Annotated in this window: 127 protein-coding genes, 2 other RNA genes, 5 pseudogenes and 1 other annotated feature (1 of these 135 running past the window's edge); of the genes and pseudogenes, 20 read left to right on the top strand and 114 right to left on the bottom strand. The window is 34.5% G+C overall.

The features are described 5' to 3' along the window. The 3 genes in view from brxC to DW196_RS00650 are tightly spaced (at most 26 nt apart) and all read right to left on the bottom strand, a layout consistent with a single transcriptional unit that may run on beyond the window. Positions 1-758: the start of a BREX system P-loop protein BrxC gene (gene brxC, locus DW196_RS00660; RefSeq protein WP_118249569.1), read on the bottom strand. Its footprint begins 2,872 nt before the window's first position; 758 of the gene's 3,630 nt are visible here — the first part of the coding sequence; it begins with the start codon at positions 756-758; the stop codon falls past the left edge of the window. Between the two features lie 26 nt (positions 759-784). Continuing rightward, positions 785-1,366, bottom strand: a complete 582-nt coding sequence (locus DW196_RS00655) for a DUF1788 domain-containing protein (protein ID WP_118249568.1) — start codon at positions 1,364-1,366, stop codon at positions 785-787. Further along, positions 1,366-1,965, bottom strand: coding sequence for a DUF1819 family protein (locus tag DW196_RS00650; RefSeq protein ID WP_118249567.1), 600 nt, complete (start codon positions 1,963-1,965; stop codon positions 1,366-1,368). Before DW196_RS00650 ends, DW196_RS00655 begins: the two co-directional genes overlap by 1 nt. A gap of 277 nt (positions 1,966-2,242) precedes the next feature. Here DW196_RS00650 and DW196_RS00645 point away from each other — a divergent pair, with 277 nt between their 5' ends. Next, the gene (locus tag DW196_RS00645; protein ID WP_118249566.1) at positions 2,243-3,148 is read left to right on the top strand and encodes an Ltp family lipoprotein; all 906 of its coding nucleotides are present in this window, start codon (positions 2,243-2,245) and stop codon (positions 3,146-3,148) included. A 27-nt stretch (positions 3,149-3,175) separates the two neighbouring features. Next, on the top strand, positions 3,176-3,961 hold the full coding sequence (locus tag DW196_RS00640) for an FxLYD domain-containing protein (protein WP_118249565.1): 786 nt from the start codon (positions 3,176-3,178) through the stop codon (positions 3,959-3,961). A gap of 236 nt (positions 3,962-4,197) precedes the next feature. Here DW196_RS00640 and DW196_RS00635 read toward each other — a convergent pair whose 3' ends face one another. The 3 genes and pseudogenes from DW196_RS00635 to DW196_RS11725 all read right to left on the bottom strand — a co-directional run. Next, on the bottom strand, positions 4,198-4,821 hold the full coding sequence (locus DW196_RS00635) for a GNAT family acetyltransferase (RefSeq protein ID WP_118249564.1): 624 nt from the start codon (positions 4,819-4,821) through the stop codon (positions 4,198-4,200). 10 nt (positions 4,822-4,831) lie between these two features. Then, a complete protein-coding gene (locus DW196_RS11280) occupies positions 4,832-5,005 on the bottom strand; it encodes a hypothetical protein (RefSeq protein WP_158563484.1) in 174 nt (57 codons plus the stop codon). A 257-nt stretch (positions 5,006-5,262) separates the two neighbouring features. Continuing rightward, a pseudogene (locus DW196_RS11725) lies at positions 5,263-5,424 on the bottom strand (phage major capsid protein); the annotation flags it as partial. 133 nt (positions 5,425-5,557) lie between these two features. On the opposite strand from DW196_RS11725, the gene DW196_RS00625 reads away from it, so the two are divergent. Continuing rightward, positions 5,558-6,028, top strand: coding sequence for a hypothetical protein (locus DW196_RS00625; protein ID WP_118249562.1), 471 nt, complete (start codon positions 5,558-5,560; stop codon positions 6,026-6,028). A 208-nt stretch (positions 6,029-6,236) separates the two neighbouring features. Here the strand turns inward: DW196_RS00625 and sufB are convergent, their stop codons facing one another. The 9 genes from sufB to DW196_RS00580 form a co-directional block, all read right to left on the bottom strand. After that, a complete protein-coding gene (gene sufB / locus DW196_RS00620) occupies positions 6,237-7,631 on the bottom strand; it encodes a Fe-S cluster assembly protein SufB (RefSeq protein ID WP_118249561.1) in 1,395 nt (464 codons plus the stop codon). 14 nt (positions 7,632-7,645) lie between these two features. Then, positions 7,646-8,119: a Fe-S cluster assembly sulfur transfer protein SufU gene (sufU, locus tag DW196_RS00615; protein ID WP_071456945.1), complete on the bottom strand. Its 474-nt coding sequence runs from the start codon at positions 8,117-8,119 to the stop codon at positions 7,646-7,648. Beyond that, positions 8,106-9,338 (bottom strand): cysteine desulfurase, encoded by a 1,233-nt coding sequence (locus DW196_RS00610; protein ID WP_118249560.1) that lies wholly within the window; start codon positions 9,336-9,338, stop codon positions 8,106-8,108. Before DW196_RS00610 ends, sufU begins: the two co-directional genes overlap by 14 nt. Beyond that, positions 9,339-10,628 carry a Fe-S cluster assembly protein SufD gene (gene sufD, locus DW196_RS00605; protein ID WP_118249559.1) on the bottom strand — a complete coding sequence of 430 codons (1,290 nt, stop codon included), beginning with the start codon at positions 10,626-10,628 and terminating at the stop codon, positions 9,339-9,341. Positions 10,629-10,645: 17 nt separating this feature from the next. After that, a complete protein-coding gene (gene sufC / locus DW196_RS00600) occupies positions 10,646-11,419 on the bottom strand; it encodes a Fe-S cluster assembly ATPase SufC (protein ID WP_071456948.1) in 774 nt (257 codons plus the stop codon). A 192-nt stretch (positions 11,420-11,611) separates the two neighbouring features. Then, positions 11,612-12,793 (bottom strand): cation:proton antiporter, encoded by a 1,182-nt coding sequence (locus DW196_RS00595; protein WP_118249558.1) that lies wholly within the window; start codon positions 12,791-12,793, stop codon positions 11,612-11,614. Positions 12,794-13,025: 232 nt separating this feature from the next. Further along, on the bottom strand, positions 13,026-13,874 hold the full coding sequence (locus tag DW196_RS00590; RefSeq protein WP_118249557.1) for a MetQ/NlpA family ABC transporter substrate-binding protein: 849 nt from the start codon (positions 13,872-13,874) through the stop codon (positions 13,026-13,028). An 18-nt stretch (positions 13,875-13,892) separates the two neighbouring features. Next, positions 13,893-14,582 (bottom strand): methionine ABC transporter permease, encoded by a 690-nt coding sequence (locus DW196_RS00585; protein WP_071456951.1) that lies wholly within the window; start codon positions 14,580-14,582, stop codon positions 13,893-13,895. A 1-nt stretch (position 14,583) separates the two neighbouring features. Then, positions 14,584-15,612 (bottom strand): methionine ABC transporter ATP-binding protein, encoded by a 1,029-nt coding sequence (locus tag DW196_RS00580; RefSeq protein ID WP_118249556.1) that lies wholly within the window; start codon positions 15,610-15,612, stop codon positions 14,584-14,586. Positions 15,613-15,677: 65 nt separating this feature from the next. Further along, positions 15,678-15,932, bottom strand: a binding site (T-box leader). A 168-nt stretch (positions 15,933-16,100) separates the two neighbouring features. On the opposite strand from DW196_RS00580, the gene deoC reads away from it, so the two are divergent. Further along, positions 16,101-16,748, top strand: coding sequence for a deoxyribose-phosphate aldolase (gene deoC, locus DW196_RS00575; protein ID WP_118249555.1), 648 nt, complete (start codon positions 16,101-16,103; stop codon positions 16,746-16,748). A 56-nt stretch (positions 16,749-16,804) separates the two neighbouring features. Here the strand turns inward: deoC and DW196_RS00570 are convergent, their stop codons facing one another. The 15 genes from DW196_RS00570 to DW196_RS00500 all read right to left on the bottom strand — a co-directional run bounded on the left by DW196_RS00570 (position 16,805) and on the right by DW196_RS00500 (position 31,318). Further along, entirely contained in the window at positions 16,805-17,809 is a 1,005-nt protein-coding gene (locus DW196_RS00570) for an SIS domain-containing protein (RefSeq protein WP_071456954.1), read from the bottom strand. Between the two features lie 39 nt (positions 17,810-17,848). After that, positions 17,849-18,670, bottom strand: coding sequence for a PTS system mannose/fructose/sorbose family transporter subunit IID (locus DW196_RS00565; RefSeq protein ID WP_199566553.1), 822 nt, complete (start codon positions 18,668-18,670; stop codon positions 17,849-17,851). Next, on the bottom strand, positions 18,657-19,445 hold the full coding sequence (locus tag DW196_RS00560) for a PTS sugar transporter subunit IIC (RefSeq protein WP_199566552.1): 789 nt from the start codon (positions 19,443-19,445) through the stop codon (positions 18,657-18,659). Before DW196_RS00560 ends, DW196_RS00565 begins: the two co-directional genes overlap by 14 nt. A gap of 13 nt (positions 19,446-19,458) precedes the next feature. Next, positions 19,459-20,298: a sugar phosphate isomerase/epimerase gene (locus DW196_RS00555; RefSeq protein ID WP_158563483.1), complete on the bottom strand. Its 840-nt coding sequence runs from the start codon at positions 20,296-20,298 to the stop codon at positions 19,459-19,461. A gap of 1 nt (position 20,299) precedes the next feature. Continuing rightward, positions 20,300-20,770, bottom strand: a complete 471-nt coding sequence (locus DW196_RS00550; protein ID WP_071456957.1) for a PTS sugar transporter subunit IIB — start codon at positions 20,768-20,770, stop codon at positions 20,300-20,302. Positions 20,771-20,781: 11 nt separating this feature from the next. After that, on the bottom strand, positions 20,782-21,207 hold the full coding sequence (locus DW196_RS00545) for a PTS sugar transporter subunit IIA (RefSeq protein ID WP_071456958.1): 426 nt from the start codon (positions 21,205-21,207) through the stop codon (positions 20,782-20,784). A 69-nt stretch (positions 21,208-21,276) separates the two neighbouring features. Further along, entirely contained in the window at positions 21,277-24,048 is a 2,772-nt protein-coding gene (locus DW196_RS00540) for a sigma 54-interacting transcriptional regulator (protein ID WP_118249553.1), read from the bottom strand. A gap of 82 nt (positions 24,049-24,130) precedes the next feature. Continuing rightward, a complete protein-coding gene (locus DW196_RS00535) occupies positions 24,131-25,477 on the bottom strand; it encodes a DEAD/DEAH box helicase (RefSeq protein ID WP_118249552.1) in 1,347 nt (448 codons plus the stop codon). A gap of 48 nt (positions 25,478-25,525) precedes the next feature. Continuing rightward, complete coding sequence (locus tag DW196_RS00530) at positions 25,526-26,467, bottom strand: AEC family transporter (protein WP_118249551.1); 942 nt, start codon at positions 26,465-26,467, stop codon at positions 25,526-25,528. Beyond that, the gene (gene alr / locus DW196_RS00525) at positions 26,468-27,607 is read right to left on the bottom strand and encodes an alanine racemase (RefSeq protein WP_118249550.1); all 1,140 of its coding nucleotides are present in this window, start codon (positions 27,605-27,607) and stop codon (positions 26,468-26,470) included. A 70-nt stretch (positions 27,608-27,677) separates the two neighbouring features. Beyond that, positions 27,678-28,532, bottom strand: a complete 855-nt coding sequence (locus DW196_RS00520) for a DegV family protein (protein ID WP_118249549.1) — start codon at positions 28,530-28,532, stop codon at positions 27,678-27,680. An 87-nt stretch (positions 28,533-28,619) separates the two neighbouring features. Further along, on the bottom strand, positions 28,620-29,666 hold the full coding sequence (locus DW196_RS00515; RefSeq protein ID WP_233541896.1) for an LCP family protein: 1,047 nt from the start codon (positions 29,664-29,666) through the stop codon (positions 28,620-28,622). 101 nt (positions 29,667-29,767) lie between these two features. Further along, positions 29,768-30,022, bottom strand: a complete 255-nt coding sequence (locus tag DW196_RS00510; RefSeq protein ID WP_118249548.1) for a hypothetical protein — start codon at positions 30,020-30,022, stop codon at positions 29,768-29,770. An 82-nt stretch (positions 30,023-30,104) separates the two neighbouring features. After that, a complete protein-coding gene (gene efp, locus DW196_RS00505) occupies positions 30,105-30,665 on the bottom strand; it encodes an elongation factor P (protein ID WP_071456965.1) in 561 nt (186 codons plus the stop codon). 140 nt (positions 30,666-30,805) lie between these two features. Further along, a complete protein-coding gene (locus DW196_RS00500) occupies positions 30,806-31,318 on the bottom strand; it encodes a GNAT family N-acetyltransferase (protein WP_118249547.1) in 513 nt (170 codons plus the stop codon). A 166-nt stretch (positions 31,319-31,484) separates the two neighbouring features. On the opposite strand from DW196_RS00500, the gene DW196_RS00495 reads away from it, so the two are divergent. Then, a complete protein-coding gene (locus DW196_RS00495) occupies positions 31,485-31,811 on the top strand; it encodes a heavy metal-binding domain-containing protein (RefSeq protein ID WP_071456967.1) in 327 nt (108 codons plus the stop codon). 48 nt (positions 31,812-31,859) lie between these two features. Here the strand turns inward: DW196_RS00495 and glnA are convergent, their stop codons facing one another. The 6 genes from glnA to DW196_RS00465 all read right to left on the bottom strand — a co-directional run bounded on the left by glnA (position 31,860) and on the right by DW196_RS00465 (position 37,822). Next, a complete protein-coding gene (gene glnA / locus DW196_RS00490; protein ID WP_118249546.1) occupies positions 31,860-33,197 on the bottom strand; it encodes a type I glutamate--ammonia ligase in 1,338 nt (445 codons plus the stop codon). 32 nt (positions 33,198-33,229) lie between these two features. Then, entirely contained in the window at positions 33,230-33,562 is a 333-nt protein-coding gene (locus tag DW196_RS00485) for a MerR family transcriptional regulator (protein ID WP_079344744.1), read from the bottom strand. Between the two features lie 109 nt (positions 33,563-33,671). Then, positions 33,672-34,922, bottom strand: a complete 1,251-nt coding sequence (locus tag DW196_RS00480) for a methionine gamma-lyase family protein (RefSeq protein ID WP_118249545.1) — start codon at positions 34,920-34,922, stop codon at positions 33,672-33,674. Beyond that, positions 34,906-36,150, bottom strand: coding sequence for a GTPase HflX (gene hflX, locus DW196_RS00475; protein WP_118249544.1), 1,245 nt, complete (start codon positions 36,148-36,150; stop codon positions 34,906-34,908). The genes DW196_RS00480 and hflX overlap by 17 nt, the downstream gene beginning before the upstream one ends. A gap of 15 nt (positions 36,151-36,165) precedes the next feature. Then, positions 36,166-37,104, bottom strand: coding sequence for a tRNA (adenosine(37)-N6)-dimethylallyltransferase MiaA (miaA, locus tag DW196_RS00470; RefSeq protein ID WP_118249543.1), 939 nt, complete (start codon positions 37,102-37,104; stop codon positions 36,166-36,168). Then, positions 37,097-37,822, bottom strand: coding sequence for a glycerophosphodiester phosphodiesterase (locus DW196_RS00465; protein ID WP_118249542.1), 726 nt, complete (start codon positions 37,820-37,822; stop codon positions 37,097-37,099). The genes miaA and DW196_RS00465 overlap by 8 nt, the downstream gene beginning before the upstream one ends. Positions 37,823-37,953: 131 nt before the next feature. Between DW196_RS00465 and DW196_RS00460 the strand changes: the two genes are divergently transcribed. From DW196_RS00460 to bsh, 3 genes are all read left to right on the top strand, one after another. After that, a complete protein-coding gene (locus DW196_RS00460) occupies positions 37,954-38,121 on the top strand; it encodes a DUF3042 family protein (protein WP_071456973.1) in 168 nt (55 codons plus the stop codon). Positions 38,122-38,182: 61 nt separating this feature from the next. Next, entirely contained in the window at positions 38,183-38,770 is a 588-nt protein-coding gene (locus DW196_RS00455) for a uracil-DNA glycosylase family protein (RefSeq protein ID WP_071456974.1), read from the top strand. 84 nt (positions 38,771-38,854) lie between these two features. Further along, positions 38,855-39,829: a choloylglycine hydrolase gene (gene bsh / locus DW196_RS00450; protein ID WP_118249541.1), complete on the top strand. Its 975-nt coding sequence runs from the start codon at positions 38,855-38,857 to the stop codon at positions 39,827-39,829. Positions 39,830-39,862: 33 nt separating this feature from the next. On the opposite strand, the gene DW196_RS00445 is transcribed toward bsh, so the two are convergent. The 6 genes from DW196_RS00445 to DW196_RS00420 form a co-directional block, all read right to left on the bottom strand. Next, positions 39,863-40,255: a rhodanese-like domain-containing protein gene (locus DW196_RS00445; protein ID WP_079344758.1), complete on the bottom strand. Its 393-nt coding sequence runs from the start codon at positions 40,253-40,255 to the stop codon at positions 39,863-39,865. A 22-nt stretch (positions 40,256-40,277) separates the two neighbouring features. Further along, entirely contained in the window at positions 40,278-41,249 is a 972-nt protein-coding gene (locus tag DW196_RS00440; RefSeq protein WP_071456977.1) for an ROK family glucokinase, read from the bottom strand. Further along, complete coding sequence (locus tag DW196_RS00435) at positions 41,249-41,458, bottom strand: YqgQ family protein (protein ID WP_071456978.1); 210 nt, start codon at positions 41,456-41,458, stop codon at positions 41,249-41,251. The genes DW196_RS00440 and DW196_RS00435 overlap by 1 nt, the downstream gene beginning before the upstream one ends. Before the next feature lie 70 nt (positions 41,459-41,528). After that, complete coding sequence (locus DW196_RS00430) at positions 41,529-42,257, bottom strand: rhomboid family intramembrane serine protease (protein ID WP_187363563.1); 729 nt, start codon at positions 42,255-42,257, stop codon at positions 41,529-41,531. Then, complete coding sequence (locus DW196_RS00425) at positions 42,244-42,807, bottom strand: 5-formyltetrahydrofolate cyclo-ligase (RefSeq protein ID WP_158563482.1); 564 nt, start codon at positions 42,805-42,807, stop codon at positions 42,244-42,246. Before DW196_RS00425 ends, DW196_RS00430 begins: the two co-directional genes overlap by 14 nt. A gap of 99 nt (positions 42,808-42,906) precedes the next feature. Next, positions 42,907-43,329: a MarR family winged helix-turn-helix transcriptional regulator gene (locus DW196_RS00420; RefSeq protein WP_118249539.1), complete on the bottom strand. Its 423-nt coding sequence runs from the start codon at positions 43,327-43,329 to the stop codon at positions 42,907-42,909. Positions 43,330-43,419: 90 nt separating this feature from the next. Between DW196_RS00420 and DW196_RS00415 the strand changes: the two genes are divergently transcribed. Then, positions 43,420-44,394 carry an FUSC family protein gene (locus tag DW196_RS00415; protein WP_118249538.1) on the top strand — a complete coding sequence of 325 codons (975 nt, stop codon included), beginning with the start codon at positions 43,420-43,422 and terminating at the stop codon, positions 44,392-44,394. Positions 44,395-44,435: 41 nt separating this feature from the next. On the opposite strand, the gene rlmN is transcribed toward DW196_RS00415, so the two are convergent. The 4 genes from rlmN to DW196_RS00395 form a co-directional block, all read right to left on the bottom strand. Further along, a complete protein-coding gene (gene rlmN, locus DW196_RS00410) occupies positions 44,436-45,503 on the bottom strand; it encodes a 23S rRNA (adenine(2503)-C(2))-methyltransferase RlmN (protein WP_118249537.1) in 1,068 nt (355 codons plus the stop codon). 125 nt (positions 45,504-45,628) lie between these two features. Beyond that, positions 45,629-45,949 carry a hypothetical protein gene (locus DW196_RS00405; RefSeq protein ID WP_118249536.1) on the bottom strand — a complete coding sequence of 107 codons (321 nt, stop codon included), beginning with the start codon at positions 45,947-45,949 and terminating at the stop codon, positions 45,629-45,631. Between the two features lie 28 nt (positions 45,950-45,977). Beyond that, entirely contained in the window at positions 45,978-47,168 is a 1,191-nt protein-coding gene (locus DW196_RS00400; RefSeq protein ID WP_118249535.1) for a coenzyme F420-0:L-glutamate ligase, read from the bottom strand. Positions 47,169-47,312: 144 nt separating this feature from the next. After that, entirely contained in the window at positions 47,313-48,635 is a 1,323-nt protein-coding gene (locus DW196_RS00395) for a polysaccharide deacetylase family protein (protein ID WP_118249534.1), read from the bottom strand. A gap of 314 nt (positions 48,636-48,949) precedes the next feature. Between DW196_RS00395 and DW196_RS00390 the strand changes: the two genes are divergently transcribed. Continuing rightward, the gene (locus DW196_RS00390; RefSeq protein ID WP_158563481.1) at positions 48,950-50,344 is read left to right on the top strand and encodes an aminotransferase class V-fold PLP-dependent enzyme; all 1,395 of its coding nucleotides are present in this window, start codon (positions 48,950-48,952) and stop codon (positions 50,342-50,344) included. Positions 50,345-50,391: 47 nt separating this feature from the next. Here DW196_RS00390 and DW196_RS00385 read toward each other — a convergent pair whose 3' ends face one another. Genes DW196_RS00385 through thrC form a run of 3 tightly spaced genes read right to left on the bottom strand, consistent with a single transcriptional unit; the run spans position 50,392 to position 53,185 of the window. After that, complete coding sequence (locus tag DW196_RS00385; RefSeq protein WP_118249532.1) at positions 50,392-50,829, bottom strand: ACT domain-containing protein; 438 nt, start codon at positions 50,827-50,829, stop codon at positions 50,392-50,394. Continuing rightward, positions 50,811-51,695, bottom strand: coding sequence for a homoserine kinase (gene thrB / locus DW196_RS00380; protein ID WP_118249531.1), 885 nt, complete (start codon positions 51,693-51,695; stop codon positions 50,811-50,813). The genes DW196_RS00385 and thrB overlap by 19 nt, the downstream gene beginning before the upstream one ends. After that, entirely contained in the window at positions 51,695-53,185 is a 1,491-nt protein-coding gene (gene thrC / locus DW196_RS00375; protein WP_118249530.1) for a threonine synthase, read from the bottom strand. Before thrC ends, thrB begins: the two co-directional genes overlap by 1 nt. Positions 53,186-53,268: 83 nt before the next feature. On the opposite strand from thrC, the gene DW196_RS00370 reads away from it, so the two are divergent. The 5 genes from DW196_RS00370 (at position 53,269) to DW196_RS11680 (ending at position 57,766) form a co-directional block, all read left to right on the top strand. Further along, positions 53,269-54,408: a homoserine dehydrogenase gene (locus DW196_RS00370; RefSeq protein WP_118249529.1), complete on the top strand. Its 1,140-nt coding sequence runs from the start codon at positions 53,269-53,271 to the stop codon at positions 54,406-54,408. After that, a complete protein-coding gene (locus DW196_RS00365; protein ID WP_118249528.1) occupies positions 54,401-55,723 on the top strand; it encodes an aspartate kinase in 1,323 nt (440 codons plus the stop codon). Before DW196_RS00370 ends, DW196_RS00365 begins: the two co-directional genes overlap by 8 nt. Further along, entirely contained in the window at positions 55,720-56,733 is a 1,014-nt protein-coding gene (locus DW196_RS00360; protein ID WP_118249527.1) for an aspartate-semialdehyde dehydrogenase, read from the top strand. The genes DW196_RS00365 and DW196_RS00360 overlap by 4 nt, the downstream gene beginning before the upstream one ends. A gap of 263 nt (positions 56,734-56,996) precedes the next feature. After that, positions 56,997-57,173, top strand: coding sequence for a hypothetical protein (locus tag DW196_RS11275; protein WP_158563480.1), 177 nt, complete (start codon positions 56,997-56,999; stop codon positions 57,171-57,173). Positions 57,174-57,541: 368 nt separating this feature from the next. Further along, positions 57,542-57,766 (top strand): transposase, encoded by a 225-nt coding sequence (locus DW196_RS11680; RefSeq protein WP_255415093.1) that lies wholly within the window; start codon positions 57,542-57,544, stop codon positions 57,764-57,766. Between the two features lie 138 nt (positions 57,767-57,904). Here the strand turns inward: DW196_RS11680 and DW196_RS00350 are convergent, their stop codons facing one another. The 33 genes and pseudogenes from DW196_RS00350 to DW196_RS00190 all read right to left on the bottom strand — a co-directional run bounded on the left by DW196_RS00350 (position 57,905) and on the right by DW196_RS00190 (position 84,501). Beyond that, positions 57,905-58,264, bottom strand: coding sequence for a DUF1304 domain-containing protein (locus tag DW196_RS00350; protein WP_071456995.1), 360 nt, complete (start codon positions 58,262-58,264; stop codon positions 57,905-57,907). Between the two features lie 2 nt (positions 58,265-58,266). After that, positions 58,267-58,554 carry a putative quinol monooxygenase gene (locus tag DW196_RS00345; protein ID WP_118249525.1) on the bottom strand — a complete coding sequence of 96 codons (288 nt, stop codon included), beginning with the start codon at positions 58,552-58,554 and terminating at the stop codon, positions 58,267-58,269. A 14-nt stretch (positions 58,555-58,568) separates the two neighbouring features. After that, positions 58,569-59,207 (bottom strand): nitroreductase family protein, encoded by a 639-nt coding sequence (locus DW196_RS00340; protein WP_118249524.1) that lies wholly within the window; start codon positions 59,205-59,207, stop codon positions 58,569-58,571. A gap of 79 nt (positions 59,208-59,286) precedes the next feature. Continuing rightward, a complete protein-coding gene (locus DW196_RS00335) occupies positions 59,287-59,769 on the bottom strand; it encodes an alcohol dehydrogenase catalytic domain-containing protein (protein ID WP_118249523.1) in 483 nt (160 codons plus the stop codon). Between the two features lie 22 nt (positions 59,770-59,791). Then, positions 59,792-60,199: a MarR family winged helix-turn-helix transcriptional regulator gene (locus tag DW196_RS00330; RefSeq protein WP_071456999.1), complete on the bottom strand. Its 408-nt coding sequence runs from the start codon at positions 60,197-60,199 to the stop codon at positions 59,792-59,794. 247 nt (positions 60,200-60,446) lie between these two features. Further along, a pseudogene (locus DW196_RS00325) lies at positions 60,447-61,266 on the bottom strand (transposase); the annotation flags it as partial. Positions 61,267-61,469: 203 nt separating this feature from the next. Further along, complete coding sequence (locus DW196_RS11670) at positions 61,470-61,601, bottom strand: hypothetical protein (RefSeq protein ID WP_255415088.1); 132 nt, start codon at positions 61,599-61,601, stop codon at positions 61,470-61,472. A gap of 66 nt (positions 61,602-61,667) precedes the next feature. Beyond that, positions 61,668-61,730: pseudogene (locus DW196_RS11720) on the bottom strand (hypothetical protein); the annotation flags it as partial. 352 nt (positions 61,731-62,082) lie between these two features. Then, on the bottom strand, positions 62,083-62,418 hold the full coding sequence (locus DW196_RS00310) for a metal-sulfur cluster assembly factor (protein ID WP_118250168.1): 336 nt from the start codon (positions 62,416-62,418) through the stop codon (positions 62,083-62,085). A gap of 88 nt (positions 62,419-62,506) precedes the next feature. Beyond that, positions 62,507-63,295, bottom strand: coding sequence for an acetyl-CoA carboxylase carboxyltransferase subunit alpha (locus tag DW196_RS00305; protein WP_118249521.1), 789 nt, complete (start codon positions 63,293-63,295; stop codon positions 62,507-62,509). Beyond that, a complete protein-coding gene (gene accD, locus DW196_RS00300; RefSeq protein WP_118249520.1) occupies positions 63,288-64,154 on the bottom strand; it encodes an acetyl-CoA carboxylase, carboxyltransferase subunit beta in 867 nt (288 codons plus the stop codon). The genes DW196_RS00305 and accD overlap by 8 nt, the downstream gene beginning before the upstream one ends. 21 nt (positions 64,155-64,175) lie before the next feature. Next, positions 64,176-65,537, bottom strand: a complete 1,362-nt coding sequence (locus DW196_RS00295; RefSeq protein WP_118249519.1) for an acetyl-CoA carboxylase biotin carboxylase subunit — start codon at positions 65,535-65,537, stop codon at positions 64,176-64,178. A 4-nt stretch (positions 65,538-65,541) separates the two neighbouring features. Beyond that, on the bottom strand, positions 65,542-65,970 hold the full coding sequence (gene fabZ / locus DW196_RS00290) for a 3-hydroxyacyl-ACP dehydratase FabZ (RefSeq protein WP_071457005.1): 429 nt from the start codon (positions 65,968-65,970) through the stop codon (positions 65,542-65,544). Positions 65,971-65,981: 11 nt separating this feature from the next. Beyond that, positions 65,982-66,434 (bottom strand): acetyl-CoA carboxylase biotin carboxyl carrier protein, encoded by a 453-nt coding sequence (accB, locus tag DW196_RS00285; RefSeq protein ID WP_118249518.1) that lies wholly within the window; start codon positions 66,432-66,434, stop codon positions 65,982-65,984. 1 nt (position 66,435) lies between these two features. Continuing rightward, positions 66,436-67,674 carry a beta-ketoacyl-ACP synthase II gene (gene fabF, locus DW196_RS00280; RefSeq protein WP_118249517.1) on the bottom strand — a complete coding sequence of 413 codons (1,239 nt, stop codon included), beginning with the start codon at positions 67,672-67,674 and terminating at the stop codon, positions 66,436-66,438. Positions 67,675-67,684: 10 nt separating this feature from the next. Further along, positions 67,685-68,419 carry a 3-oxoacyl-[acyl-carrier-protein] reductase gene (gene fabG / locus DW196_RS00275; protein WP_071457008.1) on the bottom strand — a complete coding sequence of 245 codons (735 nt, stop codon included), beginning with the start codon at positions 68,417-68,419 and terminating at the stop codon, positions 67,685-67,687. Next, a complete protein-coding gene (fabD, locus tag DW196_RS00270; protein WP_118249516.1) occupies positions 68,420-69,364 on the bottom strand; it encodes an ACP S-malonyltransferase in 945 nt (314 codons plus the stop codon). Positions 69,365-69,367: 3 nt separating this feature from the next. Next, on the bottom strand, positions 69,368-70,342 hold the full coding sequence (fabK, locus tag DW196_RS00265) for an enoyl-[acyl-carrier-protein] reductase FabK (RefSeq protein WP_071457010.1): 975 nt from the start codon (positions 70,340-70,342) through the stop codon (positions 69,368-69,370). Between the two features lie 65 nt (positions 70,343-70,407). Next, entirely contained in the window at positions 70,408-70,653 is a 246-nt protein-coding gene (locus DW196_RS00260) for an acyl carrier protein (RefSeq protein ID WP_118249515.1), read from the bottom strand. A 20-nt stretch (positions 70,654-70,673) separates the two neighbouring features. Then, complete coding sequence (locus DW196_RS00255) at positions 70,674-71,645, bottom strand: beta-ketoacyl-ACP synthase III (protein ID WP_071457012.1); 972 nt, start codon at positions 71,643-71,645, stop codon at positions 70,674-70,676. 18 nt (positions 71,646-71,663) lie between these two features. After that, a complete protein-coding gene (locus DW196_RS00250; protein WP_071457013.1) occupies positions 71,664-72,104 on the bottom strand; it encodes a MarR family winged helix-turn-helix transcriptional regulator in 441 nt (146 codons plus the stop codon). 218 nt (positions 72,105-72,322) lie between these two features. After that, positions 72,323-73,231 (bottom strand): YitT family protein, encoded by a 909-nt coding sequence (locus tag DW196_RS00245; RefSeq protein ID WP_071457014.1) that lies wholly within the window; start codon positions 73,229-73,231, stop codon positions 72,323-72,325. 30 nt (positions 73,232-73,261) lie between these two features. Further along, positions 73,262-74,008, bottom strand: a complete 747-nt coding sequence (locus DW196_RS00240; RefSeq protein ID WP_118249514.1) for an NADPH-dependent oxidoreductase — start codon at positions 74,006-74,008, stop codon at positions 73,262-73,264. A 285-nt stretch (positions 74,009-74,293) separates the two neighbouring features. Further along, positions 74,294-74,622: a transfer-messenger RNA gene (gene ssrA / locus DW196_RS00235) on the bottom strand. Between the two features lie 231 nt (positions 74,623-74,853). Further along, on the bottom strand, positions 74,854-75,261 hold the full coding sequence (gene arsC / locus DW196_RS00230) for an arsenate reductase (thioredoxin) (protein WP_071457016.1): 408 nt from the start codon (positions 75,259-75,261) through the stop codon (positions 74,854-74,856). 2 nt (positions 75,262-75,263) lie between these two features. Then, positions 75,264-76,319 carry an ACR3 family arsenite efflux transporter gene (arsB, locus tag DW196_RS00225; RefSeq protein WP_118249513.1) on the bottom strand — a complete coding sequence of 352 codons (1,056 nt, stop codon included), beginning with the start codon at positions 76,317-76,319 and terminating at the stop codon, positions 75,264-75,266. 66 nt (positions 76,320-76,385) lie between these two features. Beyond that, positions 76,386-78,107, bottom strand: a complete 1,722-nt coding sequence (gene arsA / locus DW196_RS00220) for an arsenical pump-driving ATPase (protein WP_118249512.1) — start codon at positions 78,105-78,107, stop codon at positions 76,386-76,388. Beyond that, positions 78,101-78,460 carry an arsenite efflux transporter metallochaperone ArsD gene (arsD, locus tag DW196_RS00215; RefSeq protein ID WP_118249511.1) on the bottom strand — a complete coding sequence of 120 codons (360 nt, stop codon included), beginning with the start codon at positions 78,458-78,460 and terminating at the stop codon, positions 78,101-78,103. The genes arsA and arsD overlap by 7 nt, the downstream gene beginning before the upstream one ends. Continuing rightward, entirely contained in the window at positions 78,457-78,792 is a 336-nt protein-coding gene (locus DW196_RS00210) for a metalloregulator ArsR/SmtB family transcription factor (RefSeq protein ID WP_118249510.1), read from the bottom strand. The genes arsD and DW196_RS00210 overlap by 4 nt, the downstream gene beginning before the upstream one ends. 641 nt (positions 78,793-79,433) lie before the next feature. Next, positions 79,434-79,907 carry an IS200/IS605 family transposase gene (gene tnpA / locus DW196_RS00205; RefSeq protein ID WP_118249509.1) on the bottom strand — a complete coding sequence of 158 codons (474 nt, stop codon included), beginning with the start codon at positions 79,905-79,907 and terminating at the stop codon, positions 79,434-79,436. Between the two features lie 274 nt (positions 79,908-80,181). Next, positions 80,182-80,548, bottom strand: a transfer-messenger RNA (tmRNA) gene (gene ssrA / locus DW196_RS00200). A gap of 105 nt (positions 80,549-80,653) precedes the next feature. Continuing rightward, complete coding sequence (gene alaS / locus DW196_RS00195) at positions 80,654-83,299, bottom strand: alanine--tRNA ligase (protein WP_118249508.1); 2,646 nt, start codon at positions 83,297-83,299, stop codon at positions 80,654-80,656. A 281-nt stretch (positions 83,300-83,580) separates the two neighbouring features. Continuing rightward, positions 83,581-84,501, bottom strand: a complete 921-nt coding sequence (locus tag DW196_RS00190; protein WP_118249507.1) for an alpha/beta hydrolase — start codon at positions 84,499-84,501, stop codon at positions 83,581-83,583. Between the two features lie 68 nt (positions 84,502-84,569). Here DW196_RS00190 and DW196_RS00185 point away from each other — a divergent pair, with 68 nt between their 5' ends. Then, positions 84,570-85,004 carry a GNAT family N-acetyltransferase gene (locus tag DW196_RS00185; protein WP_187363562.1) on the top strand — a complete coding sequence of 145 codons (435 nt, stop codon included), beginning with the start codon at positions 84,570-84,572 and terminating at the stop codon, positions 85,002-85,004. A gap of 29 nt (positions 85,005-85,033) precedes the next feature. On the opposite strand, the gene DW196_RS00180 is transcribed toward DW196_RS00185, so the two are convergent. Together DW196_RS00180 and DW196_RS00175 are read right to left on the bottom strand one after the other, a co-directional pair. Next, entirely contained in the window at positions 85,034-85,471 is a 438-nt protein-coding gene (locus DW196_RS00180; RefSeq protein ID WP_118249506.1) for a YtxH domain-containing protein, read from the bottom strand. A gap of 37 nt (positions 85,472-85,508) precedes the next feature. Then, positions 85,509-85,937 carry a DUF948 domain-containing protein gene (locus tag DW196_RS00175; protein WP_071457024.1) on the bottom strand — a complete coding sequence of 143 codons (429 nt, stop codon included), beginning with the start codon at positions 85,935-85,937 and terminating at the stop codon, positions 85,509-85,511. Between the two features lie 119 nt (positions 85,938-86,056). Here DW196_RS00175 and DW196_RS00170 point away from each other — a divergent pair, with 119 nt between their 5' ends. After that, positions 86,057-86,950 (top strand): mechanosensitive ion channel family protein, encoded by an 894-nt coding sequence (locus DW196_RS00170; RefSeq protein ID WP_118249505.1) that lies wholly within the window; start codon positions 86,057-86,059, stop codon positions 86,948-86,950. 46 nt (positions 86,951-86,996) lie between these two features. Here DW196_RS00170 and DW196_RS00165 read toward each other — a convergent pair whose 3' ends face one another. From DW196_RS00165 to DW196_RS00095, 15 genes and pseudogenes are all read right to left on the bottom strand, one after another. After that, a complete protein-coding gene (locus tag DW196_RS00165; RefSeq protein ID WP_118250166.1) occupies positions 86,997-88,124 on the bottom strand; it encodes an N-acetyldiaminopimelate deacetylase in 1,128 nt (375 codons plus the stop codon). Between the two features lie 17 nt (positions 88,125-88,141). Then, complete coding sequence (gene cbpB, locus DW196_RS00160) at positions 88,142-88,615, bottom strand: cyclic-di-AMP-binding protein CbpB (RefSeq protein ID WP_118249504.1); 474 nt, start codon at positions 88,613-88,615, stop codon at positions 88,142-88,144. Positions 88,616-88,646: 31 nt separating this feature from the next. Further along, entirely contained in the window at positions 88,647-89,165 is a 519-nt protein-coding gene (locus DW196_RS00155) for a metallophosphoesterase (protein ID WP_118249503.1), read from the bottom strand. Further along, positions 89,165-90,523, bottom strand: a complete 1,359-nt coding sequence (gene rph, locus DW196_RS00150; RefSeq protein WP_118249502.1) for a ribonuclease PH — start codon at positions 90,521-90,523, stop codon at positions 89,165-89,167. The genes DW196_RS00155 and rph overlap by 1 nt, the downstream gene beginning before the upstream one ends. 3 nt (positions 90,524-90,526) lie before the next feature. After that, positions 90,527-91,372, bottom strand: coding sequence for a glutamate racemase (gene racE / locus DW196_RS00145; RefSeq protein ID WP_233541895.1), 846 nt, complete (start codon positions 91,370-91,372; stop codon positions 90,527-90,529). A 116-nt stretch (positions 91,373-91,488) separates the two neighbouring features. Further along, the gene (tsaD, locus tag DW196_RS00140; RefSeq protein WP_118249500.1) at positions 91,489-92,505 is read right to left on the bottom strand and encodes a tRNA (adenosine(37)-N6)-threonylcarbamoyltransferase complex transferase subunit TsaD; all 1,017 of its coding nucleotides are present in this window, start codon (positions 92,503-92,505) and stop codon (positions 91,489-91,491) included. Positions 92,506-92,516: 11 nt separating this feature from the next. After that, positions 92,517-92,945: a ribosomal protein S18-alanine N-acetyltransferase gene (gene rimI / locus DW196_RS00135; protein ID WP_118249499.1), complete on the bottom strand. Its 429-nt coding sequence runs from the start codon at positions 92,943-92,945 to the stop codon at positions 92,517-92,519. A gap of 13 nt (positions 92,946-92,958) precedes the next feature. Then, positions 92,959-93,417 (bottom strand): ribosomal protein S18-alanine N-acetyltransferase, encoded by a 459-nt coding sequence (gene rimI / locus DW196_RS00130; protein ID WP_118249498.1) that lies wholly within the window; start codon positions 93,415-93,417, stop codon positions 92,959-92,961. A 19-nt stretch (positions 93,418-93,436) separates the two neighbouring features. After that, the gene (tsaB, locus tag DW196_RS00125) at positions 93,437-94,165 is read right to left on the bottom strand and encodes a tRNA (adenosine(37)-N6)-threonylcarbamoyltransferase complex dimerization subunit type 1 TsaB (RefSeq protein ID WP_158563478.1); all 729 of its coding nucleotides are present in this window, start codon (positions 94,163-94,165) and stop codon (positions 93,437-93,439) included. 119 nt (positions 94,166-94,284) lie between these two features. Further along, entirely contained in the window at positions 94,285-95,013 is a 729-nt protein-coding gene (locus DW196_RS00120) for a CPBP family intramembrane glutamic endopeptidase (protein WP_084657194.1), read from the bottom strand. Continuing rightward, positions 95,010-96,062: a hypothetical protein gene (locus tag DW196_RS00115; RefSeq protein WP_118249496.1), complete on the bottom strand. Its 1,053-nt coding sequence runs from the start codon at positions 96,060-96,062 to the stop codon at positions 95,010-95,012. Before DW196_RS00115 ends, DW196_RS00120 begins: the two co-directional genes overlap by 4 nt. Positions 96,063-96,169: 107 nt before the next feature. Further along, positions 96,170-96,871: a glucosamine-6-phosphate deaminase gene (nagB, locus tag DW196_RS00110; RefSeq protein WP_118249495.1), complete on the bottom strand. Its 702-nt coding sequence runs from the start codon at positions 96,869-96,871 to the stop codon at positions 96,170-96,172. Between the two features lie 39 nt (positions 96,872-96,910). Further along, positions 96,911-97,193 (bottom strand): annotated as a pseudogene (locus DW196_RS00105) (type I 3-dehydroquinate dehydratase); the annotation flags it as partial. 256 nt (positions 97,194-97,449) lie between these two features. After that, a complete protein-coding gene (locus DW196_RS00100) occupies positions 97,450-97,743 on the bottom strand; it encodes a helix-turn-helix transcriptional regulator (protein ID WP_071457035.1) in 294 nt (97 codons plus the stop codon). A 16-nt stretch (positions 97,744-97,759) separates the two neighbouring features. Then, positions 97,760-99,478: a phospho-sugar mutase gene (locus tag DW196_RS00095; RefSeq protein WP_118249494.1), complete on the bottom strand. Its 1,719-nt coding sequence runs from the start codon at positions 99,476-99,478 to the stop codon at positions 97,760-97,762. Positions 99,479-99,834: 356 nt separating this feature from the next. Here DW196_RS00095 and DW196_RS00090 point away from each other — a divergent pair. Continuing rightward, positions 99,835-100,023: pseudogene (locus tag DW196_RS00090) on the top strand (transposase); the annotation flags it as partial. 156 nt (positions 100,024-100,179) lie between these two features. Here the strand turns inward: DW196_RS00090 and DW196_RS00085 are convergent. The 4 genes from DW196_RS00085 to DW196_RS00070 all read right to left on the bottom strand — a co-directional run bounded on the left by DW196_RS00085 (position 100,180) and on the right by DW196_RS00070 (position 102,680). Continuing rightward, a complete protein-coding gene (locus tag DW196_RS00085; RefSeq protein WP_071457037.1) occupies positions 100,180-100,638 on the bottom strand; it encodes a hypothetical protein in 459 nt (152 codons plus the stop codon). Between the two features lie 115 nt (positions 100,639-100,753). Next, complete coding sequence (locus tag DW196_RS00080; protein WP_118249493.1) at positions 100,754-101,113, bottom strand: thioesterase family protein; 360 nt, start codon at positions 101,111-101,113, stop codon at positions 100,754-100,756. 3 nt (positions 101,114-101,116) lie between these two features. After that, positions 101,117-102,319, bottom strand: coding sequence for a CCA tRNA nucleotidyltransferase (locus DW196_RS00075; RefSeq protein WP_118249492.1), 1,203 nt, complete (start codon positions 102,317-102,319; stop codon positions 101,117-101,119). A gap of 13 nt (positions 102,320-102,332) precedes the next feature. Next, on the bottom strand, positions 102,333-102,680 hold the full coding sequence (locus DW196_RS00070; RefSeq protein ID WP_071457848.1) for a nucleotide pyrophosphohydrolase: 348 nt from the start codon (positions 102,678-102,680) through the stop codon (positions 102,333-102,335). Between the two features lie 126 nt (positions 102,681-102,806). Here DW196_RS00070 and DW196_RS00065 point away from each other — a divergent pair, with 126 nt between their 5' ends. Further along, positions 102,807-103,700: a YitT family protein gene (locus DW196_RS00065; RefSeq protein WP_118249491.1), complete on the top strand. Its 894-nt coding sequence runs from the start codon at positions 102,807-102,809 to the stop codon at positions 103,698-103,700. Here DW196_RS00065 and DW196_RS00060 read toward each other — a convergent pair. The 10 genes from DW196_RS00060 to DW196_RS00015 all read right to left on the bottom strand — a co-directional run bounded on the left by DW196_RS00060 (position 103,697) and on the right by DW196_RS00015 (position 113,008). After that, a complete protein-coding gene (locus tag DW196_RS00060) occupies positions 103,697-104,242 on the bottom strand; it encodes a YpiB family protein (RefSeq protein WP_118249490.1) in 546 nt (181 codons plus the stop codon). The two genes, DW196_RS00065 and DW196_RS00060, sit on opposite strands and share 4 nt — an antisense overlap. Positions 104,243-104,249: 7 nt before the next feature. Further along, entirely contained in the window at positions 104,250-105,494 is a 1,245-nt protein-coding gene (locus tag DW196_RS00055; RefSeq protein ID WP_118249489.1) for a lipopolysaccharide assembly protein LapB, read from the bottom strand. A 28-nt stretch (positions 105,495-105,522) separates the two neighbouring features. Beyond that, a complete protein-coding gene (locus DW196_RS00050) occupies positions 105,523-105,765 on the bottom strand; it encodes a GlsB/YeaQ/YmgE family stress response membrane protein (RefSeq protein ID WP_071457043.1) in 243 nt (80 codons plus the stop codon). Between the two features lie 124 nt (positions 105,766-105,889). Then, positions 105,890-106,165: an HU family DNA-binding protein gene (locus DW196_RS00045; RefSeq protein WP_071457044.1), complete on the bottom strand. Its 276-nt coding sequence runs from the start codon at positions 106,163-106,165 to the stop codon at positions 105,890-105,892. A 226-nt stretch (positions 106,166-106,391) separates the two neighbouring features. Then, entirely contained in the window at positions 106,392-107,702 is a 1,311-nt protein-coding gene (gene der / locus DW196_RS00040; RefSeq protein WP_118249488.1) for a ribosome biogenesis GTPase Der, read from the bottom strand. 123 nt (positions 107,703-107,825) lie between these two features. Further along, entirely contained in the window at positions 107,826-108,995 is a 1,170-nt protein-coding gene (gene rpsA / locus DW196_RS00035; protein ID WP_118249487.1) for a 30S ribosomal protein S1, read from the bottom strand. Between the two features lie 104 nt (positions 108,996-109,099). After that, positions 109,100-109,771 (bottom strand): (d)CMP kinase, encoded by a 672-nt coding sequence (gene cmk, locus DW196_RS00030; RefSeq protein ID WP_079344921.1) that lies wholly within the window; start codon positions 109,769-109,771, stop codon positions 109,100-109,102. A 63-nt stretch (positions 109,772-109,834) separates the two neighbouring features. After that, a complete protein-coding gene (locus DW196_RS00025; protein ID WP_118249486.1) occupies positions 109,835-110,467 on the bottom strand; it encodes a LysM domain-containing protein in 633 nt (210 codons plus the stop codon). A 48-nt stretch (positions 110,468-110,515) separates the two neighbouring features. Continuing rightward, positions 110,516-111,964 carry an ATP-dependent DNA helicase RecQ gene (locus DW196_RS00020; protein ID WP_118249485.1) on the bottom strand — a complete coding sequence of 483 codons (1,449 nt, stop codon included), beginning with the start codon at positions 111,962-111,964 and terminating at the stop codon, positions 110,516-110,518. 3 nt (positions 111,965-111,967) lie between these two features. After that, positions 111,968-113,008 (bottom strand): helix-turn-helix domain-containing protein, encoded by a 1,041-nt coding sequence (locus tag DW196_RS00015; RefSeq protein ID WP_118249484.1) that lies wholly within the window; start codon positions 113,006-113,008, stop codon positions 111,968-111,970. Positions 113,009-113,035: 27 nt separating this feature from the next. Here DW196_RS00015 and DW196_RS00010 point away from each other — a divergent pair, with 27 nt between their 5' ends. Further along, the gene (locus tag DW196_RS00010) at positions 113,036-113,242 is read left to right on the top strand and encodes a ferredoxin (RefSeq protein ID WP_118249483.1); all 207 of its coding nucleotides are present in this window, start codon (positions 113,036-113,038) and stop codon (positions 113,240-113,242) included. Positions 113,243-113,278: 36 nt separating this feature from the next. Here the strand turns inward: DW196_RS00010 and DW196_RS00005 are convergent, their stop codons facing one another. Next, entirely contained in the window at positions 113,279-115,147 is a 1,869-nt protein-coding gene (locus tag DW196_RS00005) for an acyltransferase family protein (RefSeq protein WP_118249482.1), read from the bottom strand. Between the last annotated feature and the right edge of the window lie 196 nt (positions 115,148-115,343).

The raw sequence follows: 115,343 nt of genomic DNA, 5'->3' as shown, positions 1-115,343 counted from the left end.
TCTTTTGTATCTAGATAGCTTTTTACCATATGAGCAAACTCATCAATACTAATTAAATAATCACCTGATGCTTTTTCTAAAAAGTTATCAATGGCCGCTTCACTCATAAACCCAATTTCTAATGCTGCATCTTTGATATCATCTTGAATCCAATCAAATTCGTGTCTTTCTGCATTCCAGTCAGACCCGTGTAATGCTTCAAATGCTTTTTTAAAATCATCGTATTTTTCTTCTTTTATTAATCGACGTTCAAAATCTGCCAAATAAGGAATAGTACTCAATCCCTGCATTTCATTAAATACTTTTAAAAAAACATTTACAATGCCATTGCGATCTTTTTTTCCTCCAGCATTCGCTTTGGAATCAATGTTAAATAAAATAACATCATTTTTGATTTGAGCACATCGATCCATTGTAGCTAAAGTCAATGGATCTTTTATTTTTTCGTCTTCTTTAAAATAATCTATCGCTTTTTTGCCGTTTATTTCTCGATTAGATAAAATATAAGAAATTATTTTTAAAAAGTGAGATTTACCGGATCCAAAGAAACCTTGAATCCAGACTCCCATTTTATCTGTCGGCTGATTGATGCTTTGCTGATAGGCATCAAATATCGTTTTAAAATGCTTTTGCAATTCTTTTGTTACAACATATTCTTCTAATTCTTGTTGAATATTCTCTTCTTTTGCTTGACCAACTTTTATAACTCCCTGGATATTTCGATCAATCGGTTTTGCAAAAATATCCTTAATTAACATCCTTTTCCCTACCTTCTTATCATACTTTAGATTCTAAATGCTCTGTAATAGTTATCATCTTTATTTGTATTTAAAATGGTCAAACTGAGCTCATCATACTCACCTGGATACATCATCACAACAGGCACGCGATCAAACACTTGATGCATTTTATTTAAAATAGAGTGTGCTCTAATGAGAGGATATAATTCCCCTATTCCTGTTAAGATGACTACAGCTTTTTCTGGTGTATGTGTTTCAACATATTCAAAAAAAATATTTTCTTCCTCAGGTTGATCCATTTTCAATAAGCGTCCAATGCTTTCAACTAATTTCTGAATGCCGCGTTTTTGTTCCATTTTTATAGCTTTTTCTGTAAAACCACGGCTTTCTAAATACTCTAACATAATCGTATACAAATTAAAGACCTTTACTTCATACTCTTTATTCTCGCCAACAAAACTGTTAGATATTTTTTTTATGTGATATCTGACAATCAGTTCATCTTTTGGATGGTAATCAAATATGTAGTAACCTACTTCATTACCTAATCCTCTATTTAATAAAAAATCCTTTTTTTCAATCGTTTCATCTAATACATCCAAGTGTTCCTTGATTGGCAGCAACATTATAACTTTCCTCCTAGTGCTATAACAATATCTTTTCTTTGTTGATCAACTAACCATTGAACCAATCGTCTATCCAAAAGAACTGGCGCTATCTGCGTAACATCATGATCTTTTTTTATTAATCCAGCTTCACTTAAATTAGTTTTATACGCTGCAATCAATCTCTTTATTGTGTATTCTTTCCACTTGATTATATCCTCAGAGCTTCTACTTTTTTCAGTAAAAAAACTCCGATAGTCCATTGTGGTTAATTGTAGATTCCCTCTATTTAAATGGTCCGAATAAACCTCTAACATAAATTCTGTCAATAATTCATCTAAGAAAAGAATCGTAATGAAGTTAACTATTTTTTGATTATCGACATCTAGAGAGGTAAAAAGTTTTAAACCTGCTTCATCCAATTGGTTGACTCTTCTTTTCATGTTTAAATAAATCTCTTTTTGCCTATTAATACTATTAGCTAAGAATATATTTTCTTCATCATTTTTTCGTTTTATATCAATATCATCGTAGCCTTCATTTTTCAATTGAACATAACTTTTAAACTCTGAAAACCAAAATCTCTTTGATACTAATCCTGCGGAATATTTTTTCTTCAATGAACTGCCTCCCTTGCATCGTCTATTATATCAGTTATTTAATAAATAATTAATAGAAAGACGATATAGAATTATATCCTGTAAAGTTTAACTTAAATCTAAAACACAAAATACCATTATATATTTATTATTTTTTTATTAATGCACTATTTTTCTAATATTTTAAATTATCTCGTATTTTTAATAGAAATCATCAAATTTTTATTATACTATATTGTAAGTGCTTTAAAAATTGAATGAATGCATAAATAAATTGTAATTTACAATGGAGGAAAAAATGAAAAAAATCTTATTACTTACTACTTTTTTACTGCTGAGTGGGTGTAGTGTCCATGAGGAGGAAGTATCAAAAGTAAATCAGTCAAATACTACACCAGTTACATTATCAAATAGTACAAAAAACAACTCAGAATCTCAATTTAGTATCTTCGCTGCTAAACCTGAATATAAAAATAACGATACTCAAATTGTTCTTAAAGGTATTGGAAAACCTGACAGTGATGTTACTGTAAGTTTAGAAAAAACAAAAGAAGAAATTGTTAAAACTAAATCTGATTCATCCGGATCCTTTGTCCTAACATTTGCTGCTCCAAAATCAATTGATTTTTACATATTTGAAAACGATACGAAAAAAACTATCTTGAAATTATATTCCAAAGATGAGTTTTTAAATCGAGATAAAAACATAGAAATAGCTAAAGCTAAAGAGCTAGAAGATAAGAAAAAACAGGAAGATGAAAAGAAACAAAAAGAAGAACAACAAAAAATAGAAGATGAGAAAAAAAGACAAGAAGATGAGAAAAAACAAAAAGAAGAACAACAAAAAAAATTGGATGAGGAAAGAGAAAAAAATAGACTTAAAGCTGAGGAAACAAAAAATAAAGAAAAATCAAAAGCCCAATCTCGCGAACAAGAAAATGCTTTATCCTCAGCTAAAGATTATCTAGAATATTCTGGATTTTCAAAATCAAGCCTTTATGATCAATTAATTTATGAGAAATATCCAGACGATGCAGCTCGTTTTGCGGTAGAAAATGTTGATACAGACTGGAAAAAAAATGCGCTTAGAGTAGCTAAATCATATTTAGATTATACTTCTTTTTCAGATGCCGGACTTAGAGATCAATTAAGCTATGAAGGTTTTTCAGATGAAGAAATAAATTATGCATTAAACAATATATAAAATTCACTTTTTTAAGGGGTACTAAAAATGAATAGTAAAAAAATTATTTTGAGTTTTGTTATCTTACTAACGATACTAGCAGGTGGATGTTCAAATTCAAATAAAGATGAATTCGCAGATAAAGATTTTCTAAAAGGATTTAGCAAAGGTCTTGAATCACGATGGAACTTTACTAACAAAGTAGATGATAATGAAAAAACTGAAGAGGAATATGTGGAGAATTTAAAGAAAGCAACTAATTTGGAACTGCAAACACTTAATGATTTCTCCAATAAAAAATTTAACGATTCAAAACTACAAGAAGCAGCAATAGCCTATATCAACGAACTAAAAAATGGGATAACTGTAGTAGATACTTACGGTTCAAAATCATTTGATCAAGATTGGGATAATCATTATGCTTCACGAACAAAAATGATTGTTCACTTCGTTGATAATTACGATATTAACATCTCTGAAAAATATAAAAAAACACTTAACGAATTAAAGGCCCACGGTAATGAAGTGATTAAAAATGAAACGATTGAAAAATCTATTCAAGCATTATTTAATAATGTAACTTTTGAGATTGAACCTCAAGAATATGAATCGGACTATAAAAACTATGCTACAACAATAGAAAATACTACAGAAAATGATATTAATAATCTATCAGCGACTGTTAACTTACTAGATAATAGTGGTACAATTGTAGATTCACAATATTTATATGCAGATAATTGGAAAAAAGGACAAAAGTTTAAATTTAGATTCATGAATGATAAAAAATTTGACAAATCTGACATATCAATAAAATATTATGAGATAAAATAATCTTTTATCATACTTTGTAAGTAAAAAATAAAAGCTCTAGACGTTAACAGTTTTAACGTTTAGAGCTTTTAGTATTCCCCAAAAGACCCTTCCATTTAAGATACGGTTATTTTTTTATTACTAAATGTTGACTTATTAACGTTTATAGATAGTTTTAAACATAAGAATATACTATCTAATAGCAAGTATTTAAACTTATAGATAGTATAAAGATAGTATTTTTTAGTTGGGGGTAATTATACTTGCGATAATTTTTTAACAAATACTAGCATATCTTTTTCAGATTCATAACCTTCTAATAAACTAAATCCATTCCCATTATAAAAATTTCTTAGTTTTACATTATTATCACATTCAAGATATAAAACTTTGCCACCAAACAAAGTATAAATATCTCTTATTTTTTCATAAGAGGCTTTTAAAATATCTTTACCCTCAACTTTCTGTGAATCTTCTATATCTTGAGGATAATTACAATTTTTTCCAAGTTGTCCTAATAGAACAGATGGACAAACATAATTATTTTTATCAGTCTTATGACCACTGCCTAAAAGCATTTTTTTCTTAGATTGAGATAGTTTTCCAAAATTTTTACCTGTCATACTTAGTGGCTTATTCGCTAATGAAAAATAACCAGCTAAATAACTAATTTTTTCATCACTATAAATAACTAAAAACGTTCTCGAAATTGCAGCATTCTCAAAATTTATCGCTTTTTTGTGTAAAAAATCTTGTACATCTTTCCCAAAGTTTGTTTCAGAATCTTTTACACAAAAAAAAGTATGGAGGAGCGTTTCAACATCCTCCATACTCTCTGAATTTTCTAACAGCTCTTTTAAACTAACAGTAATTAATGCCAAAAAATCCCCTCTATTTCCCTAAAGCCTTAGCCAGTAAATTATTAATTTCTTTTTTACCATGAGCATTTTTAATCTCATGTTTACTTGTAATATCAACTCTCTGTGAACGATCCATAGCATCTAGGAATTTCTCAGCTGTTTTTGCACTAAAGCTAATTTCTTTTGTAAACGTTTTAGTTGCCATAGTAATTCCTCCTTTATATGTACTATATACACATAAAGTGTAGTACATGTACTATGAAAAAGCAAGGTTTTTCTTCTATATACTTCTAAATGATTCTAAAAAAAACACCCCGTTGAGAGTACGCTAATCATTATTTCACTAGCAATTAAAATCGTCTATTCCTTATATCTATAATCATAATTTATAGCATGTATGTTAAATAGCGTTCCTCTCCACGTGAGTAAAAGTCAAATTTTCCCCACTGTATTGTGACTTGGTTACTTCTTTGCCACAAATACCACTTGTTTTAAATCACCCATAATCAATGGGAAAGCTTTTCCTGTGTTTGTTAGTAGTTTATCACTAGACACTTGTAAAGGAGCACCAAACAACGCATAACCACTAGGAGCTATTACATCGGGTTGTAAGATATAGCGACATTGACTATCTTTGTATCTAAATGGTTAAAACCTGTTTGATTTGTTACTAATGTTTTAGTTAATCTAACAAAATAAACTAATTGTATGTGACATTCTATTTTGATAATATTATTTTAAAAGGGCTGATTTTATAATGACTTATAATGACCTAAATTTACTGTTTACTGACTTAGATAATACTTTACAAAATTGTTCTAATCAAAGTCCACAACAAAGAGTGGAAACCTTTTATGCAACTTGCTTTACAAAAGATATGCTTACTGATTCTCCTATAAAAAACCTTGCCTCAAACAGTACAATGTTTGCTTTAAACCTTCAAAATTATTTGAAAAATAATAATATGACTTACAAAAACTTTATTGAAAATCTTGATTTATCAAATGAACAAGCTGAGTTATTACTACAATTCGAGTATGACTTTAATACTCTTAAACCTATTGGAGGACCATCTAAATTATCTGATAAACCAGTCAACAAATCGATAATTAATTTATACTCAAAAACCATTTTAACCATATGTACTGCTCTAGGTGCAGTAGGAACCTTTGTACAGCCTTTTGTTGATATACAAACTAGTATTATAAAAATAAACAAAAGGAAATAGAAAATAACATTGAAATTCAAAAATTATATCAGAAGAATAGAGAGTTAGATCAAAAAGATAGAGAACTGGATTTATATGAAAAAAATTTAAAGCTAGAAGAGAAGAAATAAAATTAAAGGTATTTCAATCTACTCATTATAAAAATTTCATAAAATATAAAAAAGCTAGAAACATTATTATATCAACGTTTCTAGCTTAAATATTAAGTTTAACCTACACTGCCTTCCATCTCATATGAAATCAGTCTATTTAATTCAACGGCATATTCCATTGGTAATTCTTTCGTAAATGGTTCCACAAATCCCATAACAATCATCTCTGTCGCTTCTTCTTCTGACAAACCACGGCTCATCAAGTAGTAAAGTTGTTCTTCAGAGATTTTTGATACTTTGGCTTCATGTTCCAACGCCACATGACTATTGTGGATTTCGTTAAATGGAATCGTATCACTTTTTGATAATTCATCCATAATAATCGTATCACACTCAATATGTGAGATTGACCCTTCACTTTGTTTAGAGAAAGTTACTTGACCACGGTAGTTCACTTCTCCACCATCTTTGGCGATTGATTTTGAGACAATCGAGCTTGATGTGTTTGGTGCGTTGTGAATCATTTTTGCCCCAGTATCTTGAATTTGGTTTGCTCCGGCAAACGCAACAGACAACATGGTTCCACGAGCGCCTTCTCCTTCAAGATAAACACTTGGGTATTTCATCGTTGTTTTAGCACCTAAGTTTCCATCAATCCACTCCACTGTTGCCCCTTGTTCTGCACGAGCACGTTTTGTTACTAAGTTATACACGTTGTCAGACCAGTTTTGGATGGTTGTGTAACGGCAATAAGCATCTTTTAAGGTAAAAATCTCAACAATCGCCGCATGCAAACTATTGCTTGAATAAGTTGGTGCAGTACATCCTTCCACATAATGCACGCTTGCGCCTTCATCAACAATAATCAACGTACGCTCAAACTGTCCAGTATTTTCAGCGTTAATACGGAAGTAAGTTTGTAAGGGCACATCTACTCGCACGCCTTTTGGTACATAGATAAATGTTCCACCAGACCATACTGCTGAGTTTAATGCTGCTAATTTATTATCAGTTGGTGGCACTAAAGACGCGAAATATTGTTTAAATAAATCTGGGTACTCTTTTAATGCGGTGTCTGTATCAGTAAAGACGATTCCCAATTTTTGGAATTCTTCTTTCATATTGTGATACACCACTTCTGATTCATACTGCGCACTTGCTCCGGCTAAGTATTTTCGTTCTGCTTCTGGAATTCCGATACGTTCAAAGGTTTCTTTGATTTTATCTGGCACATCATCCCAATCACGGGCTGGTTTATCACTTGGTTTTTGATAATAGTTAATCTTATCAAAGTCCATGTCAGATAAATCTGGTCCCCATGTTTGCATTGGCATTTTGTGGAATGCTTCCAGTGATTTCAAACGAAACTCAAGCATCCATTCTGGTTCTTCTTTTTTAGCCGAAATCGCACGAACAATCTCTTCTGTTAATCCTTCACCTGTTGTATAGATCGGTTGCACATCGTCGTGAAAACCAAATTTATACTCTTCTAATTGTGGTACCTCACTCACTTGGGTCACACTCCTTATTCTTCACTATGTAATTCTTCGGTTACAACCGTTTGATTTTCTTCAATAATCCCACGCTCTAATGCTTTCCACGCTAGTGTTGCACATTTTATCCTCGCAGGAAATTTTGCCACGCCACCTAACATTTGAGCATCTTTCAAGACTTTTTTCTTCTCGCCAATATTTTCACCTTGCACCAACTCTAAAAAGTCAGCAATGATTTCAATGGCTTCTTTTTCGGTTTTTCCTTTTACCGCGTCAGTCATCATACTGGCACTTGCCATACTGATTGAACAGCCATGACCGTCAAAGGCAATCTCATCAATTACCCCATCTTTCATCGCAAGTTGTAATTGAATCACATCCCCACACGTTGGGTTATTCAATTCAATTTGGCTAGTCGCTTCATCCAATACCCCTTTGTTGTGTGGGTGATTGGTATGATCTAAAATAACTTGTCGATAAAGATTGTCTAATCTAGATAAAGCCATCTGAGAAAAACTCCTTTGCAGCGATGATTGATTCAACTAATGAATCAGCATCTTCTTTTGTATTGTAAAAATAAAAACTTGCTCTTGCTGTTGAATGAACAGCCAAATAGCGAAGCAATGGCTGAGCACAATGATGTCCCGCTCGAATCGCCACGCCTTGCATGTCTAGTGCGGTTGCCAAATCATGCGGGTGCACGCCTTTAATGTTAAAGGCAATCACACCAGTATGTTTACTCGCATCTCTTGGCCCATATAACTCAAACCCATCAATCGCTAGTAATTTTGGCAACACATACTCGACTAGTTCCTGTTCATGTTTTGTAATCGTATCTAAACCAATCTCTTCCAAATACTTGATCGCACTTGCTAATGCTATCGCACCAGAAATATTCGGTGTGCCGGCTTCAAACTTATACGGCAACTCTGCCCATGTGCTGTAATCATCATAGACAAAATCAATCATCTCACCACCAAACTCGATGGGTGACATGTTTTCAAGCCAAGTTTGTTTGCCATACAACACGCCAATACCAGTTGGCGCACACATTTTATGACCACTAAAGGCATAAAAATCGCAATCCAACTCTTGCACAGATACTGTCATATGAGGGGTTGATTGCGCACCGTCTACAACCATCACAGCACCGACTTCATGAGCCAATTTTGCTAAGTCTTTGACAGGATTCACCACACCTAAGACATTCGATGCATGGGCAATCGACACAATTTTCACACCGGATACGATTTTTTCTTTCGCATCAGCCATATCCAACTCACCGTCTTCAGTCAAATCAATGTAGATGAGTTCGGCTTGTTTGCGTTTAGCTAGCTCTTGCCACGGCACAATATTTGAGTGATGTTCCATGCGACTAATCACAATTTTGTCACCAGGCTCAACAACTAACTCACCAAGTGAACATGCCACCCAGTTTAATCCAGTTGTCGTCCCTCGTGTAAACAACACTTCTTTCACACTACTCGCATCAATAAATGCTCGCACGGTTTCTCGTGCTGCTTCATATTGACTTGTCGCACGTTCTGCCAATGTATGCACACCACGATGTACATTTGCATGACTGGTTTGCATATATGTCACCAAATCATTGATCACAGGTGTTGGCACATGTGTTGACGCAGCGTTGTCTAAATAGACAAGTGGCTCATCATTTACTTGTTGAAAAAGAATTGGAAAATCTTGTTTGCGTTTAGATACAGTCATTTAATCAGCCAGCTTTCTATCAATTACTTGAACAAACTCCTCTTGAACAGATTTAACAGGGATTGACGTAATCACAGACCCTAAGAATCCACGTGTTACCAATCTTTCTGCTTCTTTTTGAGGAAGTCCTCTACTCATTAAATAATATAATTCTTCTGGGTCAAGACGACCAGCACTTGCTGCGTGTCCTGCCGTTACTTCAAATTCATCAATTAATAAAATCGGGTTCGCGTCACCACGCGCTTTATCAGATAACATTAACACACGACTTTCTTGTTGTGCGTCTGCGCCTTTTGCTCCTTTGATGATGTGGCCAATTCCGTTAAAGGTTAACGTACTTTTCTCACGAATCACACCATGTTGTAAGATGTGACCAATTGAATGTGACGCTCTATTTGTCACACGTGTGTCGATTCCTTGTATTTGGCGACCTGTTGCAATTGCGACCACTTTCACTTCCGCATGAGAGCCTTCGCCCACCAGTTCAGAATCAAAATCAGCGACAACATTTCCGTCACTCATTAACCCTAACGCCCAGTCCACAATAGCATCACGCATAATGTATCCACGACGATTTAAGTATGTGTTAACTTCTTTTCCTAGACGGTCAATAGCGGCAAATTTTACTTTTGCTCCTGGTCTTGCAATCACTTCAACCACGATATTTGCTGCTAATTTTTCAGCTGTTTCGCCAACTGATTGGAATCTTTCCAAGTATGTTAACTCACTGTTATCATCCGCTACGATTAAGACATGTTTTACCATGGCACTGCTGTCGTTTAATTGGTGATAAAATAGTGATTCAAATGCGTCTTTTACAACCACATTTTTTGGCACGTATAAAAATACCCCACCGTTTAAAAAGGCTGTATGGAACGCAGTTAATTTATCTTCGTCACTTGGCACAGCTTTTGTCATGAAATATTTCTCAACTAAGTCGCTGTGCTCTTTCATTGCCGTAAAAATATCAGTAAAAATCACGCCTTGTTCAGCTAATTCGACTGGCATTTGTTCAAAATAAGTCGTTGTGCGACCTTGAATGATTAATGGGTTATCTTCTAGTTCTGTAAAAGAAGGCAAGATTTCCTCATTAATCACTTCATTGTTTAATTCACCGACATTCATTAAAGGCCAACGATGGTATTTTACTCTCTCAATCGCTGGTAATTCTAAGTCATCGATTTTATTTAACGCCTCTTTACGACGTTCTAACATCCATTGTGGTTCTTCCTGACTAGCTGAAAATAATGTCACGTCGTCAAGATAATCAGTTACATTTGTAGATTTCATTTATCTTGCCTCCTTCATTATTCTTCGTTTTCTTCGTAATCAATTCCTAATTCTTCACTGATTCCTTTGTATCCTTCTTCTTCAAGACGTTTCGCTAAATCAGCGCCACCAGTCATAACCACACGGCCATCCATCATAATATGAACCACATCTGGCACGATATAGTTTAATAGACGTTGGTAGTGAGTGATGATAAGTGACCCAAAGTTATCCCCACGCATTTCATTGATTCCTTTTGATACAACTTGTAAGGCATCAATATCAAGACCTGAATCGATTTCATCTAAAATCGCAAAGGTTGGTTCTAACATTAATAATTGAAGAATTTCATTACGTTTTTTCTCTCCACCTGAGAATCCTTCGTTTAAGTAACGTTCAGCCATCTCTTCTGGCATATCTAATAACGCCATTTTGTCATCTAATTTATCTAAAAAGTCCATGACTGAGATTTTGTCATCATCAGCACGTTTTGCGTTCATTGCCGCACGCATAAATTCAGCGTTTGTAATTCCTGGAATTTCACTAGGATATTGAACGGCTAAAAATAGACCAGCACGAGCTCGTTCGTCAACTTCCATTTCTAATACGTCTTCACCATCTAAAAGAATTTCTCCTTTAGTGACAGTATAATTTGGATTTCCCATAATTGCTGCAGATAAAGTTGATTTACCTGTTCCGTTTGGGCCCATGATCGCGTGAATTTCACCCGTTTTCATGGTTAAGTTAACACCTTTTAGTATTTCTTTTTCTTCTATTGATACATGCAAATCCTTTATTTCTAAAACGGACATGTTTTTCCCTCCAAATTATTACTTTATTAAAAATATACTCTTTATTAATTTTAACCTAATTGAGAATGGACTTCAATTTAAAAGTGTTTAAATTACGTCTTATCTTGAAAAAAGGCAGATAATAATTACTCTTATTTAATATTTCTATCAAATAACAAAAAAATGCAGACAATATTGTCTACATTTCTTTTTTTAAGATTCATGCACTGGGTCGTCTAATTCTGCTTTTGATTTATCTCCCAGCGCAATCGCCCATTTCAACAATATTGGGGCAATCACTGTGGTAAAGATAATGACTAAAACTAAAGACGCATACATTCCTTGATCGATAAAGCCTTTTTCAAGTCCTAACGCAATCAAGATTAATGCCATCTCGCCACGTGAAATCAGACTCGCACCAATAATAGCACTACTATTGTTATCAAATTTCTCGATTTTTCCTCCAAGGAACCCACCGATAAATTTAGTAAAGATAGCTAGTACGCTAAAGACAATGATTAATAACATGTTTTCACCTAAACCATCTAAAACAAGTTTTAATCCAATGCTTACAAAGAATACTGGTGCAAATAATGCAGAAGTAATACTGGTTACTTTTCTTTCAACATATTCGGCAAATGGTGTTTGTGAGATTAAAATACCAGCAAAGAAAGCACCGATAATATCTGACATACCAATCCAATCAGCTAAGAAACTGAGTAGGAACACCATGATTAAAGAAAAGGCAACGTCTCGTTCTGGAACGATAAAGTATGACAACCCTTTAAGGATAATTGGTAAAATATATTTTCCGAAGATATAAATAAATAGGAAGAACAACACATTTTTAAAAAGAAATGGTAATACATCTGCAGTAGTTGTATTGGGGTTGACTAGATTTAAGACTAAGTTCAACAAGATAACGACGATAATATCGTCTAAAATAGATGATCCGATAATAATGGATCCTTCCTTAGTTTGTATGAAATTTAACTCTTTGAGTACCTGAATGGCGATACTTAGAGAAGTTGCTCCGAAGATTAGGCCAATAAACAGTGAAGTGTCTTGCGAATAATTAAACGACCTTGAAGCAAAGAAAAATACGGCGAATGGGATTAATACCCCTAGAAGACCTGTGATGAGAGAAGGTTTAAAATACTTTTTTAATATCTTCAAATCACTTTCCACACCAGCAATAAACATTAGAAGAATAACTCCCAAGTGGGATAACAACTCAATTGATGCATTGTTTTGTATGATGTTAAAAACAGATGGTCCTACTAATATCCCAACAATCAAACTCCCGACGACTGATGGAAGCCCAAATTTCATTGCAATGCTATCTGCTATTTTTGTAAATAAAATAATTAACCCTAAAGTTAACAAAATATCCATAATCTACCTCTTTTCATTTTTTATTTCGTTATACGAACGATTCCATAATGTTATCATTGACATGTTTTAGTTACACCTCGCTTTATTTTTCTTAATCAAACACTATATTGTATTTTAATCGTATAATAAAATAGGATGGGTTTCAAGTTTGAACTCTTACTGATTAATAAGACGTGGTTTCACGCATAAAAAATAAGTAGCAATAACCACTTGCTACTTATCCTTATAACTATTATTGAGTTACCACTGTAATAGTGCCTTTCCACTTCTCATTAACAAAATCAACAATTTTTTGATCATGTAATACGTCAACCAATGCTTTTGTTTTTTCTGAATCTTTGTCTTCTGTACGAACCGCAATAATATTGGCATATGGTGAATTGTTATCTTCCACTAAAATACCATCTTTTTCTGGGTTCAACCCAATCCCTTCAGCAAAATTAGCATTAATAGCCACTAAATCGCCCTCTTTGTTTTGGTATGTTGTTGCCATCATCGCTGGATCGATGTCATATTTGAAAACTAATTTTTTCGGATTTTCTGAAATATCATCAAATGTGGCAGTTGTTAAATCAACACCCTCTTTTACTTTCACAAGTCCTGCTTCTTGAAGCATCCCAATCACACGACCCCAGTCAGTTTGAGAGTTGCTAACTAAAATGGTCGCACCATCTTCTAAGTCTTTGATGTCTTTAATTTTTTGTGAGTATAGTGCCATTTTTTCTAAATGGATTGCTCCTGCATTAGTAAAATCATACCCTTTTTCTTTAACTTCTTTTGTGAAGTATGGGATATGTTGGAAATAGTTGGCATCAATTTCTTTTTCAGCCAACGCTTTGTTCGGCAAGATATAATCTTGGAATGTCACAATTTCTAAGTCATACCCTTTTTCTTTTAATAATGGTTTTGCTTCTTCTAAAATTTCCGCGTGTGGTGTTGGAGACGCACCGACTTTAATCACCTTGTCATCTTTACTTCCGCTGCCTGACGCACTATCTTTTGTGTTCCCGCTATTGCCACATCCAACCAACGTTAAAACAGCCAATGCTGCCACGCCTAATTTAATCCATGTTTTTTTCATTTCTTTTCCCCCTAAATGTTAATTTCGTTTATCTGTTAATTTTACTAATAAATCACCTAACCATTGTAAAATAAACACAATGACTAGAATTAATACCGTTGCGACCATGATAATGGTGTGTTTGTTCCCCATGAATCCACCTTGATAAGCAAGAGAACCCAGTCCCCCTGCCCCGATTGCCCCTGCCATAGCCGTAAAGCCAATCATCGTAATGGTGGTCACTGTGATACCAGAGATTAATGCTGGCACACTTTCAGGAATTAAGACTTTAAAAATAATTTGCAATTGTGTGGCACCCATTGCTTCACTAGCTTCAAGTACGCCTGGATCTACTTCACGAAACGCAATATCGACCAACCTTGCATAAAACGGTGCGGCTGAAATGACTAAAGCTGGTAATGCTGCTGTTGGGCCTAACATTGTGCCTATCAATGCTTTTGTGATAGGGAACAATAAGATAATCAAAATAATAAATGGTATCGAACGGAATGTGTTACTGATAATTGAGACAATTCCGTAAAGTGTCTTACCAAGTGGTTTGTTGCTTTTTCCGAAATAGTAAAGCATTAGACCAATGATAAGGCCGATAATTACCACAAAAAATGTTGAGACAAACGTCATATACAATGTTTCTTTTGTGGCTTTGATAAAATCATCGACATTAATTTCACTAAAATTAAAATACGTTTCTATTAATCCTTTTTCCATGTTAAATCACCTCAACTCCTACGCCATGTTGTTCAAAATAAATCAAACTCTCAGACACCGTTGCCTCGTCACCTGTCAATTGCACAAGCATTGTTCCAAAAGATGAATGATTTGCTTGTCTAAGGCTGGCTTGTAAAATATTGACGTTGATGTTGTATTCATGAATGACTTGCGATATAACCGTTTCTTTTGCTTTATCTCCCTCAAAAATCAAGCGAACTAATAGCCCCTCAGGATAATGTTTCACCAAGTATTGAATCGCTTCTTCGTTTTCTTCGCTGTCTTCTTGAATGTCTTGTTTGATAAATCTTGCGGTCACTTCATGCTCTGGGTGTCTAAAGACTGATAAAGTATCTCCTGTTTCAATCACACTGCCTGTTTCCATGACAGCGACTTTGTTACAAATCTTGCGAATCACATTCATCTCATGCGTGATTAACACGATGGTTAAGCCAAGTTGTTTGTTGATGTCTAACAATAAATCGAGTACTTCTTCGGTTGTTTGTGGGTCAAGAGCACTTGTTGCCTCATCACATAATAAAATCTCTGGGTCATTTGTTAGTGCTCTAGCGATGCCGACACGCTGTTTTTGTCCACCTGAAAGTTGACTTGGATAAGCATTTTCACGGCCTTCAAGACCAACTAGTTTAATCAACTCGCGTGCTCTTGCTTCTCTTTCAGCTTTTGGCACATGACTAAATTCTAAAGGTAGTAACACATTGTCTAAAACCGTTCTCGACCATAACAGGTTAAAATGTTGGAAAATCATCCCAACTTTTTTTCGGTAATCTCGTAAACTTTTTCCTTTTAATTTCGTGATATCTTCACCATCCACTTCGATGATGCCACTTGTTGGTTGTTCTAATAAATTCAATAAACGAATTAATGTACTCTTACCTGCTCCTGAAAAACCGATTACCCCAAAAATGTCGCCACTTTTTATGGATAAATCAACATGTTTGACTGCTTCGACCGTTTGTTTTTTGGTCTTATAAGTTTTACATACATCAATTAACTCTATATTACTCATGATGTTGCCTCCTATATCTTGATAACAAAAAAAGCTTCCGTCCTTTATCTACTTTACATAAGTAAACAAAGGACGAAAGCGTTGTTTCGTGTTACCACCTTTTTTCATTATTACCTCACGATAATAATCTTACCCAGTACGCAAGCGAGTCGCTTTAAATACTGTTGTCCGGTAACGGGAACTCCCGAAAAATACTAGCAGTAGACGCTCATACTTTTATGCTCAAAGACCATCTTCTATTTCCTTCTTGTTCCTCTTTCTCACCATCCGAGGTCTCTTTATACAATCCAAAAATATACTCTTCTTTTCAAAGCAATGATTTATAAGGCATATAATAACAAATGAAAAAATGCCTGTCAACAATTTTATTCGTCATTTTTTATAATTATGACTACTTAGTTTACGTTGCTATTCTACCCTAATCATTGTAAAATATAGTAGTAGTAATACAGTAGCGTTTACAAATATTATTTGAAGGAGCTAATTTTATGAATTTAGCAAAATATGTCGATCACACGTTATTAAAACCAGATGCCACAAGAGAGCAAATAAAAACATTGTGCGAGGAAGCCGCAGAATATGATTTCGCCTCAGTTTGTGTCAATCCTTTCTGGGTAAGCTATGCAGCAGAAATTTTAGCTGATGCAAAAGCAAAAGTGTGTACAGTTATTGGGTTCCCTCTAGGAGCAAACACAACAGAAACCAAAGTATTTGAAACAACAAATGCTATTGAAAATGGTGCAGAAGAAATTGATATGGTGATTAATATCGGTGCACTAAAAAATAAAGAATACGATATCGTAGAACAAGATATTGCAGCAGTTGTTAAAGCAAGTCATCCAAAAGCGATTGTAAAAGTAATTATCGAAACATGTCTTTTAACTGACGAAGAAATCGTTAAAGCATGTGAATTATCTGTATCAGCAAATGCTGACTTTGTTAAAACATCAACAGGATTCTCAACTGGTGGTGCAACACCTAAAGATGTGAAACTAATGAAAGACACGGTTAAAGACAATGCATTTGTTAAAGCATCAGGTGGCGTTCGCTCTAAAGAAGATGCCTTCACGATGATTGAAATGGGTGCTGACAGACTTGGAACAAGTTCTGGAATCCTTTTAATAAAAGAAGACTAAAACATAAAAAAGTCGATCAATTCTTGCTAATAACAAGATTTGATCGACTTTTTATTTTAGTAATCAAATTGTCGATAGTAACGGCGGATGTCTAATGGATGACAATTTAGTTTTTCAACATAAGCGTCTATACGTTGTGTCACACAGTGCATTAGTAAATATGATAAGACACGTCCTCTATTTTTCTCACTTATACCATCCACTGGATAATCTTTTGTGTCAATAAAAGTATAATTAGCACAAATTCGAGGTAAAAGATTTTTTACACGTTCTGATAACATACGCTGCTCATCTTCTCCTAAAAATAATGTCACAGGAGTAGTTTCATCAATAACTTCTAAAGTGCCATGTAAAAATTCAGCAGAATGAATTGATTTAGAACGTAACCAACTTTGTTCTTCCCAATAACACATTGCATATGAGTATACTGCCCCCCACTGGTTACCTGCCCCTATAAAATAATGCATTGCATCATGACGATGTTTTTGTGCAAATTCCAAACCAAAACTATCTGCTTTCTTTTCAGCCTCAACTAAACCTTTCGCTAAATAGTTATCTAATTCAGCATAGTACTCTTCATAGTCATCAAAGTCGCCATTTCTATTCATTAAACGATCAGCTACCATGAAATATTTAATTTGTTCTGTTCCTAATGGTTCGTAACAAACAACGTAATCACATAATTCAGCTAAAATACTCCCTGCTTTATCAATAAACCCAAGTAGTGTTGCACCGACTTCTTTCATTTCTTTCACTGCACGAACAACCTCTTGTGTCGTACCAGTAACTGAAGATAGAATGACTAAAGATTTTTCAGTTAATCGTCTATTTCCCGTTGTATAATACTCTGCTGCATGTTGGACATAAACTGGTAAATCACTTCTCCCATTCATATATGTTACTGCTTGCATACCCGAAGCATATGTTCCACCAATTCCTAAGTAAAACACATTATCAAAACCTTCATCCCACACTTTATCGATAATTTCTTCAACAGTAGGTCTTAATTCTAAAGCACCCTGTATTGTATCAATTTGTTGTTGTTCATTAAATTTTAGCATATTTTTATCCTCCTAATAATCTTGTTTTATTAAAATTTATTATCCTAAAATGCCATACCAAGTCAGTAAGACACCGATAATTGCTGCTCCTAAAATTTGCCATAATACATTAACTTTTCGTTTATTGAGTTTATAGAATATATATAAAACTACTAAACTCATTAATCCTGGCATCATGCCATCTAATATGTTTTGTAATGTTTGTGCTTCATCTCCACTACCTAACTTCAAAGTAAAGTTAATCGCAACCATTTCATTTGTCATGGCTCCAATCACCATTACTCCTAAAATAGATGCAGCTTTTTTAAAGGTCTCCATTAACCCAGACTCTTGAATCTTAGTTAGATATCCTACTCCTAATTTATAACCTGACATCACACCATAGTATCTTAGTAAGTAAGCTGGAATATTGTAGAGTAACAGGAACAATATTGGGCCCAGGATATTTCCTTTTTCTGCAAGAGAAACAGCTAGTCCTGTTGCTATTACACGAATGGTTCCCATGAAAATAGAATCACCAATTCCGGAAAGGGGACCCATTAATGCTGTTTTAATCGAACTAATTGAAGAAAGATCAAAGTCATCACTGTTAGCGTTTGTTTCCTCCATTGAAGCAACAACTCCACCTATAAAAGGTACAATTTGTGGTGTACAATTGAAAAATTCCATATGTCGTTCTAAAGAATTAGCATACTGCGCATCATCTTCTCCATACAATTTTTTCATAAGTGGCGACATCATATGAGCAAAAGCTAAATGCATTTGCCTCTCATAATTCCAACCAAATTCCATTGGCAGTGAGCGCCAAAATATACGCATTAAATCTTTCTTCGTTACTTTTTTTTCATTAGAAGTCATCATCATCTTCCACCCCTTGACCTGTTATCGTATTTGTCATTGAATGTGAACCTGTATTATTAAATTTCATTGTTATAAAAATCAGCACCAATCCAAACATAGCAACCCCTAATACTGGAACATGGAGATACGATGACAATAAAAATCCTAAAAAGAAGTATGGAATAATTGATTTATTCAAAATCATTTGTAATAAAATTGCGAATCCGATTGCGGGTAATAAGTTTGCAGAAACTTCTAAACCGGTAATAATTTTATCTGGTATCATGGAAAGGACATGCTCGATTTGTGAGCTACCTAGATAAAACCCAAGGAAGCATAGTACACCGCGTCTAGTACATTCTAATAAACCAATCGTCCACATAGATTTGGTGATACCTCTAGCATTCCCTTCTGAAGCTGCACGATCTCCTGAATGGGCAATCATTGGAAATATAATACTTAATAAGTTCCCAATAGCTAAAGACAACATTGCTATTGGCATGGCTATAGTTATTGCTGCTCCAACTCCTTGCCCTAAACTAATAGCAAAAGCAGTTCCTAATACGCCACCAACAATCACATCAGGTGGTAAATAAGCTCCAACGGATATTGCTCCCATAAAAATTAATTCTAATGAAGCACCAATTATAATCCCTTGTGTCAAATCACCTAAAACTAATCCTACTAATGGCCCCATAATAATTGGACGATTTAATAAATTTGATCCAATAGCAAAATCCATAGGTCCTAAAAATCCAATTAATCCGATTAACAGTGCAGGCACTATATCTCCCATATTTAATTCCTCCTTAGTTTAACGTTTTCTTCAAAAAATCAATTGCTCGTTTATCCACATCAAAAGGATGAGCAAAATATCTACTTTGCGCAAACTCAAATGTTAAATTTCCTGCATAACCGTTATCATGTAATCTTGATATATCCTCTAGAACATCTCTTGTACCTTCTCCCCAAGAAAGATGACCAGTGGGATTACCATCAACAAAATGGCAATGTCTAATACTATCTGGAAATATTCGGTAATAATCGTCAATTGTTTCGTTAGCTCGAGACATCGCTCCAAAATCTATATTAATAAATACATTATCACTACCCATTCCTTGTATGTATCGTTGCAAATCAGACAACGAATTAACTATGTTTGATTCTTCTGGCTGAAGAGCTTCAAAAACAATTGCTACATCAAACTTTTTAGCAAAATGTGCTAGATAACTCATGTTCGACATAGATCTTTTAAAAGCCTCATCTATGTTTTCATTATAAAAATTCCATCCTGAATTCATTGATATGTAAGGACTTTCCAATTCAGAAGCTACCCGAATCGTATTTTCAAAGTAACTAATGGCTTTTTTTTGTAGTAATTCATCTTTCGCTGCAAGATTGTACGGCTTTGGGTTACTCTGTTCTGGCGTCACACATATAGTTTTTAAACCATATTTTTTCTGTTTTTTTAAAAATCGTTTGGTATCTTGGTAAGTAAATTGATTAATATCAAAATGCTGAGTACATGTCCATAATTCTAATTGTGTAATGCCATTTTTATTAAGCGACTCGTAAAAATATTCTATAGGGTAATAACGATAATAATAATTCATCCCTGCTATCCTTGAAAACCAATCAAATTCACTCATTTTAAATAACATCACTTGCCATTATTTTTTTATCAGATGGAACTTGTCTTATTTCTACTTCAACATTGTTAGCTAATAACTCATGTATTAAATCTTTCTCATGCGATGTAACATTTACTGCTTTAGAAATATTTTCCTTATCTGTGCTGGCCTTAGTTCCTCCTAAATTAATTTGCTTAATATCTGGATAAGCTTTAGCTAATTTATAAGCATCTTCTATCGATTCAACAACAATGAACAATTTATACTTATCAGTTACCCCACTTTTCAGTGCTTTAATTGAGTCCTCTATATTTTTTATAACTAACTTAACTCCTTGTGGTTTAGCTAACTTTATTGTCGTTTTTCTTAAATCGTTATTAGGGACATCATCATTAGCTATTAAAATACAATCTGTTCCTAAATCTTGTGTCCACGTAAAAGCAACTTGTCCGTGTAATAAACGGTGATCAACTCTTGTCAGTAATATCATGTAAATCCCTCCTAAAATTCTTCTTCTTTAACTTGTAATTCATTTTTTAAAATGTTATTACAAAATTGAATGGATACTTTACTATTTGATAATGCTTCATTTATGCAGTCTTCTAATGAGTGAACAAATTCAATTTGTGTGACCAATTCAACAAGAAAAGGGAGATTCATCCCTGCCACTAAAAAGAAATTTGAATTACGGATATATTGCAAAAATTCATTATTCACACTACCGCCAAAGATATCTGTAACTACAATAATTTCTTTTTCTTGATTATTATTTATTATCTCACTTACTTCACTAGCTAAATCAAATGACTCTTCTGTATAACAATCTAATGCTTCAATATTTGTTTGTTTACCACAAATCAGTTCTAAAGATGATAAAATACCTGAAGCAAAGGACCCATGAGATGCTAGAATAATTCTTCTTTCCAATGTTCCACCTCCTTACATAAAAATAAAAGCAAATAGCATGCCAAAAATAATCGGCAAACTATTTGCTTTTTAAAAATCAGATTCAATCATTGATATATCAGATTTTTTGAAAATAATATCATAAACGTAGGCTACTTCTGAATTTGGTACATTGACACTATAATCACTTTCTATGACACTAAAGGCTTTTTTAATCAAAGATAACTCTCTTTGATGACACTGAGCTAATTCATCATATTGACTATATGTTTCTATAGGAATATTTCTAATTAACCTTTCAATCAAACAACTAATATGAACATACAATGCTATTTTTACATTATTACCTAATAATAGATTAAAAAGAAACTCTATTTCTCTAAAAAAATCTTCTATTTCATGAATCACTTTATCCGTATCTAAAATTGTTACAGACTGAATCACCTTCTCTAAAGAAAATGAGCGAATAATTCGTTTATTGAACAAGTCTTTTTCTTCTTTCGTCATAACAGAGGATAAACCATCCATCAATCGATTTGTATCTTGACCTGAGATCAATTCCTCAAGTGAGACATACATTAAATTTTCTATGTTTGGATTTTCTGTTCCTACAATACCTAAGACATCGTAGACTGAAAAAATAGTGTCGTCTTTTTTGTTTACATGTAAGGATTCATAGGAATAAGGCATAATCTTCAAGTCGCATGATACTGGTAAGCTCTTTTCTAATAGTTGATTAATTTGTTTAGCTGTACCTATACCCGTTTGACATACAGTTAAAAGTACTTTTTTTCTATTTTCTTGAGGATAGATGATTTCCCAATCTAATTTTGCTGAATCAACAGATTGTTCAATCATTTCCTCAAAAGGTAATTTTTTCTGTATATTTTCTCCTATAGACAACGCTAATGGTGTACTAACATTATTGACCACAATAATAGGTGTCTCAATTTGCTTGGGGAAAAACTGATATAGTTCCCTTAATGATCCCATGTCAACAAGAATAATCAATCCGTTTGATAACTCATTTTGCGTGCAATAGTTTATAATTTCTTCTGAAATTTGTTTCGTAGTAGTTTCAAGAGGCATGTCAAACGCTTCAAAAATTTCTTTCTCCAACAAACGATTCACAACATTTGAAATACTACTTGCTGTTGCATAACCGTGAGCAACTATAATCGCTTTAGGTATTCCTTGTTCTTTTTTCCAATCAATTTTTTTAAAATATAGTGTTAAAATAATATAATCCATTAAAGCAATATCTAAATCGATAAGAGGCTGACAAATATTTAGAATGCGACTAACATAATGATAACTGTCAGGGTATAAAGATTTAATTTCTTGATTAAGATGAGCAATACTTTTCGATAATTCATCATTTTCTGGATACCATTTTGTTGAACCTCGTTGTAATAAATAGTAACTTAAAGCGTATACACTGTTGCCGTTAAATTGGATGCCATAAGCTGTTCTCATTTGACGAAATGTTTCTCTAATATATTGTGTAACATATACTAGTAACTCATACTGTGAATAACGTTGTTTTGAAAAAAACAATTCATCAAACAATTTATTTATATGTTTCTTTATCTCTTCTTCACAAATTGATAAATCTTGATGATTTTCACGATAAATTAAAAGTACTTTTTCAAACGTCTCAATAACACCTTTTTGAGTTAATTGATTTATTTTTATCATTTGTTGCAAAGTAGTATCTGACTTAATTAATATCTTGTTTTCATCAATATTATAAACTAATTGCTCTGTATCCCTTAACAAATAACTTGGTAAGTAATGTATAGAAATATTAACAACTTGCTCTGATTTTTGTTCCATAAATGCTTTTGCAACTGTTACTTTAACGCAATTTTTCAACTCACCTATATTCCCTTTAAAATGATTTCCAGCTAAAAGATTTATTACTTGAGACGAAATACTAATATCTTTTTGAATAATATGTCTTTCTGAGATAAAAAAAGAATAGATTAATTCGATTCGTTCATTTCGGCTTCTTTCTTTAATGGATGGTAAAGTTATTTGAATAGGAATTCGTCGTATAAAGGTTGTTAAAAAATTACTTTCAAGATCTTCTGTAGTAGCAAAAAATAATCGTGTATTTATATGGAGCGGGTGGCTATTATCACCTACTCTATATATAATATGCTGATCTAAATATGTGAATAGTTTTTCTTGCGCTTCAGCATTTAATCGATGAACCTCATCCAAAAATAATATTCCCTCGTTTGCTGATTCAAATATTCCTTGTTGCGTTTCATTAGCTCCTGTAAATGCCCCTTTAACATAGCCAAATAAATTACTTGTTAGAAGTTCTGGATTATTCGCATATTGAGCACAATTCAATGTAATAAACGGTGCATCTTCTTTAAGAATATCATTTTCAATACAATATTCATAAACCAATTTGACCAGATAACTTTTCCCAGTACCACTCTCTCCTGTAATAAGAACAGGTAAGCCATTATTAGGATAAGCTAATGACATTTTTATTTGGTCTATCGCTCTATTTAGGCTTTGATTATATCCAATCATTAATGAAAAGAAATCTCTTTCTTTTTTAAAATAAGGCTTCTCATTTAATATCTCTTGAAAAGAAGAATAAACATTCTTCTTCAGCTTAAAATTTTCTTCTTCAAATGTTTTTTTACTCAAATAAAAAACTGGTCTAGAGTTAACTTTGATAAGTTTTCCCTCTGAAGTTAATTGATTTAGATAGTGACTGATTGTATTTCTTTTCACATTAAATATTTCAGCAATTTTTGATGCAGTGAATACATCACTTACATAATCAAAACTAAAAAATGAGGTTTGATTATCTAAATAAGCTATTATTTTTTTTTTCATCAGCTTACCTCCCAAGAATAATCATACAATAAAAAAGTATAGAAATCAGTTTAAAATAACTAATCTCTATACTAAACCTACATTAAAAATCTTGTTTTCTTGCTTTACGTTTGCTTCTATTTGATTGACGTTGCTCGATTTTACGTTTTTGTTTTTGATCATCGGCAATTGCGTAACGAATTTTTTTCTTGTAACCTGGTTTGACTTTTTTCTTCTGTTTTTTCACCATACCAATCATCGTTGGGTCTAATTGTTTTTGCGTACGTGAACGTTGCTCACGACGATTTCGATCATAATGATCCACAATTTCCCCTTTTTTGATGGTTTTTGGTTCAAATCGAATGCCAAGTTTTTCTAATTCAGCAAGTGCCGCTTCATCTTTTGGCTCATATAACGTGATGGCAATACCTGGAAGTCCATTACGACCAGTACGGCCCACGCGGTGAATAAAGAATTCTAGATCTTTTGGAATTTCCGCATTAATCACATGAGAAACGCCTTCAATATCAATCCCTCTAGCAGCTAAATCTGTCGCCACGACAAATTGATAATCTAAGTTTTGAATGCTTTTCATCACACGTTTACGTTCACGTGGTGGAATATCCCCATGAATCTTCGCTACTTTCAAGCCTTTTTCTTTTAAGAAATCTGTGATTTCATCGACTTTTTGTTTCGTGTTCGCAAACACCATTGCTAAAAACGGGTGGCCAATCGTTAATAAATCATACACGACTTGCTCCACGTCTTTACTTTTTGTCGAGATAACCCAGTTGTCAATCGTATCAGAAATAACAGACGTGGGTTTGATATGTTCAACAACAGGATTGTCCATGTATTTTTTCAAAAATGGTTTTAATTTCACTGGAATTGTCGCTGAGAAGACTAACATTTGTAAATTACCAGGTAATGTTGCGGCAATTTTATCGACATCTTCTAAAAATCCCATGTCAAGTGTCATATCCGCTTCATCCACGACAAAAGCAAATGCTGTATGTGTTTTTAGTGCACCACTTTCGATTAAATCTAAAATACGACCAGGCGTTCCAATCACTAAATGTGGTTGTTGGTTTGCTAACTTGTCCATTTGGCGTTTTTTATCTGTTCCACCAACATAGTTGCTCACACGTAACTCATCATCATAGTGGCCAGCCAATTGACTGGCTGCTTGATAGATTTGTTCTGCTAACTCACGACTTGGTGCTGTGATAATGACTTGAACTTCTTCTTTTTTGGTATCTATTTTATTCATCAGTGGTAATAAAAACGTGTGTGTCTTTCCTGAACCTGTCTGTGATTGTCCAACAACACTTTTTCCTTTATTTATCACTGGAATCAATGTCTCTTGCACTTCTGTTGCTTCTTTAAATCCTATTTCGTCTAATGCTTGGATTAAGTTATCGTTTAATCCGAATTGGTTAAATTTTGTCATTGTATTCACCTTCCTTTACGTTCCTTTGGCATTATAGCACAGTTTCAACTAAAAAAATAATGTTAAAATGACGAATATAAAGGCAGTATATAAAATAATGGAATAAGTTAATGATGTTGTCGCAAATTCTGCATCCGCTCCGTAACCTTTTGCTAAAATGGGCAACGCATTTTGAACTGGCATGGCAGATTGTAAAATAAAGACTTTTAACATCAAACTAGGCACAGGAATAATAAAAGATAATCCATATACCACAAGCGGTGAAATAATATAGCGACCAAGCATCACACCTGCGACATCTTTATCCATTTTTAAATTTTTAAATCCTGTTTGATAAATGATAATGCCAATCACAAAAAGAGACAGAGCGGTTGTCATCCCACCAACATAAGAAGAAAAATCAATCATCGGTTTTGGTACAGCCATATCTGTCAACATCCATAAAATTCCAACAAAAAACCCTAAAATAGCGGGTGACAATAATTGCTTCAATAATTTTTCAAAACTAAAATTGGCTTTTTCTAAACGGTTATCTGGGTTATCTCGACTAATCAACATAATACCAACTGTAAAGAAAAACGTGGTATTACAAATATAGTAAAGCAACGCATAGGGAATCGCTTTTTCACCAAAAATAGCCATATTAACAGGTAATCCCATAAAAATAGTATTAGCCGCCGTAAACATGGTGCGAAACGATCCCTTACGCGTATCTGGTACACGTGTAAAACGAGAATACACCATACTAATCAAAAACGTCACAATAATCGAGACAAATGGTAATGCTAATCCTGTGAATAGCTCTAAAAATTCTGCTCGAGTAAATTTTTGTGTCATATTTAAAAACATACTTAAAGGCAACGTGATATTTAACACTAATTTTGAAAATACATTAGCGATATGATTATCAAACCATTGTTTTTTAGTCAGCATATAGCCTAAAAAGATAATCGCAAATACCACTAAAATATTTAAATACGCCGTAATCATCTAATTGTTTATCCTTTCATTTAGATAATAACGTGGCAATCGATCCGTTAAGCCACACACGATTTCATAATTAATCGTGCCAATAAATTCTGCGGCATCATCTAACGTATTTTCTAGTGTGCCATTTTTGCCAAAAATCGTCACCGGTGTGCCAACATCATAACGTTTAGGCAGACGAATCATGCATTGATCCATACACACTCGTCCCACTATTTCAGCATATTCTCCATCAATAATCACCTTATAACCTTGGAATTGTCGAATCAATCCATCCGCATAACCAATGGGAAGTGTGCCAATCCATTCTTCCTTTTCAGCAGTATAAGTCGCACCATACCCAATTTTTTCTCCGGCAGACACTTGTTTAACATGGATTAGCTCGGTTGTAAGAGACAACGCTGGTTTTAACTCATAAGGCAGATCAAGGGCTTTCCCTGAAGGATTTAAGCCATATAATGCATCACCAAAACGAATCAAATTACTATTCCACGCATCATGCCATAAAGCTGTCGCCGAGTTTGATGTGTGAATGTAGCGAATCTCTAGATCAGAGAAAATATCCATTGCACGAGTAAATCGTTGTTGTTGCAATTCAAAATACGTGGTGTCTTTTGTATCTGCACTAGAAAAATGCGTGAAAATACCATCTAACGTCATGTAATTGGATAAAACAAATAATTCTTTTGATTGAACCATTTCATCTTCATCTCTTAATCCAATGCGTCCCATCCCTGTATCAATTTTTAAATGCACACTTAATGGATTCATCATAGGCTTTTCTGCTAGAGTCTCTTCAACTTGTTTTAGCCATTCAAGTGAAGGTGCAGTTAAAGAAATGCTTTGTGAGATAGCTAAATCGATATAGTTCGGCGACACATAACTCAATACTAAAATTGGTAACGTGATGCCGGCTTCTCTTAATTCCAGTGCTTCATCTAAATTAGACACACAAAAACCTGTTGCACCGGCTTTTTCGGCTGCTTGCGCGACTTTGATTGCACCATGACCGTATGCATTGGCTTTAACGACTGCAAATAAGACTTGTTCATCATTCAATCGAGCTAATTCTTGTTTAATATTGTATTCAATGGCAGATAAATCCACCACAACTTGACTTGGTCTATGTGTACTTTCTATCATGTTACGTCACTCTTTTCTCTGAAATTTATTAAAAAAGAAGGATAATTTAAATTATCCTCCTACCATGTCACTATTTTTTAGGAATAACACCTATCCCGATTGATTTTTCACCAAGATGTGTTCCAATAACTGGACCGAAATCACATAAAATGACTTTTAATTGGCTATCTCTTTTTAGCATGTCTTCTTTTACGTGTTCTGCTACCTCTATGTTATTGCAATGGATCACATAAAACATACTATCATGTGGTTTACTTGGCACTTCCTCAAGCACAATATCAATCACGCGAGACAAGGCTTTTTTCTGAGAACGAATTTTTTCTGATAAAATAATGTCACCGTCTTGGAAACGTAAAATAGGTTTGATTTTTAATAAGGTTCCAATAATTGCTGCCCCATTTTTTAACCGTCCACCACGAACTAAGTGATTTAAATCATCCACGACAATATACCCTTCTGCAAATCGTCTCATTTCTTCTAAATGTTGAATAATCTCTTTAGGGTTTGCTTCCTTATGTTCAGTCATCTCCAAAGCGACTTCAACCATTCGACCCATTGGACCACTTGTGATATAAGAATCAAATGGATAAATATCGATGTCAGAAAAATCTTTTGAAATACCATTTAATGTCGTAATAAATCCAGATATCCCAGTTGATAAATGAATACTAATTACTGCATCATATCCTGACTTAGCTAATGTTTCGTAAAGTTCATAAACTTCACCCAGTGCAGGTTGGCTAGTTTTAGGAAATTCTTTGGCTACTTTTAATTTTTCATAAAATGCTTCGTCTGTAATATCAATTCCTTCTTGATAAACGACATCATCAATAATTAATGGAACAGATAAGACAAATAAATTTTCATGATCTAGGTACTGCTCTTGTATATAAGCGGTGCTATCCGTCACTATTGCAATCTTCATTGTATTTCCTCAATTCTATTTACTACGCTAAGTTCACAACTTACATTATAGGTTTCTTAGAGTTTAAAGTAAAGTCTGAACACTATTTTATTTACTGAAAAATTTCTGTATGGCTTGCTTATTCATTTCTTCATTGATTTCCAAGACACTTCCGGCGTAGTCATAGTAACCATTTTCCCACGAACCTTCGACTGGGACTGTTAGGATTTCGAGAGATTTATGTGAACTGAATAAATAACTACTTCCAACCGACAGATAAGTAGACAATGGAACGTCGGTTTGTGTGTACCCAACAACTGCCCCAAGCATCTCTGGTAACTTCCAAGCATGAAGTGGACTTGTTGCTTGTTTGGTGATAGCACTCATGACTTGTTGCTGACGTCTCACGCGACCAAAGTCTCCTTCAGCATCTTTTCTAAAACGAGCATATTGCAAGGCTTCATGACCACTTAAATTAGTCTGCCCTTTTTTAATCACTGTTCCTTCAACTTCTAAATCTTTTTCAGCTGTAATTGGCAAGCCACGTGGTGCTAACACGTCAATAATTTTAGGAAACGAATCAAAATTAACGACCGCATAATATTGAATCGAAATACCAAAATTATTTTCAATCGTTTGTCTCACCATCTCTGGTCCACCATACGAATACGCTGCATTAATTTTATTGTATTCAAGCCCATCTTGCGTCGGTATCCCAACAAACGTATCGCGCATGATTGACACAATTTGTGGTTGTTTGGTTTTTTTATTGTAATGTGCAATCATAATCGAATCCGAACGTCCTTGATCTTCGCCACGAGAATCACTACCCAATAATAAAATATTGACACTATCATTTTGACTCTTTTGACCCTTAAATGCTGTCATTTCAAATTCTTTGTTGTCTTTATCCATTTTCGCTGTGAAATACCCTTTAGCATACCCAACACCAGATAAACCAATTAACGCAACGAGTACGATTAACACCCAAAAGCCCCAAGATTTTTTCTTCTTTGGTTTCTTTTTCGGTGGAACGCCTTTACTTGTTGGTGGTTGTGCGTCACTAGGTTGTCGTCTGTCACTTTTTTTATCTTTTGTTTCATGTTTTTTTGCTTCTTCTTGTCTTCTTTTATCCATCCGAGACATGCCAGGCATAATATTCTCTCCTTATCATAAAGAAAAGATACCCTCTATCTAGTTGGTAGGATATCTTTCAAGTTTCTTTCTTATACTTCTATTTGATTTTATTCTAAATTTTAAAAACCAAAGAAATCATTAAATTCAATTGTAATCACTTTGTCTAAACTAATCGTGATCGATTCGACAAAATGAGGCTGATTCATTAATTTTGCTATTGTGTCGGTTAACTTAAAAATAATAGGTGAAAAATCACCAAACTGCGTCTTCAAACAAATAATTGAAACATATTCATCATTTGACATTAAGGTAAAATGAGCTGCATACTTATTATCAAATACAATCTTCCAATCATGCATTGTGTGCCATGTCATACTAAATTACCTCCACTTTTTCATCTATTATAGCACAAAAAAAATCAACAGTCTGTTAGATTACAGTCTGCTGATTCATTGATTATTTCGCACGTTTCATGTAGCTTCCTTCAGACGTATTAATTTCTAATTTATCGCCTACTTCGATAAAATCAGGAACGTTGACTACTAAGCCTGTTTCCATTGTCGCTGGTTTACCAGAACCTGAAACAGTTGCCCCTTTAATTGAAGGTTGAGTTTCTGCTACTGTTAACACAACAGATGTTGGTAAAGATACGCCAACTACTTCTGTATCGTAAAATTGGATTGATACTTCCATGTTGTCTAACAAGTAGTTTAATTCATGTTCAATCACTGATACTGGAATTTCATATTGTTCATATGTTTCTAAGTCCATAAATACTGCCATATCATCTTGGATATATAAGTATTGTACAGCTTTTGTATCAATATGTGCTTTTTTTACTTTTTCATCAGGACGCATCGTTGTTTCAACGGTTGAACCTGAACGTAAATCTTTTAGTTTCATACGCATAACCGTATTACCTTTACCAGGTTTATGATGGCTTGCTTCTAAAACTTTGATTAATTTACCATCTTTTTCAAATGTGTTTCCTGCTCTTAAATCAACTGCTGATATCATTTTTCAATCTCCCTTAATAGTTACTAACCGTATCATAGCATAAAATGAACCATAATAAAATATTCTTGTGGTAAAAACGACTAAAAAACACGTCCTAGACACGTTTATATACATAAAATAAACCAATTTTAGATTATTCTTTAACCAAATGCACGATTATAAAACAGGATGCCTTCTATCATCTCTGGCTTTAATTTTTTCATTAGCAAGTACTCACTTGGTACATCAAATGGACAACTCACATGAGCATTCTTCGCCGGCACATAACCAAATCGACTATAAAAGGATAGGTCACCTAAAATCGTAATAAAGGCATGTTTCGTTTCTTTTGCTCGTTTTTCTAACTCTAACATGACGTGGCTACCAATTCCTTGATTTTGATAATCAGGTACTACTGAAAGAGGTGCTAATACCAAACCTTTCAAGTCATTTGTATCATTTTTTACCACTGCCTCACTTAACAAACCATGTCCCACGATATCATTATCTACAAAAGCCACCACTTCCAACTCTTGATTGTAAGTTGGTAGTTCTCTAATTGTTTCAACTAATGTTGCTTCACCATTATAACCACGATTACTTTGCTCAAAAGCCTTAGTAATCACTTCTTTAACGTCCTTATAAACTTCAGTTTGGATTGTTCTTAACTTCATTGGTTTAACTCCTTATTTTAAAATAAATCTTTTTTGAAATGATACCATTCAATTTATTTGCTGACGAATTTAACCTTAAAGATACAACTTTAGTTGGATATCCTCACATAAATTTAGGTATAAAATAGACAATATAAAAACAATATCAACAAAGGAGATTGATCACATGCTTATAACAACAACAGAAAATATCCCTGGAAAAAATTACGAAATTATTGGCGAAGTATTTGGTTTAACAACAAATTCTAAAAACGTGGTCCGTAATATCGGTGCTGGCCTTAAAAATATTGTCGGTGGAGAAATTAAAGCTTATACTGAAATGCAAGAAGAATCTCGTGAATTAGCGATTCAACGATTAAAAGAGAATGCAAAAAATATGGGAGCTGATGCGATTGTGATGATGCGTTTTGATTCAGGCTCTATTGGAACTGACATGCAATCAGTTGCAGCTTATGGTACAGCGGTAAAATTTATAAACAATTCCCCCCTATAAAAATAAACAAAAAAACTTGCAACCTGTTTGGCTGCAAGTTTTCTTTTTTTAATACATTTCTAAATATTGCTCACGTTCCCACTCAGATACTGATTGGCGATACGCATCCCACTCCATACGTTTTGCTTCGATGAAGTTGTTGAAGATATGACTTCCTAATGCTTCTTTGACGATGTCGTCTTCACGCATTGCTTTTACAGCATTGTGTAATGTTGATGGTAAGTCCGTGATATGAGCTGCTTCACGTTCTTCTTCTGTCATCACGTAAATGTTGCGGTCCACTGCTTTTGGTGGTTCAATTTTACGTTTGATGCCATCTAGTCCAGCTTGTAATAACACTGCCATTGCTAAATACGGATTAGCTGTTGGATCAACCGAACGTAATTCTAAACGAGTTGATAAACCACGTGAACTTGGTACACGCACGAGTGGTGAACGGTTTTTACCGCTCCAAGCCACATAAACAGGTGCTTCATAACCAGGTACTAAACGTTTATATGAGTTAACAATTGGGTTACATACTGCCGTATATCCTCTAGCATGTTCTAACAAACCACCTAAGAAATGATACGCTGTTTGACTTAATTGGTCTTCGCCATTTTCGTCAAAGAACGCATTTCCTTTATCGTTAAATAAAGACATGTTGATATGCATACCACTACCAGCAATACCGTGTAATGGTTTTGGCATAAATGTCGCATGTAAACCATGTTTTCTAGCAATCGTACGAACAACTAATTCAAATGTTTGAATATTGTCACACGCTTCAATCGCATCTGCATATTTGAAATCAATCTCATGCTGTCCTGGTGCACACTCATGGTGAGAAGCTTCCACTTCAAATCCAAGACTTTCTAATTCTAATACAATATCGCGACGGCAGTTTTCACCTAAATCAACTGGGGCATAATCAAAATAGCCTCCTTGATCATTCAAGTTTTTCGTCGCATTACCATTTTCATCTAATTTAAATAAGAAAAATTCAGGTTCAGGCCCAATGTTGAACCCTGTAAAACCTAAGTCTTCCATCTCTTTCATGATACGTTTTAAATTACTACGTGGGTCACCTGCAAATGGCTTGCCGTCTGTTCCGTGTACATCACAAATCAAACGTGCCACTTTTCCTTTTTCACTTTCCCATGGGAAAATCATCCATGTTGAAAGGTCAGGATACAAGTACATGTCACTTTCTTCGATACGCACAAATCCTTCGATGGAAGAACCATCAAACATCATTTTGTTGTCTAAAACTTTATCTAATTGGCTAATTGGAACTTCTACGTTTTTAATTCTACCTAAAATATCAGTAAACATTAGTCTTAAGAATCGAACATTTTCTTTTTCTGCAAGTGCTTTGATTTCTTCTCTTGTTGAATAATTTGCCATTGATTTCCACCCTTTTAATTAAAGTTTTATTACTAGTATCTGTTAAAGCGACTTTCATTCATTAAATCATTGTACAAAGCAATGCGAATCTTTTCTTCTGATAATTTTTCCTGTTTTCTTTTTTCCTTATCAAAAGATGCTTTAATGTCTTTAATGGTATACCCATCGTCTAACATATCTTTTATGTCCAGTAGAAGATCAATGTCATTAAGAGAAAATAACCGATTATTTCCTTCATTTCTTTCAGGATGAATTAACTGCTGTTCTTCATAGTAACGAATTTGTCTTGCAGTAAGTTCTGTTAGTAACATCACTGAGCCAATCGGAAACACAGATTTACTACGTTTTAAGTCTCTTTTATTCATTTTTTCTTCTCCTTTCATAAAAGGTTAAAAACAGAATAACAGTAAAAAAAAAGAAAGTCAATTAATCATGTTAGATAATCTAACACGATTAATTGACTTTTTTCACTCATTAAAAATAGATACTATTTACCGATTCACTGACAGCAATTTTGACATGCTCATAGGTTAATCCACCTTGGACATATAATTGGTATGGTTCTCTTATTGGTCCATCTGCCGTTAATTCTAAACTTCCACCTTGAACAAAAGTCCCAGCTGCCATGATTACATCATCCTCGTAACCTGGCATATAAGATGGAATTGGTAAAACATGTGCATCAATTGGCGAGAACTTTTGTACTGACTGACAAAATGCAATCATTTTTTCTTTGTCATTTAATTCAATCATTTGAATTAAATCCGTGCGTTTATCGTTCCATTTCGGTGTTGATGCCACACCAAACTTTTCTAATAAGCGTGCGGTAAATATCGCACCTTGTATGGCTTGACTAACAGCATGAGGTGCTAAGAAAAATCCTTGTAGCATCTCGTGTGTACTATAAATCATCGCGCCACCCTCACCACCAACTCCAGGCGTGGTTAAACGATACGATACTTTTTCAACTAATTCTTCTCTTCCGACAATGTATCCACCCGTTTTAGCAATACCGCCACCAGGATTTTTGATTAAAGAGCCAGCCATAATATCTGCGCCAACATCAGTCGGTTCCATTTCTTCGGCAAATTCACCGTAACAATTATCGACAAACACGACTAGATTGTCATCTATCTCTTTAACAAATCGAATCATCTCACCAATTTGTTCTACTGTAAAAGACGGACGTGAATCATAACCACGTGAACGTTGAATGGCGATGACTTTTGTTTTATCAGTTAGTGCTTTTTTTATGCCATCAAAATCAACTGAGCCATTTTCTTTTAGCGCCACTTCTTTGTACCCTATGTTGTACTCTTTTAATGACCCAATGCCATCACCTGCTACGCCAATGACTTCAAGTAATGTGTCATAAGGTGTGCCAGTAATGTAAATCAATTCATCATCAGGTCGAAGTAACCCAAATAAAGTCGTCGAAATTGCGTGCGTGCCTGAGACGATATGTGGTCTAACTAACGCTTTTTCTGCATGGAAAACAGAGGCATAGACAGACTCTAATGCATCTCTTCCAATATCATCATAGCCATACCCAGTTGATGGGGCAAAATGACTTTCTGATACATGATGTTCTCTAAATGCTTCTAATACTTTTGCTTGATTAGCTAATGCGACATCTTGCATTTTTTGACGTTCTTCTAATATATCTTTATCAACCTCTTTGATGGTTTCTACCAACTCTGGGTGTAATTTACCACTCCAACTCATCTTCACTATCCCCTTTTTTCCAACGTGCCACATTTTTTGCATACCCGATTAATTCATATTCATTCAATGATTCATCATATTCATAACTTTCTAAAAGCGTGGCTTCTTTTAGTTGGTTAAAATCTTTCATTTCAGCTGGTGTATATAACAAATGATATTTGGTTAAATTCTCTTTTAGGAAATCCATAATATCTTGCGTCAATCTCTCTTTATCCTCGATACGTTTTGCTGAAACCAAACAATTTGGAAAGAGTGTTGGCACAAAATCTCCTTCCAACAAATCTGCTTTATTATATACAGTTAACACAGGAATGTGATCCATGTCCAACTCATGCAATAACTCTAGCACCGTTTTTTCTTGTTGGTCTCGATTGGTTGAGGTAACATCCACGACATGAAGTAAAAAGTCCATGGCCTTGCTTTCTTCTAATGTCGATTGAAACGCTTCGATTAATTGGGTTGGCAAATCTTGAATAAACCCAACTGTATCAGTTAATGTCACTTGTGTCCCTGTTGGTAATTCCCACTTTTTGGTTAATGGATCAAGAGTCGCAAATAATTGATCTTCTGAATAGGTATTTGTTTTCGTTAACAAATTCATGATGGTTGATTTTCCAGCATTAGTGTAACCAATCAATCCGACTTGCATCGTGTCAGATTCTTGACGTTTTTTACGACTTCTTTCACGATGTTTTTCGATTTCTTTTAATTCTTGTTTGATCTGCGTCATTTTAAATCGAATGTGACGTCTATCTGTTTCAAGTTTTGTTTCCCCTGGTCCACGTGTTCCAATACCACCACCAAGACGCGACATGCTGGCTCCTTGTCCGCTTAATCTTGGTAACAAGTAAGATAGCTGTGCCAGTTCAACTTGTAATTGCCCTTCTTTAGATTTAGCTCTTAGGGCAAAAATATCTAAAATTAATTGCACACGGTCAATCACTTTTACGTTCACGGCTTCTTCAATCACAGCTGTTTGCCTAGCTGTTAGTTCATGGTTAAATATCACCATGTCCGCATCGTTTGAGGCCACAAGTGCTTCAAGTTCAACTAATTTTCCTTTACCAACAATGGTTCTGCGGTCAATTGTTGGTCTTTTTTGTGTCATTGTCCCAACGACTTCACCTTGAGCCGTTTGTGTTAGATTTTCTAATTCTTTCATTGATTCATCAAAATAATAAAAATTTTCTTGGGTTTCAACCCCCACGGTTACAACGCGTTCTATCATGTCATTCCTTCTTTCTCAACCCAGCCAACCAGCTACCGAACTCTCTAGTAAGCTCACATTGGCCTCATCAGACACAATATCCCACCACTCAACTGGCATTCGATTTCTAAACCACGTTAATTGGCGTTTGGCATATTGTCTTGAATGTTGTTTCACTTCTTCCACTGATTTTTCCAGTGAACACTTCCCCTCAAAATAAGGGAAAAACTCTTTGTAGCCAATACCTTGACTTGCTTGCGGGCAATCTAACTCATAAACCATCTTGGCTTCATCTAACAAACCTTCAGCCATCATGACATCTACTCGTTGATTGATTCTCTTATACAGAACCTCTCTATCCGTGGTTAATCCAATCAGTTTCACATCAAACGAACTTTTTGACAGATCCATTAAATCAATCTGTTGTTGCTCGCTGATACTTTTTCCCGTTAAATCAAACACTTCTAGTGCACGTATCACACGTTTGCGGTTATTCGGATGAATCGTATTGGCCCCTTTTGGATCGATTATTTCTAGTTCGTGCCATAATGCTTCATTGGACAGTTTTTTAGCAAACTCTTCCCACTTTTTACGACTTTTCTTTTCATCATCACTTAACTCTGATGAGCCCAAATGAAAATCATAAAGCAGCGATTGAATGTAAAGTCCTGTACCACCTACGATGATAGGCAACTTATTTTGAGTCGCCAATTCGTTGATACATTCTGTTGCTTGACGTTTAAATTCATGAGCCGAATAAGTATCAGTCGGCTCTTTTATATCAATTAAATGATGTGGTACATTTTGCCTTTCGTTTATTGTTGCTTTTGCTGTTCCAATATCTAATTGTTTGTAAACTTGTAGCGAGTCACCACTGATGACCTCACCGTTAAATCGTTGACTTAGTTTGACCCCTAGAGCCGTTTTTCCAACCGCTGTCGGACCCACAATCACTAAGACTTTTTGCTTATCCATTATCTCTTACCTCAAGTGCTTTTTTAGGGAAATCTGTAAACATCCCTGCTAATTTCTGTTCAATACAAAATACCATATCAGGTTCTTTATTTACGGTCCATGGACGGACGTTTTCAATATGTGTCGTCTGATCGATGTGTCGTTTCAACCATCGAATATCTGGATGAAAACTATTCACATCTCGATGTTTATCTAACCACGCGATATCATACTTATTGCCAAATGCGATAAACGCAATTTCATACGTTTTATCAAGGGCCTTCAATCGTCTGAGCGTATCACGATTAAAACTGGATAAAACGATGGTAAATGACACATCCGCTTCCTCGATGGCTCGTAATACTTTTTGTTCAATACCTAAATACTCTATGCGATCTGTTTTTAATTCAATATTTAATAAACCTCTAAACTGATTAATTTTCAGTAGTGCCAAAACTTCTTCTAATGTCGGAATTTTCGTATCCTTAAATCTTTCATCAAACCAAGAACCAACATCTAGCTGTTTAATTTCTGCTAAGGTTAAATCTTTTACCCACCCTTTTGCATTCGTGGTTCGGTTTAATTTTTCATCATGAATCACAACCAACTTACCATCACATGTTAACTGAACATCTAATTCGATTCCATCTGCCTTTACATCAATGGCTTCTTGAAACGCCGGTAGTGTGTTTTCCGGATGTGTCCCCTTACTTCCTCTATGGGCAATTACTTTTGTCATTTTATCACTTCCATTCTGTTTCATTCTACCATTTTTATGTAAAATTAATAGTCGTTGTATCACTTATCACTAGATTTTTATTCTAAAATGCGTATAATAAAGGTATAAATTCAGATAAGGACGTGAGTGCTATGAAGAAATTTTCAAAAGGATTTTTAGTCGGTACTGCAACAACTTTAGCAGCCTTAACAGGTGTTGCTTTTGGCGTGAAAAAAGTATTAATCGAACCAATCGAAGAAAAAGAAGAAATGATTGACGACAATCGTAAAAAAGCAATGCGTAAAAGTAGAGCGAGATAACATAATGAAACCAAAAGATAACCCGGTGTTATGTTTTGGTTTTTTATTTACCTAAAAAGGAGTGAGCAGATTGACGATAGAAGAAATTAGACAACAAATCATTCATGACCCTGACAATGCCTCTTTCACTGAAAAAGGATGGCAACCTGTTTTTATGGCCTATCCTGAAGCAAAAATACTCATTATCGGACAAGCACCTGGAATTAAAACACAAGAAAAAGAACAAGTATTCCGTGATAAAAGTGGGGAAAAACTACGTGAATGGATGGGTGTAACAGACGACATATTTTATGATTCAAAACAAATTGCCGTGTTGCCACTTGATTTTTATTTTCCAGGAAAAGCAGCTCATGGTGACTTACCACCTAGAAAGAATTTTACTGAAAAATGGCACCCATCTTTGATTGAATGTATGCCAAACATTGAGTTAACTATTCTTATGGGGACATATGCTCAAAAGTATTATTTAAAAGATAAAGCGAAAAAAACACTAACCGAAACAGTTTTTGCTTATGAAGAATACTTACCAACTTATTTTCCGATAGTGCATTCCTCCCCACTAAATTTTCGTTGGTTTGCCAAACATCCAGAATTTGAATCAGCTATTGTTCCCGTTTTTAAAGCACACGTCCAAAAATTAATAAAATAGTTAATTATTCTTCATAAAAAATTCATTGTTATAAATATTTTTTAGCATTATACTCATGGTAGATTTTATTTAGGAGATGACAATATGTGTACATCAGTTAGTTTTAATGGAAACCATCATTATTTTGGACGAAACCTTGATTTAGATTATACATTTAATCAAGAAGTCGTCATTACACCTAGAAATGTCGTGTTTAAATTAAGAAACGGGCAAACTTTATCCTCTCATTTTGCGATGATTGGCATGGCTGTAATTTCAGATAACTACCCACTTTATTTTGATGCAACCAATGAAAAAGGCTTGAGTATCGCTGGATTGAACTATCCTAAAAATGCTTTTTATCAACCAGACGAAAAGACAGAAAAAAGTATCGCGTCTTTTGAGTTGATTCCTTATGTGTTGTCTCAATGTACCACTATCGATGAGGTTAAATCACTTTTAGATGATCTCATTATCACTGATGTGGCTTTCAGTCCTGAATTTCCAAGCTCTCCACTGCATTGGATCATTGCTGATAAACATGCTGCTATCACAGTTGAGTCTGATAGAGATGGTTTACATGTCTATGATAATCCTGTCGGTGTTTTGACAAACAATCCACCATTTCCTACTCAATTATTTAATTTAAACAACTACAGACATTTGTCTGCTAAAACAAGTGCGAACTTCTTTGCACCACAACTAGACTTAGATACCTACAGTAATGGTATGGGAGCAATTGGTTTGCCAGGAGATTTATCCTCTATGTCACGTTTTGTTCGTGCAACCTTCACTAAAGAACACAGTCTAAAGTTTCAAACTGTGGAAGAAGATATCAATCAGTTTTTCCATATTTTATCTTCTGTGTGGCAAACAAAAGGGTTATGTGACGTTGGCGAGGAACACTATGAATACACTATCTATTCTTCTTGTTGTGATACAGATACAGGCATTTATTACTATAAAACCTATAATAATAGCCAAATTAGTGCCGTTTCTCTACATCATGAAGACCTTGACGCCTCAGATTTAATCCATTATCCATTAGCAACCAAAACAAGTATTCATTCAGTCAATTAAAAAAGATGTCGGAAAATATCCGGCATCTCTTTTTTATTTTTGTTTCGTTTTTCCTGTCCAGTTCATATAGCCACCCTTTAAGATGTAGATATCTTTGTATCCTTCTTTTTTAAGCAAACCAGCCATATAAATTGCCATACTTGTACGGTTATCATACAAATAGATTGGTGCATCTTTACGAATAGCAAGTAAATATTCTTTGTGCGCTCTTGAAATAGTATACGGCACACTTCTTGCTCCTAAAATATGACCACGATTGTAGTCCTCTTTTTCTCTCACATCAATAACTTGAGCTGTTCTCATCGTTTCTTGGAATTTATCTTGTTCAATCCACTCAGCTGCACGCTTTCTCTTGATGAAAAAGAATAGTTTATACAATCCATAACTCGCAATAATAATAATTAATATAGTTGTTAATAAATCCATGGGACATTTACCTTTCTATCTATTATTTATCTTTTTTAAACTTTAATGCTAATGATGCTGCACCAATCACACCAGCCGAATTTCCTAATTCTGCTAATTTAATGGTCGTACTATTTTTTACTTGTGGGAAGGTAAATCGGTCAAAGTACACTTGCACTTTTTCCAATAAAAACTCTCCCGCTGCTGACACGCCACCACCGATGACAATGTCATTAGGATTTAACATATTTCCGATATTCCCACATGCTAAACCTAAATAAAAACACACTTTATCGACAACTAATAACGCAAAGTGATCGTTGTCTTTTGCTAAGTCAAAAACATCTTTACTTGACACTTCTTGTCCGTCATCAATCATATCTTTTAATCTTGATGTGCCAGAGAACTCTTCGCTCATCTCTCTAGCCAAACGAACGACACCTGTTGCTGATGCGACTGTTTCAAGACAACCTTTTTTACCACATGTACAATCAAAGCCTTCCGGATCAACGGTAATATGACCAATTTCACCAGCTGCTCCAGCGACTCCATGAAGTAAATGACCTTCAGCGATAATACCTCCGCCAACACCCGTTCCTAGCGTGATAAACGTAACATCAGGGGCATTATTTCCAGCACCTTTCCATCTCTCACCAAGTGCTGCCACGTTGGCATCATTATCTAAATCAAATGGAATACCAAACGTTTCTTCCATTGGTTTTTTTATTTCTTGAAGAGTTGACCAGTTTAAGTTGTAAGCACCAATCACCGTTCCATTTTCTTTATCGACTGTTCCTGGTGTTCCCATACCAATCCCAATAAAATCAGATGGCTTCATGCCATATAAATCTAATCTGTGTTTGATTGATTCAATAATATCTGGGACGATGTGTGAGCCGTTGTCTTCAATATTTGTTTCAACACTCCATCGTTGTTGAATCTCACCATCTTCAGTTAAAATCGCTAATTTTGCTGTTGTACCACCTAAATCAATACCTATTAATTTATTTGTCATTATTGACCCTCCTGATAATCTTCTTCAAGATGATGCTCCCGTTTTAAAACTAGCATGGCTTTTATGTATTCCTGTTTGTCTATCAATCCTGCTTCTTCCAGTTGCTTTAATTCAATCATCATTAATTCAATATCCCATAGCCGATTTCCGACATAAATAAAAATACCAAATCGTTTAAATAACTGTTGCACATCATACATTGTTTTCAATTTTCATTACCGACCTTATTATACAGATATATCCTTGGTATTCCTAGTACCGTCTGCATTTATTTTCATTTTATCCATAAAAACCTTTATATAAACATCCCACTGATAACAGAACAAAGACCACTAAAGATAACAATCGTTTTGTTTTATCAATGTTTTCATTGAAACCAAGTTTATTTGCTGGCACACCTACAATGATCATAATCAGTAACCCACCAAGTGCTCCACCAAAGTGTCCCATAATATCAACACCTGAACCAAATAAATTCATCACTAAATTCATTAAAATAAGTAGTGTCATGTTACGCGACATATATTTGATTGCTGGATGGTATTTGTAAATTTGTCCTAAAATAATAAAGGCCGCAAAAATACCAAACAACGAGGTACTTGCTCCGGCAGAAATCGCATTGTCTGAACCAAATGCAAAACTCCATAAATTACCAAAAATCCCGCTTAACATATAAACAAGGAAAAATCGAGCGTGTCCAATCAACGGCTCTAAAATACGACCGACAAAATACAATCCTAAAGAGTTTAACAATAAATGGAAAAAGCCAATATGAACAAAAATTGGCGTAACCAGTCGCCAAATCTCACCATCAATGTTAATTGCTGCATGAGTCATGGCACCGAATTGATACAAAATCCCAACATTCTCTGAGCCTGAATAAATCCCTTGCGTTAATCCAACTAACTCCATCAAAATAAATACGACGATTTGAATCGCTAAAAATAAATAAGTAAAGTACGGTCCACGTTTGAAACGCATCCAACGTGTCGTATTATATCCTCTCATTCAGTTCTCCCTTACGTGCACAAATCAATGTGTCCACGATTTTATCATGTGGTTCAGTTTCTAGTTCCTCTAATAACTGTTCTTGGAAGACCAAACTTATTGTGTGCCCTTTAAAATCAGTCAAGTAACGGTCATAAAATCCACCACCGTACCCAATTCGTTTACCTTCTGTGGTAAATCCAACACCAGGCACAATCATCAAATCAATGTCTGTTTTGTCATAAAGCTGGCTGTCAATCGGCTCGTACACACCAAATCGTGTTAATTCAAGTTCAACCGAGTCATCATACAGATAAAAATCCATTAACCCCAACTTTTGCGTCTTTGGAATCACAATCGTTTTCCCTTCGTTAAAGGCTCGTTTCATCAATTTTTTTGTATCAAACTCATGTGTCATTGGATAGGTCGTAGCTATGACTGTCGCTTGTTGCCATTGACTCGTTTCAAATAACCGCGACAACATCTCATCTTCTATGTTATTTTTTTTATTTTCTTGTGTTGCAAGATGATTTAACCGTGAAATTATCTCTTGTCTAATCGCCTTTTTCATCATGCCACCTCCTTAAACAGTATACTAAAGTATTATAACATAACTTGTTTGTGACCTTTATCTAAAAGTTATATAAATGGGTTGTTAATAAAAATTTTATCATTTTTGAAATATTTTAAGTAGAACATCTAATGCATGATTTAATTCTTCCATCTCTTCTTTAGTCAGTTTTTCATTTAAATCTTCACCCAAATCTGTTGTATCAAATGGGTTTCTCTTTAAATAACTCATCCCTTTTTCACTAATTGACACGTTAGTAATTCGTTTATCTAATGGACTAACTGTTTTTTCTACTAAACCATGTGATACCAGTTGTGAGATAATCCGTGTTGTCTGTTGTTTACCAAAATAAAAATCTGTGGCGATGTCTGTCATAGTCATGGACGGCACTTGTGTTAAGCCTAGTAAACAATAATACCCTTCATATGTGATGTTTAAATCATTTTTTTGTTTGATGCGTCTTTCCACATTGAAATGCCAATAGGGTAATAGTTTTAATAATTTATTTGCGATTTGTTCCATTTTACACACTCCTAAATTGACTTTTTTATCTTCTTCATGATACCTTATTAGTACATATTTGTGTACTAAAAGAAATGAGTTGATTTATTTATGCTAACAAAACTATCCACCCACATAAAACAAAACTTCAGTAAAAATCTAGTAGATTTCACCACAAATCTATTGTTTATCTTAATTTTCACTTTAATTTTTGGTGAAGAAAATTTACTCCCTATTGTCGCATTAAGCGTTGGGTTTCTAATGTTTCCTAAAATTAATTTCGGCGTAACAGACAAGGTTCTTATCATGACAAACTTGATACTATTTCCACTTGGAGGTATCATCTCCCAACTGCCACATAGCCAGCCGTTTTTATTATTTTTTGTCTATGCTGCGTTCACTCTATTAATTTTAATCTTAACTGCTGAACCAATTGCGTTTCAATATTCTATTCCATATATGATTAATTTTTTATTTTGCCAGGCAACTCCTGTCGAGTCTACTCACGCGCTAAACCGGATAATATGTCTAGTCATAGGGAGCGTTGTGTTAAGTATTTTAGCCGTCAAATCAAAGAAAAGACAGCCTTTAACAGTAACAAAATTAAATCTAGACGAACAAATCAAACGCTCCGTTTCTAATCCAATCTATCTACTAAAAATGACGTTAAGTGTGTCGATTGCTATGACAATTGCTATTTTGATTCATGCACCAAAACCTCTTTGGATTAGTATTGTGGCGATGTCTCTAACGGAAATTCACTTTAGTGAGACTGTCAAAAAAACACGCGAACGCATTATTGGCACAGCCTTTGGCGTGATTGTCTTTTATTTATTTTTAGTCAAACTAATCCCAACACCTTATGCGATTGTCTTTATACTAAGTGTTGGATTTATCAGTTACTTTTTAGTGGATTACAAACATAAAACCATTGTCAATTCTATTGCCGCCATGAATGCTGCGCTAGTCATGTTTCCAAGTGGCGTGTCAATTGCGAATCGATTTATTGGTTTATTCATTGGGATTGTCATTGCGATTGTCGTGGCGATGATGTGCCACCTCATTCAAAAAGCAATTGTACGATAAAAAAGCTACAGTCATTATCAAAATGGCGTAGCTTTTTTAGTTTATTTACTCTTCTCTTTTTTCATTTGTTTACTTCTTAACTGCCCACACGCTGCATCAATATCAGACCCAAACTCTTGTCTGACAACACAGTTGATGCCATTTCTTTTTAAAACATCATAAAAAGCTAGCGTGTCTTTTTTTGTGCTTCGTTGATATAAGTCATGCTCTTCCACTGTATTATAAGGAATCAAGTTGACATATGTTAGTTTTTTCTTATCTTTCAATAAGTCTGCCAATTGTTGGGCATGCTCTGATGTGTCATTCACACCTTGAAGCATGATGTATTCAAACGTAATACGTCGGTTGGTTTCTTTTAAGTAATAATCCACTGCATCCATCAAACGCTCTAATGGATACGCTCGATTAATTTGCATGATAGATGTGCGTGTTTCGTTGTTTGGTGCATGAAGCGAAATTGCTAAGTTAACTTGCAAGCCATTTGTCGCAAATTGCTTGATTTTTGGTACCAATCCACTTGTCGATACAGTCATATGTCTTGCCCCGATTTGAAGCCCTTTTGGATCATTCATAATGTGTAAGAAGTTCATCACATTATTATAATTATCAAACGGTTCACCAATTCCCATGACCACAATATGACTCACTCTCTCGTCTTGTCCTTGTTTGTCTAGGTAGTGCTGCACTTTCATAATTTGGGCGACAATTTCGCCTGTTGTTAAGTTACGTTGTTTTTTCAATAAGCCACTCGCACAAAAGGTACAGCCTATATTACAACCAATTTGTGTCGTCACACAAACTGATAATCCATACGCTTGTCGCATCAACACTGTTTCAATCATATGATGATCAGGCAACTCAAATAAATATTTTACCGTCCCATCTTGACCTTCTTGGACAACGACTTCATTCAAAGGGTCTAACACAAAGCGTTCATTTAATAATTCAATTGTTTGTTTAGAAAGATTGCTCATTTCAGAAAAATCTGTCACACGTTTTTCATATAACCATTGCCACACTTGGGCTGCTCTAAATTTCTTTTCACCATTTTTCACAAACCAGTCAACAAGTTGAGTCTGTGTTAAATCATAGATAGATGGTTTCATTATTTATTCCTCATTTCTACTTTGTACACTTAATCACTATATAGGATTTATGTCTAATTTGCAATGACAAACTCACTATCCGTGCATACAAAAAAAGCAAAAGAACGAGTTGCTCTCTTGCTTGTGCTTTATTGATTTATCGCATGTAATGCTTGTTTACATAATTGTTCTAATCTCTCTGATAATTCTTGAGCCGTTTCTTGTGAATACACAATCGTTTCAACTGGTGTTGAGACAAAATCAAGCAATTTTACAGCTTGCCATGTATCACCTTGTTTTTCAATCGTGATTTGTGGGTGCACACTCGTTGCCCCGCACGCATCAGCCACTAAAAATGTAAACTCATAAGTCCTTTCGTCTAGTTCTCTTAAACGATAATACCCATCATGAATAAACTGTTTGTCTGCTGATAAATGTTTTGTCAACACATCCATTTCTTCTTGTGTCATATTCACACGCCTCCTTTATTAGCTTTGATTAGTTAGTAAAGTTATCGAAGTAGCCTTGAATAAAGACAATCGGTGTTCCTTTATCTCCACTACCTGACGTTAAATCTGATAATGAACCGATTAAGTCAGTTAATTTTCTAGGTGTTGTTCCTTGAGCTTCCATTAATCCTGTTAAATCATCTGCTTTTGAATCAATGTGTTTTTTGATTGCTTCTTCAAGTTCAGCTCCACGTAAGTCAGAGAAATTGTTATCAGCAAGATATTTTAACTTCACTTCATTAGGTGTTCCTTCTAAACCTGATGTGTATGCAGGAGATACAACTGGGTCAGCAAGTTCCCAAATTTTTCCAACTGGATCTTTAAACGCACCATCTCCATAAACCATGACTTCCACTTGTTTACCAGTTAACTCTTTTAGTTTACGTTGGATATTATCCACTGTTTCTTGCGAGTTTCTTGGGAATAATTTCACGCCATCGTCTGTTGATTTATTTGAACCAAGTAATCCATATTGCTCGTTAAAGCCACTTCCATCAACCGATTCAGATAAAACATCATCCAAAGTGTACACTTTTTCCGCACCATTTTGTTCTAATATGCGTTTTGTACGGTAACGTGTGTGAATGTCACATGTTAAGATATTTTTTGTATAAGATAAAATCGTTTTAGGCTTTTGAGAAAAGATTACTTCACACTCGGCACCTTCAGCTGCGATTAATTCTTTATAATAGTCAATATAGTCAACACCTGTAAAGGTATGTTTTTGATAACCAAATAACTCTCTAAATTCTGTTTCAGTTAACGTATCTGTCCAAGGATTAACACCTTTTTCATCTAATGCATCAAGTGAAATCAAGTGATTACCCACTTCATCTGATGGATAACTTAACATTAAGACAATTTTTTTGCTTCCTCTAGCAATCCCTCTCAAACAGTTTGAAAAACGATTACGACTAAAAATTGGGAAGATAACCCCAACTGTATCTTCATTAAATTTGTGACGAATATCTTCTGCGATTTGATCAATTGATGCATAGTTTCCTTGCGCTCTAGCAACGATTGACTCAGTCACTGCAACGATATCTTTGTCTTGAATTGAGAAATTCCCTTCTTTAGAAGCTTCCATCACGCTATCAATCACGATAGATTCCAAGTCGTCTCCTTCATTAATAATTGGACAACGTAATCCCCTTGATACAGTTCCAATAATTCTTGACATAGTTTACTCTCCCTTATCGTACAACTCATTTTTTTAATTTAGTTCCATAAGTACTATACAGTGTTTTAGCTTACAAGTAAAATTTAGACGCTAGAAAAAATAAGAAAAGATGATTAAACGGGTATTTAATCATCTTTTTTACTTTTAATTGATTAAGTCTTTAGCCAATACAAAAGTATAATCTTGGCTTTTTAAAAACTTAATGACATTTTCTAAACTATCTGCTGAATCTTGGTGAATATCATGCATCAGCACAATACTGTGAGGTTGCAATTCTTTTTTGACTTCCCCTAGAATAGCTGTGGGATTATGTGTTTTCCAATCGAGTGTGTCGATATTCCATAACGCAATCGTCATATTTGGTTCAACTTTTGTCACACGATCATTATACGCACCATATGGCGGACGAAGAAGCGTTGGTTTTTCACCTGTTAGTTTTTCTATTTTTTGATTGGTTGAATCAATTTCTTGCTTGATACTTGCTTCATCTAATTTTGTTAAGTCTTTGTGGTCATACGTATGATTCCCAATGTCATGTCCTGCTTCATGAATTTTCTTCACAACATCTGGGTAATTATCAACCATTGTCCCTAACATAAAGAATGTGGCTTTAATGTTGTATTTTTTTAACGTATTTAATATTTGTAAGGAACTGGTGTTGTTTGGTCCATCATCAAATGTTAAGGCCACTTTCTTATCATCGTTTAAAATCGTTGGATCATTTTTTACTACTTCTTTTTGTAACACGGATAATTGACTCGCATAAACTTGTCTTAGCTTATCATTTTTAAGACTACTCACTTCTTTATTCAGCTTTTTATACTGGTCAGAAGTTGGAACTGTCTTAATTTTTTTATCTTGAATATACGTTTTCATCTCTTTGTCTAAAGATACAAGTGCATTATTTTGTTCGGTGATTTGTTTTAACCCAGCTTCTAAAGAGACTTTTTGTTCATCTTTAGGTAATGACGTCACATTTGAATCCAATTCATCTTTCATAGATTGAGTAATTGATTGTGAGATGGCTAAATCTTTGACTAAACTATTTTTATTAAAAGGTTTTGTGCCAAAAATAGTAGACATTTGCTGTGATGCTTTAATTCTTTTCTGGATGGCATCAATGGCTTCAGCATCTTTGTTTAAACCAAGCATCAATTGTTTCTTTTGATTCTTCACTTTTCCAGAAATATTTGAAATATCATCAACCGTTTTAATACTTTGATGAACGCTATCCTTCGTTTGATTCGCGGTTTTAAGCAAGTCTTGATTTATCACAAAGTTTTCTAAATTTTGTTGACTTAATTCTTGAATTGACTGATCAATCACTTTCTTTTCACTTGTCACACTTCTTAGTGTTTGACTCGCTTTTTTATCAAGAGTCATTCGACGAACTAAAAAGATAACCTCTACAATAAGAATAAGTAATAACAAAATTAATATAAATTGCTTTCTTTTTTCTTTAATCAATTTTCCAATCTACACCTTTCTAAAATATAACAGTTCCATTCTAACAGTAATTATTAAAAATGTTTATTATTTTTAAATTTTTTCTATAGTAAAATAGGTACGTTTCCTTTATTTTATTCATTTACAATACATTTATATTTTATATGTTCATTTCACGCAGAATTACCTTATGTTAGCTGTACCTTAATCACCCGTTTAGATTTTAATTAAAACAACCTGAAAAATCCTCATTTTATAATCATAAACCGCAATGACTCACATGACTATGTTAAAATAATCTTGCTATGCTGAATATACATTGGAGGGAATATATAATGGACATTCAAGACTACATGAAAGCATTTATTGATACTTTTTACGAAAATAAACAAGACATTCAACAAGGAAAGCCAATTGAGCTGATTCCTAACGACACCATCAACGCACTAAAAAATACGACCATCACCGAAAATGGACGTGATTTAGATAGTCTACTGAAAATGTTAGAAGAAAGTGTCTATCCTTTTAGAAATGTTAGTGAACATAAACGAAATTTTGCTTTTATTCCTGCACCCGTTGTTGATATTTCAAAATTAGGTGACTTATTTGAATCATTTTATAACCCAAACGCTGCAGGATTTTATTCTAGCTCTGGAACAGCTGTCGTCGAAGAAGAAATGATGGCTTATTTATGTGAAAAAGCTGGATATAATCCCCAAAAAGCAAGTGGCACATTTTTATCAGGTGGTTCAATGGCCAATCTAAATGCCACTATAGCTGCCAGAGATAAATATTTATCGTTAGATGACATCACAAGAGGTGTGGTTTATATTTCTGATCAGGCACATCATAGTGTCCATAAAGCACTTCACGTGATTGGTATTCCAGATGAAAGAATTCGTCGTGTAAAGACAGATGACCAATTAAAAATTGACCCAACAGCACTTCAAGAAATAATCAAAGCTGATAAAAAGAATGCATTACGTCCATTTATCGTCATTGCGACAGCCGGGACAACAAATGCGGGGGTGATTGATCCATTAACTGAATTGGCTAAGATTTGTAAAGAAGAAGACATGTGGCTGCACGTGGACGGAGCGTTTGGCGCATCGGTGTTATTATCATCAAGCCACACTCACCTACTTAAAGGAATTGAACAGGCTGACAGTATCACGTGGGATGCACATAAATGGCTCTTCCAAAGCTACTCTTGTGCGATGTTACTAGTAAAAGATAAAGCCGATTTATTGCGAAGTTTTAGTGAAACACCTGAGTATTTAGAAGATGCTTCTGAAAACGAGCACATCAACACATGGGATTTAGGACTTGATTTATCTCGTCCAGCTCGTGGTGTGAAGTTATGGTTATCCATGCAAGCGCTTGGAACGAAGAAATTAGGTGATACCATCGATTATGGAATCAAACTAGCTGAATACACTGAGTCTGTCGTGCGAAATACACCAAAACTAGACATTGTCACACCTGCTCAAACAGCGATTCTTAACTTTAGGTATTACCGTGAAGGCTTAAGCGAAGAAGAATTAAATTCGTTCAATACAGCTTTATCAAATATGATTTCTAATCAAGGGTTTGCTCAAATTTTGACAACAAAACTTCAAGGAAAAACAGTATTACGTATGTGTACCATCTCGCCTGAAACGACACAAGAAGACATCGATAAAACAATCGAACACATTTCTACATGTGTAGAAAAATTAGAAACTAACTAAAAAATAAACCGAACACGATATCTTAAAAACGTCGTGTTCGGCTTTTATTATTCAATTGATAATAGTTGAAGATGATTGACTCCTGTTAATTTTTCTAATTCCACTAAGAGTTCATTCACTGACACTGATAGTTCTTTGATATCAATCCCCATGACGACTGTTGCAGTGTCTTGGATGGGAATGTTTTGATTAATCGTCAAAACATTTCCCCCAAGTTCTGACAAGCGGTTTAACACAGACGACAACAATCCTTTTTTATCGGTTAAGTTAAAAGAGATAAGTGTTTTTCTAATTTGTGCCGTTTTATCAGCGACAAACACATGGTCTTTGTACTTATAAAACGCACTTCGAGATAGGCCAACTTCATTAACAACCTCACTCACATTTTTAAAATCTCCTGAGTTTAATAATTTTTTTGCTTCGATTACCTTTGAGAAAACGTCTGGTAATACTTCTTGATTGACGATTAGATAGTTCTGTGACATACTTCTGCTCCTTTATAATCTACCAATAAATCAAGAGCCTTCCATTTATGTTTCAATGTACTAAGTGAGGTGTTTAATCCTTTCATGTCAACTTGTGACGTGAAAATTCCCATCAATGTTGAGCCACTACCAGAAATATAAAACCCTTTTGCTCCTGATTCTTTTGCGATATGTTCTACTATATCATATTCGTCAATTAATTTTTTGCGGTATGGCTGATGAATGCCATCATCTAAAAATTTATCTAAATTAGCCGCATCTCCTGTTTTTAATGCGTCTAATAAAAATAATAATTTTGCTTGATTGGCTACGACCGTTTTTAGCGGATAGCTTTCAGGTAACACTCCTCGTGCGACTGATGTTTCCAACGTAAAATCGGGAACAAAAGCCACAAATTGATACGACTCATCAACTGGGTAATGCTGGAAAAAAATGTCGTCATCCATTTGATAAGAGGCGCTTAATCCACCTAATAAGGCAGGTACTACATTATCAGGGTGCCCTTCAATTTTAGTACAATACTTCACCAAATCATCTTGGCTTAAATGAAGCTGATGCAACTCATTGGCTGCTAGTACACCTGACACGATACATACTGCACTACTACCCAAACCACGCGCAAACGGAATATCACTATCTATCTGTAATTTAATTGGTGTCACAGGTCGTTTTAAGTCATCTAGCACGTATTTGTATGACTGATAAATTAAATTATCTTCTGTTTGAAATTCGACTGGGCAACCAGCAATCTCAAGTTTATCTGATAATTCAACCTCACACTCACCATAAAACGTCACAGCTAAACCTAATGTGTCAAACCCGACACCGACATTGGCAGATGTTGCCGGAACTTTAATACACACCATTATGACTCACCTACCTGTTTAATAATAATAGCCTTCATCTCATCAATATCAATCACTTGATTATGTAAAATTGGCGCATGTTTCAAGTCTTTCAACTGACTTGGTGCATAGACGTTTGTTTTTTCTTCTAACTCATCAATTAATTTAAACTCGTCTTGTGAGCTATCAATCGCAAGTTCTGGAATGTCTTTGCTCACTTCTTGTACAAACTTATAAGGAGAAGCTGTTGATAAAATAACCGTCTTTTCTTTCTTCTCAGGACTATTTTCCAATACATAAGAAGCCACTGCTGTATGTGGATCAAGTAGGTAGCCTTTTTCTTTGTATACTTTATCGATTTGTTCAGCTACTTGTTTATCTGTTGCATAACCTGTTCCAAATGTTTCTTGAATCGTGTGTAATAACTCGTCAGAAATTTTGAATTTCCCTGTCGTTTTTAACTGATTCATCAAATCAGCCACATAATGAGCATCTCCTCCACTTAAATGGAACAGCATTCTTTCTAAGTTTGATGAAATTAAAATGTCCATACTTGGTGAGCTCGTCTTTTTAAACTCACGATTTGTGTCATATTCTCCTGTTTTTAAGAAATCATATAATACGTTGTTTTCGTTTGAGGCACAAATGAGTTTATTGATTGGTAGCCCCATTTGTTGCGCGTAATATCCGGCTAAAATATTACCAAAGTTTCCTGTTGGCACAATATAGTCGACCTTTTCACCTAATTTAATTTCGCCTGTATTAACAAGTTCTGCGTATGATGCAAAGTAATAAACAACTTGAGGAATCAAACGACCAATGTTAACTGAGTTTGCACTAGAGAATTCAATGTGATGTTCTTTTAGTAATGCCACTAATTCTTCATCATGGAATAAACGTTTCACATTACTTTGCGCATCATCAAAGTTTCCATTAATTGACACAACTGCCACGTTTCCTCCATCTTGTGTTTGCATTTGTTTTTCTTGAATGGTTGATACCCCGTTATTGGGGTAATACACAATCATATCAACTAACGTATCATTTTTAAATCCTTCCAAAGCAGCTTTACCAGTGTCACCACTTGTGGCGGTTAAAATTAATCGTTTGTTGGTATTATTTTGTGTTTTTGCTGATAAGTTTACTAGTTTTGGTAACAGTGATAAGGCAACATCCTTAAATGAACACGTTGGCCCGTGGAATAATTCTAAAACATAATCATCGCCTACTTTTTGTAGTGGCGTGATTTTTTCATCACTAAATATGTTTGTATAAGCCTCTTTCACACATTTTTTGATATCATTTTCTGAAAATTCATTGAAAAACTGATTGATAACCAGTGAGGCAATCTCTTGATAGTCCTTATCTAAAACAGTCGATACATCTAAATTCACATCATCTAAGTTAGGCAAGACAAACAATCCTCCATCAGGACTTAACCCTGCTAAGATCGCTTGACTAGCGGAATAGTTAATTGTTTCGTTTCTTGTACTTTGATATTTTTTTTCCATCGTAACACTCCTTGTCTTTCATTTTAGTCTATGATACAATGTTCACCATATAAAAACAAGTGTATTTTACAGGAGGACTTATTATGAAAATTGCAATCCTTGGTTTTGGAACAGTTGGTTCAGGTGTTTATGAAATTTTACAGCAAAAAAATTTAGCAAAAAAATTTAGCGTGGAAAAAGTATGGTGTCGTCCAAATGACACAATTGACATTCCAAAATTTTGTTCTAATATCGAAGACATTATAAACGATAAAGACATTGAACTGGTTGTCGAGGTATTAGGTGGCATTGATGTGCCGTTTGATTTAATCTCTCGCATGTTAAAAAGTAAAAAACATGTGGTCACTGCAAATAAAGCCGTTATCGCAAGACATTATGACGCATTAACTGATTTAGCAAAAGAAAATGGTGTGTCACTTAACTTTGAAGCAAGTGTTGGTGGTGGGATTCCATGGATTAAAAACGTGGAATTAGCTTCAAGAATTGATGCTATTTCAAAATGCTATGGTGTTTTAAATGGCACATCAAACTTTATCTTAGATACCATGTTAAAAGAAGACCAAGATTTTGATGATGTATTAAAAGAAGCCCAAGATTTAGGTTACGCAGAATCTGACCCAAGTGCAGATATTGATGGTTTTGATGTCTTAAACAAATTAATTATTTCAGCTAGAAAAGCATTCAATAAAAAACTCGATCCAGATGATTTCTTTGTTCACTCAATGAGACAAATCACAAAAGGCGATATTCATTACTTCAAACAAAAAGGCCATATTGTAAAATACATCGGTGAAATTACGCATGACGAAGGGGTTATCTCGTTACATGCTGTACCAGAAACATTTGCAGAAGCGACGATTCCAAGTAACAATAATATCGCTAGTCTTGAAGGAAAAACAATTGGAACATTAAAATTCTACGGACAAGGTGCAGGTAAATTACCGACCGCTAATGCCGTTGTGCAAGATATTTTAGATATTTCAAAAAATATTTCTTATATTGATACTGACAACGTTGAAAATAATGATATAATTGAAAAAAAAATAAATCGCTATACATTCTTTATTCGAACAAACGAAACAATTGATGATGCGCTAATTAAAGAAAAAGATGGTGATTATTTCATTACTCATCCTATTACATTAGCTGACATCAAAAAACAAACACAATTAAATGATCCTCTGATTGTAAGAGTGATTACTCAGGAGGATTGGCATGATTAAAGTAACAAAATTTGGCGGAAGCAGTGTTGCGAATGCCACTCAGTTTAAAAAAGTTAAAAACATTATTGATAGTGACCCAACCCGTACTGTTGTGGTCACAAGTGCCAGTGGGAAAGAACAATCTGACGACCACAAAATGACCGATTTACTTTACCTATGCTATGAGCATAAACGTTACGGCATGCCATTTGATGATTTATTTCAAATGATTCGCGACAAATTAACTCGTATTGAAGATGAATTAGATCTTGAGTCAACGATTTCTGAAGACTTAGATTTTTTGTATCAAAAACTTTCTGATTCAATTGACATTGACTATCTTGTCAGTCGTGGGGAATATTTAACAGCTAAATTATTAAGCAATTATTTGGGATTTAAGTTTGTTGATGCAAAAGACATTATCATCTTTAAACCAAATGGCCAAATTGATGAAAAACGCTCATGCAAAGCCATTCAAAATCTGATTAAAGAATCTGATAAAATCGTCGTACCTGGTTTTTACGGGGCGTATCCTGATAAATCTATTCACTTGATGTCTCGTGGTGGAAGTGATATTACGGGAAGTTTCCTAGCAAATGTCATGGACGCTGTGTGTTATGAAAACTGGACAGATGTTTCTGGTATTTTAAAAGCCGATCCAAGAATCGTGAACAATCCAAAACAAATTGAAACCATTACCTATGAAGAATTACGTGAATTAGCTTATATGGGAGCTAATGTTATCCATGAGGAAGCAGTTAACCCTGTTAGACAAAAAGGTATTCCTATTCACATATTAAATACGAATGACCTACAAAATCGTGGAACAGTTATCACAGCTGAAGACGAGCAAGAAAAACGTCAAGCGATTACTGGGATTACAGGGAAGAAAGATTTCTCGATTATTACGGTTGTTAAATCCCACATGTCAAATGACTTTGGAACCATTCGAAAAGCACTCGAATGTATGGAAAAATACCGTATTATTGTCGAGCATATCCCAACTGGTGTGGATTCATTTTCTTTAGTGGTTGAAACAGCAAAATTAAAACCATTTTATTATGAAGTTATCTCTGATTTAAAAGCGAGTACACAAGCTGATAAAGTCAGTGTCATTCACGATTTCGCCCTTATTGCGATTGTGTCTCGTTTTATGAAAAACAAAACAGGCATGAGTGGGCGTTTGTTTAGCGCTCTTGGAGAGCAACAGATTAATATCTCACTTATTTCCCAAACAAGTGATGAATTAACCATTATTATTGGTGTTAAAAACGAAGATTATAATACCACGATTCAAACAATTTATTATGAATTTGAAGGAGACGATAGTTTATGAGCGAGTTAACTGTAGCAATTTTAGGAGCCACTGGCGAAGTTGGAAAAGAGATGTTAAATTCTCTGTTAGAACGCCAGATTCCCATTAAAGAATTAAGATTATTTGCCTCTAAACGAAGTACTGGACAAAAAGTTGCGTTTGGTGACAAAGAATTAGTAATCGAAACATTAACAACAGACTGTTTTGAAGGAATTGATGTTGTCTTATGTGCGTTAGATGACGATATTGCTCGTATCTACCTGCCTGAAGCCAAAAAACAAGGTTGTTTAATTATTGATAATTCAAGTATTTATCGACTAGATGAAGACGTACCTTTAGTTGTACCAGAAGTGAATCCTGATGATATTTTTACCAATCAAGGGATCATTGCAAACCCTAACTGTTCAACAATTATTGCACTTGTTGCCATTGCCCAACTACACAAAAAAGCAACTATCAATTCAATGATTGTGTCAACTTACCAAGCTGTTTCAGGTGCTGGTAAACAAGGGATTGAAGAACTTGAAACTCAAGTCGTTGATATTTCTGAAGGAAAAAGTGTGACTCCTCATGTCTTCCCTTATCAGATTGCCTATAATTTAATTCCGCAAATTGGTGGATTTAATGCTGAAGGGCATTCAAGCGAAGAAATGAAATTACAAAACGAAGGACGTAAAATCCTCCATCATCCAACACTTGATGTAACATGTACATGTGTGCGTGTTCCTGTCGTTCGTTCGCACTCAGAAGCGATCACTCTTTTCTTAGATAATGATTTGAGCGTTGAAGAAGCACGTCAAATCATCAGCGAAACTGACGGCGTGAAGTTAGTCGATGATTTAGACAACCAAGGTTACCCAATGCCACTTGATACATCTAACCAAGATTTAGTTTATGTTGGGCGTATCAGAAAAAGTAAAGTCGGTAATCAATCAGTCTTAACTCTGTGGTGTTGTGGTGACCAAGTAAGAAAAGGTGCTGCAACAAATGCCGTACAAATTTTAGAACACTACATAAAGCATTCTAACTAAACATACTGGCTTGTAAAGATAAAGAGATTTGACTAGTTCATGATTTTATTTTGCCGAGTTTGTACTATCATAATAAAAGAGGCTGTACACTAAATCGTATTGATAGATTAAATTCTATCAATGCGTTTTTTTATTTTGGGCATAGAAAAAGGGGTATTCTTATTGGTAAAATTAAGTCGTCTATAACTAACATTACAAAGGAGAATGACCCTATAGATAATAATACAAGAAAACTACTCAATTCAACAGATGGTTCTCTTATTTTGAATGAGAATTGGTTGTCTCGTGAAGCGAGAAACAACCGCTCATTTAACATGATGACAGGTCGATTAGTGAATAAAGATAAGCAATGCCAGAAATGTGGATGTTATCAATCCGTTAAAAACGGAACGCATCAAATAGTCAATTACCTGCAGTTGAACGTCGCCCAACTTATCTGAAACTTCACAGAGAACGTTACCTTTGTAGAAACTGTGGATCAACTTTCAGTGCTTCTACTTCTCTAGTAGATGACTATTGTCACATTTCTAAACAACTTAAATACTAAATTGCGTTTGACTTAAAAGAGAATCGATCACGTAAAAAAATCGCAGCATGCCACAGTGTCTCTGAAAATACTGTTAAACGTGTGTTAGTATCATTTACGAATCATCAGCAACTGAATTTTAATTTCTTGCCCACGGCTCTTTGTGTAGATGAGTTAGTTTCTTATAGTTCTCTATTAACAAAAGCATATCATTTTATCCAAGAATTGAAGTATGCTTATAGAACCAACGATTATGTCTTATTTTTAGAGTGATGTTCAAAGATACCTGTTGAATTACCAAAGTATGTTAAAGATAAATTCAAGATATTTGATAAGTTCTCCCAAGGAGTCATGAATGCCTTTAAATACTCCTATTCAAATGGTTTCTTAGAAGGCATTAATAATAAAATTAAAGTGATTAAACGTGTGGCCTATGGCTATCGAAACTTTCTACTATTCAAACGACGTATCTTTTTGATTCAAAATCAAGTTTCTCAGGTTAAATAAAAAAGCGAGAGAATTTCCTCCCTCACTTCAATTAATTCTATTTCATTTTTGAGACTTTTTCATCAATATTATTGTCCATCAACACGATTTGACATAGAGCCGCAAAAACCTCAACCTTAATTGATTGTCGTTTTCTCTTTAAAAGAAGGTTGAAACAAGTGCTAGAATAGCTAAACCACCTTGTGTTAAAATAATCTTTTTATCACTTGTTAAACTACCATATAAAGCAACTAAAATTATATAAACTAATAATACCCGACTAATTTCAAGTGAAGTCTTTGATAAAAATACACTATACAACAATCCTACACCAATTAGACCATTATATACCCCTTGATTTTTAAATAAGGTACTTACAGAATTTCTTTTCAATTCTTCTTTTGTCATATTAAAAACTCTACTCGTTACACCTGATGTAGTTGCAAAAGTCTCTAGATACATGATATAGAAAAATTCCAAAGCAACAAATACGATTAAAACAGTTGAAATTATAGACATCTCTATTCCTCATTTTCTGTGATAATTAATTCTGTTTTCTTCTCAGCATATTCTGATATTTTTCCAAATAAGTTTATTAATAGTGGATTTTGGTTATGTTTATCAATTGATTCTTGGTTTTTCCAATGTTCAATCATCACAAATTGATTTTTCTTTTCCACTGATTCATATAAATCATATAGCAAGCAGCCTTCTTCCAATCGTGTAGAAGCAATTAAAGGTACTATATCCGCTAAAAAATCCTCTCTTTTATCATTTTTTACATAAAAATTTGCTTGTATAATTTTCATTTTTCTCCCTCCTCTCATTTAAATTCAGTGATTTTTTCAGCAGCCAATCGAACCGAAGCATATCCAGCTTCTTTCTCTTTTCCGATAGATAAAATCATTACTGGTACATATCTCTCTTTATCTAACCCAAAAGCTTCTGCTAACTGGTCAGACTCGAATCCTCCAATTGGATTCGTTTCATATCCATGTGCCCGAGCAATGAGCATGAATTGCATCGCAACTAAACTTGAATCAATTTTTACTACATCATTCATTTGTTCTTTAGTAAAATTTTTGTAATATGGAATAATTGCAGCCAATTGTTGGTCTCTTACTTCAGCTGGCATTTTACCTTCTTCAACTGCTTGGTTGTAAATATCTTCCCCTAATTCATAGCATTGCATGTCACCAAAAATCAAAACCATTGCTGAGGAAGTATCATTTTGCTTTGTATTGAAACGAATTAATGGTTTTAGTTTAGATTTTTGTTCATCACTCTCAACAACGACAAAACGCCAAGGTTGCATATTAACTGATGATGGTGCAGTCGTTGCTTCTTGAATCATTTCAAGCATTTCTTCATGAGATATTTTTACTGTTTCATCATATCCACGAACAGATTTTCTTCCAAATATAATTTCTGAAAAATCATTGTTTACCAAATTTTTTGACATATTCTTTCCTCTTCCATTTCATTTTTACAATTTTTTTAAAAACCAATTTATGCTATTACGCTTTTTATGAGTCTTCATTCTACTCATTTATCTTTTTATTCGTAAAATCAACTACAATTTTCCCTTTCACACGTCCGCTGCTTATTTCTTTCATAGCAGTATTAATCTCTGAGATAGGGTAAATCTTTTGAATTGAAATAGTCAATTTTTCCGACTCAACAAGAGAACGATTTTTTGGTGCTTTTGCTATATCATTTTCACCAACAATAACGTATTCTTGGAAAGCCCCTGTCATCGGTGTTCTTCCGTATACAGAATCATCTACTCTAAATTTTGTGATTTTTGAACCCACGGCTTCTATAACGCCTGAAAAATCATGCCCTAGTATCAAGCGTATTGAATAACGCAAAACAAATTTTGCATCACCATTGCGAATTCTGTAATCAATTGGATTCAAACTTGCTGAATGAACTTTGATTATTATACTATTCTCAGACAGTACAGGTTTTTGTATTTCATTCAAAAAAGTTGTTCTTGCTTTCCGTTCTGTCCTCTCCTTCATTCGCCAAGCCAATTTCCTATATTTATTTCACTAATTTTGTTAATAAATTTAGTAGAGTATTTTCTTCTTCCTCATTCAATGGCGACATCATCGTTTTATTTGGATGACCAAATTCTCTTTCACAATGTTCCAGTTCTTTTGTTGCATTCTCTGTAATTCTAACAACAACTTCTCGATTATTATTTTTGTTTCTTTCACGTATAACATAATTTTTTTCTTCTAAAATCTTTAAATGTCTAGTGACCGCAGCACTATCTATTTTCAACTCATGTTGCAAATTTGTTTGCGAACACTGTCCATTCTCTTTCAGAAATAACATTAATTCATAACGTGTAATACTAAATCCTGTTTCTTTTTCAAATTTAGTAGTCATTTCTTGATTGGCAAGTTTAAGTTGATAAAATAGTTTGCTAAGTTTTCTTAAATTCATCTATTACTCCTTTCATATATGATTAATCAATAGTTGACCAGTCAAATATAACTCATTTTCAACACTTTGAAAAGTAGTTTGCTTAAATTAACTCTAAAAATTTATTCATTATTATCAAATAAAAAAGCACAATCTAATAAAATTGTGCTCAGAATGAAGACAAACTAATTACTCATTAAGAGTAATTGGGTTGTCTTTTTTATATCCTATGATTAATTTAGGTAAATAATTAAAAATAGAGCCCTCCAGGTCTCTTATATGGAAAAACAGGTGTTAAGTTATCTTGAAATAACAAATGAGCAATACCTGGTGTCTTGTAGCCTCCATCCATCACTAATTTATTCAGAGTGAAATAACTTCTTAATTTATTGTAAATAGAGATAAAAGTACGACTATCATGTTGATTACCTGGATGCATTGTATATCCTAAAACCCATCCGTTTTTATCACATGCCACTTGTGTGGCATAGGCAAAGACTTGTTTATGTTCTTCTTTATAAAACTAGCTACTGTCAGCATCGTTTTTACTAATTTTTTTAACCTTTGTATTTGTCTCACTTTTTTCTTTTTAAGGGCTTTTTTAATTGTTTTTCTCTATCTATTTCAACTTCTTTTTGAAGTGATCTTACATAAAATAATGTGTCTTCAGTTATTTCTTTGCTTTCATACTTTTTATTATTTGCATGTGCTTTGATATGAGTCCCATCAATAAATATCTCAGACGTATCAACTAAATGAGCTTCTATACCCTGTGCTAAAATACCATAAAAAATTTGTTCAAAGATATCTGTTCCTTTAAATCTTCTTGAGTAATTTTTACAAAAAATTGAAAAGTGAGGGACGGAGTCTTGGATATCTAAACCTAAAAACCATCTGTAAGCTATATTTACTTCGACTTCTTTAATCGTTTGTCTCATGCTCTTAATTCCGTATAAGTATTGTATCAAGGGAAGTTTGATTAACATAACTGGATCTAAACTAGGTCGTCCATTAGACTGATCATATTTTTCCTCAACAAGTAGATAAATAAAACTAAAATCGGCGTATTTATCAATATCTCTTAGAAGAACTGTTAGATAACAATGAACCACTCTATCTTTCTTTCCTTTACCATTCTCCACCTTAATTTGGGATTCTTCAATATGATACTGTTTAAGATTCATAATCTCACTTATTCTGAGACCAGTATCAACTAATATCAGTAACAGTAAGTAATTTCTTTCATTTGTAAACTTCGTCTGAAGCCCTAGATGGAACTTATCCTTACGTTTTACATTAGTGAAGGTTTTTTTTTAGCGAGTTTTAACATCTGTTTTACCTCATCATCAGAGAATGTATTGATAACAACTTGTCTTTCTTTTACCCACTTTACATACCAACATGGATTTTCTTTTTCTATCATGTAATTCTCATCTACACAATACCTAAAAAATGTTCTAATGCTACGTAAATGGCTATTTACGTAAGATTCTGCTTTTCCTTCTTCAATATTTTTAATCAAAAAATCGCGTACGTGAGATATGGTAACCATACCTAGTGAGTCAATATTTTTTTCCCCTAAAAATTTCAGAAATAAACTCAAAGTTTCCCATGTTTTTTTATCGTCTTTGGAGACAATCCTCTTGTCCTATCACTAAATACCAACTCTTCTACTAAATCCTTTAATAACAATCTTTCCATAACAAAAAAACTCCTTCGCTAACATATTAATTAACGAAAGAGCTTATTAATTCTTATCACTTTAATTTGGGAATCATTCAAAATTTGACTCTTTTAGTCAGTAATCCAAACTATGAGAAATTCATCTTGGATACCATACTAAGTGAGCATTTCACTCATCAAATCCTAATTGAAACACCTTCAAAACCCTTGCTATATCAGCCTTATCTAATCCCTAAAGATATTCTGGCATATCTGCTCATACGATCAGTCGTCCACGCCGGATACCAAACGAGTTTCACTTCTAATTTTTTGATTTCATCTATATCACTTAATGCATCGTGAATTTGTTCTGTGATAACGTCTGCTAATGGGCATCCCATCGTAGTCAACGTCATTTTAACTTCGCAATAACCTTCTTCATCCAAATTCACTTCGTAGACCAATCCTAAATTAACAATATCGATTCCCAATTCAGGGTCAATGACCGTCTCTAGTGCAGCAAGAATATCTTCTTTTACTTCATTTAGGTCTTCTTCAGTCCATTTTGACTCACTCATTTTCATTCTACCCCCTCAATATAAACTCACTTTTATATTAACTGAGAAATGAGTGTTTGTAAACGACTTAGCTAATGCTCACAAAAATTTAATATTTTCTAAACCGATTATATCGTTGATTTTTCAACTCATCTACCGACATTGTCTGATAATCATTCAACTGATCAATAATAGTCTTTTTAAGATTCTTGATAATGTCTTTTTTAGATAACGTATCATTGCCACATGTCTCAGATATTACCTTATCAACAACATGTAATTCCTTTAATTCAAAAGCTGTCAACTTCATAATTTCTGCTGCCTCTGAACTTCTAGCACTATCTTTCCATAAAATTGAAGCAAATCCTTCAGGTGAGAGAATTGAGTAAATACTATGTTCCAATATCCAAACATCATTTGCTACAGCCAATGCAAGTGCACCACCACTTCCCCCTTCACCTGTCAAAATAGAAAGAATTGGGACAGAGAGTTGGCTCATCTCATACAAATTTTTTGCAATCGCCTCACCTTCGCCACGTTCTTCGGCTTCTACACCACAAAATGCTCCTGGTGTATTGACTAAAGTAATAATCGGTCGATGAAACTTCTCTGCCTGTTTCATCAATCTCAACGCTTTTCGATATCCTTCTGGTGTTGGAGAGCCGAATCTCGTTTTAACATTTTCTTCTAACGTTTGTCCCTTTTGAATTCCAATAATCGTTACAGGTATCGAGTTAATTAGTCCAATCCCACCAACTACAGCTTTATCATCGCCATAATAACGATCGCCATGAAGCTCAATAAACTCTTCCGTGACACCATCGATTATTTCTTTTGTCGTAAGTCGTTTGCTATCTCTAGCTAATTGCACAATGTCATTTGCCGTATATTTAGTCATCTCCTTCACCTCCATTATGAAGTAACAGAAGGGTAGACAACGTAGATTTCATTTCTTTACGTGTCACAATCTTATCAATAAACCCATGCTCTAATAAAAATTCTGCTCGCTGAAAATCATCTGGCAACGTTTGACGTATGGTTTGCTCAATCACACGACGTCCGGCAAACCCTATCAATGCTTGTGGCTCTGCTAAAATGATATCTCCTTGCATAGCAAAACTTGCCGTGACACCACCTGTTGTGGGATCGGTCAAAACTGTGATATATAATAAACCACTTTCACTATGTCTTTTTATAGCTCCAGATATTTTAGCCATTTGCATTAAAGAAATAATCCCTTCCTGCATTCTAGCACCACCTGATGCTGTAAACAAAATAACAGGGAGTTTTTTTTCAGTGGCTAGTTCAACGAGTCGCGTAATTTTTTCACCAACTATATGGCTCATGCTCCCCATAATAAATTGACTATCCATCACGCCAATGGCAACTTTATGATCGTTCATATAGCCAATCCCGGTTACTACAGCCTCATCTAATCCAGTCTTTTCTCGGACGTCTTTTATTTTTTCATCATAATCTGGAAAATTAATTTGATTCTTAAACGGTATGTCAGTAAACATCTCTTGAAATGTTCCTTCATCCATCATCATATCAAGACGATCATAAGCACCTAATCTAAAACAGTAGCCACAATGCTGACAAGTTCTTTCTTGACCTAATTCTTTTCGGTGCAAAGGCTTTTGACAACTCGGACATTTTTCCCACACACCATCTGGCACATGAGGTTTGTCACTTTCTTGAACCGATTTATTTAAGGGAGTGATACGTATATAGTCTCTTTTTTTAAACAATCCCATATCTATCCTCCTTTTGACGTATTAGTCTTGTGACCAGTTTGGTAAAAACTCTTTCTGTAAAAATGATGTGTCATAACTTCCCTCAATCACTAATGGATGAGTCAGTAAATCTAGTTGAAACATTTGATTTGTTGTCACTCCTTCGACGACTAACTCAAGTAACGCTCGTTTCATTTTTAGTAAGGCTTCTTCTCGCGTTTGACCGTGCGTAATAATTTTAGCAATCATCGAATCATAAAACGGTGGGATAGTATAATCTTGATACATGGCGCTATCCACGCGTAATCCTAACCCTCCTGATGGTAAAATTAATGACGTGATCTTACCTGGAGAGGGCGCAAAGTTAAATGCTGGGTTTTCAGCATTTAATCGACATTCAATGGCATGACCAGAAAATGACACGTCTGATTGGGTTAATGTTAGTTTTTGATGGGCCGCTATTTTTATTTGCCATTTTACGATGTCAATTCCCGTAATCATTTCAGTTACCGGGTGTTCGACTTGAATTCGTGTGTTCATTTCCATAAAATAAAAATTATTTTCTTCATCCACTAAAAATTCAATAGTTCCGGCATTTTCATAAGACACGGCCTTTGCCGCCTTAATCGCTGTATCGCCAATACGAGTTCGTAAATCATCTGATAAAGAAAAACCTGGTGCTTCTTCTAATACTTTTTGATTATTTCGTTGCAGTGAGCAATCTCTTTCACCTAAATGAATGACATGTCCAAACTGATCACCTAATATTTGCACCTCAATGTGTTTAGCTGGGTAAATAATTTTTTCAATATACATTTCACCACTACCAAATGCAGCAAGGGATTCTTGTTGAGCAGAAGAAAAGTGATGTGGCAACTCTTTAGCATGTAGTACTTTTCTAATCCCTTTTCCACCACCACCTGCAGCTGCTTTTAACATTAAAGGGTAACCAATTTTTTTAGCTATCTTCATTGCCTCTTCGATTGAGTCTACCGCACCATCACTACCTGGTATAACAGGAACTTTGGCATCTAACATTATCTTTCTGGCATTGATTTTATTTCCCATCTCTTCAATCGTTTTAGATTTTGGCCCAATAAACGTGATCTGACATTCTTCGCACATTTCAGCAAACAAACTATTTTCCGCTAAAAAACCAAATCCTGGATGAATAGCTTGCGCACCTGTCACGATAGCAGCACTTAACACATTATGCATATTTAAGTATGACTCACTCGCTTTTGACGAACCAATACATATTGCTTCATCAGCTAATGCAACGTGCAACGCGTTTTTATCAGCTTCTGAGTAAATAGCAACGGTTTTAATTTCTAGTTCTTGACATGCTCGAATAATTCTAGTTGCTATCTCGCCTCGATTAGCTATTAGTATTTTATCAAACATATCATTATGCCCCAATAATAAATGTCATGAGTGCTTGACAAACGACTTTGTCTTCCACTTTAGCTGTTGCCTTGCCAACGCCAATGTTTCCTTTTTGTTTAATAATTTCCATCTCCATCACTAGCACGTCACCTGGTACAACTTTTTGGCGGAACTTTACTTTATCAATACCACCTAAATAACCAGTTTTCCCTTTGAATTCTTCACTTTTTAATAGAGGTATAGAGCCAGTTTGAGCAAGAGCTTCTAATATTAATACTCCTGGCATAACAGGTTCTCCTGGAAAATGTCCAGGAAAAAAATGCTCATTGTACGTAACATTTTTTATTGCTTTAACATAACTTCCTGGTGTTAATTCCACTACTTTATCAACCATCATAATCGGGTAACGATTTGGAATAATTTCCATAATTTCTTGTACATTTAATTGCATTTTTCTTCCTCCTACGAAATCTTAAATAGTGGCTGTCCAAACTCAACAACCTCTTCATTGGTGACGAAAACTTCCGTTACAACACCAGAAACATCACTGACAACATCATTCATAATTTTCATGGCTTCAATAATACATAACGTATCTCCCACCTGTACACTATCGCCAACTGACACAAAATTTGGCTTACCAGGTTCACTGGCAGTATAAACAACTCCAACAATTGGTGATTTAATCGTTTGTCCTGAAATATCTTCTACTTTTGGTGAAACTTCTGTTGTTTCAACATCACTTACACTAACTTCTTTAACCTGATTATCGTGTTCTTTGACAACAATATCATGAGATTGTTTACTATCATTTTTACTTAAATAAAGAGATAACCCTTCAATGGACACGTTCATTTCACGTATGTCACTATGTTCAAATCGATCAACTAACTCTTTGATAGACTCATAACTCATTTTACTCACCTCGCCATTTTTTCATCGCAATGACGGCATTATGACCACCAAATCCTAATGAATTACTTAATGTATAATTGACAGTCGCCTCTCTTTTTTCTTTCGCCACATAATCTAAGTCACAAGCTTCATCAGGATTTTCTAAACCGATAGTTGGTGGAATCGTATCAGTCATTAAAGCTCCTAAACACGCTAACGCTTCAACGGCTCCAGCTGCACCTAATAAATGTCCTACCATACTTTTGGTACTTGATACCGGTGTGTTGTAGGCTTCTTCTTTCATAGCATATTTTATGGCCGTTGTCTCCGCACTATCATTTGTCGGTGTACTTGTTCCATGTGCATTAATATAGCTAACTTCTTCAGGCGTAATACCTGCTTCTTCCATTGCTAACATCATACATTTTCCAGCACCAGAGCCATCACTACTTGGGCTTGTTATATGATTAGCATCACAATTAGAGCCGTAACCGACGATTTCACCGTAAATTTTAGCACCTCTTTTTTTCGCATGTTCCAATTCTTCAAGAACTAAAATGGCACTACCTTCACCCATGACAAAGCCATTTCTATCTTTATCAAATGGAATCGACGCTTTTTCCGGATTATCAGAATCACTCAAAGCTGTCAATGCGGCAAAACCTGAAATACCAATCTCACAAATCGTTGCTTCAGCTCCACCAGCTAAAATAATATCTGAATACCCATGTTTGATATTTCGAAACGCTTCACCAATTGCATTGGTTGATGAGGCACATGCTGTTACAACAGACGTACAAATACCTTTTGCTCCGACCTTGATTGCAATGTTTCCAGCTGCCATGTTACTAATGGCCATCGGAACGAAAAATGGTGCGACACGTTTTGGCCCTTTTGTGTGCATACGAATGACTTGATCTTCAATCGTCTTCATCCCACCAATACCAGAGCTGACCATGACACCAAAACGATCCACATTTATCTCGTCGATATTAATCTGGCTGTCTGCCACTGCTTGTTTGGCTGCAGAGATGCCATATACAGAAAACATATCCATTCGTTTTGTTTCCTTTTTTTCCATATATATGGTTGGATCAAATTCTTTCACTTCAGCTGCTACATGAATTCCTGTTTCTGTTGCATCAAACTTTTGAATTGGGGCAATCCCATTTGTTCCATTTAACACATTTTCGATAAATTCTTCTGCTGTATTTCCAATTGGTGTCACTGCTCCAACACCTGTAATTACCACTCGTTTCATGTTTTTCCTCCTAAGCGTTCATCACCATTCCACCATCTACATTGATGACTTGACCTGTAATATATGTTTGACTTGCCAGAAAAATGGCAGTATTTGCAATATCGTCTGTGTTGCCTAGTTTTTTTAATGGAATATGTGCTAAAGTCGCCTCTTTGACTTTTTCAGACAAACTATCTGTCATATCTGTTTCAATAAATCCTGGTGCAATAGCGTTGCATGTGATTCCTCTAGCTGCCAACTCTTTTGCGGCTGATTTAGTTAGACCAATCACACCTGCTTTACTGGCTGCATAATTTGCTTGTCCAATGTTCCCAATTTCCCCAATCACACTCGACATATTGATAATAGTCCCTGAACGCTGTTTTAACATCACTTTAGAGGCATGATGAATGGTATTAAACGTCCCTTTCAAGTTGACTGAAATCACATCATCAAACATTTCTTCAGACATACGCATTAATAGCATATCTTTTGTAATTCCCGCATTATTTATCAAGACATCGACTGAACCAAATACTTCTTTAGCTTCCGTGATTAATTGGTTGGCTGATTCAAACTCTTGTACATCACCAATCACACAATGTGTTTTAACACCATATGACTCGATTTCACTTATTAAATCACTATCTATCACTTTTCTAGCATTTAAGACAATATTGGCTCCTTCATTAGCAAAACGAATCGCAAGTCGCCTCCCAATACCGCGTGAACTTCCTGTAATAACGACTGTTTTATCTTTAAACATTTACTTCCCCCATTTTATTAACTTTTTTTCTAGTTGACGAAGCGTTTTGATATTCTCTATATTTTGTACGTTTATCGTACTATCAGTAGCACGAACAAAGTGGGACAATGTTTTTCCTGGTCCTAATTCAATTAAAGTATCAATTGATGCTCTTTTAAATGTATGGATTGTTTCTTCCCAATAAACGGGAGACATCATTTGATTTTTTAAGTTTAATCTAATATCATCTGTCTCTTTCAATACGTCTCCAGTGACATTTGTCACGAGTGGCAGCTTACTTTGAGAGAACATTGTGTTCAGTAGTTCTTGATAAAATATCTCTGCTGCTTGTTTTAGTAATGGTGTATGAAACGGTCCACTCACGTTTAGCGGCACCACTTTTTTTGCTCCAGCTTCTACTAGCTTTTCTTGTGCAATTAAAACCGCCTCTTTATGTCCAGCAATTGCAATTTGTTGTGGCATATTATAATTCACCGGGATGACAAGAGCATTCTCAGAACTTATTTCCTGACACACCGTTTCCACGATATCTCTATCTAATCCTATTACAGCACTCATCGCACCTTTTCCTTGTGGGACAGCTGTCTCCATCAGTTCTCCACGTTTGTGTACCAAATATACCGCGTCAGAAAAGGAAAGTACGCCACTTTCTACTAATGCACTATATTCTCCTAAACTTAAGCCGGCTACCATTGTGGGTGATAAATCGTACTCTTGCTTAATCACGGCAGACGTCGCACAACTCATTGTTAAAATAGCAGGTTGTGTGTATTTGGTTTCGTGTAATAATGAATTGTCTTCAAACATCATATTCTTCATATCTAGTCCTAACACATCACTCGCACAGTCAAGATACTCTTTAAAAGTAGGGAATTCTTCGTACAATTCTTGTCCCATTCCATTATATTGACTGCCTTGACCGCTAAAGATAAATCCTAATGTCATTTACTACCTCTTTTCTATGACCCACTCATTGTAACGACTTGTTAGACATTCAGACGTTTCAGCCATTAATTCTAAAATTATTTCTTCACAGGTTTGTTGATCAGTTTTAATCATGCCAGCAATTTGTCCAGCCATCATAGAACTATTTTTTATATCGCCATCTATCACTGCACGTTTAAGTGCACCTTTACCCAAATCTTCTAATCGATCAAAATCAGGGTTTTCTTTCCCACCTTCAAATCGCTCTGCTTTTTCAAAGGTTTGTGTTAATTTATTTCGAAGTCCTCTGACAGGATGTCCTGTTAACATACCTGTTACAACCGTATCAATATCTTTTGCCTTAACAACCTTCGTTTTAAAATTATCATGTGCAATCGATTCTTTCGACACTAAAAACCGTGTTCCTAGTTGAACGGCTTTAGCTCCAAGCATTAAAGCTGCAGCTACCCCACGGCCATCACCAATACCACCAGCAGCAATAACTGGAATACTAACCGCATCCACTACTTGTGGAACTAATGTCATCGTGGTAGATTTTCCAATGTGGCCGCCACCTTCCATCCCTTCAACAACGACAGCGTCAGCGCCTTCTTTTTCCATTCGCTTCGCTTGTGCGACAGAAGCCACCACTGGTATAACAATAATTCCAGCCTCTTTGAATCGTTTCATGTATTTCCCTGGAGAACCTGCTCCTGTTGTAATAACTTTAACTCTTTCTTCAATCACTAAATCAACAATGTCTTCAACGAAAGGGGACATTAGCATAATATTGACACCAAATGTTTTATCCGTTAATTTTCTTGCCGCGTGTATTTTTTCATGAATGACTTCTTTTGGTGCGTGTCCGGATGCTATCAGTCCTAAACCACCAGCATTTGACACTGCACTGGCTAATTGTTCTTCAGCAACCCAAGCCATCGCACCTTGAATAATCGGGTATTTTATATCTAAAAGTTGACAAATTGTTGATTTTTCCATCGATCCACCTCATTTTTGGTTTAAAAAAATAGCTATCAGCTGTATATCGCTGATGCTATTATCATTTATTTTGCTTGTGCAATTTGCTTATCGACAAATGTCACTAAATCTTGTACGGTTACAAGACCTTCATCTGTCTCAATTTTTACGTCGTACTCTTCAAAAGCATCCTCAATATCGTTTAAAATTTGGAATAAATCTAAACTATCTGCTTCTAATTCTTCTCTAAAATTGGTCGTTAACTGTACTTCTTCTTCATCTTTTCCTAATTGATCCACAATAATTTCCTGTATTTTTTCAAAAGTTGTCATAATGAATTCCTCCAATGATTTTATAATTTAATTAGTAAACTTCCCCAGGTAAGTCCTGCACCATATCCTGTTAACATGCACAAAGACTCTCCTGATAATGGTATAACGCCCGTTTTAACTGCATCATCCAATAACAATGGAATAGATGCAGCAGATGTGTTACCAAATCTATCAACATTTGATAGAAATTTATCACTTGATATGTTTGTTTTTTTTGCCAATGCCTCTAAAATACGAAAATTTGCTTGATGTGCCAACACATAGTCGATGTCTTCAGTAGCGATAGAATGACTTAGTAAGAGTTCCAGCATATTTTTGGATACATCTCTCATAGCAAAATCAAAAATTTGTTTGCCATTCATTACTAGAAAAGGATGGGTATCACCTATTTGCCTAAATCGATTATCTCTAGCAATCACATGACCAAACAATGCTTGATGTCTTTTACCATCAGAATGAATAGATTCTGCAAGAAAAGATTGTTGTGAAGATGTTTTCTCAATCAACACACCACCAGAACCATCACCAAACAATACCGCAGTTTGTCGATCACTCCAATCTACAAGATGACTCATCACATCAGTTCCGATCACTAAAGCCGTCTGATATGATGGATGGCTCAAGTATTTTTCTGCAATAGATAATGCATAAACGAATCCAGAACACGCTGCATTCACATCAAAGCACATGGCATTTACAGCACCAACAGATTCTTGAACAACACACGCAACAGATGGTGTCGAATAGTCAGCCGACATTGTTGCCACAATGATTAAATCAATCGTTGTAACATCTATATCTTGACTTAATTTTTTAGCTACTTCCACACTAAGTGAAGCCACACTTTCTGTAACAGAAATACGTCGTTCTTTAATTCCTGTTCGTTGTGTAATCCATTCATCACTTGTTTCTAAAAACTGAGCTAAATCATGGTTTGTTACTCTTTTTTTAGGTAGTGCCTTAGCAGTTTTTGTTATCTTAGGGTATAGCATCCCTGACTCCCTCACTACTTAATAGTATTTTTTTAAAAAATGATGCAAGCTACTGAGTCCTTTGACTAAAGCTTTCTTTTCTTCTTCAGACATGTCTTCTAAAACAGCTTCTACCATTTTTTTATGGAAATGCTGATGTAATCGATAAAACAGACGTCCTCGATTGGTTAATTTCAATCTCACAATACGACGATCACTTTCACTTCTCACACGGTCAACATAACCCTTTTTCACCAAATTATTGATTGCCACAGTCAACGTCCCAACGGTTATTGACAATTCTTTTGCTACTTCACCCGTTGTTTTCTTTCCACTCATACCAATCGCTTCAATCGTGTGCATCTCTTTAATTGACAAATCAGAAAAATCACTTTTTTTAAGCTCTGTTTCTTCAATTGTCAAAATATCATTAAATACTTTAACCAACTGAGAATTGACAATCGTTATTTTCTCATCCATATACTTGCCTCTTCCTTAAATTGTTTGATAATCAAAGTATATGGGTAAAAAAAAGAAAAAGCAATGCGAAATAGTTTGATAATCAAATGATTTGATAATCAAAGTATATGGAATAGTTTTATAAAAAGCAAGCATTTTTTATTTTTTTTTTCGAATATACTCATTAAATACAGATAAATGTTGATATAACAATGATTATGGATATAAAAAAAGAGAGATTATAATCCCTCTAATCTTGATGCTCTGATTTTCTTTTGATCATCTTCACTCCAAAACTGACCATAAACAGTTTGTGTTGGAATGATATTGATAAATGATTTATCATCTGCGTTGTATACTGCCATCTCTAAATCATATAATTCATAGCGAGTAACAACCATCATAATAACAGCTACTTCTTTACGACTAAAAACACCTGTTCCTGGAAGCAATGTCATCCCACGAACAATCGATTGTTGAACTGAAGAAATCACTTCTTCTGGTTTGTTTGTCATAATAAATGCCGTCACTTTTTGATGACTTGTATGAATCTTATCCACTACTTGTGTCGTACAGAAAATAGAAATGATCGTATACAAAGCCGACTCCCAACTAAATAAGAAGCCCGCTGCACTAATGATGAATAAATTAATAATAAACATTAGTGACCCCACAGTTCTACCAGTTGTTTTTGATAGAACAAGTGAGACTATATCCATACCACCAGTACTAAATCCATATTTCATGGTTAATCCAATCGCTAACCCGCTCAAAACACCACCGACAATAGCATTCATTAATGGATTATCTGTCACTTCCACAACCGGAATTAAAATCGTCATGACTGATACAGCTACGACCGTTAATAAACTTAAAATTGTTGCTGAGCGTCCCAACTTAATCCAACCTAATATAGCAATCGGAATATTTAAAATAAAAATCCAAACACCTGTTCCAATATTTATATTAAATAGATTTGTTAAAACGCCTGAAATTAATTGTGAAATACCAGTAACACCAACAGAAAAAACATCTGCTGGAATTAAGAACATATTGAGTCCAACAGCAATGGCCAAACCAGCTAAAATAATGATGACACCTTTTTTAATTGCTTCATTTTTACGATATGCTTCAGTTATGTTTCCCAAACCAACTGCCTCCCTCTACTCACCTTTTATTTAATCAATGATAAACCCTTGTTTTTCAAGATCTGATTTAATTTTTAACCGCTTTTCTGGTTTGCGATTCATTGACGCAGTAATCTGATTAGTAAACGACTCAATCCGTTTATTAGCATCACGCAAATCATAATACGTTGTCACAACGTCATCATAGTCTTTTAACGCCTCAACATAATTATCAAACGTTTGGTAAGATTCTTCAAAAAACATGATATCTTGTGGTAAGCGTGGTTTAAGTTGTGGCTCTTGGTCTTTATAACCTATTGCCAATCCAAGAACAGCAAATGTTAACTCTGGTAACTCCAATAATTCTGATGTTTTGTTATTATCGTTTAAAATACTACCTAGAAATACCGTACCAAGTCCTAAACTTTCGGCGGCCAAGTTAACATTTTGTGCTGCTAAAACAGCATCTGTCATTGCTACCATGAAACGGTCCATGTTATGTAACACACTAGTTTCTTGACTATTTTCTACAGCAATTTGTCGATTTCGATATTGATCGGCAACAAAAATAAAAACATGGCTTGCCTCAGCTACGTATGGTTGGTTACAAATTTCAGCCAACTTTTGTTTTTTTTCTTGTGATGATAAACAAACAATACTATATGATTGCATAAAATTACAAGTTGCCGTATGTCTCGCAACATTAACTAATGTCTCAATGACCTCTTTAGGTAGTTGTTCATCTTTAAATTTTCTAATACTTTTATGGTTTAATTGTAACTTAATCACGTCATTCATAATAAAACCCCTTTTCTATAAAATTTCATGTAACTATTCGTAGTATAACATTGGATGGTTTAAAAATCATGATGAACGGGTTAAAATATGCAAAATAAAAGCAATAGAACTTCTTATCCTGCTTAATTCATCTGTTCATTTAATTTGTATTATAAAGATTTAGTTAAGAATCTTTCGTACGTTCGTTTTTTCATCATTCAAAACAAAAAATAAGACTGCTAAACTCTGACATATCATTGATACATCAAGGTTTAAACAGTCTTATCATTTTAAAGGAATGGAGTCGACGGGAGTCGAACCCGCGTCCAAACATATTGCCACCTAAACATCTACGCTCATAGTTATCCTATTTGAAATTCGCTCAAGTCTCTGCCGAATAACAGGCCGTAACTTTCGCTAGTCTGATAATCTCTTCTAAATTTTACAGACGGAAAAATTTAGCGTATCCCACTTAATTTGAGACCCTTACTTGAGCACATGGGCGATGCCGAGAGGAATTTAAAGTCATTTTTTTATGATAAAACCACATAAAATTGTTACTTTTATTTTTAAGAACTTGTTATTTTTATTGTTTTAGGGATTTGAACATTTGACGGACTGCCCTTGATACCAATATAACAGTAAATTTTATTTTTTCAAGAAAATTCTATCTCCTTGATTCGACAATAGTGAATTACACCATTCAATTATTGTTCTGGTTTTAATTTATAAAAGTATGATTTAGAAATTTTTCAGAAATATTCTTAGGATAATATATTGTTTGATTTCCAGAATTTTCTAATACTTCAATCTTTTCAAGTTGTTTTACTTATGAAATCATCATTTTGATTACAGTAACCAATGGTTTAAATTACTAGTTTTTCGATTCTATTTTTTATTTCATTTCTTGTTTCTCTAAACATATTCATAATCTCTTCTTCTGTTCCAGTTGCTTTCGCAGGGTCTTCTAACCCCCAATGTTGATGTTCTACTGTTTTAGGAATTACTGGACAATTATCTAACGCATCACCACATAAAGTAATCACTAAATCAGATTCATTTAAATAATCAATGTCTATAATTTCAGATTTGTTTTGACTAATATCAATACCAATTTCACTCATAATCTTCACTGCTCTTGGATTAATTCCATGTGCTTCTATACCTGCACTTTTAACTTCCCATTCATCAGACGCTAGGATTGCTTTTGCCAGTCCGTCTGCAATTTGACTACGACATGAATTACCTGTACACAAGAAATAGATTTTTTTCATTATTATATAGACTCCTTTTGATTAAAATATTTATTTTTCCATTTCAAAGCTAAGTTAACTAATGCTATTAACACTGGGACTTCTACTAAAGGCCCAATAACTGCTGCGAAAGCTTCTCCTGAATTGATACCAAACACTCCTACGGCTACAGCGATTGCTAACTCAAAGTTATTACTTGCTGCTGTAAATGAAAGTGATGTGGCTACTGGATAACTAGTTCCCATTTTCTTAGATAAGAAAAATGAAACAAAAAACATAAAAACAAAATATATAAGCAATGGTATGGCTATTCTAATAGCATCCATTGGTAATTCAATTATTTTGTCTCCTTTTACAGAGAACATTGTCACAATTGTAAATAGTAAAGCTACTAAAGTTATAGGGCTAATTTTAGGGATAAAGACTGTTTCATACCATTCTTCACCTTTTACTTTAGTGAGAACAAGGTGAGATAGGAAACCAGCAATAAAAGGAATACCTAAATAGAAGAAAACACTTTTGGCAATCTCACCCATTGTAATGTTTAACGTATGAGCTTCTAAACCTATCGCTTTAGGTAGAACTGTTAAGAAAATATAAGCAAAGATTGGATAGAAAAATATTTGAAAAATTGAGTTAAAAGCAACCAGTCCAGCAGTATATTCGTTATCACCTTGGGCCAGTTCACTCCAAACAATAACCATTGCAATACAACGAGCTAAACCGATCATAATTAAACCAGCCATATATTCAGGGTAATCTTTTAGGAACACGACTGCTAAAATAAACATTAGAACAGGACCAATCACCCAATTTTGAAATAGGGATAATAATAGCACTTTCCAGTCTTTAAACACGCGACCGATTTCTTTGTATTTCACCTTGGCTAAAGGTGGGTACATCATTAATATTAATCCGATTGCTAAAGGAATATTAGTTGTTCTATAAGACATATTATCCATTGCTTTTGGTACTCCAGGAAATAGATAACCAATTCCTATACCAACAGCCATTGCTAAGAAAATCCATAAGGTTAAATACCTATCTAATATGGACATTTTTTTTGATACACTATTCATGGTAATAATTCCTCCAATAATATTTACCAATATATAGACACTAACCTATATATTGATAAAAAAAAATTATTTTTCTGCTTCCCATTGTTTTACAACAAATTTACCATTTGATAATTCTGAGACTTTATCAATCCATTCAACCTCATTCATGGCTCTTGTCTTTAAGAGTTCATTAGTTGTGTGTGTCGCAAACATGCTTTGATTGACAATCCACCAGTTATGAGCGATTTTAGCACGATCTAAATCTTTATCTAGTCGCACGGATTCATAGACTGGAGTTGTTTCAGGTAAAGTTACCATAATAACTTCAGTTTCATCGTGATTTTGCAATCTAGGAAGTAATTTTATAATTGATTCAGGTACTTCTCCAGATGTTTTTTCAACTTCTTTTGCATAGTTTTGTGATGATTCTAATAGTAAAAGTGTGTGACCTGTTGGTGCTGTATCAATAACAACTACATCATCTTGCTCCGCATAATCTACAATTTCAGCAAATCGTCTAAAGACTGCAATTTCTTGTGTACATGGAGATTTTAAATCTTCTTCTACATAAGCCACTTCATCTTCACTTAGGTTTTGACGAGCTTTTTTCAAAACTTCATTGGTATAATCTTCGAGTTCTTTATCTTCATCAATATGACTAATCGAAATATTATTATCTTGAGTAAATAAGTGTAGATGGTCAGCAGGGTCTGTTGTCGCTAAGCGAACTTTCTTACCTCGTTGAGATAACTTGTTAGCAATCTCAATAGCAATACTTGTTTTACCAACGCCACCTTTTCCCATAGTAAAAATGATTTTTGTATTTTTCTTATCTAATTCATTAATTAAAGAAGTCATTTCAGGATAATCTTCTTTAATTACAACATTAGAAGTTCCTTTAGGTTGTTCATTATCAAGTAAAACACTTAATTTATCTAAACCAGTTACATTATACGTTCTTAATGGAATTTGATATGTTTTAAATTGTTTTAGATGGTCTGGACGTTCTTCAATATCTTGAAGTTGTTGATTATAAATAATAGTTGAGACTTCATCATCGTGTCCAGGTAAAATGCCATTAATGACAAGAATTTGATTATTAATATCAAGTTCTTGCAGCTCTTGAGAAGCTCTACTTGCTTCAATAAAGGACGCTCTTTGTGGCCTTGAAATTAAAATCAAGGTTGTTTTTGAATCATCACTTAACGTTTCAACAGCTTGTTTATAGGTTTCTTGTTGGTCACCTAAACCAGATAATTGCCCTAAACAAGACGTACCTGTTGTGTTTTCGTCTAAATAATTATCCCATGCAGCTGGTAATTGTAGCATTCTTAACGTGTGACCTGTTGGTGCTGTATCAAATAATACATAATCGAACTCAGCATTGACTGTTTTATCCGTTAATAAATTAGCAAATTCATTAAAGGCAGCAATCTCAATCGTACAAGAACCAGATAATTGTTCTTCCATATTAGCCACAGCTGAATCAGGTAAAACGCCACGATAAGGTCCTACAACTGACTCCATGTATTCGTCAGCGGCTGTTATGGGATCAAAATTTGCTACAGAAAGATTGTCTATTCCTTCTATTGATTTGTATTTATTAGATAATTCAGTATTAAAAACATCTTGTAAATTTGATGCTGGATCAGTGCTGACTAAAAGAACTTTTTTTCCTTCTTTAGCAAATTTTACAGCAGTAGCACAAGCTGTCGTTGTTTTACCAACGCCACCTTTACCAGTAAAGAACAAGTATTTAGTCAAATCAATCTCCAAAGGATTAAATAATTCAACGTCGTTTAGCATGTTCCATTACCTTCACAACAAGAACTATTTTGTGAGTTTTGAGTGACAAAGATAATTCCTGTAAATTCTTGAATTTCTTCATTTGTTGGATAACTTCCTGTTTTTACAATTTTGTCATTAACTAATGTAATAGGAAGAATGTCATTACCTTTTTCCTGTAACTCTTTTAAAACTGTTTCATTTTTAGTAAAGTCAGCAGGATTTGATGATAGATTATAGCGACTTGCTGTCACTTGGTTGATTTTATTTAGTGATTCAAAAACCCCTGTGATTCGTAGTAAATTTTCGTCTACTGATGGTCCACAGACACCTGTTGAGCAACATAAAGATTCTTCAAATAGTTCTAATTTCATGATATTAAACGCTCCTCATTAGTTTCTTTATTATGTTCTTCTTGACAGATACAATTATCTGAATTAAAAAATAATTGATTAAATTCTCTCATAAAGTTAGTGAGAGTTTCTTGATTTAAGCTATAGTAGTTCCATTTACCTCTTTTACTCACATTTACAAAACCAGCATTTTCTAAAGTTTTCATGTGATGAGATAATGTAGGTTGTGTAAAATCAAAATGTTCTAAAATATCACAGGCACACATTTCACCACAAGACAATAGGTCAATAATTTTCATTCTCTTTGAGTCAGTTATTATTTTTAATTTGGCTGAATAAGCTTCGTAATTCATTTCTTCACTTCTTTCTTTTTTTCTACTATGTATAGGACAAATATAACGATAAGAATATTGATTATCAAGCCTATAGGTAAGCTTATCTTAAGGAGATAAGCAATAACAACTGACAAAAGAACTCCAAGTACTCGAGCTGTTAATCTTTGTAAGGGTGGCACTAGGTCACTTCCTTATTACAAAGTACATATAGACGGACATCTATTTATAAAACTAATATAGACTAACATCTATACGTTGTCAACAGATATTATCTTTTTTCTCTTAATATTTATTTTGAATAAGGTTAAGTAGTTGATTCCTTTTCCGATAGAATCCCTGAAAGTACACAGTCATCATAATAATTTTTTAAGTCCTCATAACTCTATATTTTTGTTCAAAGTGAGTTTCTTCACTCGCTTCAAAAAAAAAGACCTTTTCTAAAAAAGTCCGTATTATCTCTGAAAGAATAGTCATCACTTTTTACGATAACACAGGTAGTCATAAAGTAAAAAAAAGAAGAGGTATTTTAACCTCTTTCCAGAGTGAACTGAAGGTTTGTTCTTCGGCTGAAAGCCTCTGTTACCGGACTGAGCCTGAAAGGCTCACTGAATCGGTTTCCCTTATGCACCACATTTACTCACGAATCCTAAAAGGATTACTTATTTCTTTTTATTTTTCTCTCCTGTGAACGGATCATACTCCTCAAATAATGTTAATTGATCTGCTAAATAATCTTCTTGAATTTGATTTCTTATGTATTCCTCTATTTGTTTCTTATTTCGTCCTACTGTGTCAACATAATAACCTTGACACCAACATTTTCTATTACCATATCTATATTTCAAATTAGCATGTCTATCGAAGATCATGAGGCTACTTTTTCCTTTTAAGTAGCCTATAAATCCTGAAACACTTAATTTTGGCGGAATACTCACTAACATATGAACATAATCTTTACATGCGTTAGCTTCTATTATTTCAACACCCTTTCTCTCACATAATAATCTCAGAATTTCTCCGATACTCTGTTTATATTTTCCATAAATAATTTGTCGTCTGTATTTAGGTGCGAAAACTATATGATACTTACATTTCCATGTTGTGTGTGATAAACTTTGATTATCCTTTTTTATAAGAAACCTCCTACTCCTATATGATTGATATGTTGTGGTCGGGAAACCTAATTTATCTTATCATTTTAGGAGGATTTTTTAATGCCACGCTGAAAGCTCTCTAGAACCACCCGCATAGCAGGTGGTTTTCAAAACATATAAAAAAAGATCTAGAAAACATGTTGTTTTCTAGATCCTAAATTCTAACGTTTTAACTCTTACCAACAGTAGTTGACAAAGAGCTCAAAAAAACCTGCACAAAGGCTGTTTTAACAGACTTCCAACAAGTTCTAAACAATGGAGGCGGCGGGAGTCGAACCCGCGTCCAAACATATTGCCACCTAAACATCTACGCTCATAGTTATCCTATTTGAAATTCGCTCAAGTCTCTGCCGAATAACAGGCCGTAACTTTCGCTAGTCTGATAATCTCTTCTAAATTTTACAGACGGAAAAATTTAGCGTATCCCACTTAATTTGAGACCCTTACTTGAGCACATGGGCGATGCCAAGAGGATCTTTACCCGCTGTTTTTAGGCAGCTAAGGCAAAAGTATTGTTTTCGTTTTTAGCAGTTATATTTAACTGTAACGTTTTAACGTAGACGTAACCTACGAAGCGCAATTCAAGCTCAAACTATGCCTGTCGAATCCGTAACGCCCCCTTATTTATTAACTAAGTTATTATATCATAAATTTTTATACCTTTCAATTCTTACAACATATGAAAAAACTGGTTGTCACGTCAAAAGTAACAACCAGTTAAATAATTATTTATGTTCTTTAATCCAAGGTTCTACTGCATCAAGCGCTGATTGTAACCCTTCTGGATTTTTACCACCGGCTTGAGCCATGTCAGGACGACCACCACCGCCACCACCAACAAGTGGCGCGATTGCTTTGATTAAATCACCTGATTTCAATCCTTGCTCATTCATCTCTTTTGTCATACTTACAAGTAAGTTAACTTTCTCACCTTGTACTAATCCTAAGACTAAAATATCAGATAGTGATTTTTGTTTCCATTGATCAGCTAATTGACGTAATTGATTCATGTCTTTAACCGCTACTTTAGATGCAATATAAGTCACGCCATCCACTTCTTTAATGTCCTTAAATACATCTTCTGCTTCAGCGTTAGCTAATTGTGCACTTAATTGTTCCACTTCTTTTTGTGCTTGTTTTAATTGTTCTTGTAATTGTTCCACACGTTGAACAGTATCTTTTAGTTGAGGTGCTTTAACAAATTTAGATACTTGACGGAGTAATCCTTCTTCTTCTCTAAAGGCTTCATACGCTTCTTTACTTGTCACAGCTTCGATACGTCGAACACCTGCGCCAATTCCAGACTCAGAAACAATTTTGAAAACCCCAATATCAGAAGTGTTGCTTACATGAATCCCACCACATAATTCGATAGAGTAACCATCAACATTTACCACACGAACATTTTTACCATATTTTTCACCAAACAGGGCCATTGCACCCATTTCTTTTGCTGAATCAATATCTGTTTCAACTGTGACAACTGGTAAGTGTGCCCAAATCTTTTCATTCACGATTTCTTCCATTTGTTTTAACTCGTCAGGCGTCACTTGCTCAAAATGAGTAAAGTCAAATCGTAAATAACCTGGTGCTACAAGTGACCCTGCCTGATTAGCATGCTCTCCTAATACATCTTTTAACGCGCGATGTAGTAAATGAGTCGCTGTATGATTTTTTGTGATACGTTGGCGTAACTCTTTATCAATCACTAATTGGTATGTGTCGTCTGTTTTTAATTCACCAAACACTTCTACTTGATGTAACGATTGGCCATTTGGTGCTTTTTTGACGTTGACAACATTGGCCACTAAATCACCTGTTGCATTATAAATTGTTCCTTTGTCAGCCACTTGTCCACCCATTTCGGCGTAGAATGGTGTTTGACCAAAAATTAATTGTGCATTGCCTTCAGTTGTCGCCTCTTTAATCTCATCATCTTGGATGATTACCATTAATTTAGCATCGACTGTGTCTTCTGTATATCCCACAAATTCACTCACTACTTTAATATCAGTTAATAAAGAAGATTGAACAGACATTGACTCTTCTTTCGAACGAGCCGCACGAGCACGATCTCTTTGAGCCGTCATTTCGACTTCAAATCCTTCGTGATCCACACTTAATCCTTCGTCTTGAGCCATCTCTTCGGTCAACTCAACTGGAAATCCATAAGTATCATATAATTTAAAGATATCTTTACCAGATAAAACAGTTTGATTAGCTGCTTTCATATCTTTGATTAACTCGCTGATAATGGATAAACCATCATTAATTGTTTCGTGGAATCTTTCTTCCTCTGTTTTGATGACTTTTTGAATAAAGTCTTGTTTTTCGACAATTTCTGGGTAATAGCTTTCCATAATCTGACCAACGACAGGTACTAAATCAACTAAAAAGGCTTTATCAATTCCAAGTTTTTTACCATGCATCACCGCACGACGAATTAAACGACGTAACACATAGCCACGACCTTCATTTGATGGCAACGCCCCATCGCCAATTGCAAATGACACGGCACGAATATGATCAGCAATGACTTTGAAAGACGTATCTGTTGTACTATCTTTTCCATATTCTTTGCCATCAGACATTTTTTGTGTTGCTTCAATAATTGGAATAAATAAATCTGTTTCAAAGTTTGTTGGAGCATCTTGGAAAATAGACACCATACGTTCTAATCCCATCCCCGTATCAATGTTTTTATGTGGCAATGGTAGATACTCATTGTTTTCAGTATGGTTAAATTCTGAGAATACTAAGTTCCAAATTTCTAAGTAACGTTCGTTTTCGCCACCAGGGAAGTTTTCAGGATCGTCTTCTGCGACATCATTGTATTCTTGTCCTCTATCAAAGAAAATCTCAGAGTTTGGACCACATGGACCAGCTCCAATATCCCAAAAGTTTTCTTCTAGTTTAATGATTGACTCTTTTGGTAAACCGACTTCTTCATGCCAAATTCTAAAAGCTTCTTCATCATCTGGATGAATCGTCACGTATAATTTGTCTTTATCAAGACCATACCACTCGTCACTTGTTAATAATTCCCAAGCCCAATGAATCGCATCTTTTTTAAAATAATCACCAACAGAAAAGTTTCCTAACATTTCAAACATTGTATGGTGACGTGCTGTTTTCCCAACGTTTTCAATGTCATTAGTACGAATACTCTTTTGAGCATTGGTAATTCTTGGGTTTTCAGGTACAACAGACCCATCAAAATATTTTTTTAATGTTGCCACTCCTGAATTAATCCATAATAAGGTTGGGTCGTCAATCGGGATAAGAGAGGCACTAGGTTCAATTTTATGTCCTTTTGTTTCAAAAAAATCTAAAAATAATTGTCTTACTTGACTACTTGATAATTGTTTCATTCGTATTCCTCCTAAAATAATAAAAAAGCACCCCTTGCAGCCAAGGACGTTTACCGCGGTACCACCTTGATTGCAATGATGCTCTTAACAGTCATTACCTCTTTTGTTTCTTAACGCGAAAACACGTGATAGCTTTTATCAAAGTCAAAAGGGAGCATTTTTAAATTAATTGTACTTTTTCACCATATAAGTACTCTCTGATTGTTTTGTCATTTAAAAATATATCCTTAAGTAGCAAATAAATTATAAAGAAAAAAGCTCTACCTGTCAATGCTTCTTAGCTATTTGGGAAAATACTTAGATAAAAAGTTTTTGACTGTTTTCTTATATTCTTCGGGATGTTTTTTTAAGGACTCCGCATGTTTAGCTCCTTCAAAAATAACTAATTCCTTAGGTCCCTTTGTTGCACGATAAACTTGATACACCATATCGGTAGGAACAAAATCATCTTTATCACCATGTATAAATAATAGTGGCAACTTATTTTTCTCTAATTGTTTAACAGCACTAGCTTCACCAAATGAGTAACCTGCACGTAGTTTTGTATAAGATGAAGCTAATGGAATCATTGGAAAATACGGTAAATTAAACATATCATTTAATTGAAATGCTAATTCATTTCTCACTGAATCATAGCCACAATCCTCAATAATAACTTTCACTTGTTGTGGTAAATCTTCACCACTTGTCATCATCACAGTAGCAGCACCCATGCTTAATCCGTAAAGCACAATGTTAACATCAGTGCCATACTCTTTCACCACTTCATCTATCCATCTAACATAATCTTTTCTATCTAGCCAACCAAACCCAACGTACTTACCTTCACTCTTGCCGTGTGCCCGGTTGTCAGGTACTAACACATCAAACCCTTCATCATAAAAAAGCTGTGCATATTGCCCCATATAATCACTTTTCCCCATATAGCCATGAGCTACGATAGCAACTTTTTTACTTGGGTTATCGTGCGTTACTTTTTTAGCGACTAAGTTCAAGCCATCGTCACTTTTAATCGATTCTTCGCTCAAATGATTTTGAGCAAAGTGCCAATCTTTTTCTATTTGTTCTTGTTTAACATCATTGATAAAATCTTTCTTGCCAGAAACAATGGCATAGTTAAATAAATAATTAACACCTGCACCAAGACCTATCACGATGATAATAACGCCTACAACGATTCCATAAATCAAGACTTTTTTCATACTTACCTCCAAAATAAAGATAGTAGTATGATACACTGAAACTATCTATTTGAAAAGGAGATCGTCATATGATTCAAATTGTCTTTAACAATGCACCTTGGAATAGGGCTGCATCTTTTTTTCTAAGAACACTCGTATTTGTCCAAGAACAAGGTATTTCTTTAAAAGCCGAATTTGATGCATTAGATATTGATAGGACGTTTTACATCGTCATTTATTATGATAATACGCCTGTTGCTACTGCTAGATACCAACAAGACGATGAGAAAACGCTTCGACCTGACAGATTATGCGTGCATAAAAATTGGCGAAAACAAGGGCTAGGACGACGTTTACTATTAGAATTAGAACAGATAGGGCGAAAACAACATTGCACCTTATCTCGTATACATGGTGAAAAACAAGCAGTAGGATTCTATCAAAGGTTAGGTTATAAAGTCGTTTCTGATGAATTTATAGAAGATGGCATTATTTGTGTCCTACTAGAAAAAGAACTGTATTAAAAAAGTGAGCAGATACCCACTCACTTTTTTTATTTACCTTCTTCGATTACATCATAAAGATCATCTGAAATATCATCAGTGCTTAAAACGATATCATCTTCAACAACAGGTTTTACAGCTGATTTTAATTTTTCGGAATTAGCTTGAAAATCTTGGCTAATAGTTTGAGTTTTATCTTTTAGGTTACCAAATAGTTCAGCTGAATTATCTTTTACTTGTGATAATTGCTCACCCACCCAAGGGTAATCGGCTGATTTTTCTTTCGCTAATTCACTAAATTCTGATGTTTTTTCTTGTGCTAAATCAACAAACTCACTTGCTTTACCGTCAGAAATATCATCTAATTGTTCCATTAAATCTTTTCTCAATTTTTTACCACTTGTCGGTGCAAGGAGCAATGCTGCGGCTGCAGCTGCGGCACCTCCAATTACCGCTCCTGCTAAAAAGCCACTTGATTTTTTCGACATAACTGTTCCTCCTAATGATTTTTACTTAAATATATTACTATTTATGTTTTTTAAATAAATGTGACGCAGTTTGAGCGGTTTTGCCAACAACTGTAGCTGTGGCAACTGTTTTTCCTGCCTCACCTACTTTAGCAAGCATCGCTTTACTTGAGTCATTCAACTCAGAAACACTCTCACTTAAATCTGCCACCGCATGAAACAGCGGATCAATCGTTTCAACTTTTTGAGTGACATCTGCCAATAAGTCATTGCCAATAACCAATAAGTCTTCACTTTGTTTCAGTAAGATATCAACATCTTGTGTTAATATAGCGACTGTTTTATCTGTTTCATCTAAAATGCCATTGACTTTTTCCATTGACTTCGTTATATTCTTGTTTAATTGTAATAAAAAAATGACTAGCACCACTACTAGTACGGCAAACGCAACAGCAGCAATTATCGCAGCTATTTCTATACCTGTCATATAAAACATCTCCTACCTTTCCTGTAATTTACTACCATTAGAATACCATTATCTACTTGATTTAACAACAATTTATACATTATGATATAGTAAGAAGAAATAAGAAAGGAGTGTTCATTTTGCAAGAAACTACCACTACTTCCACAACACCTGAAGTAATTACCGAAGCAGCAAAAAACGTGCGAGGTATTAATCGCTTTTTTAACCAGTTAGACTGGAATAAGATTATTGCATCGGTTATTAATCAAGCTATCCTCATCCTTGTTATCATCATTTTATTAACGATAACCCGAAAAATCTTATTAAAGTTAATTGATAAGTCTTTTACAAATAAGAAAAAAGACAACTATAGTGAAAATAGAATGCACACATTAAGAACACTAACAAAAAACGCAGTCCAGTACACACTGTTTTTTATAGGAATTTATTCTATTTTAACGATTTTAGGTGTTCCCGTTGGATCGTTAATTGCCGGGGCCGGGATTGCTGGGGTTGCCATTGGTCTTGGTGCTCAAGGCTTTATAAATGATGTATTAACTGGTTTCTTTATTATTTACGAACGACAGTTAGATGTTGGGGATCATGTTGTTATTGATAATATTGAAGGTATCGTTAACGATATTGGCTTACGAACAACACAAATTAAAAGTTTTAACGGAACGATGAACTACATCCCAAATCGGCAGATACTTATTGTAAGTAATTTATCGCGAGGTAATCAGTTAGTTGTTGTTGATATTCGGGTTGACCCAACAGACGATATTGATCGTATTATGGATATTATGAAATCCATCAATAAAAAACAAATCATCAATATTACAGATATTCGTTCTGAACCAACAATCGTAGGATTAGTTGATTTAGGAAGCGGCAATTTTGCGATTCGTTCGAATGTTTATGCTATTAGCGGCTCTCAATTTGGTGTTAAAACTCAAATGATGACGGCGTATATAGAAGCTTTGACAAAAGCAGGAATTAAGTTACCGACTACACCGATTAATTTAAAAATATAAATCAAACCACGAGATATCCTTTATTATTTAGATATCTCGTGGTTTTTTACTTAGCCAACGCCACTAGGTAATCTCCCATAACAGAAACAGCTTTTTGAATAGCTTGTTCATTTGGATTAAATTTCGGATGATGCAGACCATACTCACTAGCGACACCTAACCATACCATTGTACCCGGAATTTGCTTCAGTATATAGCCAAAGTCTTCTGCCGTCATTAGCGGTTCAGACGCTACTAGTTCAATGTCTGGATGTAATGATAAAAAGTCGATTAATCGTGTGGTAGTCGTATCATCATTAACCACAGGAACATAACCTAAGTTATCAAACTCGATAGACACATCACACTGAAAACTTACAGCTATTCCGTTTGCTATTTCTTTGATTCTTGACATGACTAAGTGTGTCATGTCATGAGTCAACGTTCTAATTGTGCCGCTTAAATAAGCTGTACCGGCTAAAATATTACTAGCAAAACCTGCATTCAATTCACCAAACGTTATAACAGCTGACTGCATCGGATTCACATTGCGGCTAATTATGGTCTGTGCTTGTTGAATGAATGAAGCAGCGGCGACTATCATATCATTTCCTTCATGCGGAAGGGCTGCATGACTTTCTTTTCCAGTAAACGTCACTTTAAAACTACTGTCTCCAGCAAACATGGTTCCTACTGCTGTTGCTATCACGCCAACTGGTAAATCAGGATTGACATGTAAACCATACATCTCATCAATCTTAGAAACATCTAAAAATCCATTATCCGTATATATTTTGGCACCACTTTTATTTTCTTCAGCTGGTTGAAAAAAGAACAGGATATCTTCTTTTAACGGTTGATCAATCACCTTATCTAGTAAGCCTAATGCAATCGTCATATGAATATCGTGACCACAAGCATGCATCACTCCTTCATGTTGCGAAGAAAAAGGTAAACCTGTCTGTTCAGTAATCGGCAGAGCATCCATATCAGTACGCCACCCGATTACTTTAGTCGGTTCACTTCCTTTTACGACCACAATAATCGCTGTGTCTTGTACCTTTATATCAAGTTTTTCTTGTGGTAATTCTGCCATTTTGTTTAACAAATACTCTGCTGTTTGATATTCTTCCATTCCAATCTCTGGAATCTGATGTAGTTCTCGCCTAATCGTGATTAGTTCTTCTTCTGTCATTTTTTTCATATTTTCACCTAAATATTCACTTTTTCAATTACATCATATTCTATTTCAAGTTCATGAGCCAAATGGTTCACGGCTTTTAGTATCTCTTTTCTTGTGATAATTCCTGTGAATTCTTTTGATTCATTTACAACAGGAATAAAACTATCATTAACTAACAAATGAAGTGTTTTTTCTAAATCTAGTGGTAACGAAATCATTGGAATGTCTATATCCATGACATCTACCACTTTTTTATTTGCTAAATTTTCAGGTTCTAAATCTTCTATTCCAAACATCTGGTCAACTACTTGAGATAAAGAAACTAAGCCAACTAGTTGTTCCTCTTTATTTAACACAGGAACGCGAGAGTACCCAATTTTAGTTAATACTAAAATTGCATGTTCAAGCGAATTTGATTCACTTAAGGTTGCCACGTTATCAGAAGAGATTAAAAAGTCGTCTTCATTTTCCAGTAACATCTTTCTTACAGTCGTTCCAATCATATTGTCATTTCCTCCATACAAGCTAAAAATTTTAGTTCATTGAAAAAAAGTGAGTCAGTTCTTTTTGTAATTCATGTCGTTCATTATAATAATCTACTAAATACCCATCTTCTTGGTGTGTGATAATGGCATATGTTTTTAAATAGCTATATTTACCACGTGGCTGAGAAATACTGCCTGGATTTAGTAGCAAGATATCATCTACCATTGTCGCAAATAATTGATGCGTGTGCCCATATAAGACGATATTTGCTTGCATCTCTTCGGCTTGATAAAGTAACTTATCAAACATCATATTGACATTAAACAAATGCCCATGTGTTAACAGCACCTTGTCTTGTGTGGTATCGATTAATTTTACATTGTCATATTCATTATAGTAATCACAATTTCCTCGAACAACATGATAAGTTGACCAAATATCGCTCTCTGGTGATAATTCTGAATCACCACAATGGAAAAAGTAGTCCACGTCATTTAGCCATTTTGCTTTTATGTCTTCTAAATAAGATTCCACTCCATGATTATCGCTCACTACTAAATATTTCATTAGTTTTTCTCTCCCAACCAAGCATCGATTTTTTTATCCAATTCTTTCAGAGCTTTTGCACGATGGCTAATCTGATTTTTTTCTTCAGATGTCATTTCTGCCATTGTTTTATCCGTTTCTGGAATAATAAATAATGGATCATAACCAAACCCATTATCTCCTCGTGGAATGCGTCCAATTACTCCAGGTAGCTCTCCTGATACGACTAAACTTTCTTTCCCTGGTTCACTTAAAACAAGTGTACAGTGGAATTGTGCTGTTCTTTCTTCCATTGGAACATCCGTTAATTCATGAAGTAATTTAGCATTATTCGCTGCATCACTTTTTCTTTCACCAGCATATCTTGCTGAGTACACCCCTGGCTGACCGCCAAGCGCATCGACTTTCAATCCTGAATCATCAGCTAAGACCAAACAATTCAATTGATTCGCTATTCCTTCAGCTTTTAATCGTGCGTTTTCTTCAAACGTCTTACCAGTTTCTTCAATGTCTTCTATCTCTGGAAAATCTAACAATGTTTTGATTTGATAACCTCTTGACTTAAATAACTCGACAAATTCTTTTGCTTTTCCTTCATTTTTTGTCGCAATCAATAATTGATGTTGTAACACTGGTTCTTCATGTTTCTTCGCAACATTTCGTAAAGCTAGCGCATTTTTTTGTAGACGAATCAATTCGTTGATACTTGTTTCAGCATAATCAAGTAACTCATTTAACTCACCTCGTGTAAAGGTTGCTTCTTCACCTGTCCCTTGAATTTCGATTAATTCAAGTTTTTCCGTCATAACAACATTGCAATCAACTTGTGCAGTGGAATCTTCTTGGTAGTCTAGATCAGTGATTACTTCACCATATGAGTTTAACCCCACGCTAATAGCGGCCAAGTGAGACGTAATCGGACTTTCAAGTAAATCACCTTGTTGGACTAATCGATCAGTCGCTAATTTCAACGCTAAAAACGCACCAGTAATACTAGCTGTTCTAGTTCCACCGTCTGCTTGAATCACATCACAATCAACTACAATCGAACGCTCTCCTAACTTTTTCAAATCAATGACCGAACGCAAACTACGACCAATCAAGCGTTGGATTTCCATCGTTCTACCCGTAAGTTTTCCTTTACTGCTCTCACGTCTGTTTCGTGTATGTGTTGCTCGTGGTAACATGCTATATTCAGCCGTCACCCAACCAGCCCCACTATCACGTAAAAATGGTGGTACATTGTCTTCAACTGTTGCATTGACAATGACTTTTGTATGACCAAAACTAACGAAAACTGATCCTTCTGGGTAATCTAAGTAATCTAATACAAATGATACTTTTCGCATTTCATTATTTTTTCTGTCGTCATGTCTCATTTTCTAATCTCCTATATCTGTAATATCTACATGTTCCACTGATATATCTTGAATTGGCAACCAATCAGAACTGATGGTTTCAAAATTTCGTACAGAACCTGTTGTAAAAAAGCGATGTTCTTTTTTATCTGAATTGGGTGAAGCTGAAATATCATAATAATCGAGTAACACACTGACTTCTGTGACTGTTTCAGCACCTGAATCAATCAATTTAACTTGTTCTCCCACTGCTTCTTTAATAAATGGCTTTAGCAACGGATAGTGGGTACACCCCATAACTAACGTATCAATATTTGATGCATTAAAATGACTTAATGTTTCATTTACCACTTTTTTAGCAATATCAGATTGATACTCATGACTTTCAACTATTGGTACAAACTTTGGACAAGAAAGTCCCAACACATCAACATCCAAAGATTTACGTTTAATTTCTTTTGTGTATTCCTCACTATTTATCGTTCCAACTGTTCCGATAATTCCAATACGACCATTGCGTGTTTCACGTAACGCCGCTCTTGATCCCGGAACAATCACACCAACAACCGGAATATCTAGTGCTTCTTTTATTTCTTCTAACGCAACAGCTGTCGCCGTATTACAAGCAATCACAATCATTTTGACATCTTGTTTTAATAAAAACCGTACCATATCCCATGTGAATTCTTTAATTTGGTCAACAGGACGTGGCCCATAAGGACATCTTGCTGTATCTCCCACATAATAGACGGTTTCATTCGGCAGTTGTTTTAATGCTTCACGCACAACCGTTAATCCTCCTACACCTGAATCCAAAAAACCGATTGGCTGATTATTCATAACATCTACCTCGTTCTTTATATTGTTCATCTAAATTCTATTTTCCCTTTATTTTTGATATATTTCAAGTTAAAGCATCAAATTTTAATGGTTTATTATGTCTTTTGTAGTATAAAAAAAGTAACAGTTTCCTGTCACTTCTTCTTTTATAATGTTAAAGATGGTTTGGCATTTAAATGCATATCTGAAAAGTGTTGCTTTTGGTACTCTACGTACGCAGCTGCACCAATCATTGCGGCGTTATCTCCACACAAGTTTATTGGTGGTACAATTAGTTTAACTTGTGGTAACACTTGGTCTAGCTCTTGTTTCAGACGATTTCTTAACCCTTTATTCGCTGCGACCCCACCAGCAACGACTAATTGTTTTACGTTGTATTCTTGACAAGCACGGATTGTTTTATCAACTAAAACATCAATCACACTTTCTTGAAAACTTGCGGCTAAATCAACATCACATAACTCTTCATCTCGTTGTTTCGCATTATGGACAAGATTTATCACAGAGCTTTTTAAGCCACTAAAACTAAAATCATAATGATCTTCTTTTATCATCCCTCTTGGAAAATGATAACTATCCTTGCCTTGATGAGCTAATTCATCAATCTCTTTTCCACTTGGATAAGTTAATCCCAACACTCGACCAACTTTATCATATGCTTCACCAGCTGCATCATCTCTTGTCTCGCCGATGATGTCAAAATCTCCATGCTCTGTCATATAAACAAGCTCAGTATGCCCACCACTCACTAACAATGCCATTAGTGGAAATTCTAGTTCCTCTATTAACTGGGCTGCGTAGATATGTCCTGCCATATGATTAACTGGGATAAGCGGTAACTCATTCGCCCATGCAAATGATTTTGCCGCTGTAATCCCTATCAATAATGACCCAACTAATCCTGGTCCATATGTGACAGCTACTGCTGATAAATCTTCTATTTTGACACTTGCTTCTTCCATCGCTAAATCAATACACGCGATAATTTGCTCCACATGATGACGACTTGCCACTTCTGGTACAACGCCGCCAAACCGTTTGTGACTATTTATTTGAGACGCAACAATATTTGATAAAACGTCACGACCATTTTTCACAATCGCGACACTCGTTTCGTCACAGCTACTCTCAATAGCTAATATATAAATATCCGTTTGTTCCATTTCTTCACATCCTAAATCTCTAACTGCATCATCACAGCATTATCTGTCGGATGATGATAATAATTTTTTCTAACACCTAGCTCTTTAAACTGATGCTTTTTGTAAAACCCTATTGCTTCTTCATTTTGACTTCTTACTTCTAAAAATAAATGAGATACGTTGTTTTGCTTTAGCAACTCACATGCTTCAGTTAAAAGTGTACTTGCTATGCCTTTATTTTTATAATCTGGCAGCACGCCAATTAATAATAATTCTGCTTCATCTAGCACAAATTGGCAAATAATAAATCCTATTACCTTGTCGTCTTCAAGTTTTACATGCGTGATATTGTTTTTTTGAGCTAATTGATCATAAAATTGTGCTTCAGACCATGGACTCCCATACTTAAATATGATGTCACTTGATTCTGATAATCGTTTTGCTAACTGTCTATTATCCATCTAGACTCACTTCCTAGAACTTTAATCGCATTTCAATAGCATCTTCTCTAGCAGAAAGATAATATCCTTCTTTAATACCTACCTGCTCAAATCCAAATGATCGATATACAGAGATAGCTTGTTGATTAGACGCTCTAACTTCTAAACTCATTGAGTGACACGATAAATTTTTTGCTTCTTCTTTCAACTCGTTTAAAAGTGATGTTCCAATACCTTGTGACTGATATTCTGGTAACACGGCAATATTAGTAATATGTGCATCATCACACTCAATTCGTATCCCACCGAAACCAACTAATTGATGATCTAGGCATGCTTTTACGTAACGACCGTATTTCTTCTTACTAAGTTCCATCCATAAAATAGCTGTACTCCAAGGTGATTCACCACCATAAACATGTTTAAGCACTTGTTGAAATGCCATAATATCAGTTACTTTTGCTAACTGAAATTCTAACTTTTTCTCAATCACACTACCACTCCTCTACTAGTTAACTTAATCGTTCAACGTAAGATTGTGGTTCTACTTCTTTTCCTTGTTGTTTCTTTAGCCATTCTTCTTCTGCTTCTACTTTTTTTAGATAGGTTGGAACAAATTCATTTACGTCTTCTATTTTTTCTAATAAACAAGACATATCTAACATGACAGCCGGATTAGAAGGTTGGAGGATAACCTCAATATCGGTACTTTCACTTAAATCATTAAATTTTTCTTCTAATTTCCCGTATTCTTCTCCGATAAAGACCAATTTTTGTTCTTGTTTTAATAACACATCTAGCCACTCATCAAATAAAATATATTGATCAGGCAACACATTAATCAATTGGTTATTTTCATATTTATATGCTCCTGTATATAAAAACCCACGACGTGCATCTATAAAAGGCACAATCAACTTATCTTTTTCCTGACTGTTTTTCGCCAAACAAGCTAATGAGGACACAGCATATAAAGACGCACCTAAAGTCCAACTTAATGTCTTCGCTGTTGTAACCCCAATACGCAATCCAGTATACGATCCTGGGCCTTTTGCCACAATTATCTTATCTATATGTTTAGGTGATAACCGACTTTCTTTCATACAAAAGTCAATTGCTGGCATCAAGGTTTCACTGTGATTTTTGCTAGCTTGACTATAATATGAGGAAATTACCTGATTTTCTTCTCCAATTACGACACCTAGTGTTTTATTTGATGTATCAATACCTAGTATTGTCATAGTTATACCAATCCTTTTTCTATTTTTCTGTTTCATTGTAGCACAAAAGACTCACTACTTGTGTTATTTGCAAACAAAAAAGAAAAAGAGTACTCATTGCACCCTTTCTCTTTGAATGATTATGATAATGGTAGACCAAACAAGTAAGATAATAGTAACATGATAGCTCCTAATATATTATTAAAAAAATGCACCATCATCGAATCTACTATTCGACCTCTTGAGCAATACGCCCAATACATTAATGCTCCTAAAGCAGCATACATTGCAAACGAAATAATATTTGACGACAAATGAACAGCTGAAAAGGCTAAAGAAGTTAATATCATTGGCACCCAATACGGCATATTTTTAAATAATAATGTTGTAGGCAACCCTCTAAAAATAAGTTCTTCTAAAATCGGAGCTTTAACTGCAACGATAATTGTCATGATTAACACATAGTAAATGGTTTGATTTGGCCCAAATAATTGCGCTATCGCATCATCATTTGCACTTTGGGCATCGCCATAGATTAATTGCATTAAACCAGTCCCTATAAAGACAATTACTCGACCAATTAAAAATATTTTAAAAGCTCGCCAAATATCTTTTTTGCTTAAACTAATATCAGTATCGTGTGATTTATTTTGATAAAAACGCCAAATAAACCAAATTATTGCACCTAAAATAACCAACCAACATAAGAATAAGATGATACTTACACCATTTGACTTTTTATTGAAGATTGGTTCAAATAAATTAAGAACTAATGTTGGTACGTCGTTTAATAACAACATTCCCAAAATAATCAATAGCCCAACAATATACAACCCGACTTTTTTTATAAAGACAACAAACTTTTTCAATATCTAACCTCCAATTCATTTTTTAGTAATTCTAACGTAAACAACCAATTATCTTTCGATTTATTAGAAGCATTATCGTGTATACTCACAATCATTTGATAATCTGTCTCTGTTTTCGATAAGTAATAATCAAAATCCATTGTATACAACCCTCTTTTATGAGAGACTGTTAAAGAAAAAATATAATTAATCATTAGCCAAATATCTTGAGGTCGATTCGTTTGAATCACAACATCATTTGCTTGTTCCATATCATAAGCAAATTTAGATTCTCTAAAAAATGGTAAGGTATACTCACATAAAATCTGTCTATCTTTATTCACACGTTTACCAACTAAAAAACTATGACCATAAAAATAATTAAACTGTGAATAGTGTATCTCATAATGCGTATATAAATCAACTAATTGGACCATCTGATCTATGAGAAGATTAATCATAAATAAGGTTGTATGTTCTTCAGGAAAAAACAATCCGACTTCTTTATCTTTTTCTAATGGTGACAATTGATATCCCCAACTGTCATTATTCAAGTTCAAACGGATAAAACGTCGCGTTTTCTTCAAAAATGCCGAACCAGGCTCATAGGTGCCTTCATTTTCAAAACACAATGGACATTTTCCATGCATTGGAGCATCAAATTCTATTCCATAACTTGTTTCTTTACCTCCTGATAGATACCCATTGATCTGATTAAGCCAATAAAGATAGTTGGTTGCTTCTAACGGTGATCTGTCAAATTTTTTAGCAAACATCGCATTCACTACTGATGGTGGTGGCGTTAGTAACTCCATTATACTTTGTTTCAACTGATCAATGTCTTCCTCAGTTTGATACTCATTCGCTTTATTATCCTTGGCCATATCAACTAGTATTTGACATAATTCCTCTGCCGTCATATTAGATACTTGATTTACATTATTAGAAGAGACAACGACCCCTGTCATGTCAGTGAGCTTATTTTGTAAATAAGCTCGATCTGTTTTCATCCATCCTCCTGATTCAATAGCTGAACTGACAAAATCATAAATTACTTGAGAGCCTTCCATTCTGATTCTCCTTTACTTATTTAACTATTCAATATTATAAACTATTTTTATAAAAAAAACCTGATTTTTTAAAGAATTTTATCCTTTAAAAAAACAGATTTGAGAAATTATAGTTTACTTCCTGCCTCTTCATCTACAATAATAGTCACATCAGGATGAACTTGTAAAGCACTTGCTGGAACTAACTCTGTAATAGGTCCTTTTATTGTTTGATAGATGGCTTCAGCCTTTTTAGTTCCGTACGCTAATAAAATGATTTTGTTAGCTTGCATAATCGAACCTATTCCCATTGAATAAGCCTTAGTTGGCACCTCAGAAATATCAGAAAAATTGCGGCTATTCGCCTCAATGGTTGATTCCGTTAAGTTTACTTCGCTTGTTTTTCCATCAAACGATGAGCCAGGTTCATTGAATCCAATATGTCCATTTTCACCAATACCAAGGATTTGAATATCTATAGGGTGTGACTCAACGATTGCATCGTATCGCTTACATTCTTTTTTAGCATCTGTAGCTAGTCCGTTAGGTAAGAACGTTTCTTTAAATGGCTTTTTATTAAATAAATGCTCTCTCATAAAATAATGGTAACTTTGCGGATCGTCTGCCCCCAGTCCCACATACTCATCCAAATTCACAGATGTCATATGAGAAAAATCAACATCACTTTCTACCATTTCTTTATATAACGCTTCAGGTGTACTCCCTGTCGCCAGTCCCAATGTTTTAATATCTTGTTTCATTGCTTCTTGAATCATATCAAATGCAACTTTCGCACCTTCGAATTGATCTGTTACTTTAATGACTTTCATGTCTATTCCCTCCAGTAATGGTATAGTCCAATTATACCTTTAAAGAAGTATTTTGACAAGTCTTATGCGAATAGTTGTTAATATATCCCTTAGCTCAGGTACTGATGCTTGTCCTGGTGCAGATGCTGATTGGACTGATCCAAATGTCAAGACTAATCCAAACGTTTCTCCACTGACTCGATTTATCATCCCTAATTGCCCATTGACATCGTCACAATTGGGCGATTAGCAAAAAAATTTGCATCTCATTCGTTGCGTCAAGTAGCGTTAATACATCTGTTGTAGTATTTGGCATAACAGCTATTTTACAAATATCTGCACCATAGTTCGCGACAATTTTAGTTTCTTCTATTAACTCTTGACTTGCTTTACCAACCATTGGAACAACTAATTTAGGAATACCATCTCCAACAACAATGTTCATTACTTTAACTGTTTTCATTTACTCTGTTCTTTCAATTTTAATGAGCGACGACCTTTTTTAGACTCGCTGATTGTAAAATTATTAAAAAAGTTCTCAACTATTAGAATGTTATCTAACAGTTGAGAACCCTTATGAGCAAACTTTATTCTATGAATTATATATGATTCATATGATCGAATGTTTGGGATAAAATACTTTTAACATGTTTATCATCTAAACAATAAACAACACTCTTTCCTTCTTTTCGTGATTTGACCAAATGATTATCCCTTAAAAGCTTCAGTTGATGAGATACAGCAGATTGTTCCATTTCTAAAAATTGAGTAATACTACTGACATTCATCTCCTTTTCAGACAAAGCAACGAGTATTTTCAATCGGGTTGGGTCTCCTATCGTTTTAAAAAAACGACTTGTTTGTTCAATCGTTTGAGAACTTAACTCTTTCAACTAGACATCTCCCCCTTTACGCACTATATTTAGCTAATTCATTCGTAAATAATTCTATTTTTTCAGTAACAGTCTCTTGTGTTTGATCCACTGCTCCGATATAAAACTTAATTTTTGGTTCTGTCCCAGAAGGCCTAATAGCAATCCAACTACCATCTTCTAAAAAGAATTTTAATACATTTGCCTTTGGTAGTTCAAGTGTTTGCTCTTGTCCATCAGCAAATAGACGTTTTCCAACTGAATAATCTTCTGTATAGTTCACTTTTACGCTACCAAATGATGTTGGCAATTGTTCTCTCACGTCTTGCATGATAGTTGCAATTTCTTTTAACCCTTCCATACCTGATTTGGTTACAGAAATCGTTTTTTCTTCAAAATAACCATATTCTTTGTACAAATCAAGTAAAGCATCATACAATGTTTGCCCTTTTTCCATGTAATAAGTTGCCACTTCAGCTAACATTACCAATGCTTGAATTGCATCTTTATCACGAACAAATGGTTTCACTAAGTATCCATAACTTTCCTCAAAACCAAATAAAAATTCTGCCGAGTTTTTAGATTCTGCTTCTTTGATTTGTTCGGCGATAAATTTAAAACCAGTTAACACATTTTTCATTTCAACATCATATGCGTCACAAATTCGTGTTGGTAACTCACTTGATACGATTGATTTTAATACCATACCATTAGATGGTAGCTCTTGTTTTTCTTGCTTTTTACTCAAAATATAATGCACCATTAAACTGGCTAATTGATTTCCGGTTAACACTCGAAACTCGCCACTTGGTAGTCTTACGGCTGCACCTAAACGATCGGCATCTGGGTCTGTTGCTACTAATAAATCAGCTGATAGCTCCTCACCTAAACGAATCGCATATTCGAATGCTGATAATTCTTCAGGGTTTGGTGATTTCACTGTAGTAAAATTAGGATCTGCAATCGCTTGTTCCTCAACTAAGGAAACATTGGTAAAGCCAATTTGTGATAATGCTTTTTCACCAAGCATTTTCCCTGTTCCATGTAATGGCGTGAAAACCATGTTTAATTTGTCGCCACTTCGTTTGATTAACTCATTGTCTATCGTCACGGATAACATCTCTTCTAAATAAATTGTGTCAACTTCTTCACCCACGATATTGATAAAATCATCTGACTTGTCATCAGAAATCACTTCAATTACCAATGGATTTTCAATGCTACGCACAAATCCTGTTACTTTGTCAGCGTCTTGTGGTGGCATCTGTGCACCATCTTCCCCGTATACTTTAAAACCGTTGTAATTTGCCGGATTATGGCTTGCAGTAATCATAATCCCTGCAATACAATTAAAATGTCGTACAGCAAATGATAATTCAGGCGTTGGACGTAAACTTTCAAATACGTATGACGTAATCCCGTGATTAGCTAGTGTTTTAGCTGATTCCATCGCAAATTCTGGTGATTGATGTCTCGAATCATACGCAATCGCAACCCCTCTTTTTTTGGCATCCTCACCTAATGTTGCGATAAATAAAGCTAAACCGTTAGCTGCTTGACGAACAGTATAAATATTCATACGGTTGATTCCCGCACCTAAAATCCCTCTCATACCTGCTGTACCAAACTCTAACGGTGCATAAAAAGCATCTTGTAATTCGGTTTCATTTTGTTCTATTTCAAACAGATTATTCTTTAAACTAGGTTCTAATTCATTAAATTCTTTCCATTTTAGATAAGTGTTTTTCCAACTCATTCTGTCACCCCATATAAATTTGTCTTATTTATTATATCATTACATCATCAATTTTACTAAAAAATTATAGGGCAAATTAATCTAAAAAAACAGATGACTTATACCATCTGTTTTTAATGCCTGTAAACTAAATCGTGTTGATAGATTAAATGCTCTCAATGCAATTTTTTGTTTTATTCATAAAAAAAGGGGCATTCTTATTCGCAAAATTAAGTCGTCTATAACTAACCTTACAAAGGAGAATCCCACTATGAATAATAATACAAGGAAACTACTCAATTTAACAGATGATTCTCTTATTTTTAGAGTGATGTTCACAGACACCCGTTGAATTACCAAAGTATTTTAGAGATAAATTCAAAATATTTGGTAAGTTCTTCCAAAGGGTCATGAATGCCTTCAAATACTCCTATTCAAATGGTTTCTTAGAAGGCATTAATAATAAAATTAAAGTGATTAAACGTGTGGCCTATGGCTATCGAAACTTTCTCCTATTCAAACGACGTATCTTTTTGATTCAAAATCAAGTTTTTCAGGTTAAATAAAAAAGCGAGAGAATGTCTCCCCTCACTTCAATTAATTCTATTTCATTTTTGAGACTTTTTCATCAATATTATTGTCCATCAACACGATTTGACATAGAGCCAAAAAAAGAGTTAAGCAAAACTAGCATAACTCTTTATACAAATACTATTAAATTTTTATAAAAACTCACTATAAACGTCGTCAACTGATTTATTTTCATCGATAACAATATACAAACGATTATCTTTTGAAATTTTTGTTGTTTGATAAATGTTATCTAGTCCTTCTTGTCCTGGTGTTTCTTTGTCTTTGTATGGGAAGTAGATTAAATCACTTGTTCCATCATCAAAAACAATGTCCATTTTTTCAATATCTTGGTATTTTGTCGCACGTTCAAACATACCTGACTCTAATCCACCTAAGTTAATATCATCTGTTTGGACATGATCTGCTTCACTTAAAATCTCAATTTTAAACCCTTCACATGGTCTGATTTTTTGGAAGTCACTACCATGAATACGACCATAACTTGTTGATACTTTACTAATCCATAAATCGCCAATACATTCACGGTCTATTGTCCATGTTTCACCATTTCTAAAATAAAATTTAAAACTTGTCATTGTTTTTGCCATAAATGATCTCCTCTTTCTAATTAGAAACTTATCATATCTCTTACACGTTTATTGTAACACGGTCGTGAGCAAAAATAAACAACTTTATTAAACTTTTCACAAATTATATCTATTATTAGTTAGTACGCTCCATAAACGTTAACGAATTAACTATGACACGAGAGTGAGAACCTGTTGCAATCAACTTTTCACCATCAAACGCTTGGTAATCAAACTCAAAATGTTTTTTCTCGCATTCTTTAAGTTCTACTTTAATCGTAATCAACGCTCCAAGAGCGGAAGGTTTTAAATGTTTGATATTAATTGCTGATCCCACTGTTGTTTCGTCTTTTTCTAATTTTTTTACCACGGGATTCATACATACATTCTCAACCATGGCAATTAAACCTGGTGTTCCTAAAACAGCTAATGTGCCAGAACCAAGTTCTTTTGCAGTATATTTTTGTGTGACTTCAAACGTTGTACTAAATGTCATCCTTTATCCCACCATTTCCTTTATTTTTTCTAATAATACCTCTTTATCATTTTTCCATTGACCTTCAACTACGTGTTTTTCAGTTTGTTTTAATACTCTCCCTAACCAAGGGCCTGGCTTTTTATCCATATAAGCTAAAATATCTCGCCCAGATACTTTTAAATCTGCCATTGATTTGATTGGCAGTTGATTATATGCCTTAATTAGCTCGTCTTCGTTGTTCTCTAATCCGAAAAAGTCTCTTACTTGTTCAACTAAAGAAATCACTTCAATGCCAGCTTGATACATCTCTTTGGCACTCCACTTACTGGTTAATCGCTCGTTATAGCAATCAATTACTTTTTCAACTAAATTAGACAATCGTTTGGATGCTTTCCATTTACCGAGTAACGTCTTGGCATGCTTTTCTTCTATCGCAATTAATAAACAGCTCCAAGCTAATTCTTCACTCGTCAACAACATCTCAGGATTTTGATTAGCAAAGCTAACTAACAATTCCTTTTTATGACTAAACCCTGGACAACAGATAAAACAATTTGTTTCAACAAAAGGGATGATTCCTCTTTTTCTTTCTGCTCCCATAAGAAGTTTAACCCATTCGATATAAATTCGTTCAATCGCAATCTTTGTTAATAGTTGATGATTTTTTGAAATAGCTTCTTCCGTTTTTTCTTCTATATCAAAACTCAACTGACTCGCAAAACGCAACGCACGCATCATTCTTAGTGCGTCTTCACTAAAACGCTCATCAGGATTACCGACTGCTTTTATTTCTTTTGCATGAATGGACTCTATCCCATCAAACAAATCAATAATATTCCCTTCACGTGTCATAGCTAATGCATTCATCGTAAAATCTCGGCGTTTTAAATCCTCTTCAAGTGAACGAACAAATGTGACTGTATCTGGTCTACGATAATCTTGATAAGTTGATTCTGTTCTAAAAGTTGTAATCTCATATTGATCTTCTTCATACAACACCAATACAGTCCCATGATCGATTCCAACATCAATCGTACGAGGAAAAATTTCTTTTATCTCTTCTGGAAAAGCACTTGTAGCTATGTCAACATCATGAATTTCATGATTTAAAATCACATCTCTCACACTACCACCTACAAAGTAAGCTTCATAACCGTGCTCATTTATCTTATCTATTACTGGTAACGCTTGTTTAAATTCAATTGGTAAGTCATTTATCTTCATAATTATCTACTTTCTAATCCATACTTTTTTCCTCATCGACTCGTTCAAAGCGATGACTATCTCTAGCATAAAACTTTTTCATGTTATCTTCAAATACTTTTGTCAAATCAATGTCGAGTGAATTTGCCATAATAAGGAGAACAACTAACACATCTCCTAGTTCTTCTTCCACTGTTTTCGGTATTTCATCAGTCTTTTTGGCTTTTTCCCCGTAGTAATGATTAATTTCCCGGGCTAACTCTCCTGTTTCTTCTGTTAATCTTGCTAGTTGCGCAAGTGGTGAAAAATATCCTGCCTTAAACTGCGAGATATAATCATCCACCTCTTGTTGCATATCTGATAAATATTTTGGTTGTGTCATGTTTAACTCCTTTAAAAATGTTCTAAAATACATCTAGTTTTTGGTCCCCCTTACCTCTTGTTGACCTGCCGACACAGTGATAAGATAAACCTGAGTGCAGTAAATCTGGTTTTTTGGGGGCGTATTATGCGTATAAATAAGCAATTTTTCATTAATTGTATCATGATTTTTCTTGGAGCGAGCATTTTTAGTTTTGGTTTGGTAAATTTTAACATGGCAAACAAATTAGCAGAAGGTGGAATGACTGGTATCGCACTGATTATTTATAATTTATTTTCCATCAATCCAGCGTTAACCACGTTAGTGTTAAATGTGCCACTCATCCTAATTGGACTTAAACTTTTAGGTCTTGAGCCGTTAATTTTAACTTTAGTGGGTTCTCTCTCACTTTCTTTAAACTTATGGCTGTGGCAAAAAGTTCCGCTAGCCATTTCAGTTGATAACGACATTTTAATAGCCGCACTACTCGCAGGAATTTGTGGTGGATTTGGTAGCGGGATTGTGTACAAATATGGTGGGACAACTGGTGGGACAGATATTATCGCCCGAATCATTGAACGCAGATTTGGTATGACGATTGGCCGATCTCTCTTTACTTTAGACGTCGTAGTTCTTCTTCTTTCTTTGACTTACTTGTCGTTAAAAGAAATGATGTATACACTAATTACCGTTTTTGTTTTTAGTCGAGTCGTTGATTTTGTCCAAGACGCGTCATATGGTGCCAAAGGAGTGTTCATTGTTTCTGATCATGACCGAGAAATTGGTGAGCGAATTATGTCCGAATTAGAACGTGGTGTGACGTATATCAATAGCGAAGGTGGTTTTTCTAAGGAAAGTCGTCAGATGGTCTATTGTGTGGCAAGTATTAGTGAAATGAGCCGTATAAAAGAAATAAGTTACGAAATCGACCCACGAGCTTTTATGACCTTCTTTAATATTAATGAAGTGACAGGTGAAGGCTTTACATATAAAGAATTACAAGAAATACATGAACAAGCAAAAAAAACAAAAGTGAGCTAATCATCACTTTTGTTTTTTTCTTTTTGGTATTCAATTGACCAATAAACAAACTCTTCTTCATTCCCAGAATCGATGGCATGATTTAGCTTATCTAGTATGCAATTTAATTTTTCTTGATATTGTTTTTCTTCAAAATCACGTAATACTTTCTCGAACATCTCGTCAGATATGGTATCAAATGCACTTAAAAATGGATTTTCTTCCAATACTAACTGATACTGTTGATTAAAATCACGGCCACTAAATCGAACTTCTAAAAATAATGGTTCTTTGTATTTCATCCTGATGTCATGAAATATTTGTTGTGCGTCACCAAATGGATGATTCTCCTTATATAAAACTAAGCCTTCTTCTGTTTCTGAATTATCTGAAACAATCAGTCCTCTAGGCGTTTTATCCGCTTTTTCTACTATATGCACTCGGTTTAAAATCGCATCATGATTTAATAAATAATTTAAAATCCAATAAGCCTCTTTCTCTTTTAACGTAATGGTTTCAATCAACCACGTCACAAATGCTCGTTTGTCCTCTAAATTAGCCATAGACACACTACTCTTCTAACATAGAGACAATCATCAAGTCATCTGGAACCATCCTCAAATAACTCGTCAAGACCTCACGTGACTTATCTAGTTGTCCTTCTTCTCTTAAAAATAATCCATAATCTTTTAAGAAGTCTGCGTCGATGTCTAAATATGAAGAGGCTAATTCATAATATTTTTTCGCATCGGCATATTCTTCCAATCCATTATAGGCTTGAGCTAAATACCAATAAGCTTCACCTTGATCTAAAATATCTAATGAAGAAACTAAATGAATGGTTTCTTCGAATTCTTCTTCTTTTAAGAATAATTCTGCTAGTTTTAATTTTGAAATATCACTGTCTAACTCTAAAGAAATGACTTCTTCCAAATACATTTTTGCTTGGTCTTTTTGATTTAATTGATACGACGCTTCTGAAGCTAAATGATAAACAGACACATCATACGGATTCACATGAATTCCTTTTTCTGCTAATTCAAGTGCTTCGTCATATCGTCCTTCATCAAATAAAATTTGAGAAAGCGGGTAATACACTTGGTTGAATTCTGAATTCATCTCACTTACTTTCGTTAATAACTCAATGCTTCGCTCATTTTCACGAATTTGATAATAACATAAAGCCAACTGAAATAATCGCTCAACTGTTTCGTCTTGTTTAATCGCAGACTCTAAAAACTCAACCGCTTGCTCATACTCACCAATTCGTGAGAGTGACACGCCTATACGCTCATCTAAGTCGATTGGCGACTCAAAGGTAGGATACGTTGTTTTAATCTCTTCATACGCTGCAATCGCTTTTGTGTAACTTTCAGTCGCAAAGAATAACTCACCTAATGCCAAATCAATTAATGGTTCTTGTGGCAAAATTTGTTTGGCTTCTTTTAATTTCTGTTCACTGACTTCTGGTATTTCCATCATCTGATAAATATCAGCTAATGTTAAGAGACTTTGCGCGTATAAATCACTGCTTGGTTTAATTTGCTCTAACCACTCAAATGCTTCTTCTAACTTGTCTTCCTCAATCGCAATTTCCCCTAATGAAATTTTTAAACTGTCCTCATCAGGATAAAGGGTTAATAAATCTTTAAACAATGTAGTTGCTTCTTCTAAAAATCCTAATTGATATAAATTATCTGCAAGTTGCAATTTTTCTTCAGGCAAATCATGTGATAATGCCTCATTAAAATAGACCGTTGCTTGTGCCAAGTCTCCTGAAGACAAGGCTTCTAACATTTGTTTACTGTATGACATAACTTTTTCTCCTTAAACTCTCGTAATCTTATTTTTTCTGAAAAATTGAGACAATGGCTATAATGATAATGGCACCAAGAATAGATGGGACAAGGGCCATACCAGCAAGTTGCCCACCCCAGTCATCACCAAACATCTTTTGTCCAATAGCTGAACCTAGTAAGCCTGCTACCAGATTAAATAAACACCCTTGAGAATCTTTTTTTCCGGTTATCATGGTCGCAACCGCACCAATAATACTTCCAACGATTATGACTGCTATCCAATGCATATTAATCACCCTTATTTTATTATTCTTATCTATTCTAATCCATTTTTATGTTTTTTCCTAGAAATACCTATAACTTTATAAAAAAAAGCAAGCACCGAAACATCGGTACTTGCTTTAAAATGTTCTATTTAACTGCATCTTTTAATGCTTTACCTGGTTTGAATGCAGGTACTTTACTTGCAGCGATTTGAATTTCTTCACCTGTTTGTGGGTTACGTCCTTTACGGGCAGCTCTTTCACGAACTTCGAAGTTTCCGAATCCGATTAATTGAACTTTTTCACCTTCAGATAAAAATTCTTGGATTGAAGTAAATACAGCGTCTACTGATGCTGTTGCATCTTTTTTAGTTAATCCTGTTGCTTCTGCAACTTTTTCGATTAATTCTGCTTTGTTTGCCATTTCTAATTTCACCTCCTCGAAAAAGATTCGATGTTTACGTGACATCATTTTCTAAATCATCCATTTTGAAAAATCAATATGTATGAGTAGAAATATTCAAATACAATATTTCTTAAACAAAGATACCACAAGAACATTGATTTAGCAAGGTTATTAAATGAAATCCTCAATAATTTAGGCATTTCATCGATTTTTTGCCAAAATAAATAATGTATGTTAAAATTAGCTATTTTCGTCGTCTTGCAATAATGCGAATTGGCGTCCCTTCAAACTCAAATGCACGTCTAATCTGATTTTCTAAGAATCTAGCATAAGAAAAATGCATCATCTCTTCTTCGTTAACAAACACTACAAATGTTGGTGGTTTGATTGCTACTTGAGTGGCGTAGAAAATCTTCAAACGTTTCCCTTTATCAGTTGGTGTTGGGTTAATTGCCACAGCATCCATAATCACATCATTTAAAATAGATGATGGAATACGTAATGTTTGATTTTGGCTTACTGTCTCGATAATTTCAGGTAATTGATGCAAACGTTGTTTTGTCTTCGCTGAAACGTACACAATTGGAGCATAATCTAGGTATCTAAATTCAGAGCGAATGTCTTCTTCGAACTCTTTCATTGTATGATTATCTTTATCTAATGTATCCCATTTATTTACAACAATCACAATACCTTTTCCTGCATCATGAGCAAATCCGGCAATTCGTTTGTCATACTCACGAATCCCTTCTTCAGCATTTAACACAACTAATACCACATCAGAACGATCTATTGCTCGCATTGCACGCATCGCACTATATTTTTCTGTGTTCTCGTAGACTTTTCCTTTTTTTCTCATACCAGCTGTATCAATCATAATAAACTCTTGGCCTGTATTTGAGACAAATGATGTATCAATCGCATCACGAGTAGTTCCAGCGACATTTGACACAATCACTCGATCTTCACCTAACATGGCATTAATCAGAGAAGATTTCCCAACATTTGGTCGTCCGATTAAACTAAAACGAATGATATCATCTTCCTCTTCCGCTTCAACTGGTTTGAAATGTTTGATAGCTTCATCTAACACATCACCCAAACCAATACCGTGACTTCCTGATACAGGGATTGGATCACCTAAACCTAGTGAATAAAACTCATAAATATCACTACGCATTTCAGGGTTATCCACTTTATTAACTGCTAAAATGACTGGTTTATCACTTTTATATAAAATTCTCGCCACGTACTCATCAGCATCTGTGACACCTTCACGACCACTTGTCACTAAAACAATCACATCTGCTTCTTCAATAGCTATTTGAGCTTGGTGTTTAATTTGATCCATAAAAGGCTCATCACTCATCTCGATTCCACCAGTATCAATAATGCTAAATTCACGTCCCAACCATTCAGAATGGGCATAAATTCTATCACGTGTGACACCAGGAACATCTTCCACGATAGAAATTCTCTCTCCAGCCATACGATTGAACAGAGTTGATTTTCCAACGTTTGGACGTCCAACAATCGCTAGTGTAGGGATTGACATAGTCATTCCTCCTTTATCCTTTTACTTTTTTTATCCTTATGTAGTTTACCCCGAAGGCTGACTTGGTGCAAGATAAATGTCAAATAATTCATAAAAAAAGTCAGCCGTTAAGCTGACTTTTCATTATTTACCTGTTAAATCTTCACCTAACACATCGCCTAAAGTAAAGCCTGTTGATTCTTCTGGCATAACGTAATCGTCTTCTTCAACGACTACTTCATCTTCTTTTTCTTGTAGAGCTTTAATACTTAAACCAATACGTTTATTTTCTTTAGATACGTCTAACACTTTCACTTGTATCACGTCACCTTCATTTAATTCTTCATGAGGTGTGGCAATGTGTTTGTGTGAGATTTGAGAAATATGTACTAACCCTTCAACTCCAGGTAGTACTTCAACAAACGCACCAAAATCTGTTAAGCGTTTCACTGTTCCTTCTAATACAGAACCAGCACTTGCTTTTGTTTCGATATCATCCCATGGTCCTGCTAATGTTTCTTTGATTGACAATGACACACGTTCTTTTTCTGGGTCAACACTTAATACTTTAACTGTTACTTCGTCACCTGAGTTTAAAACATCAGAAGGTTTTGATACGTGAGCATGTGAAATTTCAGAAACGTGAACTAATCCATCCACGCCACCTAAGTCAACAAATGCACCAAAATCTGTTAAACGAGCGACTTTACCAGTCACCACGTCACCTGCAACTAATTTTCCAAATACTTCTTCTTTTGCTTTTGCTTTTTCAGCTTCTAAAAGGGCACGACGAGATAAAATTAAGCGATTTTCTGATGGTTCGATTTCGATAATTTTAAATGTTAATGTTTGGCCTTTAAACTCAGAAAAGTCTGAGATGAAGTGATCAGATACCATTGATGCTGGAACAAATCCACGCACACCAACGTCAACAACTAATCCACCTTTCACTACATCAGTGACAGGTCCTTCAATTACTTCGCCAGCTTTGAATTTATCTTCGATTTCTTGCCATACTTTACGTGCATCTAAGCGACGTTTAGACAATAAATAACTTCCATTTTCTTTGTCTTTTCCAATTTCTGAAATGACAACTAAATCAATCACATCTCCAATTGATACAACGTCTGTGACATTTTCAACTGGAATAGTTGATAATTCTTTTAAAGGAATCACTCCTTCAACTCCTGCACCAATAATACCAACAACTGCTTGTTTGTTATCATCGACTGCTAAGATTTCACCTTGAACTATATCGCCAACCTTTACTTCTTGAACACTTTCGATTGCATCTAACATTGTTTCATCTGACATAATATCCTTATCCTCCTAAGCAACACTTACTTGATTTTTCACTACATACTTATATTCTACCTAAAACAAAAACACTTTACTAGTATTATCTATCCGATTTGAGCTTAAATTACTTTTTTTAGTTCATTTTCTATGACATTTACGACTTCTTCGATAGATAATCCTGTTGTATCAACCTTTATAGCATCACTTGCTTGAACGAGTGGCGACTCTTTTCGATGTGAGTCATAATAGTCCCTATCTTCAATTTCTTTTTGTAACTCATCAAGGCTTGTCATAATCCCTTTTTCGATGTTTTCTTTGTATCGTCTTTCTGCACGCTCTTTGACACTGGCGACTAAAAATATTTTTAAATCAGCATTAGGCAACACAACGGTGCCAATATCTCGTCCATCCATCACAATATTTTGTGAATTAGAAATCGCTTTTTGACGATTAACTAATTCTTCTCTGATTTCTTTGATGGCGGCAACTTTTGAGACATGATTTGTCACGTCTGGCATACGAATATCATTTGTTACATCAATACCATTAGCATAAACATGCTGTAATCCGTCAACATAGTCAAATGTCATCACTAAATTATCTAATTCTTTAACTAACTCGCTTGGTTGATCTAAACTAAGATTATTTTCTAATGCAAACAACGTAACGACACGATACATTGCCCCCGTATCACAATATATATAACCCATTTTTTTTGCCAAAATTTTAGCAACGGTACTTTTTCCAGCAGAAGCCGGACCATCAATTGCCACTTGAACATATTTACTCATCTAATTTATTCCTCTTCCTATCTACATAATCAAAAAGTCGTCCTAAGACGACTTTTATGATGGTTATTGGACTCTAATTGGTTGTCCTGGTTGAACGTTTTCCGGTGTTACTCCTGGGTTTAGTTGGTATAATTGGTCTAACGTAATCCCCGCTTCTTGAGAGATTTTCCATAGAGAACGCGTGCTGTCTCCTTGACCATATGCTACTGTTGACCCACCCGGGTTTTGTGTTTGATTTTGCGATTGATCTTGTGCATTCGTTTGACCACTTTGATTTTGTTCAGTTCCATTTTGGGCTACTTGACCTCGTGTTGACGGATCATTTTTTGGAACTTCTACATCAGAAAATGACTCTGTCGTACTTGGCGTTGTAGATGAAGAAGTCGCTGTTGAAGAACTAGACTCTTTCGTTGATGATTCTTCTTTAGTTGAACTACTAATTGTAGTAGTAGAACTTGATGTTGCCACTGTTTTGCCAGCGTTTAAATTACCGCTCATTTGTGAATAAAGAATCGCACCTGTTGGAATCAATACAATTAAAAATAAGATGACAATGATGCTCACGATAAACCATGTTCTTTTTTCTGATTTTGAACGTCTATTGGTCCTTGAGCCATCATCTTCATAAATTTCTTGATCCCAATTTTCATCTAAATTTTCTTTGTTGTCATTATTATTTAAATTATTATCACTCAAAAATAATACCTCCTCAAAATATCTGAAACCATTTTATCATAGTTATCATTATATGTCGCTTGAAACACCTAAAAAAAACATTTTTTCTAATTTATCTTTTACATTTAAAGACGTTTCAACTCTTTTTTGACTAACTTTATCTATATTAACTTCTGGTCTTTCTGTTTGACAAATATGACAACAACATGTTAAATCCCCTGATTTACTTTCACCGAAATAGTGTTGTATTATATCACGTTTACACTCACTACTTTGACAGTATTCAATCATTTTATAAAGCTTTAACTCTCGTTGCCTTTTTTTTGTCATCAATGTTTGTTTATAATCTTCCCAAGTTGTTTGATTTTCTTCGATTTGTTGTAACCATTTTTTTTGCGTTTTTGTCATTACCTCAGAAAATTTTTGCCTATCAATTTGTGACTTGTTTTCTAAGAAAAGTAAATCTTGTTTTTCTTGATGCGTTTGCTCTTGCAAGAAGAAATGTATGTTCTCATCACCTGATTGGTATAGCACAATCGACAAACTTTGTTTTCCATCACGACCTGCTCGACCAGACTCTTGAACAAAATCTTCCAAACTATTTGGTAAGTGGTAATGAATAACAAAGCGAATATTTCCTTTATTAATTCCCATACCAAACGCACTTGTTGCACATAAAATCCGGATGTTATCATGAATAAACTGCTCCTGAATTCTGATTCTATCCTCACTCGACATATCTGAATGATAACTCTGAACAGTATAAGGTAAGCATTTATTCAGATATTGAGAGACGCGATCGGCTTCTTTTTTACTAGAAAAATAAATAATCCCCGGCACTTCTTTTTCCATTAAAAAGTCTTCTAAGTAACTTAATTTATCATCCGTTTCAACAACATCATAATAAATATTTTCACGGTTAACGGATTGAGTAACCTCGACAAATGTTTCTGATTCAAATAACTGTTGTGCGATATCACATTTTACGTCTTCAGTTGCTGTCGCCGTTAAAGCTAACGTTAAAGGGTTTCCTAATCGTTGCTTAATATCTTTTAAAGCCAGATAACTCGGTCTAAAGTCATGCCCCCACTGAGAAATACAATGTGCTTCATCGACTACAAACAAACTAATCGTTAGCTTTTCAAAATAGGACAATACCTCTTCTTGACTCAACGCTTCTGGACTAATAAAAATAAACCGATACTGGTTGAGTCGATTTAATACAAATCGGCGCGAACGTTTTTCTAATAGACTATTAATCGCGATAACCGATTTTTCACCTTTTCGTCTTAGTAAGGACACTTGATCTTCCATCAATGAAATAAGTGGTGACACAATCACCGTCTGTCCTTTATTTACATAATAACTAGGAAATTGATAGCACAATGATTTCCCTGCACCTGTTGGCAAAATCGATAAAACAGATTTCCCCTCTACAATAGATTGAATCGTTTCTTTTTGACCCTTGCGAAACGTGTCAAATTGGAATCTTTGTTTAAGAAAGGTCTCTAACATCATTTTTCACCTCATATTGTCACGTAAATAAAATTGATAAAATTTAAATTCATAAAACGTTAATTCAGGAATATCTCGTACAACCACAGAATATTTCCACATTTTATATTCAGGGTACTTTAAGCTATAGTTATTTAGTTTTTCTTTCAAAGAGGGGGTTAAATATGTCATTAACTGAGAACTAGGTTGTTTCATATGTATTTCAATAAAATGATCTGTTATCGTACTTGGTTTTAATCGTCTCATATGTGCCACTTCTTCTATTGAATACCCTTTTTCCAATAAACGTCGAGTTAAATCTACCGTGTCCTGTTCTTCTTGCTTTTTTATGTCTTTTATAATAGATAAAAACAATGGATACTGATCTGGTTCTTGATATACCAACTCTAACAACAGGTGTATGGCACTTTTATGATGCAAATAATAATACAACAGACCTTTATCAGATTGCTGTGACAATTGAGAGATTGTATACCCAATCACCCCATCACCTACTAATTGAGACACTAATATTTCCTGTTCTTCTATTGGTAAATATGAAAGAACAGTTTGCCATTCATTAAAAAAATCATGCACCAAATGTGGTCCATCAACTTGAACCAACCATTGTTTCAGTTGTAATTGATGAACGGGATTATTATCAATAGGAATGTAATCTGAATTACGGTGACTTTTATAACTAATGACTTGAGAGATAAACAATAAACGCAACCAAAAAGCATCATCCACTTTGTCATAATCAAACGACTGAAGTGTCAGCCTAGAAAATTCTAGCGTTGTTATTTTTTCTTTACCTTTAGCAGTTAATGTTACAAGTTGGTCCTCTACTTCTTCTAAGTAATCATTAGAGATCAGCATCAATATATATGCATTATATTGCTCTTTGGTTAATTTCGGAAATAAATTGAAGTAGTTTAATATTCCATGCAACCTCCCATAGCTTAAAACAGATGTTGTTTTCTTACCTTTTAAAAGATGATATAATGTGGAATGACGCATGACATCACCTGAATGAAAAAAATATAATATCATATCTTCTATGAACAAACACTACCACCTCGAAGGAGTTTTTATATGCTATGTAAAATTATACCAGAAAAATGTATTGCTTGTGGCTTATGCCAAATAAAAGCACCAGAACTATTTGACTATCATGATAATGGTCTAGTTAAATTTAAAGACTCAAATAAACTAGAAGAACATTTTTCTGAACCAATTGCTGATACATTACTTGAAGCTTATCAAAAATGCCCCACAAGAGCTATTGAATTAAAAAAATAATCTATAAGCCTTCGTATTGAAAGCTTATAGATTTTTTTATTGTAAAACATTCAACACCTCATTAGCAACTAACTCACTAAATTTTTCTCCGCCTTCTGGTACTAAATGGATGCCGTCTTCGTCAAACCATTCTCTATGGCCAACAGCATAGCTTTTCCAATCTATCAAGTGTGCATTTTTATACTTCTTAGTTGACTTAGCTAATGTACCATTCACCGAAGCTTGCCAAGGTCTATCAACTAAAGTATTAACAAAGAAAACTTGTCTGTCACCAATTGTTTGCATTATTTTATCAATATCACTTTCTTTAAAACTACCATTTGTTCCTAATACAACTAAAACCACATCACCTAGTTGTTTGTCTTTATCCAACTTATCAAATACTTTCTGACTATCTACTAACTGTCTTCCTACTTCAGCATCAATGTGGCTGTGTGGAAAATACGTTTGAAGTTCAGGTGCAGCACTTAGTAACACAGAGTCTCCAATCGCTCCAAGAGATACTTTCGCAATTTTCTCTTTTTGACTTGGACTTAAATCACTCGCTTCTTCCTTAGACGATTCCGTCGTACTTGATGTTGTCGTTTCCTGAGTCGTTGAAGACGTTGTGTTTGTCGACCCGCTCGTTTTTTTCGGTTCACTGGATGAGCTGGTAAGTTGTTTATTATGTTGCTCTACTGCTTGTTTATTTTTTTCTAATTTTTTTTGTAATGCAACAGCCGAATCCATCTTACCAGACGGGGATACGGCAACTCCATAAATAAACGTCCCTAGGAATAGTAAAAAAATAACTAGAGCTGGAATATTTTTTTGGAAATAAGATTTACCGATTACCCACAGTTCTTTCACATTACCCATGCGTCTAATTTTATTGATTAAACGACAGGTTAATTCTGATAATACGCCGATTATAGTAAGTTGAATGACTCCGTGTAATAAAGCATTTGTTCCATCCCATTTTAATTGGTCTGTATAAACAACCATAACCGGTAATTGCCACAGATAAATCTCATAACTTCTTGAGCCTATCCAACGTATAATGGGGTTAGTCAATGCCCCACTAAATTTTTCTTCTTCTATAACTAAGCCTAACACAACCATTGATATCACACTAAATAAGAACATCCCACCACGATAAACAAAGAAACCACTATCTGAAAATAGGAATAAAGACCCTATTATTAAAACTAATCCTACAATAAACGTTGTTAGCTTTTTCCAGAAATCAATTGATTCAATTTGTTCACGGTAAATGCGTAAAATAAACGCAAGAGAAGACCCCATCATCACTGAAAATAGTCGCGTATCAGTTCCGTAATAAATTCGATTGATTGACTCCGGCGTGTAAAACGCCATCATCAATACCGCGGACAAGCCCGTAATAAATAAAATAATCTGATTAATTTTTTTATAATCTTTCAATTTATAAAGTAAGATAGCTAAAATAATCGGCCACACTATATAAAACTGACCTTCAATAGACAACGACCATAAATGGGTAAATGGCGATTCGTTTGAAAAACGATCAAAATAGGAAAACCCATTGGCAATCTGCCACCAATTATTCACATTAAATATGCTGGAAGTTATAATTTCTTTAAAATTTAATAGATATTTTTTTGATATAAATGGAAATATACTCCCAGTCACGATAAATAAAACAAGCAACGAAGGATAAATACGTTTCACTCGCCTAAAGTAAAAGTCCCGTATTTTAATTTTTTGTCTTTTTTCCCATTCAAATAGGAGTATATCCGTCATTAAATAACCCGATATGACAAAAAATAAAGGAACTCCTAAAAACCCACCAGGCACCGATTGTGGCATCAAATGGTATAAGATTACCCCGATGACTGCAATTGCTCGTAAGCCGTCAATCCCTTTGATGTATTTTCTTTTGTGCATTTTTATACTCCTCTATAATAAAACAATATATAACATATATTAAATTAAGTTTACAAATATTTCAAACATATTTATCCAACTTTTATATTTTCTTATGAATTATTTGATTTAAAAAAAAACAACCAAAAACTGGTTGTTTTTTGTGGCTCTATAATTTCTACTGTTGGTAACGAAAGTTACCAGCAGTTTTTAGTAC

The sequence above is a fragment of the Vagococcus sp. AM17-17 genome, assembly GCF_003471765.1.
Classification (GTDB): Bacteria; Bacillota; Bacilli; order Lactobacillales; family Vagococcaceae; genus Vagococcus; species Vagococcus teuberi.
The sequence above is the reverse complement of the archived record's forward strand: the minus strand, read 5'-3'. Positions and strand labels throughout refer to the sequence as shown.

Bases quoted from the DNA above. Each gene is read 5' to 3' on its own strand.
- DW196_RS00625 (WP_118249562.1), top strand. From the start codon at position 5,558: ATGACTTATAATGACCTAAATTTACTGTTTACTGACTTAGATAATACT.
- DW196_RS11670 (WP_255415088.1), bottom strand. From the start codon at position 61,601: ATGATAGAAAAAGAAAATCCATGTTGGTATGTAAAGTGGGTAAAAGAA.
- DW196_RS00385 (WP_118249532.1), bottom strand. From the start codon at position 50,829: ATGTCACAGAACTATCTAATCGTCAATCAAGAAGTATTACCAGACGTT.
- DW196_RS00260 (WP_118249515.1), bottom strand. From the start codon at position 70,653: ATGACAACTTTTGAAAAAATACAGGAAATTATTGTGGATCAATTAGGA.
- DW196_RS00515 (WP_233541896.1), bottom strand. From the start codon at position 29,666: ATGCCTGGCATGTCTCGGATGGATAAAAGAAGACAAGAAGAAGCAAAA.
- fabG (WP_071457008.1), bottom strand. From the start codon at position 68,419: ATGTTTAAAGATAAAACAGTCGTTATTACAGGAAGTTCACGCGGTATT.
- DW196_RS00440 (WP_071456977.1), bottom strand. From the start codon at position 41,249: ATGACAAATAAATTAATAGGTATTGATTTAGGTGGTACAACAGCAAAA.
- DW196_RS00560 (WP_199566552.1), bottom strand. From the start codon at position 19,445: ATGGGAGATATAGTGCCTGCACTGTTAATCGGATTAATTGGATTTTTA.
- hflX (WP_118249544.1), bottom strand. From the start codon at position 36,150: ATGATAGAACGCGTTGTAACCGTGGGGGTTGAAACCCAAGAAAATTTT.
- DW196_RS00550 (WP_071456957.1), bottom strand. From the start codon at position 20,770: ATGATATTACTGACAAGAGTTGATCACCGTTTATTACACGGACAAGTT.
- tsaB (WP_158563478.1), bottom strand. From the start codon at position 94,165: ATGACAATACTAGGTATTGATACATCAAATAAAACACTAGGTGTCGTA.
- arsB (WP_118249513.1), bottom strand. From the start codon at position 76,319: ATGAATAGTGTATCAAAAAAAATGTCCATATTAGATAGGTATTTAACC.
- fabD (WP_118249516.1), bottom strand. From the start codon at position 69,364: ATGACATTAGGATTTATCTTTAGCGGTCAAGGCAGTCAATATAATGGA.
- DW196_RS00050 (WP_071457043.1), bottom strand. From the start codon at position 105,765: ATGCATTGGATAGCAGTCATAATCGTTGGAAGTATTATTGGTGCGGTT.
- DW196_RS00065 (WP_118249491.1), top strand. From the start codon at position 102,807: ATGCGTATAAATAAGCAATTTTTCATTAATTGTATCATGATTTTTCTT.
- DW196_RS00060 (WP_118249490.1), bottom strand. From the start codon at position 104,242: ATGGCTAATTTAGAGGACAAACGAGCATTTGTGACGTGGTTGATTGAA.
- rph (WP_118249502.1), bottom strand. From the start codon at position 90,523: ATGAGACATGACGACAGAAAAAATAATGAAATGCGAAAAGTATCATTT.
- DW196_RS00210 (WP_118249510.1), bottom strand. From the start codon at position 78,792: ATGAATTACGAAGCTTATTCAGCCAAATTAAAAATAATAACTGACTCA.
- fabK (WP_071457010.1), bottom strand. From the start codon at position 70,342: ATGGAAAAATCAACAATTTGTCAACTTTTAGATATAAAATACCCGATT.
- DW196_RS00510 (WP_118249548.1), bottom strand. From the start codon at position 30,022: ATGACATGGCACACAATGCATGATTGGAAGATTGTATTTGATAATAAG.
- DW196_RS00055 (WP_118249489.1), bottom strand. From the start codon at position 105,494: ATGTCATACAGTAAACAAATGTTAGAAGCCTTGTCTTCAGGAGACTTG.
- DW196_RS00540 (WP_118249553.1), bottom strand. From the start codon at position 24,048: ATGAAAAAAAAAATAATAGCTTATTTAGATAATCAAACCTCATTTTTT.
- DW196_RS00520 (WP_118249549.1), bottom strand. From the start codon at position 28,532: ATGAAGATTGCAATAGTGACGGATAGCACCGCTTATATACAAGAGCAG.
- DW196_RS00155 (WP_118249503.1), bottom strand. From the start codon at position 89,165: ATGAAATATTTAGTAGTGAGCGATAATCATGGAGTGGAATCTTATTTA.
- der (WP_118249488.1), bottom strand. From the start codon at position 107,702: ATGTCAATCCCTACACTAGCGATTGTTGGACGTCCAAACGTTGGAAAA.
- DW196_RS00460 (WP_071456973.1), top strand. From the start codon at position 37,954: ATGAAGAAATTTTCAAAAGGATTTTTAGTCGGTACTGCAACAACTTTA.
- DW196_RS00420 (WP_118249539.1), bottom strand. From the start codon at position 43,329: ATGGAACAAATCGCAAATAAATTATTAAAACTATTACCCTATTGGCAT.
- DW196_RS00295 (WP_118249519.1), bottom strand. From the start codon at position 65,537: ATGTTTGATAAAATACTAATAGCTAATCGAGGCGAGATAGCAACTAGA.
- accD (WP_118249520.1), bottom strand. From the start codon at position 64,154: ATGGGATTGTTTAAAAAAAGAGACTATATACGTATCACTCCCTTAAAT.
- DW196_RS00370 (WP_118249529.1), top strand. From the start codon at position 53,269: ATGAAAATTGCAATCCTTGGTTTTGGAACAGTTGGTTCAGGTGTTTAT.
- miaA (WP_118249543.1), bottom strand. From the start codon at position 37,104: ATGGATAAGCAAAAAGTCTTAGTGATTGTGGGTCCGACAGCGGTTGGA.
- DW196_RS00570 (WP_071456954.1), bottom strand. From the start codon at position 17,809: ATGCTAAAATTTAATGAACAACAACAAATTGATACAATACAGGGTGCT.
- DW196_RS00335 (WP_118249523.1), bottom strand. From the start codon at position 59,769: ATGAAGGAGAGGACAGAACGGAAAGCAAGAACAACTTTTTTGAATGAA.
- DW196_RS00080 (WP_118249493.1), bottom strand. From the start codon at position 101,113: ATGACATTTAGTACAACGTTTGAAGTCACACAAAAATATACTGCAAAA.
- DW196_RS00350 (WP_071456995.1), bottom strand. From the start codon at position 58,264: ATGTCTATAATTTCAACTGTTTTAATCGTATTTGTTGCTTTGGAATTT.
- sufU (WP_071456945.1), bottom strand. From the start codon at position 8,119: ATGGCTTTATCTAGATTAGACAATCTTTATCGACAAGTTATTTTAGAT.
- DW196_RS00400 (WP_118249535.1), bottom strand. From the start codon at position 47,168: ATGTCAAGAATTATTGGAACTGTATCAAGGGGATTACGTTGTCCAATT.
- racE (WP_233541895.1), bottom strand. From the start codon at position 91,372: ATGAACAATATAAAGAACGAGGTAGATGTTATGAATAATCAGCCAATC.
- DW196_RS00310 (WP_118250168.1), bottom strand. From the start codon at position 62,418: ATGAGTGAGTCAAAATGGACTGAAGAAGACCTAAATGAAGTAAAAGAA.
- DW196_RS00445 (WP_079344758.1), bottom strand. From the start codon at position 40,255: ATGGATTTATTAACAACTATATTAATTATTATTATTGCGAGTTATGGA.
- DW196_RS00115 (WP_118249496.1), bottom strand. From the start codon at position 96,062: ATGGAAGGCTCTCAAGTAATTTATGATTTTGTCAGTTCAGCTATTGAA.
- DW196_RS00585 (WP_071456951.1), bottom strand. From the start codon at position 14,582: ATGGAAAAAGGATTAATAGAAACGTATTTTAATTTTAGTGAAATTAAT.
- arsD (WP_118249511.1), bottom strand. From the start codon at position 78,460: ATGAAATTAGAACTATTTGAAGAATCTTTATGTTGCTCAACAGGTGTC.
- bsh (WP_118249541.1), top strand. From the start codon at position 38,855: ATGTGTACATCAGTTAGTTTTAATGGAAACCATCATTATTTTGGACGA.
- cmk (WP_079344921.1), bottom strand. From the start codon at position 109,771: ATGAGTAAATATGTTCAAGTGGCAATTGATGGTCCGGCTTCTGCTGGA.
- DW196_RS00180 (WP_118249506.1), bottom strand. From the start codon at position 85,471: ATGTCGAAAAAATCAAGTGGCTTTTTAGCAGGAGCGGTAATTGGAGGT.
- tsaD (WP_118249500.1), bottom strand. From the start codon at position 92,505: ATGGAACAAACGGATATTTATATATTAGCTATTGAGAGTAGCTGTGAC.
- DW196_RS00330 (WP_071456999.1), bottom strand. From the start codon at position 60,199: ATGAATTTAAGAAAACTTAGCAAACTATTTTATCAACTTAAACTTGCC.
- DW196_RS00340 (WP_118249524.1), bottom strand. From the start codon at position 59,207: ATGTCAAAAAATTTGGTAAACAATGATTTTTCAGAAATTATATTTGGA.
- DW196_RS00610 (WP_118249560.1), bottom strand. From the start codon at position 9,338: ATGACTGTATCTAAACGCAAACAAGATTTTCCAATTCTTTTTCAACAA.
- DW196_RS00255 (WP_071457012.1), bottom strand. From the start codon at position 71,645: ATGCTATACCCTAAGATAACAAAAACTGCTAAGGCACTACCTAAAAAA.
- DW196_RS00495 (WP_071456967.1), top strand. From the start codon at position 31,485: ATGCTTATAACAACAACAGAAAATATCCCTGGAAAAAATTACGAAATT.
- DW196_RS00555 (WP_158563483.1), bottom strand. From the start codon at position 20,298: ATGAGTGAATTTGATTGGTTTTCAAGGATAGCAGGGATGAATTATTAT.
- DW196_RS00345 (WP_118249525.1), bottom strand. From the start codon at position 58,554: ATGAAAATTATACAAGCAAATTTTTATGTAAAAAATGATAAAAGAGAG.
- DW196_RS00480 (WP_118249545.1), bottom strand. From the start codon at position 34,922: ATGAGTTGGAGTGGTAAATTACACCCAGAGTTGGTAGAAACCATCAAA.
- DW196_RS00430 (WP_187363563.1), bottom strand. From the start codon at position 42,257: ATGAGAGGATATAATACGACACGTTGGATGCGTTTCAAACGTGGACCG.
- DW196_RS00165 (WP_118250166.1), bottom strand. From the start codon at position 88,124: ATGACAGAAGAAGAACTAATCACGATTAGGCGAGAACTACATCAGATT.
- nagB (WP_118249495.1), bottom strand. From the start codon at position 96,871: ATGAAAGTCATTAAAGTAACAGATCAATTCGAAGGTGCGAAAGTTGCA.
- DW196_RS00535 (WP_118249552.1), bottom strand. From the start codon at position 25,477: ATGACAAAATTTAACCAATTCGGATTAAACGATAACTTAATCCAAGCA.
- DW196_RS00045 (WP_071457044.1), bottom strand. From the start codon at position 106,165: ATGGCAAACAAAGCAGAATTAATCGAAAAAGTTGCAGAAGCAACAGGA.
- deoC (WP_118249555.1), top strand. From the start codon at position 16,101: ATGAATTTAGCAAAATATGTCGATCACACGTTATTAAAACCAGATGCC.
- DW196_RS00485 (WP_079344744.1), bottom strand. From the start codon at position 33,562: ATGAATAAAAGAGACTTAAAACGTAGTAAATCTGTGTTTCCGATTGGC.
- DW196_RS00360 (WP_118249527.1), top strand. From the start codon at position 55,720: ATGAGCGAGTTAACTGTAGCAATTTTAGGAGCCACTGGCGAAGTTGGA.
- DW196_RS00425 (WP_158563482.1), bottom strand. From the start codon at position 42,807: ATGAAAAAGGCGATTAGACAAGAGATAATTTCACGGTTAAATCATCTT.
- DW196_RS00565 (WP_199566553.1), bottom strand. From the start codon at position 18,670: ATGATGACTTCTAATGAAAAAAAAGTAACGAAGAAAGATTTAATGCGT.
- glnA (WP_118249546.1), bottom strand. From the start codon at position 33,197: ATGGCAAATTATTCAACAAGAGAAGAAATCAAAGCACTTGCAGAAAAA.
- rimI (WP_118249499.1), bottom strand. From the start codon at position 92,945: ATGGATAATAGACAGTTAGCAAAACGATTATCAGAATCAAGTGACATC.
- alaS (WP_118249508.1), bottom strand. From the start codon at position 83,299: ATGAAACAATTATCAAGTAGTCAAGTAAGACAATTATTTTTAGATTTT.
- fabZ (WP_071457005.1), bottom strand. From the start codon at position 65,970: ATGCAATTAAATGTACAAGAAATTATGGAAATTATTCCAAATCGTTAC.
- DW196_RS00250 (WP_071457013.1), bottom strand. From the start codon at position 72,104: ATGGATGAGAAAATAACGATTGTCAATTCTCAGTTGGTTAAAGTATTT.
- DW196_RS00020 (WP_118249485.1), bottom strand. From the start codon at position 111,964: ATGATGTTAGAGACCTTTCTTAAACAAAGATTCCAATTTGACACGTTT.
- DW196_RS00365 (WP_118249528.1), top strand. From the start codon at position 54,401: ATGATTAAAGTAACAAAATTTGGCGGAAGCAGTGTTGCGAATGCCACT.
- DW196_RS00640 (WP_118249565.1), top strand. From the start codon at position 3,176: ATGAATAGTAAAAAAATTATTTTGAGTTTTGTTATCTTACTAACGATA.
- DW196_RS00465 (WP_118249542.1), bottom strand. From the start codon at position 37,822: ATGACAAAAGTAATTGCCCATAGAGGAAGTAAGGGGACACATCCGGAA.
- DW196_RS00580 (WP_118249556.1), bottom strand. From the start codon at position 15,612: ATGAGTAATATAGAGTTAATTGATGTATGTAAAACTTATAAGACCAAA.
- arsA (WP_118249512.1), bottom strand. From the start codon at position 78,107: ATGCTAAACGACGTTGAATTATTTAATCCTTTGGAGATTGATTTGACT.
- DW196_RS11280 (WP_158563484.1), bottom strand. From the start codon at position 5,005: ATGGCAACTAAAACGTTTACAAAAGAAATTAGCTTTAGTGCAAAAACA.
- DW196_RS00095 (WP_118249494.1), bottom strand. From the start codon at position 99,478: ATGAGTTGGAAAAACACTTATCTAAAATGGAAAGAATTTAATGAATTA.
- arsC (WP_071457016.1), bottom strand. From the start codon at position 75,261: ATGAAAAAAATCTATTTCTTGTGTACAGGTAATTCATGTCGTAGTCAA.
- DW196_RS00175 (WP_071457024.1), bottom strand. From the start codon at position 85,937: ATGACAGGTATAGAAATAGCTGCGATAATTGCTGCTGTTGCGTTTGCC.
- DW196_RS00390 (WP_158563481.1), top strand. From the start codon at position 48,950: ATGGACATTCAAGACTACATGAAAGCATTTATTGATACTTTTTACGAA.
- DW196_RS00010 (WP_118249483.1), top strand. From the start codon at position 113,036: ATGCTATGTAAAATTATACCAGAAAAATGTATTGCTTGTGGCTTATGC.
- DW196_RS00500 (WP_118249547.1), bottom strand. From the start codon at position 31,318: ATGAAGTTAAGAACAATCCAAACTGAAGTTTATAAGGACGTTAAAGAA.
- DW196_RS00595 (WP_118249558.1), bottom strand. From the start codon at position 12,793: ATGGATATTTTGTTAACTTTAGGGTTAATTATTTTATTTACAAAAATA.
- DW196_RS00075 (WP_118249492.1), bottom strand. From the start codon at position 102,319: ATGAAGATAAATGACTTACCAATTGAATTTAAACAAGCGTTACCAGTA.
- accB (WP_118249518.1), bottom strand. From the start codon at position 66,434: ATGAGTTATGAGTCTATCAAAGAGTTAGTTGATCGATTTGAACATAGT.
- DW196_RS00415 (WP_118249538.1), top strand. From the start codon at position 43,420: ATGCTAACAAAACTATCCACCCACATAAAACAAAACTTCAGTAAAAAT.
- DW196_RS00240 (WP_118249514.1), bottom strand. From the start codon at position 74,008: ATGAATGACGTGATTAAGTTACAATTAAACCATAAAAGTATTAGAAAA.
- DW196_RS00305 (WP_118249521.1), bottom strand. From the start codon at position 63,295: ATGACTAAATATACGGCAAATGACATTGTGCAATTAGCTAGAGATAGC.
- DW196_RS00405 (WP_118249536.1), bottom strand. From the start codon at position 45,949: ATGACACAAGAAGAAATGGATGTGTTGACAAAACATTTATCAGCAGAC.
- thrC (WP_118249530.1), bottom strand. From the start codon at position 53,185: ATGGAAAAAAAATATCAAAGTACAAGAAACGAAACAATTAACTATTCC.
- DW196_RS00085 (WP_071457037.1), bottom strand. From the start codon at position 100,638: ATGGCAAAAACAATGACAAGTTTTAAATTTTATTTTAGAAATGGTGAA.
- efp (WP_071456965.1), bottom strand. From the start codon at position 30,665: ATGATATCAGCAGTTGATTTAAGAGCAGGAAACACATTTGAAAAAGAT.
- sufD (WP_118249559.1), bottom strand. From the start codon at position 10,628: ATGAAATCTACAAATGTAACTGATTATCTTGACGACGTGACATTATTT.
- DW196_RS00185 (WP_187363562.1), top strand. From the start codon at position 84,570: ATGATTCAAATTGTCTTTAACAATGCACCTTGGAATAGGGCTGCATCT.
- DW196_RS00070 (WP_071457848.1), bottom strand. From the start codon at position 102,680: ATGACACAACCAAAATATTTATCAGATATGCAACAAGAGGTGGATGAT.
- sufC (WP_071456948.1), bottom strand. From the start codon at position 11,419: ATGTCCGTTTTAGAAATAAAGGATTTGCATGTATCAATAGAAGAAAAA.
- DW196_RS00655 (WP_118249568.1), bottom strand. From the start codon at position 1,366: ATGTTGCTGCCAATCAAGGAACACTTGGATGTATTAGATGAAACGATT.
- cbpB (WP_118249504.1), bottom strand. From the start codon at position 88,615: ATGATTGGAACGACTGTAAGAAAGATGTTACTGGAAAATGAAGACGAC.
- alr (WP_118249550.1), bottom strand. From the start codon at position 27,607: ATGATAGAAAGTACACATAGACCAAGTCAAGTTGTGGTGGATTTATCT.
- fabF (WP_118249517.1), bottom strand. From the start codon at position 67,674: ATGAAACGAGTGGTAATTACAGGTGTTGGAGCAGTGACACCAATTGGA.
- DW196_RS00645 (WP_118249566.1), top strand. From the start codon at position 2,243: ATGAAAAAAATCTTATTACTTACTACTTTTTTACTGCTGAGTGGGTGT.
- DW196_RS00530 (WP_118249551.1), bottom strand. From the start codon at position 26,467: ATGATTACGGCGTATTTAAATATTTTAGTGGTATTTGCGATTATCTTT.
- DW196_RS00590 (WP_118249557.1), bottom strand. From the start codon at position 13,874: ATGAAAAAAACATGGATTAAATTAGGCGTGGCAGCATTGGCTGTTTTA.
- rpsA (WP_118249487.1), bottom strand. From the start codon at position 108,995: ATGTCAGATGAAACAATGTTAGATGCAATCGAAAGTGTTCAAGAAGTA.
- DW196_RS00005 (WP_118249482.1), bottom strand. From the start codon at position 115,147: ATGCACAAAAGAAAATACATCAAAGGGATTGACGGCTTACGAGCAATT.
- thrB (WP_118249531.1), bottom strand. From the start codon at position 51,695: ATGGTGTGTATTAAAGTTCCGGCAACATCTGCCAATGTCGGTGTCGGG.
- DW196_RS00190 (WP_118249507.1), bottom strand. From the start codon at position 84,501: ATGAAAAAAGTCTTGATTTATGGAATCGTTGTAGGCGTTATTATCATC.